Source organism: Erythrobacter rubeus, assembly GCF_014705715.1.
Classification (GTDB): domain Bacteria; phylum Pseudomonadota; class Alphaproteobacteria; order Sphingomonadales; family Sphingomonadaceae; genus Erythrobacter; species Erythrobacter rubeus.
Genome location: NZ_JACXLC010000001.1, coordinates 671,337 through 783,588, shown reverse-complemented (window position 1 = coordinate 783,588; position 112,252 = coordinate 671,337). Strand labels below are relative to the sequence as shown.

General features: G+C 61.4%; 116 protein-coding genes and 1 other RNA gene (2 of these 117 only partly in view). 58 read left to right on the top strand and 59 right to left on the bottom strand.

Features of this window, described 5'->3' with window-relative positions; genetic code table 11:
* From IB285_RS03790 to IB285_RS03765, 6 genes are all read right to left on the bottom strand, one after another.
* Positions 1-191, bottom strand: partial view of an NAD(P)/FAD-dependent oxidoreductase gene (locus IB285_RS03790; protein WP_190786923.1) — the start only. Its footprint begins 781 nt before the window's first position; the window shows 191 of its 972 coding nt (coding positions 1-191); its start codon is at positions 189-191; its stop codon lies off the left edge, out of view.
* A 54-nt stretch (positions 192-245) separates the two neighbouring features.
* Positions 246-1,232: an L-histidine N(alpha)-methyltransferase gene (gene egtD, locus IB285_RS03785; RefSeq protein ID WP_190786922.1), complete on the bottom strand. Its 987-nt coding sequence runs from the start codon at positions 1,230-1,232 to the stop codon at positions 246-248.
* Positions 1,233-1,236: 4 nt separating this feature from the next.
* The gene (egtB, locus tag IB285_RS03780; RefSeq protein WP_190788979.1) at positions 1,237-2,469 is read right to left on the bottom strand and encodes an ergothioneine biosynthesis protein EgtB; all 1,233 of its coding nucleotides are present in this window, start codon (positions 2,467-2,469) and stop codon (positions 1,237-1,239) included.
* Positions 2,470-2,624: 155 nt separating this feature from the next.
* Complete coding sequence (locus IB285_RS03775; protein ID WP_190786921.1) at positions 2,625-3,761, bottom strand: GGDEF domain-containing protein; 1,137 nt, start codon at positions 3,759-3,761, stop codon at positions 2,625-2,627.
* Positions 3,762-3,849: 88 nt separating this feature from the next.
* The gene (locus IB285_RS03770; RefSeq protein ID WP_190786920.1) at positions 3,850-5,223 is read right to left on the bottom strand and encodes a class II 3-deoxy-7-phosphoheptulonate synthase; all 1,374 of its coding nucleotides are present in this window, start codon (positions 5,221-5,223) and stop codon (positions 3,850-3,852) included.
* A gap of 122 nt (positions 5,224-5,345) precedes the next feature.
* Positions 5,346-8,366 (bottom strand): M16 family metallopeptidase, encoded by a 3,021-nt coding sequence (locus IB285_RS03765; protein WP_190786919.1) that lies wholly within the window; start codon positions 8,364-8,366, stop codon positions 5,346-5,348.
* A gap of 107 nt (positions 8,367-8,473) precedes the next feature.
* Between IB285_RS03765 and IB285_RS03760 the strand changes: the two genes are divergently transcribed.
* From IB285_RS03760 to IB285_RS03730, 7 genes are all read left to right on the top strand, one after another.
* The gene (locus IB285_RS03760; protein ID WP_190786918.1) at positions 8,474-9,055 is read left to right on the top strand and encodes a NifU family protein; all 582 of its coding nucleotides are present in this window, start codon (positions 8,474-8,476) and stop codon (positions 9,053-9,055) included.
* A 26-nt stretch (positions 9,056-9,081) separates the two neighbouring features.
* On the top strand, positions 9,082-9,690 hold the full coding sequence (locus tag IB285_RS03755; RefSeq protein ID WP_190786917.1) for a malonic semialdehyde reductase: 609 nt from the start codon (positions 9,082-9,084) through the stop codon (positions 9,688-9,690).
* A gap of 49 nt (positions 9,691-9,739) precedes the next feature.
* Positions 9,740-10,369, top strand: a complete 630-nt coding sequence (gene tsaB, locus IB285_RS03750; RefSeq protein WP_190786916.1) for a tRNA (adenosine(37)-N6)-threonylcarbamoyltransferase complex dimerization subunit type 1 TsaB — start codon at positions 9,740-9,742, stop codon at positions 10,367-10,369.
* Entirely contained in the window at positions 10,366-10,836 is a 471-nt protein-coding gene (locus tag IB285_RS03745) for a GNAT family N-acetyltransferase (protein ID WP_190786915.1), read from the top strand. The genes tsaB and IB285_RS03745 overlap by 4 nt, the downstream gene beginning before the upstream one ends.
* Positions 10,837-10,959: 123 nt before the next feature.
* Positions 10,960-11,394 carry a MucR family transcriptional regulator gene (locus IB285_RS03740; RefSeq protein WP_190788978.1) on the top strand — a complete coding sequence of 145 codons (435 nt, stop codon included), beginning with the start codon at positions 10,960-10,962 and terminating at the stop codon, positions 11,392-11,394.
* Between the two features lie 150 nt (positions 11,395-11,544).
* Positions 11,545-11,967, top strand: coding sequence for a Fur family transcriptional regulator (locus IB285_RS03735; RefSeq protein ID WP_190786914.1), 423 nt, complete (start codon positions 11,545-11,547; stop codon positions 11,965-11,967).
* A complete protein-coding gene (locus IB285_RS03730; RefSeq protein ID WP_190786913.1) occupies positions 11,960-12,880 on the top strand; it encodes a lysophospholipid acyltransferase family protein in 921 nt (306 codons plus the stop codon). Before IB285_RS03735 ends, IB285_RS03730 begins: the two co-directional genes overlap by 8 nt.
* Positions 12,881-12,882: 2 nt before the next feature.
* Here IB285_RS03730 and IB285_RS03725 read toward each other — a convergent pair whose 3' ends face one another.
* The 3 genes from IB285_RS03725 to ybeY all read right to left on the bottom strand — a co-directional run bounded on the left by IB285_RS03725 (position 12,883) and on the right by ybeY (position 15,301).
* The gene (locus IB285_RS03725) at positions 12,883-13,767 is read right to left on the bottom strand and encodes a LysR substrate-binding domain-containing protein (protein WP_190786912.1); all 885 of its coding nucleotides are present in this window, start codon (positions 13,765-13,767) and stop codon (positions 12,883-12,885) included.
* A gap of 94 nt (positions 13,768-13,861) precedes the next feature.
* The gene (locus IB285_RS03720) at positions 13,862-14,794 is read right to left on the bottom strand and encodes a hemolysin family protein (RefSeq protein ID WP_190786911.1); all 933 of its coding nucleotides are present in this window, start codon (positions 14,792-14,794) and stop codon (positions 13,862-13,864) included.
* Positions 14,795-14,815: 21 nt separating this feature from the next.
* Positions 14,816-15,301: an rRNA maturation RNase YbeY gene (gene ybeY / locus IB285_RS03715; RefSeq protein WP_190786910.1), complete on the bottom strand. Its 486-nt coding sequence runs from the start codon at positions 15,299-15,301 to the stop codon at positions 14,816-14,818.
* 585 nt (positions 15,302-15,886) lie between these two features.
* Here ybeY and IB285_RS03710 point away from each other — a divergent pair.
* From IB285_RS03710 to IB285_RS03700, 3 genes are all read left to right on the top strand, one after another.
* Complete coding sequence (locus tag IB285_RS03710; protein ID WP_190786909.1) at positions 15,887-17,734, top strand: histidine kinase dimerization/phosphoacceptor domain -containing protein; 1,848 nt, start codon at positions 15,887-15,889, stop codon at positions 17,732-17,734.
* 203 nt (positions 17,735-17,937) lie between these two features.
* Positions 17,938-18,417, top strand: coding sequence for a MarR family winged helix-turn-helix transcriptional regulator (locus IB285_RS03705; protein ID WP_190786908.1), 480 nt, complete (start codon positions 17,938-17,940; stop codon positions 18,415-18,417).
* Positions 18,414-19,427 carry a S41 family peptidase gene (locus IB285_RS03700; RefSeq protein WP_190786907.1) on the top strand — a complete coding sequence of 338 codons (1,014 nt, stop codon included), beginning with the start codon at positions 18,414-18,416 and terminating at the stop codon, positions 19,425-19,427. The genes IB285_RS03705 and IB285_RS03700 overlap by 4 nt, the downstream gene beginning before the upstream one ends.
* Here the strand turns inward: IB285_RS03700 and IB285_RS03695 are convergent.
* On the bottom strand, positions 19,389-20,195 hold the full coding sequence (locus tag IB285_RS03695) for a hypothetical protein (RefSeq protein WP_190786906.1): 807 nt from the start codon (positions 20,193-20,195) through the stop codon (positions 19,389-19,391). The two genes, IB285_RS03700 and IB285_RS03695, sit on opposite strands and share 39 nt — an antisense overlap.
* Positions 20,196-20,397: 202 nt before the next feature.
* A complete protein-coding gene (locus tag IB285_RS03690; RefSeq protein WP_190786905.1) occupies positions 20,398-21,441 on the bottom strand; it encodes a PhoH family protein in 1,044 nt (347 codons plus the stop codon).
* Between the two features lie 245 nt (positions 21,442-21,686).
* Here IB285_RS03690 and IB285_RS03685 point away from each other — a divergent pair, with 245 nt between their 5' ends.
* The 4 genes from IB285_RS03685 (at position 21,687) to IB285_RS03670 (ending at position 24,784) form a co-directional block, all read left to right on the top strand.
* Positions 21,687-22,607, top strand: a complete 921-nt coding sequence (locus tag IB285_RS03685; RefSeq protein ID WP_190786904.1) for a hypothetical protein — start codon at positions 21,687-21,689, stop codon at positions 22,605-22,607.
* Positions 22,608-22,816: 209 nt separating this feature from the next.
* The gene (locus tag IB285_RS03680) at positions 22,817-23,212 is read left to right on the top strand and encodes a hypothetical protein (protein WP_190786903.1); all 396 of its coding nucleotides are present in this window, start codon (positions 22,817-22,819) and stop codon (positions 23,210-23,212) included.
* A 132-nt stretch (positions 23,213-23,344) separates the two neighbouring features.
* Positions 23,345-23,755: a hypothetical protein gene (locus tag IB285_RS03675; RefSeq protein WP_190786902.1), complete on the top strand. Its 411-nt coding sequence runs from the start codon at positions 23,345-23,347 to the stop codon at positions 23,753-23,755.
* A gap of 81 nt (positions 23,756-23,836) precedes the next feature.
* Positions 23,837-24,784, top strand: coding sequence for a hypothetical protein (locus tag IB285_RS03670; RefSeq protein WP_190786901.1), 948 nt, complete (start codon positions 23,837-23,839; stop codon positions 24,782-24,784).
* On the opposite strand, the gene miaB is transcribed toward IB285_RS03670, so the two are convergent.
* A complete protein-coding gene (gene miaB, locus IB285_RS03665) occupies positions 24,781-26,115 on the bottom strand; it encodes a tRNA (N6-isopentenyl adenosine(37)-C2)-methylthiotransferase MiaB (protein WP_190786900.1) in 1,335 nt (444 codons plus the stop codon). The two genes, IB285_RS03670 and miaB, sit on opposite strands and share 4 nt — an antisense overlap.
* Before the next feature lie 74 nt (positions 26,116-26,189).
* On the opposite strand from miaB, the gene IB285_RS03660 reads away from it, so the two are divergent.
* Complete coding sequence (locus tag IB285_RS03660) at positions 26,190-26,915, top strand: hypothetical protein (RefSeq protein WP_190786899.1); 726 nt, start codon at positions 26,190-26,192, stop codon at positions 26,913-26,915.
* A gap of 19 nt (positions 26,916-26,934) precedes the next feature.
* Here IB285_RS03660 and IB285_RS03655 read toward each other — a convergent pair whose 3' ends face one another.
* Genes IB285_RS03655 through IB285_RS03645 form a run of 3 tightly spaced genes read right to left on the bottom strand, consistent with a single transcriptional unit; the run spans position 26,935 to position 28,778 of the window.
* Complete coding sequence (locus tag IB285_RS03655) at positions 26,935-27,387, bottom strand: hypothetical protein (protein ID WP_190786898.1); 453 nt, start codon at positions 27,385-27,387, stop codon at positions 26,935-26,937.
* A complete protein-coding gene (locus IB285_RS03650) occupies positions 27,380-28,294 on the bottom strand; it encodes an alpha/beta hydrolase family protein (RefSeq protein WP_190786897.1) in 915 nt (304 codons plus the stop codon). Before IB285_RS03650 ends, IB285_RS03655 begins: the two co-directional genes overlap by 8 nt.
* A gap of 22 nt (positions 28,295-28,316) precedes the next feature.
* Entirely contained in the window at positions 28,317-28,778 is a 462-nt protein-coding gene (locus IB285_RS03645) for a peptidylprolyl isomerase (RefSeq protein WP_190786896.1), read from the bottom strand.
* 94 nt (positions 28,779-28,872) lie between these two features.
* Between IB285_RS03645 and mgtE the strand changes: the two genes are divergently transcribed.
* The 3 genes from mgtE to IB285_RS03630 are packed head-to-tail and all read left to right on the top strand — an operon-like array spanning position 28,873 to position 31,544.
* Positions 28,873-30,318 carry a magnesium transporter gene (mgtE, locus tag IB285_RS03640; protein ID WP_190786895.1) on the top strand — a complete coding sequence of 482 codons (1,446 nt, stop codon included), beginning with the start codon at positions 28,873-28,875 and terminating at the stop codon, positions 30,316-30,318.
* A 37-nt stretch (positions 30,319-30,355) separates the two neighbouring features.
* On the top strand, positions 30,356-31,117 hold the full coding sequence (locus tag IB285_RS03635) for a glucose 1-dehydrogenase (RefSeq protein WP_190786894.1): 762 nt from the start codon (positions 30,356-30,358) through the stop codon (positions 31,115-31,117).
* A gap of 31 nt (positions 31,118-31,148) precedes the next feature.
* Entirely contained in the window at positions 31,149-31,544 is a 396-nt protein-coding gene (locus IB285_RS03630) for a DUF1489 family protein (protein WP_190786893.1), read from the top strand.
* Between the two features lie 9 nt (positions 31,545-31,553).
* Here IB285_RS03630 and IB285_RS03625 read toward each other — a convergent pair whose 3' ends face one another.
* The 5 genes from IB285_RS03625 to IB285_RS03605 all read right to left on the bottom strand — a co-directional run bounded on the left by IB285_RS03625 (position 31,554) and on the right by IB285_RS03605 (position 35,794).
* On the bottom strand, positions 31,554-32,219 hold the full coding sequence (locus IB285_RS03625) for a cytochrome b/b6 domain-containing protein (protein ID WP_190786892.1): 666 nt from the start codon (positions 32,217-32,219) through the stop codon (positions 31,554-31,556).
* A gap of 18 nt (positions 32,220-32,237) precedes the next feature.
* Entirely contained in the window at positions 32,238-32,741 is a 504-nt protein-coding gene (locus IB285_RS03620) for a c-type cytochrome (RefSeq protein WP_190786891.1), read from the bottom strand.
* Between the two features lie 124 nt (positions 32,742-32,865).
* The gene (locus tag IB285_RS03615; protein ID WP_190786890.1) at positions 32,866-33,552 is read right to left on the bottom strand and encodes a DsbA family oxidoreductase; all 687 of its coding nucleotides are present in this window, start codon (positions 33,550-33,552) and stop codon (positions 32,866-32,868) included.
* On the bottom strand, positions 33,549-34,478 hold the full coding sequence (nudC, locus tag IB285_RS03610) for an NAD(+) diphosphatase (RefSeq protein WP_190786889.1): 930 nt from the start codon (positions 34,476-34,478) through the stop codon (positions 33,549-33,551). Before nudC ends, IB285_RS03615 begins: the two co-directional genes overlap by 4 nt.
* The gene (locus IB285_RS03605) at positions 34,478-35,794 is read right to left on the bottom strand and encodes a serine hydrolase domain-containing protein (RefSeq protein ID WP_190786888.1); all 1,317 of its coding nucleotides are present in this window, start codon (positions 35,792-35,794) and stop codon (positions 34,478-34,480) included. The genes nudC and IB285_RS03605 overlap by 1 nt, the downstream gene beginning before the upstream one ends.
* Positions 35,795-35,897: 103 nt before the next feature.
* Here IB285_RS03605 and IB285_RS03600 point away from each other — a divergent pair, with 103 nt between their 5' ends.
* Entirely contained in the window at positions 35,898-36,119 is a 222-nt protein-coding gene (locus IB285_RS03600; RefSeq protein ID WP_190786887.1) for a hypothetical protein, read from the top strand.
* On the opposite strand, the gene IB285_RS03595 is transcribed toward IB285_RS03600, so the two are convergent.
* Entirely contained in the window at positions 36,116-37,153 is a 1,038-nt protein-coding gene (locus IB285_RS03595) for an A/G-specific adenine glycosylase (RefSeq protein WP_190786886.1), read from the bottom strand. The two genes, IB285_RS03600 and IB285_RS03595, sit on opposite strands and share 4 nt — an antisense overlap.
* Positions 37,154-37,176: 23 nt before the next feature.
* Between IB285_RS03595 and IB285_RS03590 the strand changes: the two genes are divergently transcribed.
* The 4 genes from IB285_RS03590 (at position 37,177) to IB285_RS03575 (ending at position 42,878) form a co-directional block, all read left to right on the top strand.
* The gene (locus tag IB285_RS03590; protein ID WP_190786885.1) at positions 37,177-37,770 is read left to right on the top strand and encodes a DUF721 domain-containing protein; all 594 of its coding nucleotides are present in this window, start codon (positions 37,177-37,179) and stop codon (positions 37,768-37,770) included.
* A gap of 3 nt (positions 37,771-37,773) precedes the next feature.
* Positions 37,774-38,532, top strand: a complete 759-nt coding sequence (locus IB285_RS03585; protein ID WP_190786884.1) for a DsbA family protein — start codon at positions 37,774-37,776, stop codon at positions 38,530-38,532.
* A 142-nt stretch (positions 38,533-38,674) separates the two neighbouring features.
* Positions 38,675-39,436 (top strand): thioredoxin domain-containing protein, encoded by a 762-nt coding sequence (locus tag IB285_RS03580; protein WP_234033054.1) that lies wholly within the window; start codon positions 38,675-38,677, stop codon positions 39,434-39,436.
* Between the two features lie 19 nt (positions 39,437-39,455).
* Positions 39,456-42,878 carry an AAA family ATPase gene (locus IB285_RS03575; RefSeq protein WP_190786883.1) on the top strand — a complete coding sequence of 1,141 codons (3,423 nt, stop codon included), beginning with the start codon at positions 39,456-39,458 and terminating at the stop codon, positions 42,876-42,878.
* A 12-nt stretch (positions 42,879-42,890) separates the two neighbouring features.
* Here the strand turns inward: IB285_RS03575 and IB285_RS03570 are convergent, their stop codons facing one another.
* From IB285_RS03570 to rpmF, 5 genes are all read right to left on the bottom strand, one after another.
* Positions 42,891-43,307, bottom strand: a complete 417-nt coding sequence (locus IB285_RS03570; RefSeq protein ID WP_190786882.1) for a MerR family transcriptional regulator — start codon at positions 43,305-43,307, stop codon at positions 42,891-42,893.
* A gap of 53 nt (positions 43,308-43,360) precedes the next feature.
* Positions 43,361-43,663: an integration host factor subunit alpha gene (locus tag IB285_RS03565; RefSeq protein WP_190786881.1), complete on the bottom strand. Its 303-nt coding sequence runs from the start codon at positions 43,661-43,663 to the stop codon at positions 43,361-43,363.
* 124 nt (positions 43,664-43,787) lie between these two features.
* The gene (locus IB285_RS03560) at positions 43,788-44,765 is read right to left on the bottom strand and encodes a beta-ketoacyl-ACP synthase III (RefSeq protein ID WP_190786880.1); all 978 of its coding nucleotides are present in this window, start codon (positions 44,763-44,765) and stop codon (positions 43,788-43,790) included.
* A complete protein-coding gene (gene plsX / locus IB285_RS03555) occupies positions 44,762-45,850 on the bottom strand; it encodes a phosphate acyltransferase PlsX (protein WP_190786879.1) in 1,089 nt (362 codons plus the stop codon). The genes IB285_RS03560 and plsX overlap by 4 nt, the downstream gene beginning before the upstream one ends.
* Before the next feature lie 30 nt (positions 45,851-45,880).
* Entirely contained in the window at positions 45,881-46,060 is a 180-nt protein-coding gene (gene rpmF, locus IB285_RS03550) for a 50S ribosomal protein L32 (protein ID WP_152435052.1), read from the bottom strand.
* A 226-nt stretch (positions 46,061-46,286) separates the two neighbouring features.
* On the opposite strand from rpmF, the gene IB285_RS03545 reads away from it, so the two are divergent.
* Positions 46,287-46,682, top strand: a complete 396-nt coding sequence (locus IB285_RS03545) for an MAPEG family protein (RefSeq protein WP_190786878.1) — start codon at positions 46,287-46,289, stop codon at positions 46,680-46,682.
* Here the strand turns inward: IB285_RS03545 and IB285_RS03540 are convergent, their stop codons facing one another.
* Complete coding sequence (locus IB285_RS03540) at positions 46,683-47,324, bottom strand: MBL fold metallo-hydrolase (RefSeq protein WP_190788976.1); 642 nt, start codon at positions 47,322-47,324, stop codon at positions 46,683-46,685.
* A gap of 143 nt (positions 47,325-47,467) precedes the next feature.
* Positions 47,468-48,127, bottom strand: a complete 660-nt coding sequence (locus IB285_RS03535) for a S24 family peptidase (protein WP_190786877.1) — start codon at positions 48,125-48,127, stop codon at positions 47,468-47,470.
* Between the two features lie 140 nt (positions 48,128-48,267).
* Between IB285_RS03535 and IB285_RS03530 the strand changes: the two genes are divergently transcribed.
* Together IB285_RS03530 and IB285_RS03525 are read left to right on the top strand one after the other, a co-directional pair.
* Entirely contained in the window at positions 48,268-48,486 is a 219-nt protein-coding gene (locus IB285_RS03530; RefSeq protein WP_190786876.1) for a hypothetical protein, read from the top strand.
* Positions 48,480-48,893: a hypothetical protein gene (locus IB285_RS03525; RefSeq protein ID WP_190786875.1), complete on the top strand. Its 414-nt coding sequence runs from the start codon at positions 48,480-48,482 to the stop codon at positions 48,891-48,893. Before IB285_RS03530 ends, IB285_RS03525 begins: the two co-directional genes overlap by 7 nt.
* 32 nt (positions 48,894-48,925) lie before the next feature.
* Here the strand turns inward: IB285_RS03525 and IB285_RS03520 are convergent, their stop codons facing one another.
* The 10 genes from IB285_RS03520 to fsa form a co-directional block, all read right to left on the bottom strand.
* Positions 48,926-50,365 carry an aldehyde dehydrogenase family protein gene (locus IB285_RS03520; RefSeq protein WP_190786874.1) on the bottom strand — a complete coding sequence of 480 codons (1,440 nt, stop codon included), beginning with the start codon at positions 50,363-50,365 and terminating at the stop codon, positions 48,926-48,928.
* Between the two features lie 25 nt (positions 50,366-50,390).
* Positions 50,391-52,079, bottom strand: coding sequence for an acetolactate synthase large subunit (locus IB285_RS03515; protein ID WP_190786873.1), 1,689 nt, complete (start codon positions 52,077-52,079; stop codon positions 50,391-50,393).
* 164 nt (positions 52,080-52,243) lie between these two features.
* On the bottom strand, positions 52,244-53,182 hold the full coding sequence (locus tag IB285_RS03510; RefSeq protein WP_190786872.1) for a D-2-hydroxyacid dehydrogenase: 939 nt from the start codon (positions 53,180-53,182) through the stop codon (positions 52,244-52,246).
* A gap of 10 nt (positions 53,183-53,192) precedes the next feature.
* A complete protein-coding gene (locus IB285_RS03505; RefSeq protein ID WP_190786871.1) occupies positions 53,193-53,549 on the bottom strand; it encodes a phosphopantetheine adenylyltransferase in 357 nt (118 codons plus the stop codon).
* 36 nt (positions 53,550-53,585) lie between these two features.
* Positions 53,586-55,016 carry a cysteine--tRNA ligase gene (gene cysS / locus IB285_RS03500; protein WP_190786870.1) on the bottom strand — a complete coding sequence of 477 codons (1,431 nt, stop codon included), beginning with the start codon at positions 55,014-55,016 and terminating at the stop codon, positions 53,586-53,588.
* Between the two features lie 31 nt (positions 55,017-55,047).
* Positions 55,048-55,710, bottom strand: coding sequence for a nitroreductase (locus IB285_RS03495; protein WP_190786869.1), 663 nt, complete (start codon positions 55,708-55,710; stop codon positions 55,048-55,050).
* A complete protein-coding gene (locus tag IB285_RS03490) occupies positions 55,707-55,877 on the bottom strand; it encodes a DUF2513 domain-containing protein (protein WP_190786868.1) in 171 nt (56 codons plus the stop codon). The genes IB285_RS03495 and IB285_RS03490 overlap by 4 nt, the downstream gene beginning before the upstream one ends.
* Before the next feature lie 6 nt (positions 55,878-55,883).
* Positions 55,884-56,060, bottom strand: coding sequence for a hypothetical protein (locus tag IB285_RS03485; RefSeq protein WP_190786867.1), 177 nt, complete (start codon positions 56,058-56,060; stop codon positions 55,884-55,886).
* Positions 56,057-57,895, bottom strand: a complete 1,839-nt coding sequence (gene cobT, locus IB285_RS03480) for a cobaltochelatase subunit CobT (protein ID WP_190786866.1) — start codon at positions 57,893-57,895, stop codon at positions 56,057-56,059. Before cobT ends, IB285_RS03485 begins: the two co-directional genes overlap by 4 nt.
* A gap of 101 nt (positions 57,896-57,996) precedes the next feature.
* Positions 57,997-58,650: a fructose-6-phosphate aldolase gene (gene fsa, locus IB285_RS03475; protein ID WP_190786865.1), complete on the bottom strand. Its 654-nt coding sequence runs from the start codon at positions 58,648-58,650 to the stop codon at positions 57,997-57,999.
* 186 nt (positions 58,651-58,836) lie between these two features.
* Between fsa and IB285_RS03470 the strand changes: the two genes are divergently transcribed.
* Positions 58,837-59,511, top strand: coding sequence for a DUF2490 domain-containing protein (locus tag IB285_RS03470; RefSeq protein ID WP_190786864.1), 675 nt, complete (start codon positions 58,837-58,839; stop codon positions 59,509-59,511).
* A 6-nt stretch (positions 59,512-59,517) separates the two neighbouring features.
* On the opposite strand, the gene IB285_RS03465 is transcribed toward IB285_RS03470, so the two are convergent.
* A complete protein-coding gene (locus IB285_RS03465) occupies positions 59,518-60,207 on the bottom strand; it encodes a DUF4197 domain-containing protein (protein ID WP_190786863.1) in 690 nt (229 codons plus the stop codon).
* Positions 60,208-60,258: 51 nt separating this feature from the next.
* On the opposite strand from IB285_RS03465, the gene IB285_RS03460 reads away from it, so the two are divergent.
* The 3 genes from IB285_RS03460 to IB285_RS03450 are packed head-to-tail and all read left to right on the top strand — an operon-like array spanning position 60,259 to position 64,670.
* Positions 60,259-62,424 (top strand): primosomal protein N', encoded by a 2,166-nt coding sequence (locus IB285_RS03460; protein ID WP_190786862.1) that lies wholly within the window; start codon positions 60,259-60,261, stop codon positions 62,422-62,424.
* 33 nt (positions 62,425-62,457) lie between these two features.
* Positions 62,458-64,023, top strand: a complete 1,566-nt coding sequence (locus IB285_RS03455) for a cryptochrome/photolyase family protein (protein ID WP_190786861.1) — start codon at positions 62,458-62,460, stop codon at positions 64,021-64,023.
* Positions 64,024-64,037: 14 nt separating this feature from the next.
* The gene (locus IB285_RS03450; protein ID WP_190786860.1) at positions 64,038-64,670 is read left to right on the top strand and encodes a glutathione S-transferase family protein; all 633 of its coding nucleotides are present in this window, start codon (positions 64,038-64,040) and stop codon (positions 64,668-64,670) included.
* 31 nt (positions 64,671-64,701) lie between these two features.
* On the opposite strand, the gene IB285_RS03445 is transcribed toward IB285_RS03450, so the two are convergent.
* Together IB285_RS03445 and IB285_RS03440 are read right to left on the bottom strand one after the other, a co-directional pair.
* Positions 64,702-66,774: a histidine kinase dimerization/phosphoacceptor domain -containing protein gene (locus IB285_RS03445; RefSeq protein ID WP_190786859.1), complete on the bottom strand. Its 2,073-nt coding sequence runs from the start codon at positions 66,772-66,774 to the stop codon at positions 64,702-64,704.
* 271 nt (positions 66,775-67,045) lie between these two features.
* Complete coding sequence (locus IB285_RS03440; protein ID WP_190786858.1) at positions 67,046-68,083, bottom strand: bifunctional transcriptional activator/DNA repair enzyme AdaA; 1,038 nt, start codon at positions 68,081-68,083, stop codon at positions 67,046-67,048.
* Between the two features lie 82 nt (positions 68,084-68,165).
* On the opposite strand from IB285_RS03440, the gene IB285_RS03435 reads away from it, so the two are divergent.
* A complete protein-coding gene (locus tag IB285_RS03435) occupies positions 68,166-69,761 on the top strand; it encodes a S1 family peptidase (RefSeq protein WP_190786857.1) in 1,596 nt (531 codons plus the stop codon).
* Positions 69,762-70,164: 403 nt separating this feature from the next.
* On the opposite strand, the gene IB285_RS03430 is transcribed toward IB285_RS03435, so the two are convergent.
* A complete protein-coding gene (locus tag IB285_RS03430; protein ID WP_190786856.1) occupies positions 70,165-70,992 on the bottom strand; it encodes a TauD/TfdA dioxygenase family protein in 828 nt (275 codons plus the stop codon).
* 287 nt (positions 70,993-71,279) lie between these two features.
* Between IB285_RS03430 and IB285_RS03425 the strand changes: the two genes are divergently transcribed.
* The 9 genes from IB285_RS03425 (at position 71,280) to IB285_RS03385 (ending at position 80,979) form a co-directional block, all read left to right on the top strand.
* Positions 71,280-71,834 carry a F0F1 ATP synthase subunit delta gene (locus IB285_RS03425; protein WP_190786855.1) on the top strand — a complete coding sequence of 185 codons (555 nt, stop codon included), beginning with the start codon at positions 71,280-71,282 and terminating at the stop codon, positions 71,832-71,834.
* Positions 71,835-71,846: 12 nt separating this feature from the next.
* Positions 71,847-73,376 (top strand): F0F1 ATP synthase subunit alpha, encoded by a 1,530-nt coding sequence (gene atpA, locus IB285_RS03420; protein WP_190786854.1) that lies wholly within the window; start codon positions 71,847-71,849, stop codon positions 73,374-73,376.
* Positions 73,377-73,387: 11 nt separating this feature from the next.
* Positions 73,388-74,257: a F0F1 ATP synthase subunit gamma gene (locus IB285_RS03415; protein WP_190786853.1), complete on the top strand. Its 870-nt coding sequence runs from the start codon at positions 73,388-73,390 to the stop codon at positions 74,255-74,257.
* Positions 74,254-74,682, top strand: a complete 429-nt coding sequence (locus tag IB285_RS03410) for a hypothetical protein (protein ID WP_190786852.1) — start codon at positions 74,254-74,256, stop codon at positions 74,680-74,682. Before IB285_RS03415 ends, IB285_RS03410 begins: the two co-directional genes overlap by 4 nt.
* A gap of 39 nt (positions 74,683-74,721) precedes the next feature.
* Positions 74,722-76,179 (top strand): F0F1 ATP synthase subunit beta, encoded by a 1,458-nt coding sequence (atpD, locus tag IB285_RS03405; RefSeq protein WP_190786851.1) that lies wholly within the window; start codon positions 74,722-74,724, stop codon positions 76,177-76,179.
* A gap of 5 nt (positions 76,180-76,184) precedes the next feature.
* Positions 76,185-76,442 carry an ATP synthase F1 subunit epsilon gene (locus IB285_RS03400; protein WP_190786850.1) on the top strand — a complete coding sequence of 86 codons (258 nt, stop codon included), beginning with the start codon at positions 76,185-76,187 and terminating at the stop codon, positions 76,440-76,442.
* 147 nt (positions 76,443-76,589) lie between these two features.
* Positions 76,590-78,233, top strand: coding sequence for a mechanosensitive ion channel family protein (locus IB285_RS03395; protein WP_234033053.1), 1,644 nt, complete (start codon positions 76,590-76,592; stop codon positions 78,231-78,233).
* A 125-nt stretch (positions 78,234-78,358) separates the two neighbouring features.
* A complete protein-coding gene (locus IB285_RS03390; protein ID WP_190786849.1) occupies positions 78,359-80,485 on the top strand; it encodes a prolyl oligopeptidase family serine peptidase in 2,127 nt (708 codons plus the stop codon).
* 248 nt (positions 80,486-80,733) lie between these two features.
* The gene (locus IB285_RS03385) at positions 80,734-80,979 is read left to right on the top strand and encodes a DUF1153 domain-containing protein (protein ID WP_190786848.1); all 246 of its coding nucleotides are present in this window, start codon (positions 80,734-80,736) and stop codon (positions 80,977-80,979) included.
* A 32-nt stretch (positions 80,980-81,011) separates the two neighbouring features.
* On the opposite strand, the gene IB285_RS03380 is transcribed toward IB285_RS03385, so the two are convergent.
* The 3 genes from IB285_RS03380 to glmU form a co-directional block, all read right to left on the bottom strand.
* The gene (locus tag IB285_RS03380) at positions 81,012-81,659 is read right to left on the bottom strand and encodes an SOUL family heme-binding protein (RefSeq protein ID WP_190786847.1); all 648 of its coding nucleotides are present in this window, start codon (positions 81,657-81,659) and stop codon (positions 81,012-81,014) included.
* A gap of 69 nt (positions 81,660-81,728) precedes the next feature.
* Positions 81,729-82,007 carry an HNH endonuclease gene (locus tag IB285_RS03375; protein ID WP_407925599.1) on the bottom strand — a complete coding sequence of 93 codons (279 nt, stop codon included), beginning with the start codon at positions 82,005-82,007 and terminating at the stop codon, positions 81,729-81,731.
* A gap of 5 nt (positions 82,008-82,012) precedes the next feature.
* Entirely contained in the window at positions 82,013-83,368 is a 1,356-nt protein-coding gene (gene glmU / locus IB285_RS03370; RefSeq protein WP_190786846.1) for a bifunctional UDP-N-acetylglucosamine diphosphorylase/glucosamine-1-phosphate N-acetyltransferase GlmU, read from the bottom strand.
* A 76-nt stretch (positions 83,369-83,444) separates the two neighbouring features.
* On the opposite strand from glmU, the gene IB285_RS03365 reads away from it, so the two are divergent.
* The 3 genes from IB285_RS03365 to IB285_RS03355 all read left to right on the top strand — a co-directional run bounded on the left by IB285_RS03365 (position 83,445) and on the right by IB285_RS03355 (position 86,451).
* Positions 83,445-84,128: an HAD-IA family hydrolase gene (locus tag IB285_RS03365; protein WP_190786845.1), complete on the top strand. Its 684-nt coding sequence runs from the start codon at positions 83,445-83,447 to the stop codon at positions 84,126-84,128.
* A 141-nt stretch (positions 84,129-84,269) separates the two neighbouring features.
* Entirely contained in the window at positions 84,270-85,199 is a 930-nt protein-coding gene (locus IB285_RS03360; protein WP_190786844.1) for an SDR family NAD(P)-dependent oxidoreductase, read from the top strand.
* A gap of 79 nt (positions 85,200-85,278) precedes the next feature.
* Complete coding sequence (locus IB285_RS03355) at positions 85,279-86,451, top strand: hypothetical protein (protein WP_190786843.1); 1,173 nt, start codon at positions 85,279-85,281, stop codon at positions 86,449-86,451.
* Between the two features lie 18 nt (positions 86,452-86,469).
* Here the strand turns inward: IB285_RS03355 and IB285_RS03350 are convergent, their stop codons facing one another.
* The 4 genes from IB285_RS03350 to IB285_RS03335 are packed head-to-tail and all read right to left on the bottom strand — an operon-like array spanning position 86,470 to position 89,580.
* Positions 86,470-86,838 carry a DUF2794 domain-containing protein gene (locus IB285_RS03350; protein ID WP_190786842.1) on the bottom strand — a complete coding sequence of 123 codons (369 nt, stop codon included), beginning with the start codon at positions 86,836-86,838 and terminating at the stop codon, positions 86,470-86,472.
* The gene (gene epsC / locus IB285_RS03345; protein ID WP_190786841.1) at positions 86,838-87,566 is read right to left on the bottom strand and encodes a serine O-acetyltransferase EpsC; all 729 of its coding nucleotides are present in this window, start codon (positions 87,564-87,566) and stop codon (positions 86,838-86,840) included. Before epsC ends, IB285_RS03350 begins: the two co-directional genes overlap by 1 nt.
* A 42-nt stretch (positions 87,567-87,608) precedes the next feature.
* The gene (locus IB285_RS03340) at positions 87,609-88,250 is read right to left on the bottom strand and encodes an HdaA/DnaA family protein (protein WP_190786840.1); all 642 of its coding nucleotides are present in this window, start codon (positions 88,248-88,250) and stop codon (positions 87,609-87,611) included.
* A gap of 19 nt (positions 88,251-88,269) precedes the next feature.
* Positions 88,270-89,580 carry a heavy-metal-associated domain-containing protein gene (locus IB285_RS03335; RefSeq protein ID WP_190786839.1) on the bottom strand — a complete coding sequence of 437 codons (1,311 nt, stop codon included), beginning with the start codon at positions 89,578-89,580 and terminating at the stop codon, positions 88,270-88,272.
* Positions 89,581-89,665: 85 nt separating this feature from the next.
* Here IB285_RS03335 and purM point away from each other — a divergent pair, with 85 nt between their 5' ends.
* The 3 genes from purM to IB285_RS03320 are packed head-to-tail and all read left to right on the top strand — an operon-like array spanning position 89,666 to position 92,599.
* A complete protein-coding gene (purM, locus tag IB285_RS03330) occupies positions 89,666-90,799 on the top strand; it encodes a phosphoribosylformylglycinamidine cyclo-ligase (RefSeq protein WP_190786838.1) in 1,134 nt (377 codons plus the stop codon).
* Positions 90,792-91,376 carry a phosphoribosylglycinamide formyltransferase gene (gene purN / locus IB285_RS03325; protein ID WP_190786837.1) on the top strand — a complete coding sequence of 195 codons (585 nt, stop codon included), beginning with the start codon at positions 90,792-90,794 and terminating at the stop codon, positions 91,374-91,376. The genes purM and purN overlap by 8 nt, the downstream gene beginning before the upstream one ends.
* Positions 91,376-92,599 (top strand): sulfotransferase family protein, encoded by a 1,224-nt coding sequence (locus IB285_RS03320; RefSeq protein ID WP_190786836.1) that lies wholly within the window; start codon positions 91,376-91,378, stop codon positions 92,597-92,599. Before purN ends, IB285_RS03320 begins: the two co-directional genes overlap by 1 nt.
* A gap of 61 nt (positions 92,600-92,660) precedes the next feature.
* On the opposite strand, the gene ndk is transcribed toward IB285_RS03320, so the two are convergent.
* From ndk to IB285_RS03295, 5 genes are all read right to left on the bottom strand, one after another.
* Positions 92,661-93,083: a nucleoside-diphosphate kinase gene (gene ndk, locus IB285_RS03315; protein ID WP_190786835.1), complete on the bottom strand. Its 423-nt coding sequence runs from the start codon at positions 93,081-93,083 to the stop codon at positions 92,661-92,663.
* 123 nt (positions 93,084-93,206) lie between these two features.
* On the bottom strand, positions 93,207-93,713 hold the full coding sequence (locus tag IB285_RS03310) for a hypothetical protein (RefSeq protein WP_190786834.1): 507 nt from the start codon (positions 93,711-93,713) through the stop codon (positions 93,207-93,209).
* 57 nt (positions 93,714-93,770) lie between these two features.
* Complete coding sequence (locus tag IB285_RS03305) at positions 93,771-94,205, bottom strand: DNA polymerase III subunit chi (protein ID WP_190786833.1); 435 nt, start codon at positions 94,203-94,205, stop codon at positions 93,771-93,773.
* Positions 94,202-94,354, bottom strand: coding sequence for a DUF2256 domain-containing protein (locus tag IB285_RS03300; RefSeq protein ID WP_190786832.1), 153 nt, complete (start codon positions 94,352-94,354; stop codon positions 94,202-94,204). The genes IB285_RS03305 and IB285_RS03300 overlap by 4 nt, the downstream gene beginning before the upstream one ends.
* A 4-nt stretch (positions 94,355-94,358) precedes the next feature.
* Positions 94,359-95,816: a leucyl aminopeptidase gene (locus IB285_RS03295; protein WP_190786831.1), complete on the bottom strand. Its 1,458-nt coding sequence runs from the start codon at positions 95,814-95,816 to the stop codon at positions 94,359-94,361.
* Positions 95,817-96,012: 196 nt separating this feature from the next.
* Between IB285_RS03295 and IB285_RS03290 the strand changes: the two genes are divergently transcribed.
* The 4 genes from IB285_RS03290 to rsmA all read left to right on the top strand — a co-directional run bounded on the left by IB285_RS03290 (position 96,013) and on the right by rsmA (position 101,694).
* Positions 96,013-98,268, top strand: a complete 2,256-nt coding sequence (locus IB285_RS03290) for an LPS-assembly protein LptD (protein WP_190786830.1) — start codon at positions 96,013-96,015, stop codon at positions 98,266-98,268.
* 216 nt (positions 98,269-98,484) lie between these two features.
* The gene (locus IB285_RS03285; protein ID WP_190788973.1) at positions 98,485-99,852 is read left to right on the top strand and encodes a peptidylprolyl isomerase; all 1,368 of its coding nucleotides are present in this window, start codon (positions 98,485-98,487) and stop codon (positions 99,850-99,852) included.
* Between the two features lie 10 nt (positions 99,853-99,862).
* On the top strand, positions 99,863-100,876 hold the full coding sequence (pdxA, locus tag IB285_RS03280) for a 4-hydroxythreonine-4-phosphate dehydrogenase PdxA (RefSeq protein ID WP_190786829.1): 1,014 nt from the start codon (positions 99,863-99,865) through the stop codon (positions 100,874-100,876).
* Positions 100,876-101,694 (top strand): 16S rRNA (adenine(1518)-N(6)/adenine(1519)-N(6))-dimethyltransferase RsmA, encoded by an 819-nt coding sequence (rsmA, locus tag IB285_RS03275; RefSeq protein WP_190788972.1) that lies wholly within the window; start codon positions 100,876-100,878, stop codon positions 101,692-101,694. Before pdxA ends, rsmA begins: the two co-directional genes overlap by 1 nt.
* Before the next feature lie 8 nt (positions 101,695-101,702).
* On the opposite strand, the gene IB285_RS03270 is transcribed toward rsmA, so the two are convergent.
* On the bottom strand, positions 101,703-103,799 hold the full coding sequence (locus IB285_RS03270) for a malate synthase G (protein ID WP_190786828.1): 2,097 nt from the start codon (positions 103,797-103,799) through the stop codon (positions 101,703-101,705).
* Positions 103,800-103,921: 122 nt separating this feature from the next.
* On the opposite strand from IB285_RS03270, the gene IB285_RS03265 reads away from it, so the two are divergent.
* The 4 genes from IB285_RS03265 to IB285_RS03250 all read left to right on the top strand — a co-directional run bounded on the left by IB285_RS03265 (position 103,922) and on the right by IB285_RS03250 (position 107,796).
* Entirely contained in the window at positions 103,922-105,127 is a 1,206-nt protein-coding gene (locus tag IB285_RS03265) for a hydrolase (protein ID WP_190786827.1), read from the top strand.
* Positions 105,124-106,140, top strand: coding sequence for an arginine N-succinyltransferase (locus tag IB285_RS03260; RefSeq protein ID WP_190786826.1), 1,017 nt, complete (start codon positions 105,124-105,126; stop codon positions 106,138-106,140). Before IB285_RS03265 ends, IB285_RS03260 begins: the two co-directional genes overlap by 4 nt.
* Positions 106,137-107,390 carry an N-succinylarginine dihydrolase gene (locus IB285_RS03255; protein WP_190786825.1) on the top strand — a complete coding sequence of 418 codons (1,254 nt, stop codon included), beginning with the start codon at positions 106,137-106,139 and terminating at the stop codon, positions 107,388-107,390. Before IB285_RS03260 ends, IB285_RS03255 begins: the two co-directional genes overlap by 4 nt.
* Positions 107,391-107,514: 124 nt before the next feature.
* Positions 107,515-107,796 (top strand): hypothetical protein, encoded by a 282-nt coding sequence (locus tag IB285_RS03250; protein ID WP_190788971.1) that lies wholly within the window; start codon positions 107,515-107,517, stop codon positions 107,794-107,796.
* A 6-nt stretch (positions 107,797-107,802) separates the two neighbouring features.
* On the opposite strand, the gene IB285_RS03245 is transcribed toward IB285_RS03250, so the two are convergent.
* The 4 genes from IB285_RS03245 to mscL all read right to left on the bottom strand — a co-directional run bounded on the left by IB285_RS03245 (position 107,803) and on the right by mscL (position 109,734).
* Positions 107,803-108,390, bottom strand: a complete 588-nt coding sequence (locus IB285_RS03245) for a hypothetical protein (protein ID WP_190786824.1) — start codon at positions 108,388-108,390, stop codon at positions 107,803-107,805.
* Between the two features lie 188 nt (positions 108,391-108,578).
* Positions 108,579-108,921: a transfer-messenger RNA gene (gene ssrA / locus IB285_RS03240) on the bottom strand.
* Between the two features lie 56 nt (positions 108,922-108,977).
* Positions 108,978-109,199, bottom strand: a complete 222-nt coding sequence (locus tag IB285_RS03235) for a hypothetical protein (protein ID WP_190786823.1) — start codon at positions 109,197-109,199, stop codon at positions 108,978-108,980.
* A 100-nt stretch (positions 109,200-109,299) separates the two neighbouring features.
* Positions 109,300-109,734 (bottom strand): large conductance mechanosensitive channel protein MscL, encoded by a 435-nt coding sequence (gene mscL, locus IB285_RS03230; RefSeq protein ID WP_190786822.1) that lies wholly within the window; start codon positions 109,732-109,734, stop codon positions 109,300-109,302.
* 173 nt (positions 109,735-109,907) lie between these two features.
* Here mscL and IB285_RS03225 point away from each other — a divergent pair, with 173 nt between their 5' ends.
* The 4 genes in view from IB285_RS03225 to IB285_RS03210 are tightly spaced (at most 19 nt apart) and all read left to right on the top strand, a layout consistent with a single transcriptional unit that may run on beyond the window.
* A complete protein-coding gene (locus tag IB285_RS03225; protein ID WP_190786821.1) occupies positions 109,908-110,510 on the top strand; it encodes a LemA family protein in 603 nt (200 codons plus the stop codon).
* Between the two features lie 19 nt (positions 110,511-110,529).
* A complete protein-coding gene (locus tag IB285_RS03220) occupies positions 110,530-111,396 on the top strand; it encodes a TPM domain-containing protein (protein WP_407925598.1) in 867 nt (288 codons plus the stop codon).
* 3 nt (positions 111,397-111,399) lie between these two features.
* Entirely contained in the window at positions 111,400-112,074 is a 675-nt protein-coding gene (locus tag IB285_RS03215) for a TPM domain-containing protein (protein ID WP_190786820.1), read from the top strand.
* 14 nt (positions 112,075-112,088) lie between these two features.
* On the top strand, positions 112,089-112,252 hold the 5' end (the start) of the coding sequence (locus IB285_RS03210) for an NUDIX hydrolase (protein WP_190786819.1). 424 nt of this gene lie beyond the right edge of the window; 164 of the gene's 588 nt are visible here — the first part of the coding sequence; it begins with the start codon at positions 112,089-112,091; its stop codon lies beyond the right edge, outside the window.

The following is a 112,252-nucleotide window of genomic DNA, read 5'->3' as shown; positions in this document are numbered from 1 at the left end:
TATTGCGCACCATGATCGAACGACACCACTTCGCCGCCAATCTCGGTCCGACGGGCAGCCATGCGGCCACCGGGTCCTCGCCCCTTGTCGATGATGTCAATGATGAGTCCGGCCTCGGCCAGACGTGTCGCGCAGGCAAGCCCGGCCATACCAGCGCCGACTACGCAGATGTCGCTGTGATGTTGTCCCATGCCCGCTCAACGCGCGACATGATATGAAGTTTCGTCAGTTTTTGGAGACTGATATCAAGGCGCGCTGCGCTCTGGCCGCGCTTCGGCAAGCAAGAGCGAAAACCTCCCCTTGCTATCGAGCCACCGCGCCTGCGGTTCCCAACCCGCGGCGAGCAACAGCATGTTCGACGTGCGGCGATTGAACTTGTGACTGTTCTCGGTGTGAATGGTTTCACCCACTTTCATCTCGAAGCGCCGACCATGCACGGAAAATTCGATATTGCGACCAGCGACAAGGTGCATTTCGATCCGCGCAAAATCATCATTCCAGCGGGCCTCATGGGTCAGCGCATCGATCGGGATGTCGCCTTCCAGTTCGCGATTGATGCGGCGCATCAGGTTGTAATTGAACTCGGCGGTTACCCCGGCAGCGTCGTCGTAGGCGGCGACGAGCACATCCTCATCCTTGATCAGGTCCATCCCGATAAGCAACTGAGCGCCCGTGCCAAGCGTCTCGCGCATGTTGCGCAGCAGATCGACCGCGGTCCTCGCCACCATGTTGCCAATCGTCGAGCCGGGGAAGAAACCCAGATTGGGCAGCTCGTCAATCTCGCTTGGCAGCTCGACCTTGCGCATGAAATCCGCCTCGACCGGATGTACCGGCAGACCCGGAAACTTGGCCGAGAGATCGTTTGCCGCCGCGCGCAGGAAATCACCCGATATGTCCAGGGGAACGTAAGCTGCCGGTTTGATTGCGGACAGGAGCAGCGGCGTTTTTACCGAACTGCCTGAACCGAATTCTACGACGGCCCGGCCCGGCCCGATCATCTCGGCAAATTCGTCAGCCCGGTCGCGCAGGATCTCGGTTTCGGCACGGGTCGGATAGTATTCGGGCAGCTGCGTAATATCCTCGAACAGCTGCGATCCGGCGTCATCATAGAGCCAGCGCGCTGGGATCGCCTTTTGCGGCTGCGACAGACCATCGAGCACATCGCTGCGAAAGGCGGTGTCCACACCCTCTTCGTCGCGATCGACCAGCTTCAACCCCTTGTGCGTTGTCATGTGCCTAAACGTCCTTTGCGAGCCGGAGGCCGGTGAACTGCCAGCGTTGGTGCGGGTAGAAGAAATTGCGGTACGATGCGCGCGAGTGCCCGCGCACGGTCGCGCAACTGGCGCCTTTCAGCACGAACTGTCCGCTCATGAACTTGCCATTGTATTCGCCCACCGCTCCTGACGCGGGCTGGAAGCGAGGGAACGGCAAATAGGCCGAGCGCGTGAATTGCCAGCAATCGCCGAACAGCGCCTCGCCGCCATGCGGCAGCGGTGCTTCGGCGCGATCGAGCTGATTGCCTGATGAAGCGTCGTGCGCGGGCGCCTGCCCTTCCTGTCCGCGCGCGATCGCTTCCCATTCGAATTCTGTCGGCAGGCGCGCACCCGCCCAAGTGGCGAAAGCATCGGCTTCGAAATAAGAGATATGCGTCACCGGCGCATCGGGATCGCGGTCTTGCCAGCCCTGATGGGTAAAAGCCTTTCCCGCGCGCCAATAGAGCGGAGCATCGACGCGGTTCTCGTTAACCCATGCCCAGCCGTCCGACAGCCACAGTGCAGGCGTTTCATACCCGCCATCTGAAATGAACTCCGCCCATTCGCTATTGCTCACCAGCCGCCGCGCAAGCGCAAAGGGTTCGAGCAGGACGCGGTGGCGAGGCCCCTCATTATCGAACGAGAATCCCTCCGGCTCTGCCCCGATCAACGCCACTCCGCCTGGATGCGAATGCCACCCTGCCTCCTGCGCGCCGGCTGACATGGCCGGTTCGGCAGAGCCTCCGAACATGGCAGGGCCGATCGGGTTCTGGAACAGCGCATGCATGATGTCGGTCAGCAGCAATTCGATATGCTGCTGTTCGTGCGCTATGCCGAGCGCGATCAGATCCGCATGCGCAGGATCCTCCAGCAGCGGCTCCATTGCGGTATCGACCGTGCGGCGCCAATCGATAATCTCTTCGAGTGTGGGCCGCGAGAGCATCCCGCGGGAAAAGCGGGAAATCCGCTCGCCCTCAGCCTCGTAATAGGAATTGAACAGAAACGGATAGTTTGCGTCGAACACTTCGTAACCGGGCACGTGATCGCGCAGCAGAAACGTTTCCCAGAACCATGTCGTGTGCGCCAGGTGCCACTTTGCTGGCGAGGCGTCTTCCATCGACTGGATAGTCGCATCGGCATCGCTCAGGGGTTCGACCAGCGCCTCTGTCAGCGCCCGCGTGCGCTTGAATTCCGACGTTAGAGTGTCGCAATCCAGTCCGGTTGCTTGCTCGTGCCGCTCACTTTGAGGCACAGCCTTCTCCCTCGACGCCGGCGAGTGCGCTGCCGACCGCGAGGGCTCTCATGGCCTATCGACATGACAAATGGAAGGCGCGTCAGTGACTTAATTGTGCGACGCGCCGCCGAATTCCCTCATGCTGCCATGCGCACTTGATTGCGGCCAGCGCCCTTGGCCGCGTACAAGGCACTGTCTGCACGCGCGAAAAGCGAAAGTGACGTGTCGCCTTGCGTGAGCTCTGCAAGACCTGCACTGATCGTCACTGACGGGACGGTTTCGGTCGCACTGTCATTGGCGATGGCGTGCCGCAGCCTCTCGGACATGACCCGCGCCGAGCTTTCATCTGCGCCCGGCACGACCCAGACGAATTCTTCTCCGCCGACCCGCGCCATGATGTCAGCCTCGCGCGCCTGATCTTTCGCTATGCGCGCGATCGTTTGCAAAACCTTGTCTCCTGCGAGGTGGCCGTAAGTGTCGTTGACCGTTTTGAAGTGATCGATATCGAATACAATCAGCACCAGCGGTTTGGATATGCGGCGTGCCTTCAGGATCATCTCGTCGAGCTGCCCCATGAGGCTCCTGCGATTGGCAAGACCGGTCAAGGGGTCGGTCTGGGCCAGCTCTTGCGCCCGGCGCGCCTCGCGCTGGGCCACGGCGCGGGAAAATTCCAGCTGCCGAACGCGCGCGATCTGATCGGTAACATCGCGGACAACCCCGATAACCCGCGTGGTCTTGCCTTCGTCATCGCGGAGGTTGCATGCCTCGACCGCGAGGGACCGTGCGCGCCCATCAAGGCCCATCATGTCGAACCTGAGATCGTAAGGACCAACCTCGGCAAGCCGCTCTTTGATCGCACCGACCAAGTCTATGTCATTGGCCAGTAGGAGCGTTTCCGCATCACCTTCCAGAAACGGCTCGTCTTCCGGAACATCGAAGATGCGGCGCAGTCCGTTAGACCATTGCTGCGAGCCGGTGGCGGGATCGTATTGCCAGATGCCGAGCCCGGCGATGTCTTCTGCCAGGCTCACGGTCCTGATCAATTGATCCATGCGCTGCCCGCGCAATCCGGCCAGTTGCGCGCTAAAGCGCGCCTCCTGCCGGGCCATCCTGGTCGCAACGAGTGCAATGACGGCAATGAAAAGCAGCACCGCGCAGGCAATGAACAAAGCGTCGCTGCCGATAACCCTGCCGAGCATGCTGCCATCGGTTTCGAAAAGAACCCGGTCGAGGTTCGGCGCGATTGCGTTTGGCGGTGGCAGGCGGTCATGCATCTTGGCGGTGCTCTAGGCACAGCCTGCTTAACCTGGTGCCCCGAACCGCTTGGTAATACTGCGTACCAGCGGCGCATCGTGCTGAGGATCAGGCCGCGTCGGCCTGCTGTTGGCTGATCTCCGAATTGAGCGTCTCGGCGATCAGGAAAGCAAGTTCCAGCGACTGCTCCGCATTCAAACGCGGATCGCAGTGGGTGTGATAGCGATCACCCAGCGCGTCGTCGGTGATAGCGACGGCACCGCCAACACATTCGGTGACATCCTGCCCGGTCATCTCGATATGAATGCCGCCCGGATGCGTCCCTTCGGCGCGGTGCACCGCGAAGAAGCCCTTCACTTCGTTGAGTATGCGATCGAATGGGCGTGTTTTGTATCCGCTGTCCGATTTGATGACGTTGCCGTGCATCGGGTCGCAGCTCCATACCACCGGGTGCCCTTCGCGTTTCACTGCGCGGACGAGTTTCGGGAGCCCGTCCTCGACCTTGTCATGGCCGTAGCGACTGATGAGGGTGATCCGGCCCGGCTCGCGCGAAGGGTTGAGCACGTCCAGCAATTCAAGCAGGGCATCGGGTTCAAGCGACGGGCCGCATTTCATGCCAAGCGGGTTGCCGATACCGCGTGCAAATTCGACATGCGCGCTCCCGGGGAAGCGCGTGCGATCGCCGATCCACAGCATGTGTGCGCTGGTCGCGTACCAGTCGCCGGTCAGCGAATCCTGCCGCGTCAGCGCCTCTTCATAGGGGAGCAGCAGACCTTCGTGACTAGTGTAGAAGCTGGTTCCCTGAAGCTGCGGAACGGTTGCCGGATCGACACCGCACGCTTCCATGAATTCGAGCGCTTCGCCGATGCGGTCCGCCATCTGCGCGAACTTGTCGGTCCACGGTGTCCGGCCCATGAAATCGAGCGTCCACTGATGCACCTGCTGCAGGTTCGCATAACCGCCCCCTGCAAACGCGCGCAGCAGGTTGAGGGTCGCCGCGGCCTGACTGTAGGCCCGGACCATACGGTTCGGATCGTTGCGGCGCTGCTCGGCATCGAATTCGATCCCGTTGATATTGTCCCCGAGGTAGCTTGGGAGCGTAACGTCGCCCTTGGTCTCGGTCGGCGCGGAGCGCGGCTTGGCAAACTGGCCTGCCATCCGGCCGACTTTCACCACCGGGAGCTTGCTCGCGAAGGTCAGGACGACCGCCATCTGCAACAGCACACGGAAGGTATCGCGGATATTGTTCGGGTGGAACTCGGCGAAGCTTTCCGCGCAATCGCCGCCTTGAAGCAGGAACGCCTTGCCATTGGCGACGTCCGCCAGATCGGATTTGAGCGCGCGCGCCTCGCCCGCGAAGACGAGTGGTGGATATGAAGACAGCGTTTCTTCGGCCTGGGCAAGCTCACGGGCATCCTCGTATTGCGGCAAGTGACGCGCTTCGAAGGATTTCCAGCTTTCCGGTTTCCAGTTTTCGGCCATATTCGTAGTCTTCTAATCTGAATTGAGAGCGCGCCGCTATATTGCGCGCATACTATCTGTAAAGCGTGAATGGCATTCGCGATAACATTATTTCGCGAAGAGTTTAATCGGCCAGAGCGATATCAGCGCCCGACAATCTCCGGCTCCCTGCGCTCCGGACGCGCAGCACCCTGCGCAACCTCGCCTGCGTTTTCAGGTGCTTCGACAAGCTCCTGCCCTTCGGGAATGATCGCCAGCTTCAGCGGTTGCCGCTGCCCGAAGTACCGCTCGGCGAGGAACTGCATGATTTCGGGCGTGGTCTGCGAGAAATCGGACAGCAGCGTGCGCAGCTTGTCCACGCGCTGAGGATCGGTGCTCGCCCCTTCAAGATTGAACAACCAGAACTGATTCCCGGTCGAGGCACGCCGGATCAGCTGACCGAGCGGTTCGGTAACGCGCGCAAGCTCATCCGCGGTTGGCGGATTTGCAGCAAGGTCTTGCGCAATGCGATCGGCTTCGTCGAAGAAGATCGGCACGAAATCGGGCTCAAGCTGCGCAAGCGCGGTGATCGTCCCGCCCGCAGGCAAATCGGTCGGCCATTTGGAGAACACTTGCGGCGAATAGCTTGCGCCGGCGCGTTCCCGCAGCGCCTCGAGCAAGCGGTTGTTGAACAGCTGAGTTAGAATCTCGAGCTGGCGCGATTCCCGGATGTTCGCCATCCCGCCGCCGCTCCGCCACGTGATGACGGCAGCGGCCTGATTGGCATCTCCGCGGTGTTCCAGCACAGTGGGTTCGCTGCTCGCCTCAGGGAAATCGGGCACGCGAGCTGCAATCTCGTCGGGAATGGGTTCGCGATCCGGCAAAGCGCCGAAGGTCAGGCGCAGCTTTTCAACGATCTCGTCGCGGTCGAATTCGCCGAACACAAGAACCTCGACCGGGCCTTGTTTCAGGAGCGGCTCCCAGGCTTCACGAAAACCTTCGGGAGTGACGGCCTCCAGCGCAGCCGGTGACGGGGTCGCAAAGCGCGGGTCCTTGTCGGTGACGAGGTATTCCAAGTCACGGTTCAAGATGCCGCCTGGGCTGGTCGAGAAGGTGTTGTAGGCAAGCTCACCCGCAGCCTTGGCGCGGATAACGGGATCGGCATCCCAACGCGGCATTCCGAGTTTCGCGGCGAAAAGATAGAGCTGGTCGGCGACGTCGCTGGAGCGCGTCTGCGCGGTGAAAGTGAACACCGCATCTTCGACCGCGAAATCGAAGCCGAGCTTGCGCCCTGTGGCAAGCCGGTCGATCTCGTTCTGGCCGAGTTCGCCCAGACCAGAACCCACGAGCGCCATTTCGCCCAGCGGCGCATAGACGGCTGTTTCTTCATCGAACGCACGGTAGCCTGCGCCGAAGCGCACGCGAACAGTCACGCGGCCCGGTTCGGCATTGTTGGACCACAGCAATGCGCGCACGCCGTTGTCGAAATCGACCTGTTCCACTTCGAGTACGCCAAGCGGTCTTTCGCTAACGATCGTGCCCGGCTCCCCGATAGGCGGCAGCTCGTCGAAGGAAATTGTCTGAGCGGCGAGGCGCGCCGAACCATCAACTTCGACTTCCTTTGCCAGAGCCAGTTGGAGCTCGTCCGAAGTGGCCTCACCTATCGCGGGAGTGACATAGACCGAGCGCACAACGTCGCCTTCGAACAGCTTCTGTGTCCGCTCCAGCACCTCGGCTGGATTCAGCCGGTCTTTCATCCCGCGAAACACATCGAGCACAGTCTGCGACGATGCGACGGTTTCGCGAATATCGACCGCGTTGACGACATTGTCGGCAAGACGGCTTCCCGCCTCGACGCTCGCCTGTTCGACCTGATTGACGAAAACGACTTCGAATTCGGCAGCTTCGCGGTCGATCTCTTCCTGCGTCGGCGGGTTGGTGATCGCATCCTGGATCACGCTCCTCACATCGGCGAGCGCAGCCTCCCAATCCTGGGTGAGCGGCGCGAAGGTCACGAAAGTGGCGTCGGTCGAGCGCGAGACGTCGTCCTGCTGGACCTGCGCATAAAGGTAAGAACCACCTGCCCTTGCACGCTGCTCCAGCCGGCGATTGATGAGTGCCTGTGCCACTGCATCCAGAAGCAGGCCTTCATTATAGACGATCGTATCCTGCACTTTGCGCCACGGCCGCATGATCGCATAGGTCAGGCTGCGTGGGAGATCGGGTTCCACGCCGACTGCAAGCTCGCCAATCGGAAGGCCGGTGGCCGATGCCGTGGCCGTGTCCTCTGGCGGAACGGGATCACCGAAATCGGGCGCTTCCGCAGCCTCTCCGGTCCCTTCCCAATCGCCAAACCATTGTTCGACCAGTCCAGCGAGGATCAGCGGATCGGCGTCGCCAGCGACGACGATCACAGTGTTTTCGGGGCGATACCAACGGTCATAGAAATCCTGGATCTGCGGCGCGTTCGCGCCTTGCAGAGTCTCGATAGTCCCGATCGGATTACGGCTGGCAAGGCGCTGCCCGGCAAAGAATGTCCGGCGGGTGAGGTCAGCCACGCGCTGCGACGCGCCGCCCCGTTCGCGCTTTTCTGCGAGCACGATCGGCCGCTCGGCCGCCACGTTCTCTTCGCTCAGCACAGGCTCCCGGATCATGCCCGAAAGCAGCTTGAAACTCTCCGCCAGCTTGGCGCGATCGATGTTCGGAATGTCGAGCTTGTAAGCAGTGTGGGTCGGGCTCGTCTCGGCGTTGGCATCGCTGCCGAACGTCGCGCCCAGCCGCTGCCAAGCTGCGATCGCCTCTGCCTGCCCAAGATATTTGCTCTCACGGAAAAGCAGGTGTTCCAGCAGGTGAGCATAGCCCTGTTCCCACTCGCGCTCGTGCAGCGATCCTGCATCGACGCGCACCCTGATCGAGACCTGCTGCGGCGGGACGCCGTTGCGCCGCACCGCATAGCGCAGGCCGTTGTCCATCTCGCCGAAAAGCCATTGCTCATCGACCGGCACATCGCTGTCTTCGTAAAGCCACGGCACTTCGTCGCCGCTCTGCAGGAATTGTGGCTGCGGTATCTGCGACGCGCTGGCGGCAGGCTCGGCAGCAGCCTCCTGGGCTGCGACGGGAGAGAAAAGCGCAAACGGCGCGGAGGCGAGGGAAAGGGTGGCTGCGACCCGGAAAAGAAGCTTCATACACTCTGTATAGAGCGGCAAGGTCTGAAGGGATAGTGAATGTGTGCTCGCAGGTGCCCTAGCAAAGCTTGCTTGCCGCTCGCGCGCGTGCATCCTATCTTGCGCTTATGTTTATCGAGACAGAAACGACGCCCAATCCGTCGAGCCTCAAATTCCTCCCTGGCCAGACGGTCATGCCCAGCGGCACCCGCGAATTCGCCTCTCCCGAAGCGGCTGAGGTGAGCCCGCTTGCGCAGGCGATTTTCGACACCGGCGAAGTCGTGAATGTGTTTTTCGGCTGGGACTTCGTGACCGTCACCGCCGCGCCGGGTACGCAGTGGTCGTCGCTCAAGCCGCAGGTCGTATCGATCCTGCTCGACCATTTCGTTTCCGAGGCCCCGCTTTTCGCAGGCGGAAGCGCGGACGGCATCAATGTCCCCGCCGAAGATGCCGAAATGGCTGTCGAGGACAAGGAAGAGGACGCTGAGACAATCGCGGCGATCCACGAGCTCCTCGAAACCCGCGTCCGCCCAGCGGTTGCCGGCGACGGCGGGGACATTGCCTATCGCGGATTTTCAGACGGCGTAGTCTACTTGACGTTGCAAGGCGCATGTTCGGGCTGCCCGTCGAGCACAGCGACGCTGAAACACGGCATCGAAAGCCTGCTGAAACATTATGTGCCCGAGGTCGTTGAGGTGAGAGCAGCTTAAATCTCTCACCTTTTTCAGGGACTTTCATGACAAAACAATATCACGACCACGTCCTGTCCGATGCCGCGCTCGGGCAGCTTTTCAACGATGCGCGCACATATAACGGCTGGCTCGACAAAGACGTGTCCCAGGATCAGCTCCACATGATCTGGGACCTGCTCAAGATGGCGCCGACATCCGCCAACATGCAGCCTGTGCGGATCGTCTGGGTGAAATCCGAAGAGCAGAAAGCCAAGCTTGTCGAGTGTGCATCCGAAGGCAATCAGGACAAGATCAAGGCGGCGCCTGTGACCGCCGTGATCGGCTATGACATAGATTTTCACGAAGAGCTTCCGTGGCTGTTCCCGCACGCCGACGCGAAAAGCTGGTTCGAAGGGGATGAAGACGGACGCAAGGAAGGCGCATTCCGCAACTCGTCGCTACAGGGCGCTTATCTGATCCTCGCTGCGCGTGCGGTCGGCCTCGATTGCGGGCCGATGTCCGGCTTCGATGAAGACAAAGTCAACGAGGCGTTCTTCGGCGACGAGCCGCGCCACCGGGTCAATTTCATCTGCTCGATCGGTTATGGCGATCCCGAGACGATTTTCGATCGCAGCCCGCGTCCCGAATTCAACAAGTTCAATTCGATAGTCTGATCCCAATCGCAGACTTGCAGGGCGGCTCTGTGTGAGGCAGTGCCGCCCTATGCGCACGCTCGCCATCGAAACCGCCACGGAAGCTTGCTCGGTCGCCCTGTTCGACGGCGACGATCTGGTCGCGGAGGATCACAAGGTCCTCGGGCGCGGTCACGCCGAACGGTTGGTTCCCATGATTGCAGCGCTTCCGGACAAAGGAAGATGCGACCGGATCCTTGTATCGCTCGGCCCGGGCAGCTTTACCGGCGTGCGCATCGGGGTCGCGACCGCGCGGGCTCTCGGCTTTGCGTGGGACGCCGAGGTTCTCGGCTATCCGACTCTCGCGCTAGTCGCAGCCATTGCTCAGAGTGAGCTGGAAGAGCCGGTAACGGTCTGCATGAATGGCGGTCATGGCGAATGGTTCGTCGCAGATTTTGCACCCGGCTCCAAACCACTGGAACCGACCATTTCGCTTTCGCCGCAAAAGGCCCTCACGCGCGGCGCTCGGTCGTACATTGCCGGCAATCGGGCAGAGGAATTCGGCGAACTGCTGGGCCGCGATCCTGCCTGCTTAAAGACCTTGCTTCCGCGGGCACGGTTTGCCCACGCCTTGCCAAGCGACATACTGCGCACTTCGCTCACCCCCATTTATGGCCGCGGCCCTGACGCGGTCCCTCAGGCAGAAAGCCTGGCGCAATGAGCGAGACCCCCGCCATCGTCGACCAGATCATGGCCGTGATGGAAGCGGCGTTCGATCCGGCGTTCGGTGAAGCATGGAACCGGCGGCAGATTTCCGATGCACTGGCCATGCCCAGCACGCACGCCCTGGTTGTGGACAGCAAGGGCCGAATTATCGACGCTCCGCAGCAATGCGAACCCGCAGGCTTCGTGCTGACGCGCCACGCGGCGGGAGAAGAGGAATTGCTGCTGATCGCGGTAGTGCCCGAATACCGCAAACGCGGCCTCGGCAAGCTTTTGATCGATCACCTCTTCGCCGCTGCGAAGGCGCGCGGTACGGCGCGTATCTTCCTTGAGATGCGGCGCGGCAATCCAGCGGTGCAACTCTACAGGAATGCAGGCTTCGAACCGATTGGCGAACGCCCCAACTATTACCGGCTAGCCAACGGCAGTCGTGTCGACGCAATTACTTTCGGCTGCTCCATTTAGTCCATGTGATATTGTATCAAGCCTTCGCTTGATCAATTGTTACCCTTGCATTGCGCCTCCTTGTAAGCCATGGCCAAGAAATCGGGAAATAATATCTCGAGCAAAAATAACATAGAGGAACTCATGGAAGACTTGGAAATAGATATAAAAGAAACGCTGATCACGTTGACCAGCGACATCGTGGCCGCGCATGTCAGCAATAACGGCGTTGCCGTAGATGAAGTGCCTTCGCTGATCACCAACGTGTATTCAGCGCTGTCGGGCTTGGGGGAAGACAGCAAGGCAGACGAACCGCGGCCAGAGCCCGCAGTGACGATCAGGTCTTCGGTCAAGAAGGATCACATCGTCTGTCTCGACTGCGGCAAGAAGATGAAAATGCTCAAGCGTCATTTGTCGACAGAGCACGGCATGACGCCAGATGAGTACAAGGCGCGCTGGGAACTGTCTGCGGATTATCCGCTCGTAGCTCCCAACTATGCCGAAACCCGCCGCGACCTTGCCAAGAAAATCGGCCTCGGCCGGAAACCGGGCAGCGGACGCGGTCGCAAGAAGAAGTAACAGGCGCCGGGCGCTTCGCCACCCGGCTGGGGGTGAGGCGCCGCGCCAACTTGAGCAAGGCACCCTGTCTCGTCTAAGAGGCGGGGTGCTTTCCTTTCGGGCTGCGGAAAAACCATATACAATGCAGCCTCAGCGGCGACGGAGCTTTGCTTGAACCAAAGAATCGATCTTGAACAATTGTGTGCCGAAAAAGGCCTCCGGATCACCGAACAGCGCCGAGTGATTGCAAAGGTGCTGTCGGAGAGCGACGATCATCCCGATGTCGAGCTGCTGCATGAACGCGCCTCTGCCATCGATTCCAAGATATCGATCGCGACCGTTTACCGCACCGTACGCCTGTTCGAAGAGGCGGGCATTCTCGACCGGCATGATTTCGGAGACGGGCGCTCCCGCTATGAGCCCGTGCCCGAGGCGCATCACGACCATCTGATCGATGTCGAGACCGGCAAGGTCGTCGAATTTGTCGATCCGGAGGTCGAATCTCTCCAGCGTCAGATCGCCGAACGGCTTGGCTACCGTCTGGTCGATCACCGGATGGAGCTTTACGGCGTCAGGCTTTCACGGGATGGATGACAACCCGGCCGAACACGGGGTTGACGCTGCCAGTAACAAAGTTTGGGATCTCAGAGTCGGTGCGGCTCGCGGCGAGACGACGCCGATATCGATGGGCGGATGGCTGCGGATAATAGCAAGGTCGCTTTGCCTTGCATTACTTCTGCTGATCCTCGTCCCGCTGCATTACCTCTATCGCATATTCGCCTACGGCTCGCCCTTCCCGATGCTGTTCCTGCGCTGCGCCGCACGAATATCGGGCGCGAGGGTAAAGACCCACGGCACCCATCTCAAACGCGACGTCTTCTACATCGCGAACCACGTCTCGTGGCTCGATATCCTCGCCCTTGCCGGAGCGAGCGGGACCGCTTTCGTCGCGAAGGCGGAGCTCGCAAGCGCTCCGCTGGTCGGTTGGCTCGCCTCGCTCAATCGCACTGTATTCGTGAAGCGGGAAAACCGTCTCGGCGTCGCCGAGCAGATCAACGCGCTTAAAGAAGCGCTGTCGGACAACTGGTCGGTAACGGTGTTTCCGGAAGGGACCACGACAGATGGGCATTCTCTGCTTCCGTTCAAAACCAGCATGCTATCGGTTCTGGAACCTCCGCCACCGGGAGTGATGGTGCAGCCGGTGTTCCTGGATTACGGCGACGTCGCAGAGTGGATCGGCTGGGTGGGCGAAGAAACCGGCCTCAACAACGCCAAGCGGGTGCTTGCGCGCAGAGGCACCTTTCCGGTGCACATCCACTTCCTTGAGCCGTTCAGCCCCGAGGAATATCGCGGTCGCAAACAGATCGGTGCGGAATCGCGGCGGCGGATCGAAGACGCATTATGCGAGGCGCTGGGCAAACCGCTTCGCACCTTTGAGCATGATGTGCCGCCGATCCGATATTCCGCCAGCAGCGCGGCGAAGGTCCGCAGCGACAGCGATTTGTGAGGCTAGAGCCCAGCGCGCACCAACCAATCGTGAAATAGCCGCACTGGCCGCGCTTCCAATGCCGTGGGCTTGCAAACGAACCAGTAGCTGTACGGGCTCTCGACCGCATTCGATGAAAGGTCGGTAAGACGGTTGTCCGCGGCTCTTCGCATATGGTCGTCGTGCATGATCGCGATACCCAGCCCCTGCGCCGCGGCTTCGAGCATCAGCTGGCCGGAATCGTAGTGATCGATCGCTGCCGGTTCGAGGTCGCTGATCCCGTGAGCCTTCTTCCACGCCTCGAAACTTTCCGGCAATTCGTTGTGGATCAGGAAGGTTTGCTTGGCGAGGCTTTCGGCGCTAACTTCGTCGCCAACCGCGCGGGCGATTTCCTTGCTGCAAATCGCATGGACGAGGTTGTGGTCGAGCCGTACCGCGTGGAGCCCCGACGCCGGACCGCGAGAGAGGATGATCGCTGCATCGAGCGTGTCGCCTACTCGGTCTTCCAGATGCGGGCCGGTGTCGATATCGATGTGCAGCAGCGGATGGCGTTTGCGCAGCTCGCCTAGCCGCGGGAACAGACGCTGGCTCCCGAACAGCGGAAGCACGCCCAACCGCAGCCGCAGCAGCGAAATGTTGTCCGATTGGCTTTCGACCGCGCGGGCGAGCGATTCAAGATGGGGATTAACCGCTTCGTAGAACGCCTGCCCTTCATCGGTAAGCTGCATCGATTGCCGCGCGCGCGTGAACAGCTTCTTGCCGACGAATTCTTCCAGATTGGTGATGCGCCGCGACAGCGCCGAAGGGCTCAATCCAATCTCTTCGGCAGCCGCACGCGCCGATCCAAGACGGACCGTGCGCATGAACGCTTCCAGTGCGCGAAGTGGGGGCAAACGGCGTGACGGCATTCAGAATTCTCCTAATTTACAGGAGATACGCGCCGACAGGCATCTGGATGCAAAAAACCGAAGGAAAATCGAAAATTAATTCGAGTGCGTGCGTTTATTGCAATTCGTTCGCATCTTCGGCGGGGGTTGGAGCGTGGAGACGCAGGCGCTTGACGTGCGTTTCATCCGCGGCTGTCACTTCAATCCGCCAACCGCTCGGATGTTCCACGACAGCCCCCACCGGCGGAACCTGCTCGGCAAGGACGAAAGCGAGGCCGCCCAGCGTATCGACCGATTCCTCAACCTCGGACAGGCGCGGGTCAACCGTTTCGGCGACGTCGTCCAGCTCTGCACGGGCGTCGCAATCCCACATCCCCTCACCGATTGGCACGATCAGCGCTTCAGGGGTCTCGTCGTGCTCGTCCTCTATCTCGCCGACGATTTCCTCGACCAGGTCTTCGATCGTTATGATGCCGTCTGTGCCGGAGAACTCGTCGAGGACGATGGCGAGGTGCACGCGCCGCGCCCGCATGTCTGCCAGCACGTCCAGCGCGCCGCGCGATTGCGGTACGTAGAGCGGCTGACGCATCAGCACAGTCCAGTCGCGCGGCGGCTTCTTGCCGTTCGCGAGGTACGGAAACACGTCCTTGATGTGGATCATCCCGACCACATCATCGAGCTTGTCGCGGTAGACCGGCAGGCGCGAGTGACCGTTTTCGCTGAAAGCCTCCACCAGCTCTTCCCAGCTGATCGACGCATCGACGCCGACGATCTCGCCGCGCGGCACTGCAACATCGTCTGCATCATGCTCGCTGAAGTGCAGGAGGTTGCGCAGCATCTGGCGCTCGACCGGTGACAGGTCGCCATTGCCAGCGCCCGTTTCGTCCGAAGTCTCACCGTCGTTTTCGTCTTCGTGCTCGTCGATAGCCTCTTCAAGCTGCGCGCGAAGGCTGCGCTCGCTTTCACCGGCACCAACGATCTTCTTGAGAGCGAGCCACAGCCCGCTGCTACTCTCCGCGTCTCCGGCGGGGGATTGGGAATCGGGCATGGCCCTCTCAACGCACTCCGTTCAATTGCGATCCCCATATGGGTCCGGGATGCCCATTTTTGCAAGTATCTGCGTTTCGAGATCCTCCATCGCCTCGGCCTCTTCATCGGAATGGACGTGATCGTGACCGGCAAGATGGAGCAGGCCGTGAACGATCAGGTGCGCCGCGTGGTCATTCAGCGATACGCCCTTCTCGTCGGCTTCGCGCGCGCAGGTCTCATGCGCGAGGGCGATGTCGCCAAGCATGACCGGCGGACCATCGGTGCCCAGCCGGGCCAGTTCACCCCTATCCAGCATCGGAAAGCTCAACACATTGGTCGGCTTATCCCGGTCGCGCCATTCGCGGTTGAGCGCGTGCACCTCCTCGTCGGACGTGAACAGCACGCTCACCACAAGCCGCGGCTTGCCGAGCACGCTTTCAAGCGATGCAGCGGCCTTTGCCGCCTGACCGGCCAAAGCCTCCCAGCCGCCCTCCGGCCAGCCTTCGACGTCCATATCAAGCTGCAAGCGAACCTCCGCTTTTCCAGTGACTTGGGCGAGACATGGACCGCGTGTTACACGGTCCTGGGACGAAAAAGCTGCCTGTGTTCGCCAAGGTGCATTCGAAATTACTGAAAGAAGAAATCGAGCGGATCATGCGCCAGCGCATAGCGTGAAAACCGCGCAGTAGGAAAGCGAAGCGAGGTGTGCCTGCAAGGGTCCATGCTGAGCCAGTCGGTCGAATGCCTTCGTCTCTTGAGAAAAGCTTGCAAGCCATCGATCGGCTCTTTCGGTCATCCCTTCTCAGGCTGAACTCGAGGGGACCCCATTGATAGTGCCGAAGCGACCGTCAGGAACGAATCGTCGATGCGCGGCGTTAGGAGATATAGCGCTGCGCACGCCCCGGGTCCCAAAAACAACAATGCACTGCTGCCAGTGCGCCTGCCACTACTGGCCGGGCAGGATGTTCGTTGATCAGCAAAGGGGGGTATCTCGATGGCAGCCGTCAAGCAAAGGATTGCAATCGCGCTCCTGACCTTGGGAGCGCTCGCAGGTGTTCTATCGGCCCCCGCGGCGCAGGCGAGGCAAGCGCAGGCACCGCCTGTACAATCAATGTCTGGCGATACCTTCGATCAAGATGAAATGTGGGACGCGATCAATGCCGACCCGGCATCCGGCCGCGCCAAGGCCCTAGCCTATCTCGATGCAAATCCCCCTTTATCGCCCGATAACCGCAGACGTGCGCTCAACATTATCGGCGTGAGTTTCGCCATGCAGGGGCGCATGGACGAAGCGCTTGTCTACGCACATCAAGCTTTGGACATGGCCATGGCGCAAAACGATTTCGTTTCAGCATCGCGAGGCTGGACCAATATCGGGGCGATGGAACAGGCGCGGGGCGAACTGGCTGCTGCGGTCGAGGCTTATGGAAATGCTGTCGAGTTATCCAAGCAGGCCGATCAGGACGCTGTCGCTCACGATCACACTCTGACGAATTTCGGGTCTCTGCTGCTTGAATATGGCCGGCCTGACGATGCGATCGAGTTACTCGAAGAAGCGCGCCCGGTTTTGTTGGCCGACGAAAGGCCGACCGATCGCGCGGGCGGGTTCCTCCCTCTGGCGAAGGCGTATCGCAGGGTCGGCCGACTGGATGATGCGGAATCCCTGCTCGAAGAAATAAGGGGCTTTCTCGATCTCGACGAAAGCGCCGAACTTACCGGCACGCTCCACTGCGAGGAAGCTCAGCTTGCCCTCGCGAGAGGCCGGACTGGCGAAGCGCGCAGCGCTGCACAAAGGTGTCTGTCGGTCGCGCGAGATTCGGATCTTCTGCTTCCGCAGGTCGATGCGCTCACCGTCCTTGGATCGGCGGCCATGTCAGCGAGGAACATCAATCAAGCGAAAGGCTATCTTACACAGCTCCTTTCGAGTCTGGATCAGGCCGAAGCCGCGGTCTCCTCGGGCAGCGATCCGGCGCCTTCGATCGTAAGAAGACGTTTGGAAGCAAGCCGCCTCGCTTCGGATATCGCAATCAGCGAAGGACGGCTGAGCGATGCGCTAGAAAACTTCCGCACTCGAATAGCATTAGATGAGACCTTGGATGGGATCGCGTCGAAAGCGGGCAGCGCGCTCGACACGTTCCGTTATCGCCAAGAGATCAACACACTCAATCTGCAACTCTTGGAAAGCGAGGCCGCAACATTGCAGTCGCGCAACGCACAGCAACAGCAATTCATCTTTGGCGCCCTGCTTCTAGCGGGATTGCTTGCGCTGCTTGTGTGGGTTTTCTTTCGCAGCGATCGTCAAAAACGCGCTCTGAACGCTGCTCTGCAACGCTCGCTCGACGGCCAGCGCTTGCTGAACCTCGACATGCAGCACCGCGTTAAGAACAATCTGCAATTGCTCCTTTCATTGCTCAACCTTCAGTTGCAGAGTGCATCGAGCGAAAGCGCTTCTGCGGTGAAGAGCGTGAGAAACCGCATCCTGTCGATGGCAGCCCTTTACAACAATCTGTACACCGACGAGGAATCCGACGTCGGCGCGACGATCAGCGCGAAGGACATGCTGCCCGAATTGATCGGCCGGATTGCGAGCACGTACGAGGCAAACAACCGGGTTGGTACCGTGTCAATCGCGGACATTCATTTCGACAAGGCGACTGCATCACCCCTCGGACTGCTCGTTGCAGAACTCGTGTCGAATGTTTTCAAGCATACGGACGAAAGTTTCGACCTGTCGCTTCTCGCCAAGGAAAACGACCGGATTGTCCTGACGATAGCGGACAGGGGGCCAGCTTTTTCCGCGAATGCAGATTTCAAGACCGGAGGCGGTCTGGACATCGTGAACGAACTTGCCTTGCAAATAGGAGGGACGCTGGAACACTGGTCGCTTTCTCCCAAAGGCAATGAATGGACGCTGGAATTCTCCGATCGAGCCGCACCAGTAAAGCGCGCGGCGCGATGACGATTGCATAGGAAATTTGCATCACAGCCGCAGGTGATCGCCTGCAAAAGCGTCGATCAAGCTGCAGCCTCCCCGCAGTGTACCCTATCGCTTCCCTTAGACATTAAGGTCGTGGGCGCGCGTTAAGTTGAGGCAGTTTTCGGACACCAGCTCATTCTCGCTCGGCGCTTTACATCGCCAGATTGCTATATATAAGCACTTATATGATTAGCAATCCTCAGTTGGGACTCGGCACTAAACTGCGCCTTTTGCTAGCCAGGCTCGATGGCGAATTGGCTGCGCTTTACGCGAAGGGGGGGCACAATTTTCGCCCGCGCTTTTACCCGGTTTTCCAGCTTCTGCTGCAATGTGAAGAATCGTCGGTTTCGGAAATTGCGAACTATCTGCAGGCCACCCAGCCCGCCGCGACGCAAACCTTGAGCGAAATGAAAAAGCTCGATCTGGTCGAGTTCGCCGCGGGTAAGGACCGGCGCGAGCGGATCGTGACGCTCACCCCGCATGCGCTCGAAATGGCGGGGGATTTGCGCCCGCTTTGGGACGCGGTCGGACGCGCCGCCAATGAGCTCGATGAAGAACTGTCCCACCCCTTATCCGCGATCCTCGATGAAGCGCTTGCTGCGCTTGCAAGGAAGAGCTTTCCAGATCGCATTTCCGAAAACCGTGCTTCCGGGAGAAAACAATGAAATCGATCGTGATCGCCTTCGCGATGGTCTGCGGTGCCGTCATCGGCGGACCCGCACTCGCGCAAGAGCTCACCGAAACGGATCGGGCAGAGATCATCGCCAACTCCGCAAGCCTGCTTGAAACGCGATATGTGGATGCCGAGTTGGGCGCCGAACTGGCGCGAAGCCTCCAGGCGGCGGCCGATGAGTGGAGCGATATAACCGATCGCCGCGAGTTCGCTCGCGCTGTCACGGACTGGCTGCGAGCGCAATCGAGCGATGGCCACCTCGGTCTCACCTACAGCGAGGCTCCCATTTCTGCCGAGGAAGGCGACGCGGAGTTTTCCGCAGCCGAGATGGAAAAATGGTACGGGCGTCACCTCAATCATGGCGTCGAGAAGATCGAGCGGCTCGATGGCAATATCATGCTGCTCGATCTGCGCGTGTTTCCGCCGCCTTCGATGGCAGCGGATGTGATCGCGGCGGCGATGACCGTCGTGGCGCAAGGTGATGCGCTCATCATCGATTTGCGCAAGAACGGCGGTGGGGCAGACACCGCAAACCTGATCACCGGTTATCTTCTCGACGAGGGCGGGCAGCCGCTGACCGGCATCTACAATCGGCCGAGAAACGAGCACCGCGCGGATACCTCGCCGTCATGGGTGCCCGGCCGCAAGTTCGGGGGTACGAAGCCGCTCTATATCCTCACCTCGGGCAAAACATTCTCAGCAGCCGAGGCCTTGGCCTACAATCTGCAGGCGCTCGAGAGGGCAACCATCGTCGGCGAGGTTACCGGCGGCGGCGCGCATCCGTTCGAATACCGCCGCGTGCATGAACACTTTGCTCTCGATCTGCCGGAGGGGCGATCAATCAACCCGATCACCGGTACGAACTGGCAAAACGTCGGTGTAAAACCCGACGTGGAGGTCGCAGCGGACGAAGCCTTGGCCGCAGCGTTGGAGCTTGCTCGTCAGGCGATTGGGGCAAACGGTTCAGGCCACCTGCCTACCGACCAGACTTTGCAGCATTGAGCCATAGCGCCCAGCTAAGATATGAGCAGCTTCAGGTGTTAAATGGTCCAGATCATTGCCGCCTTTTTCGAAGAAGAATTCCTGTCCCATTTCACTGGCAACAGTGGATGGATCGAAGAATTGATCGTTGAGGGCCTCCGCACCTGTACGCAAAGTCTCCGAGAGGTGGAGGCGGACCTTGTTGACGATTTCGTACTTCGGATCATCGGATGGTGGTCGTTGATGGCTGACCCAGATGATCGGCCTGTTGAGGGCTTTCTTAATTTCGGCCATTTGCCGATGGGCCCGAGACGGTGACGATGTCTCGAAATCGATCGGCAAGACTGGCCACGAAGTACCGCGCCGCGCGTTTTCTGCAATGCGATCCTTGTGCTTTTCCTGGTCGCGTGACGAGAAGTTATTCACGATGATTTTCTCACCGTCCAACAATGCATGGTGTTCACGCAGTGCGCTGATTTCGATCACGAAAGCATGGCAACCCGACCAGAAGCGACGCAACGGCTCCAAATCGGCCAGAACGTCTTCACGGGTAACATCCTCTTCGAAAATTTTAATGCTCGCAAAGTCGGAAATGAGGTGAGCCATTTCCGGACTGTAGATGTTTCCGTTTAGAATGTGTCGAATAAACTGCAGCGTCTGGCTCGTAGTATGCAAACGGTGCGGTGTGGTGCGGACATTATAGTTTTCATTTTCAAGGAGGATATGGGCAGGATCGTGCATTCGGCACGTACCTAAAAACATAACTTGCAACGGCACAGCTTTCATCATTTTCTCCGGCCTGTAACGGCACCAGCTTTTATTTATTTCTATTTGCGGTCTAACATCGATTGGATCATTGCCATTCGTCCGATTAGTGCGCAGAAATCACGTCATTGGGCAATCCAGCAGAGAGGATTGACCACTCTTTTGACGGCCCCAAAAAGTCGATCGCTTCAGTTCGAACCTGTGCGATGGCAGCTCAAGTCCCCGCTTACTCGCCCTTTCCTTCGTAGGCTTCCACGATCCGCCCTACGATCGGGTGGCGCACCACGTCGGCGGCGGTGAAGCGGATTGTGCCGAAGCCTTCGACGTCCTCCAGTTTGCCGACCGCATCGGCAAGGCCGCTCATGGAGTCGCCGCCCGGAATATCGACCTGGCGCGGGTCGCCGCAGATCACCATGCGGCTGTTCTGGCCGAAGCGGGTAAGGAACATCTTCATCTGCTCGCGCGTGGTGTTCTGCGCTTCATCGAGGATCACGAACGCATCGGCGAGCGTGCGCCCGCGCATGAAGGCGATCGGCGCAATCTCGATCTCGCCGCTCTCGATGCGCCGCTCGACCTGCTCTGGCGGCATGCAGTCGTAGAGCGCGTCGTAAAGTGGGCGCAGATAGGGATCGACCTTGTCCTTCATGTCGCCGGGCAGGAAGCCGAGCTTTTCGCCCGCCTCCACCGCGGGGCGGGAGAGGATGAGGCGCTGGACGCTGCCGGTGATCAGCTGACTGACCGCCTGGGCAACGGCAAGGTAGGTCTTGCCCGTGCCAGCCGGGCCAAGCGCGAAGATGATATCGTCGCGCGCGAGGCTGCGCATATAGGTCACCTGGGTGGCGCTGCGCGGCACGATTGTCTTGCGCCGCGTGCGGATCATGATCGGCGGCTTTTCCTTCTCGCCGCTGATAATCCCTTCAAGCGTGGGTTCGTTCGACATGGCGATCAGCGATTCGATCGCGCCTGCATCGAGATCCTGCCCCTGCGCGAGGCGATCATACATCGTGTTGAGCGTGTCGCGGGCGCGGGCAACATTGTCTGGCGCCCCTTCGATCACGATCTGGTCCCCGCGCGCATGGATCATCACCGAAAGCCGGTTTTCGACCTGGACCAGATTGGCATCGAACTGTCCGAAAAGCGGCCCCAGCAGCGACTGATCTTCGAAGCTGAGCTCTGCGCGGGCGCGGCGCGCTTCGCGGATCGGGGTGGGATCGGGCGAGAGTTTGGTCCCTCGCTTGGGATCGGCGGCTCGGGTTGGTCTACGGCCCATAAGTTCCTTTGCATCGCGGCGGAAATCGACCCGCCTTACGAGTCGGAAAGGTAAGCGTCGGCGCGCGCAAAGCAAGTTCCCCGCCCTGTGGCGGCGGGGGATAATCGTGGCTTTGCCTACAGAGCGAGCCCACTCGGCATTCCTAAAGAGCAATTGCTATTGGACCGGAGAGTCGATTTGTGCTGGATTGATTGCCAGTTAGAAGAGCGCGACGCCAACCTCCACAATTGATCAAGGACGTTTCGATGAAATACTTCTCCGCCGCCTCGTTCATTACTTCGTGTCTTTTGGCCCCGGCGGCGTTGAGCGCCCAGGAGCAAGGCGACGAAGCCGACGAAGAAAGCATCATCGTCGAGGGTCTCCGCTGGCAGGAACAGCTCGAAGTGGTCGAGGAGCAGGCAGAGGCCGTTATCCGGCCGGTCCGCAACGGCGACCCTGCGCCGCGCTTTTTCGACAGGATCTGTCTGACAACATGGGGCATCGATCCAGGTTTCGCAGCTGTTCTGACCGAGCGCGTAAAGGCCAATGCAATCGAAGCCGGTGCGCGTATCAATGACGACCCGGACTGCCGGCCCAACGCGTTGGTCGCGATGGTGAGCGATCTCGACAGCGATTTCGCAAAGCTGCGAAAAGATCACGCGTGGATATTCGGCGAGATGAAGCGCTTCCAGATCGACCGCGCGAGGCAAGGCTCTGGCGCGGCTGCGGCGTGGAACGTGACGGAACTGCGAGGCAAGGACGGCGTGCCATTCAGTTCGGTGGATGCCAACGACATCGCTCCTGCCTCCAGACCTGCGGGAACCCCGGTCGCCGTCAACACTCAGCGGTCTGCCAGCCTGGTTCGTCCACCGATCCGGCAGGACATGATTTTTTCGGTCGCGATATTCGACGAAGGCGACATTGCGGGTCGCACCATTCGCCAGCTGGCCGATTATGCGACAATGCGTCTGCTGGCACCTGTAAAAGAGCCTGAGACAGAACCACCAGCGACCGCGCAGACCATTCTGTCCCTCTTCAGCTTTCCCGAAGCGGCGCCCGAGGCCATCACCGGGTTCGACAAGGCCTTCCTGCGCGCATTGTATTTGTTGCCATCGACGGCGAGAGACAGTCAGCTAATCGACGCGACCTCCTCGGAATACCGGAAGCAGCTCAAGACAAGCGGTTGATCCGGGAGACTAATTTCGGCGCATCCTCGCTGATCTTGGGTAGAAATTTCATTCAATCGGAGCTTTGTCGACGCCAGAGCGCCGCTCATCGAATTCGGTCTCTGTTCGTAGATTACAATTACGCCGCCCCGATACTTTCCTGAATAACGTAGCTTCAATCGCGAGCCTTACCTCGCAATGATCCAACGGTTCAGGGGACTAATTCAGTCATGAAATTCTTTGCACGTACCATTTGCTCCGCGGCGCTTATCGCGCTGGCAGCCCCGCTATCTGCGCAAGAGCAAAATCCAGAACCCGAGGAACAAACCTCTCAGCCTGACGACAGCACCATTGTCGTGACCGGTGACGCGGCGGATGACAGCGGCGAGAGCGTCCGCCAACGCGTGCTTCGGGTCGGACGCAAGATCACACGGCCCGCACGGTCCGGCCGCCCGGTTTCGCGTTTCGAAGATCCTATTTGCGTGATGGTGTCAGGTATGCCGGAGGACGCGAGCGCGCTCATCAAGGGGCGCATCGAGGACAATGCCCGTTCGCTGCGCGGCGTGAGATCGATGACGATCCCAACTACAAGGCAAACGCCTTCGTCGGGTTTCTCAACAATGTGAATGACGCGGTGGAGGGCCTTGAGAAAAGCGAGCCGTGGCTCTTCGAAGGGCTGAAAAGCTATCAGCGCGATCGGATTTATAGGGGCTCCAAATTCGTCCGCGCCTGGCACCGATTCGAAACAGTGAACGACGATGGAAGCGGTGTTCCCCATCCGGGACAACAACCGCGTCGACGACATCGCCAGCAAGGTGAACCGCACCGAACGGGCATCGCGTGTGCAGCGCCTCCGTTCCGAAATGAGGGGAGCGGTCGTGCTGATCGAGACCGCGGCTTTGCGTGAAAAGACGCTCCGCCAGATCGCAGATTATGCAACACTGCGCATCCTCGCCTCGGTCAGCGACGACGTCACAAGCGATGCCAACACCCCGCCGACGATCCTCACGCTGTTCAACGAAGATTTCGGACCGGCCGCGATTACCGATTTCGACATCGCTTATCTTGAGGCTCTCTATGAACTCTCAGGGATCAGCAGCGATAGCGCGATCATCGCAGCTGCGGTTGATCGGTACATGGACCGGATCGATGATAGTCCGGGTAATTAGGTTTTCGCTCTTTATGATATAAGGCTATCCCTATCCGCCGAAAGCGGGATTGGAATCTGGATCAGCTAGGAGAAGTTTCCCGTGCCGGTGTCAGCTTTGTTTCTTGCGTCCCTCGCTCTCGCAGCGCAGCCGGAAAGCTCGCCCGCGCCAGTCGAAGACGACAACCCGGTACCCGAAGCACAGCGATCCGAAAGCGATGGCAGGATCGTGGTCGAAGCTCCGCCCACAGCTCGCGAGCGTCGCCGTGAGCTTCGCAGAATGGCAAGAGATGTCATCAGGCGACCTCGCGCCGGGCGAACTGTCGGGAGCTATTTCAGAGCGATCTGCCCAAAGGTTTTCGGTATTCCAGACAGACCGGCCAAGGCTATCGAGGACCGTATGAAGAGCAATGCCGAAGAGCTGGGTGTGAACCGCCGCGATCAGTCATCGAATTGCCGGCACAACGTGTCGGTAATCTTCGTGCCGCCGGAAAAGGGCCCAGCCGAAGCTTGGCTCACCTACGAGTCGGACTTGCTGAAACATCTGCTCAGCTTCCAGCGCCTACGCGTTATCAATGAAAAGGACCCGGTGCGCGCTTGGGGACATGACGTGGTCAGGACCTCGGATGGAGGGCAAAGTCAGGATTTCGTCGGTCGGTCGATCAGCCAGGCCGCGGATTTCGGTAACCGCGCCTTTTTCGCATCACGTTTGTTGAGCGCAACCATGGTCGAGATTGTTGGGTCGGTAGTCATGATCGAACTTGAGAGCGCGCAGGGGAAAACTCTCCACCAACTAGCCGATTATGCCTCCATGCGCAGCTTTGCGAACACCGCAGCAATCGACCCCGACACACAGCCGAGCGCGCCCACCATCCTGACGCTTTTTCAAGACGAGGATCCACCTGAAGAACTGACGGCATTCGACCGGGCCTTCATTTCAATGCTATACGACACTTCGCGCAATGCGCTGAAATCCCGTTTTTACGGCAACATTGCAACCCGCGCTCTGCGGATGGAACAAGAAGATCAAGCAGCGAGCGGCGGCGATTAGCTCGTTCCGCCTATTTCGCCTCGCAGCGAATTCGGCCCGGCCTCGACAAGGTTGACTTCGACCATATCGCCGATAGCGACGTTGCCTTCGAACCACACCGATTGAAGCCAAGGCGATTTGCCCAGCCACTGGCCGGGATGTTTGCCTTTCCTCTCGACGAGCACGGAGGTCGTCTGCCCCGCCTTCGATTTGTTGAAGGCGAACTGATCGCGGTCGATCCGGGCTTGCAGGCGCTGGAGCCGGTCGTCCATCACCTCCTTGGCAATCTGGCCATCCATCGTCGCCGCCGGTGTGCCGGGACGCGGTGAGTACTTGAAGCTGTACGCCTGCGCATAGCGCACCTCATCGACCAGCTTCAGCGTGTCTTCGAATTCCGCTTCGGTTTCTCCCGGAAAGCCGACGATGAAATCGCCCGACAGCGCGATATCGGGCCGCACCGCGCGGAAGCGTTCGAGCAGCCGCAGGTAGTTCTCGACCTTGTGCGAGCGGTTCATCGCCTTCAGCACGCGGTCATTGCCCGATTGCACCGGCAGATGGAGGTACGGCATGAGTTGCTCGACCTCGCCATGCGCCGCGATCAGCGCGTCGTCCATGTCATTCGGATGGCTGGTCGTGTAGCGGATGCGCTCCAACCCATCGAGCCGCGCGAGCGCATGGATCAGCCCGGCTAGGCCCACCGCTCTGCCCGCCTCGTCCTCTCCGCTCCAGGCGTTTACGTTCTGCCCCAGCAGCGTGATTTCGCGCGCGCCGGTTTCGATGAGCTTGCGAGCTTCGCCAATCAAATCACTGAACGGACGGGAAATTTCCGCGCCGCGCGTATAAGGGACGACGCAATAGGTGCAAAACTTGTCGCACCCTTCCTGCACGGTCAGGAAAGCCGTGGGCGAGCGCCGCTTTCGAACCGGGAGCGAATCGAACTTCGCAATCGCAGGCATGTCGGTATCGGTTGCGCGCTCGCCTTGAACGGCCTTGTCCAGCATGTTTGGCAGGCGGTGATAGGCCTGCGGACCGACCACCATCGAGACTGCGGGCGCACGCGCCATGATCTCTTCGCCCTCGGCCTGCGCAACGCATCCGGCGACCGCGATCATCGGCGCTTTCTTCTGCGTCTTTCCTTTCGTTAGGCGGCCGATATCGGAATAGATCTTCTCCGCCGCCTTCTCGCGGATGTGGCAGGTGTTGAGCACGACCAGATCGGCGTCTTCGCCTTCTCGAGCCTGAGAAAGCCCCTGCTCGTTCAGCAATTCGCCCATCCGCTCGCCATCATAGACGTTCATCTGGCAGCCGAAGCTCTTGACCCGGTAGGTCTTGGGAGGGGTTTGCGGTTTCATCGGGGGGCCTGTAATAGATACACCTGCACCGGGCAAATGGTGATCTCGTCGAACCAGACGGAAAGGTTCCGATCATGTTGCTGTCGACGCTAGCGCCAATTGTCAGCGTCGTCGCCAGCTTGCAAGTTCACAAGTCACCGGAAAGGCCGCCGATCGTCGTTCAAGGCAATGCTGCAACGCCGGAGCCATTGCCCGAACCGGCAACCTATTTTCAGCGCCACTGCTTCGATCGCCAGAGACTGCGCCAAGCGCACACACCGATCGACGACGATTACGATTGGCAGCTTCTTCCGCCCGATCTGCGTGAGCAGTGGGGCGTCAAGAAATCCGTCCCGGCCTATATTCTCGATTACCCTCACCGCGATCAGAAGCTTCTCATTAAATTCGAGTCGATCGCGCGCGACGACGGTCTATTCGATCAGGTTTGTACGATGATCGTCTACGGCCGCGATGGGCATGCGCGTTTTCGGCGCGGATTGGCGAGGATAATGCGTGGGAGCCCCGCAACAAATCATGTCGGCGCGCTCGAGGGATTCGAGACCATCCCGGGCTGGGGTCAGTGGATTTGGACAGGCAAATTCGCCCGCAGGAGCGAGCTTTGGAAAGCGTACCAGAACGCGCGAAATCGCCCCACGTATCTCGTCGTGGTCGATCAATCGTATTACCAGCGCAACGACTATCTCGTACTCGATCTCAAGACGCGGTCGGACGATGACGCACCGCTTAGCATTGCACGATTGACGCACCGATCGAGGGATATCCCGGCGACACCTTTGGCTAGTGTTTCGCAACAGGAATGAGCCGGGCGCGCGGGGGCAATCACCCGCCGAGAGCGGCGGCGCGCGCGAGGTCTTTTTCGCGCCCGAACCGGCGCAATATCGCGATCAGCTCATGCTTTTCCGGTACGAACAGCCTCTGCTGGCACAGCGTCATTTCCTGCCTTGTTTGCAGGGAGATGCTGATCCAGTCGCCGCCTCTCCGCAGTTCGAGATCGGCCATGAATTCGACGGGAAGAGCGGGCTGCGTCCAGATACCGAAGCCGCTAGAGCGGAACCGGGCCTTGCGGGCATCCGGGGCACCAGACAGCTGCAACTCGCGCGCGAGTTTCGTCAGATCACTTTTCGCCAGCAGGACATCGACATCGGCGATAGTGCCGGGATCGGCCCCGTGCAGAGCGACGGCTGCGCTCCCGATTATCCACCAGTGCTGTTCCGCCTGAGCCATCGCCCCTGCAACATCGCGAAGCGCGCTGCGCAGCGCGGGCTCAATCATCCTCTTCGATCCGGGATTGGTGGATGCAGGGGGCGATCGGCCTGTACGCGGTGCCGGGGTGCGGCTTGTCGGCGGCTCCGCATTCGACCGCCGGTTTGGCGACGCCATTGGCCGCCACCACCGCGCCGGCATCCTCGCTCGCATAGGCGGCGATCCAGGTGATGCAGTCGGCCAGGGGTCGCACCTTGTGCTTCGTGAAGCGGCCGGCTTCGGGCGCACAATTGATCACATATTCGTCTGCCGCCGGGGCGAGGCTGAACTTCGAGACCCGCCGAAGGAACTCACCGCGCTCATTGATGACGGTGCGGCGCACATCGTTGGTCATCGCATCGCCGTTATAGAATGGCGAAGTGTTGAACATGTAAGCTTTCACGCTCGGATACTTGATCGATACCTCGGTCGCGAGCGCCCCGCCGAGCGAATGGCCGGTGACGATCCACGTCGGATCATCGCCCCAGCGCTCGCGTTCAAGCTCGAAATACCGAAGTGCGATTTCGATCTGATCGTCACGCAGCGTGCCGTAGAAAATGTCGGTAAAGCCGTCAAAATCGGTGCCGCGAAAGGCCAGTATTCGCGCGATCGGCTTGCGCTCGCCCAAGGAGTCAGGCGGGCCGAGCTGCTCGAATATCTCGTAGCCAAACCCCTTGTCCGCGTCCTCCTCCGCTATCTCAAGCCGATCGAGCTTGCGCAGCGCGGGGCCAAGGTCTTCGTAGGTGTCGTCATCCCCGGCATAGGCATTGGTCGCAGCGATCGCGAAGGAATAGGCTTCCACCGCAGCATCGCGCACGAACGCGCACCAGCCGCCCGGTTCGCTCCGGCACGGCGAGCGCGATTGGGTGATGTCGGGGTAGGTGACGCAGCCACTCAAAACCAGCAGCACAAGCGAGGCAAAGGCGCTTCGCAGCATCACCTGTTCCGTCCCGATAAGATCAGGCGACGGTAGCCTTCACGATCTTGCCCGGCTGTGCGGGCGGTTCGCCTTTTGGCAGCGCGTCGATGTGGTCCATGCCATCGGTAACCTGGCCCCAGACGGTGTATTGGCCATCGAGGAATTCAGCGTCGTCGAAGCAGATGAAGAACTGGCTGTTCGCGCTGTCGGGTACCTGGGTGCGGGCCATCGAGCAGGTGCCGCGAGTGTGCGGTTCGCTGTTGAATTCGGCTTTCAGGTCAGGCTTGTCGCTGCCGCCCATGCCGGTGCCGGTCGGATCGCCGCCTTGCGCCATGAAGCCGGGGATCACGCGGTGAAACACCACCCCGTCATAGAACCCCTCGCCCGCAAGCGTGGTGATGCGCTCTACGTGACCGGGGGCGAGATCGGGGCGAAGTTTGATAACGACATCCTTGTTCTCGCCATCTCCGGTGTCGAGGGTGAGCGTGAGTGTTTCGGCCATGCGTAAATCTCCTTTGAATTTGTGCGCGGTATAATCAGTTGCGCGGCAGAGTCACCCGCTTGCTTTTCAAGAGCGCGACTCTAAACCCGCATCCATGGTCGAACCGGGCATCCATGACGACGAAACCCTTGTGGCGGATGCCGCAGAGGACGAAGTGCGTCCCGACGACCGGATCGATGATGAGCGCCATGACGAGGAAAACCGGCTGAAACCGGAATATGTTCGCGGCGTTCGCGATGCGTTGGAGGATGGCGACAAGACCGCGGTTTACGATCTGGTCGAACCGCTCCACCCGGCCGATATCGCCGACCTGCTCGAACTGGTCGACAGCGAAGAACGCGAGCAGCTTGCCTCCGCGATCACCGATCTGATGACGAGCGAGGTGGTGGCCGAGCTCAACGATCACGTGCGCGAAGTGATGATGGAAGCGCTTGAGCCGGAAGCGGTCGCGACCATTGCCGAGCAGCTCGAAACCGACGATGCGGTGCAGCTGCTGGAAGACCTCGACGAGGACGACCAGAAGGCAATCATCGCCGAGCTGGAGCCCGAGACGCAGGCGGCCGTCGAAAGCGCGCTCGCCTATCCGGAGGAGACCGCAGGCCGCCTGATGAGCCGCCACGTCATGGCGGTGCCGGAGCACCTGACCGTAGGCGATCTCATCGATTTCCTGCGCGAAAACGGCGATCTGGAGCACGATTTCCACGAAGTGTTCGTGATCGATGCCGCGCATCATCCGGTCGGCACCTGCGCACTCAACTGGATCCTCACCACGCCGCGTTCGGTCAAGCTGACCGACGTGATGAAGCGCGACCAGACCCTGATCCCGGTCACGATGGATCAGGAAGAAGTCGCGCTGATGTTCCAGAAATACGCGCTGATCTCTGCCGCAGTAGTGGACGATAGCGGGCGGCTCGTCGGGCAGATGACGGTGGACGATATCGTCCACATCATCTCCGAAGAAGCGGGCGAGGATGCGCTGCTGCTATCGGGTGCAGGCGACGGCGACATCAACGAGCCGATCAAGGAAGCGTATTCGAGCCGCGTGCGCTGGCTCATCGCGAACCTCGGCACCGCAGTCGTCGCCTCGGCGATTATCGCGTTTTTCGGCGCGGCGATCGAAAAGCTCGTCGCACTTGCCGTGCTGATGCCGATCGTCGCGAGCATCGGGGGCAATGCGGGCACGCAGACAATGGCGGTGGCCGTGCGCGCGATCGCAACCAACCAGCTGACCCGTTCCAACACCCGGCGCATTCTTTGGAAGGAGCTGCGCGTCGCCCTGCTCAATGGCGGCACCGTGGCCGTGCTGATCGGCATTGCCGCCGCTTTGCTCTTCAGCCCGATGATGGGCGTCGTCATAGCCGCGGCGATGATCATCAACATCGCGGTCGCCGGGCTTGCCGGGGTGCTCGTCCCCTTGGTTTTCGAGCGTCTCAATCAGGATCCGGCAGTCGCATCGTCGGTGTTTGTAACCATGATCACCGACTCGATGGGGTTCTTCGCCTTCCTAGGTTTGGCAGTGGCGAGCGGGTTGACCGGCTGATAGCCCCTCCCCTCGAAAGCAATCGAGGGAGAGGAATATGGGCCGGGTTTCGGGCAAACTGGTGCTGCTGACAGGCGGCGCGATGGGATTGGGCAAGGCCGCGGCAAAGGCGCTGCTCGATCAGGGCGCGCAGGTCATCATCACCGATATCGACGAAGCCGCTGGCGCGGCCGCCGCCGAAGAGCTTGGCCCGGAATGCTCGTTCTTGCCTCAGGACGTGACCGATTGGGACCGCTGGCAGGAACTGATCGGCGAAGTCGAGGCAAGCCACGGGCGGCTCGATGCGCTGGTGAACAACGCCGCCGTCACCGTGTTCGGATCGATTGCCGACATTTCGCCCGAGGATTTCCGGCGCTGCTACACCGTCGATGTCGATTCGATCTTCATGGGGTGCAAGGCGGCGATCCCGCTGATGGCGAAATCGGGTGGCGGATCGATCGTCAATTTCTCCAGCGCGGCCGCCAACAAGCCCAACGCCGATCTCGCCGCCTATAACAGCGCCAAGGCGGCGGTGCCGATGCTGACGAAATCGATCGCGCTTTACTGCGCACGCGAGCAGAACAGGGTGCGGGTCAACTCGGTCCAGCCGGGCACGATCCTGACGCCCAATGTCGAAAGCGTCATTGCCGGCACGCCCGATCCCGACGCCACGCGTGAGGCGTTTTCCATCGCCCAGCCGATCGGCCGAATGGGAGAGCCGGAGGATATCGCGCACCTGATCGTCTACCTCGTCAGCGATGAAAGCAAATTCGCCACCGGCGCGCCCTTCATTGTGGATGGCGGTCTTAGCATCGCTTGAACCGAGCGCCGGAGACGCCAGACTGGTAGGCATGCCGCTCCATATGACCAAGATCGCCTTCGGCGCGAAAAGCTACAAGGACCTCGAAAGCTGGTATCGCCGCGGCGCGAGCGAGCCGAAGCGGCTGACCACGCGGTATCTGCCCAAGCGGCACGAGGAACTGGTGGGCGGATCGCTCTACTGGATCCTCAACCATGCGCTGGTCGCGCGCTCGCAGATCCTCGGCTTCAGCAAGACTGATGACGGACGCTGGAATATCGAGCTGGAGCCAGTCCTCGTCCGTGTCCACCCGCAGCCGAAGCGCGCGCATCAGGGCTGGCGTTATCTCAAGGGCGAGCCTCCGCGCGACCTAGCGCCGGGAGAGGACATCGGCGATGCGCTGCCCGGTAAACTCGCTGCGAAACTTGAGAAACTGGCCCTGATCTAGTCCCAGCGCTTAGCCGAACGGCGGCGCTCCGAACCAGACCCACAGCGCGAAACCCGCGGCGATGACTAAGGCTGCGATCACCCTGCCCCAATCGGCGGATTCGATCCCCTCGACGGAATGCGGCGCTTCGCGCTTGCCGGTGACCATGGGGCCGACGATATCGTCCATGCGGATGAAGGCGTATACGCCGATCGCAGTGATGTGCAGCGCGATCATGCCGAGCACGACGTAGAAGAACGTCTCATGCCAGTCGGTCAACATGTCGGCGGTGAGCACGCCGACAAAGCCGTTTAGCGGCCCGGTCGCCCCGTCATAGGGATCGCCTGCGAACAGCCCCATACCCACCTGCGCCAGCATCACCCCGAGCAGAGCGATTACCGCAAGCGCGCCGAGCGGGTTATGGCCGATATGCTCGTCTTTGGAGTGCTGCCCGCGCAGATAGGCGAAAATGCGCGACGGCCCGCGCACGAAGTTCGCAAAGCGCGCGGTGCGCGTGCCGATCACGCCCCAGACAATCCTGAACACGAGGACCGCCAGCAGCACGACACCGAGCCGCGTATGCCACCACCACAGCGAATTTTCGCTGGTGTACCACATCGCGAAGACAAGGCCGACAAAGCTCCAATGGCTGAGCCGAACCGGCAGGTCCCACACTTTGACCGGCCGTGTCGTCATGCGAGCCGCCCCGCTAGATCAGTCCGTTTCGAGACGGAACTTGTCGTGGCAAGCCTTGCAGGTCCCGCCCATTTCCTTGGCCTGCTCACCAACGGCAGCCGCATCTCCGCTGGCTGCCACGGTGACGAGCTGCGCGCTTGCATCGATGAAGTTCTGCGCGGCGGTTTCGAACTCGGCGGGCTCTTCCCAGATCACCGCAAGCGCTTCTGTATCGTAGCCCTCATCAACACTTGTCCCGGCCGGGAAGTAATCGGGGATACGCTGCGCGCGTTCGTTGATCTCGGTCGCGCTCGCTTCGATCGCTGCGAAATCCGGTTCGCCGCTTTCCAGCTGGCCGCGGATCGCCTTGAACGCGTCACCGATCGCTTCGTAGTTTTCCTGACGCTCTTCGATGACCGCCGGTTCCCCCGAAGCTGCGGCCACTGTCTCTTCCGCCTCCGTCTCTGCGTTTCCTCCGCAAGCGGCGAGCACTGCGAGCGATGCTGCGACGGCGGAAATTCGGACAGTATGGAAACGGGTCATAGATGCGCTCCTGGATGCGAGAAAAGCCTTGCAAATCCGTGTCTATTTGGAAGCGTGCGGATTGGCAATGCTTCCTTTCCGTAACGTCATATTGTGCGTCGGAATGGCCGATCCAGGAAAACCGCTATTGCGTCCGGCTCTTTTCAGCGACGCGGCGCAGCGCATTCACATAGGTCTCGGGCGGCTGCGCGCCGGGGATCATGAACTTGCCGTTCACGATCATCGCGGGAACGCCGGAGATATTGAGATCCCATGCCTGCCGTTCCTCGGCAACAACCCGCGCTTCGAGATCGGCATCGTTGAGCGCGGCCTTGGCAGCTTCGCGGTGCAGGCCGACGCTAGCGGCGATATCGAGCAAGACATCGCGCTCACCGATCCGCCTGCGTTCGTTGAAATGCGCCTTGAACAGCGCGAGCTTCAACTCGGTCTGAACCTGCGGCCCCGCCTGCTCCAGTGCGAAGCCGAGCAGCTTGTGCGCCTCGCGCGTGTTCCACATCATCGCGGGCGGCGCGTCGCCCTCACCTTCGTATGCCAGCGAGACACCGGCGCTTTCGGCGATCTGTTTCATCTGGCCGCGCACCGCCGCGCCCTCTTCGGCGGTCCTGCGATATTTGCGCTGGAGATGCGCCTCCTGCTCTTCGCCTTCTTCGGGCATGTCGGGATTGAGTTCGAACGGACGCCAGCGGATTTCGGCGTCGATCTCGCCATCCAGCTGGTCGAGCGCCTTCGTCAGCTGCCCATAACCGATGGCGCACCATGGACACATGACATCGGAATAGATGTCGATCGTCAGCTTGTCAGGCGCGCTCATTTGGTTTTCTCCAGCCACCACTTCATCAGACTGTGCGCGATCGCCGCGGGCGGCGGCGCGTTGAAGGGGCCCGGTCCATCGGCGCCCCGCTCGGTCGGCACATTGTCCATCGCCAGCTCCACCTCGTCACGCGTGAACCAGCGCGCTTCCTCAAGCTCTTCGACATCGAGGGTGATTTCGATGTCATCGGTCTGCGAATAGCAGCCGATCATCAGCTGGCTGGGAAACGGCCATGGCTGGGTCGCGATATATTCGACATCGCGCACACGCAGGCCCGCCTCTTCCCAAACTTCGCGCGCGACCGCCTCTTCGATGGTTTCGCCCGGTTCTACAAAGCCTGCAAGCGCGGAAAAGCTGCGCGGCGGGAAACGGGGCTGACGGCCCAGCAGCAGGCGGCCTTCGTTCTCGACCAGCATGATCGTAACAGGATCGGTGCGCGGGAAGTGCTGCGCCTGACAATTGCTGCAATTGCGCTGCCAGCCGCCTTTTGCGGGCTTGGTCGCGGAGCCGCATCGCGCGCAGAACCGGTGCCGCGCATGCCAATCGACGAGGCTGCGCGCACCGCCATAGATAGCAAGGTCCGGCGGGCTCAACTGCTGGATCGCAGCCCAGGCGCGCGGCATGGCATAGGCCGGTCCGGTCGCACCGTCGTCCGGTACGGCGGCGAAACACGCCTTGTCGTCGAGCAGGCCGAGAAAAACCAACTCCGCGTCCTGATCGACATCGGCGAGCGTGCCCCACAACAGCGCACCGTCCTCACCGATCTGCGGCAGCAGGCCATCGAGCAGCAGGACCTTCGCCCGCCAGTCCATCCGCGCGGAAAGCGCATCGGGATCGACCCGGATCAGGTCGGCGCGGTCTATCGGTGAACCGGCGAAGGCAATTGGTCCGGTGCGGGCGAGCTCTGGATGCGCCGGATGGCTCATCAGGCCGCCTTGGCAGCGCGCATCGCCGTGAGGTCCGCCTCGAGCGCTTTGAGGAATTCGTCGCGCATCGGATAGGCTTCGGTCGGCATGTACTGGGTCCAGAGCGCCGAACGCAGGCCGAGATTGTAATCGACGGCAGCGATCGTGCCCGCTGCGCCGCCCCAGCCGAACGTGCCGTCAAGCACCCGACCCCCGGCTCCGTGGCCCTGCCCTGCAATCCACGAAGTGGACGTGTCCACTGTGTCCGGAAGCAGGTTGGAAGTGCCCACGCGCACAGCGTTCTCTCCGATGACCTCGACCCCGTCGAGCGTCCCGTAGCCGAGCAACATGCGCAGGAAGCGGTCGTAATCCTTCGGCGTCGAAACCAGGCCGCCCCCGCCCGAGGGAACCTTTGGCTCGTCGGTGTAGATTGTGGCCGCAGCCAGATCGAGCGGCAGCGGGAACCCGCCAAGAATACCGTAATTGTCGGTCATGCGAGCGGTCTCGCTTTCCGGCACGGTCATCCACGTGCTGTTCATGCCGCAGGGTTCGAAAATGCGCGTTTGCAGGAAGCTTTCGAAATCCATGCCCGATGCGACCTCGATTACACGGCCGAGCAGGTCGATACTGGCGGAATAGCTCCACCGCGTTGCCGGTTGATACATCAGCGGCAATTCGGCGAGCCTGTCGGCCCATACTTCGAGGCCGGGTGCCGGTGTCACGTCGGGAAAACCGGGGATCGGAATGCGGCTGACCCGTCCGCCGACAAGACCGTTTGCGTTATAGGCATCGCGCAGCGGGCCCTTGCTGACGATGTTGTAGCCAAGGCCCGACGTATGCGTCAGCAGGTGGCGGATCGTAATCGGCGTTTCGGCAGGCACGGTGTTGTCGAGCGGCCCTTCCGGATCGACCAGCACCTGCATGTCCCGGAATGCGGGCAGAACCTCGTGGAGCGGTTGGTCCAGACCGAGATCGCCCTGGTCGATCAGCATCATCGTCGCCATGCCGGTCACCGGCTTCGTCATCGAATAGATGCGGTAGAGCGAGTTTTCGTCGACCGCACCCGGACGGTTGAAGCCGAGCTTGCCTCCGCCAACCGTGTGGGCGTGATCTTCCTGCCCCCACCCGAATGTCAGGAACAGGTTCGCAACCTTGCCTTCCGCAAGATAGCGCTCAGCAAGAGAGGCGACCGAAGGCCAGGATTCGCTGACATCATGCGCCAGCAGCGCGTGTCTGAACGGAAGCGTGCTTAGCGCGGCCCCTGCAGCCAGATAACCGCCACCGCGAAAGAGCGAACGGCGTGAAACATCGTTTTGGTCGAAATCGCGAAATGCCATGGAATAGTCTCTCCGGGGTATTTGTTGGCGCTTGTGTGAGCGAGTTGAAACCAGTGGTCAATCAGGACTTGCTTTTTGATGGTGTAGTACACATATAACACACATGTTCAATCTACTCTCTTGGGCCATCGGCCTACTCTCGCTCATCATCGTCATCCCTGCCCAGATCCCCTTCCTGGGCTGGGCCAACTGGTTTGCTCTGCCTTTGATCGTGGTAGGCATCGTGGTTGGCGCCATGTCATCGAGCGACAGCGGGCGTAATTTCTGCCTCGTCGTCCTGCTGATCGCGGCGGTCAGGCTGACGCTAGGCGGCGGGATCCTCTAATCCGCCGAGAGGGCGAGACGGGCCGCTTTTGCGAACAAGGTCGGCAGCCCGGCCTTGTCTATGTCGCCGACCGGCCACCACTCCCCCGCACCGCCGGGCGTTGCAGCTATTCGGGCATATTTGACTTTCAGCGCTAGGTGCGCGTGCGTGAACGTGTGCCGAACGGTGCCAGCGTCCTGCCACTCCGCCGAGACCGGCGGTTGCTCCGATCCATCCTGCCGCGCAGACCAGCCGTCATCCGGCAGAGCGCGCATCCCGCCCAGCATTCCCGTGCCCTGTCGGGTGACGAGCCAGACGTGCCTGTCCCGCTCGATCCAGTAGGCCGTGCCGGTGCGCTCCGGCTTGGGCTTTTTGGGAGGCTTGACCGGCAGCCGCTCCGGCTCACCCGCTTTCAGTCCGGCGCATTCGCCTTGCAGCGGGCACAACAGGCAGCGCGGAGCCTTGCTGGTGCAGATACCGGAACCAAGGTCCATCATCGCCTGCGCAAAATCGCCCGAGCGATCGTCCGGCGTGATCTCTTCCGCCCGCTCGCGGATGATCTTCCGCGCTGCCGGTAGTGGTTCGGCAATATTGAAGAGGCGCGACACCACCCGCTCGACATTGGCATCGACGACCACCGCCCGCTCACCGAAAGCAATCGCCGCGATCGCAGCGGCGGTGTAGGCTCCGAGGCCGGGAAGCTCGCGCAATTCGGCCTCGGTCCGAGGAAAGCCGCCCTGCCCCGCGACTTCGCGGGCGCATTTCACGAGATTGCGCGCGCGCGAATAATAGCCCAGCCCCGCCCACGCAGCCATCACATCGTCTTCAGGCGCGGCGGCAAGGTCCTCGACGCTTGGCCAGATGCGCGTGAACTTCTCGAAATAGGGCTTCACCGCGGCAACCGTGGTCTGCTGCAACATCACTTCGGACAGCCACACACGGTATGGCCATGCGGGATCGTCGGGAACCGGCTCACCTGGCGGGCTGCGCCACGGCAGCGACCTTGCATACTTGTCGTACCAGCCGAGCAGCGTGGAAGAGATGTCGTCGCCCATGGAAGTCACGCGCGCCCTATGGCATGGCATTTCGTGCAATGGGAAGCGACAGCAGAAAAACCGGCGGGAAAACCCCGGCCTCAGGCAGCAAAGCGGCAGGCCGAAAAAATGCCAAGCCGTATCAGCGTCCGCGCGGCGGCGGGGCGAAGGCGATCGGGGACCTCATGCCCGAAATCGGGCGCACGGCATTCAGGCGCTTCGGCTTCGTCCAGAGTTCGGTCGTCACCCGATGGCCCGAAATCGTCGGCCCCAACCACGCCCGAGTCTGCAGCCCGGAGGCGATCCGTTTTCCGCCCGGCGAGAAGTCCGAAGGCATCCTGCAACTCGTGGTCAGCCCGGCGCACGCACCGCTGATCCAGCAGGTCACGCCGGAGATCATGGAACGGGTGAACCGCTTCTTCGGTTATCAAGCCGTCGCGCGGGTCAAGATCCGGCAAGGCGTGGTTAAGCCGACCCATGCTCAAAAGCCTGCCAAGGCGCCGCCTTCGCTCAAGCCGATCCCGATGGAGCTCGGGGACAGCCTGCGCGATATCGGCGATCCCGAACTGCGTACCGTGCTGGAATCGCTCGCGCGCAGTTTCGATGACAAGGACGACGATAAAGGTCAGGGGGAATAGGGCATGAAAGCTTTTCTACGCGCGACCGCGCTGATGGCGCTGTGCCTTGCGCCGTCCCTGTCCGCGCAGAGCCTTGAAGAAGAGACAAGCGCGTTCAAGGACCTTACCAGCAAGAAAGCATGGCACGCGAACGTCGAAGAGACCGAGCGCGGCCACCTGATCGGTAATCCCGATGCGGACGAGCAGCTCATCATGTTCGTAAGCTATGCCTGCAAGGGGTGCCACGATTTCGCGTTTCGCGGCGATCCTGAACTCGACATCGCCTTGCTCGCGCCGGGCCTGCTGAACCTCGAAATCCGGCAGCGCTTCAACCACCCGGTCGATCTTCCGCTCAGCCTGCTCGCGCAGTGCGGCGAGCCTGCGAAGTTCAAGGTCAACCATGCGATGCTGATGCGCGCGCAGGCCCGCTGGAAGGAGCGCTGGGACAGCGCCTCCGCATTCAACCGTGACGGATGGTCGCGCAGCACCCTGCCCGCCCGCCGCAGTCTGGTTGCCGCGCTCGACTTTGACGACATGATGGCGCGCCGCCGCGGCTATTCGCGCATGGATCTTGGCACCTGCCTGTCCGACCGGCGAGCTGCGGCGAAGCTCGCGGCCGACAGCATGGCCGATGCCGAGGAGTTCGGCCTGCCAAACTCTCCCGAGAGCTTCACAAAACCGTATTTCGCGCTCAACGGCGAATTGCTGGAAGGCGTCCATTCGTGGGATGCGCTCTACGAATTGCTCTCCGGGCGGTTCAAACCGGAGCCTGCGAGCGAATAAAGCTGCCGAAGCATGCGATTTGTCCCAAATTGAGCCGATAGCGCAGTTATGCAGTATTTTTGCACAAGGACGTGCGCCCGCGCTATTGGCGCTCGCGAAACCACAAGTTTAGTCTCCGCAATCCGATGAAGGTAGTTTTCACATGATTTCGAACCGCAAACGCAACCTCCGCTCGGCCCTTTCGCTTGGCCTGATCGCGCCGTTCATGTTGGCGGCCTGCAACAGCAATGCCGAAGACGGCGGTGCCGAGGCCGGTGAGCCGATTGCAGCGATCCCTGCGCCCGAGGGTTCGACCTGGACCGACACCGTCACGATCACCGAAGAAGACGGCTACGTCATCGGCAATCCGGAAGCGCCGCTGAAGCTGATCGAATTCGCATCGCACACCTGCGGCGCCTGCGCGAACTTTTCGCAGAACGGCAAGGCGCCGCTGAAGGAATACGTTGAAACCGGCGTCGTGAGTTTCGAACAGCGCAACCTTGTGCGCGACCCGATCGACCTCACCATCGCGACTTTGGTTCGCTGCGGTCAGAAGGAAAACATGCAAGTGCTGTCCGATCAGGCCTGGGGATCGCTCAACGAGATTTTCGGCAGCGTCCAGCAGAACGCCGCTCAATACGAAGCGTCTGGTGAGCTTCCGATCGACCAGCGCTTTGTCGCCATTGCCGAGGCCGCCGGGCTGATCGAGTTCTTCTCGGCACGCGGGCTCTCTGCCGATCAGGCCCGCTCATGCCTCACCGACACGGCCAAGATCGAAACCATCGCCAACAATTCGGCGGAACAGGCCGATGAGCTGAACGTGTCGGGCACCCCGACCTTCTTCCTCAACGGCAACCGTCTGGAAGGTATCAGCTGGAACGATATCGAACCCGCCCTGCAGCGCGCCGGCGCGCGGCAAGAGTAAGCGGGGTCCACGCCAGTCCATGCAGATCAGCCGGCTCAAGCTCAGCGGTTTCAAGAGCTTTGTCGAGCCGGCTGAATTGCGCATCGAGCCGGGGCTGACCGGCGTTGTTGGGCCAAATGGCTGCGGCAAATCCAACCTTCTCGAAGCGATCCGGTGGGTCATGGGGGAAACCTCGGCCAAATCGATGCGCTCGGGCGGAATGGAAGATGTCATCTTCGCAGGCACTTCCAGCCGCCCCGAACGCGCCTTTGCCGAAGCGGTGCTTCACGCTCAGGACGACGAGGGCGAAGAACTGGTCGTCACCCGGCGGATCGAGCGCGGCGCGGGCAGCGCCTACCGCGTGAATGGCAGCGACGTCCGGGCAAAGGATGTCGCGCTCACCTTCGCCGATGCCGCGACCGGTGCGCATTCGCCCGCCCTCGTCAGCCAGGGCAAGATCGCTCAGGTCATCGCCGCCAAGCCCGCCGAACGGCGCAAGATGCTCGAAGAAGCAGCGGGCATTTCCGGCCTGCATGTCCGGCGCAAGGATGCCGAAAGCAAACTGCGATCGACCGAGGCGAACCTCGCGCGGCTCGAAGACCTGATGGCAGGTCTGGATTCGCAGATGGCCTCGCTCAAACGGCAGGCGAAGCAGGCCGAGCGGTACAAGAAGCTTACCGACGACATTACCACGGCAGAGGCGCGCTTACTCTTCGCCCGTTGGCGCGATGCGGCCAAGGCGGCGAAGGAAGCGCGCGCTGCAGCGCAGGACGCCGAAGCGCGCGTTGCCGAAGCGAAAGCCGCGACCGATGCCGCGCAGAAGGACCAGGCCGAAGCCGCCGCGAAGCTCGCCGAGGCGCGCGACGAACTCACCGACCGCCGCGACGATGCCAGCGCACACGGCCACCGAATGTCGGCGCTGTCGGAGAAACTGGAAGCCGCCGAAGCGCGCCTGGCCGATCTCGACCGGCAGCGCACCCGGCTCGAAGAGGACCGGATCGCCGCCGACAGGATGACGTCGGATGCGGCGGAAGCCTTGAAGAACCTCGCCAAGGAACTGGAATCGAGCCAGGCGGCGGTTACCGATGCCGAAGCGCAGCGCCCTTCGCTATCCGACAAGTCCGAAAATTCCGAGCGCGCCAGCCGTGCCGCGGAATTGGCGCTGGCCAAGGCGACCGCCGACCATGCCGGTGTCGAAGCCGAATGGCGCGTCGCCGAAGCGGCGATCGAGCAGGCGGAGGCGCGCCTCAGCCGTCTTGCACGCGAAAGCGAGCGGATCGAAACGGCCCGTGCGAACCTGTCCGGCGGAGCGGATCCCGAACAGGCCGTGATCGAAGCGCGCGAAATCGCCGAAGAGGCGGCTCGGCAGGTCGCACGGTTGCGCGCCAAACTCGAAGAGGACCAGGCACGCAAGGGCGAGCTTCAGACCGCACGCGACGAAGCCGCCGCTGCGCTCGCAACCGCGAAGGCCGAGCTTGCGGGGATAGAGCGCGAATACTCGGCCCTCGCGCGAGACCGCGATGCGCGGGAGAAACGCGCAAAGGGCCGCGAAGGCTTGCCCGCGGCGCTCGACACGGTGTCGGTTGCGCGGGGCTACGAACGCGCACTCGCCGCAGTTCTTGGCCGCGATGCGAAATCGCCGGTGGGAACGCCCGGCGATATTGGCGACGGACGTTACTGGACGGGTAGCAATGCACCTTCGCAGGTCGCAAACAGCCTGCTCGATCAGATCACCGACTGTCCGGAAGAACTGCGCGCGCGCCTCGCCTTGGTTCACGTCGCGGATGAGGACGATGGGCGCTCGCTCGGACCGGGCGAATGGCTCGTGACGACCGCCGGGCACCTGCGGCGCTGGGACGGCTTCATCGCCCGCGGCGAAGGGTCGGCGGAGGCTGCGCGCCTCGAAGCGGCCAACCGGCTAGCCGAGCTTGAGACACAGCTTCCGGATCTTCGCGGTGCTGCCGAGCTTGCCGAGGCCAATGAGCGCACGGCGCGCGAAGAATTGTCCGCGCTGCAGACCGGGCTCGTTGCGCAGGAGCGCGAGATTGCCGGTGCTATCGAGGCCGAACGAACTGCCCTGCGTGCTCTCGATTCCGCAGAAGCCGCGAAAGAACGCATTGCCGCGCGGCTCGAGGAGCTGAAGGAGAGCGAAACCGACCTCGCCGAACAGGTTGCCGCGGCAGAAGGCGAATTGAAATCCGCGAAGGAGCAGCGCGAGGCCCTGCCCTCACCCGATGCAGGCCGCGCATCTTTAGAGGCTGCGCAGGCCAAGCACGAGGCCGCCAAATCCGCGGTGCAGGCCGCGATGGCGGAACTTGCCGCGCATGACCAAGGGCTCGCCGTCTCGCGCGAGCGGCTCGCCGCGCAACAGGCGGACCACACGAACTGGCAGGCGCGCTCCGGCGAAGCGGCGCAGCGCATGGCCGAAACTGCCCGCAGGCTCGAGGAAATCGAAGAAGAACGCGCGGTCATCGCCGCGAAGCCTGCCGCCTTGATGGCGGAGATCGAGCAGGGCGATGTCATGCGCGAAAAGCTGACGCGCGAACTGGCCGAGGCTGAACGCGCAAAGGACGAGGCGCAGGAGCTTGTGACCGCCGCCGAGCGAACACTGGCCGATGTAACCGAGAAGCTCGCGCAGGCCCGCGAAGGCCGGGCGACGCTCGCCGCGCGCGCCGAAAGCGAAGAGGAACGGCGCGGCGAGATGGGGCGGATTTCTGGTGAACGCTTCCAGTGCCCGCCGCCGCTGCTGCCCGAACGGTTCGATTTCGCCGAAGAAGACGTGAAGCATTCATCCGCGGAATCCGAAGAGATGGACAGGCTGACAGCCAGCCGCGAACGGATCGGACCGGTCAACCTCGTCGCCGCGGAAGAACTCGCGCGGATCGAGGAAGAGCATGGCACCAATGCGACCGAGCAGGCGGAGCTTGCCGAAGCGGTCAACCGCCTGCGCGGATCGATCGGAAATCTCAATCGCGAAGGGCGCGAACGACTGCGAACGGCCTTCGATGAAGTCAATGAGCACTTCCAGGAGCTTTACCCGCGCCTGTTCCAGGGCGGGCAGGCACACCTTGCCTTGGTAGACAGCGACGATCCGCTCGAAGCGGGACTAGAAATCTACGCCCAGCCGCCGGGCAAACGGCTGCAATCGCTCTCACTGCTTTCGGGCGGAGAGCAGGCTCTGACCGCGACTGCGCTCATCTTTGCGTTATTTCTGACAAACCCCGCACCGATCTGCGTGCTCGACGAGGTGGATGCCCCGCTCGACGATGCCAATGTCGAACGCTTCTGCGATTTGCTGGATTCGATGGTGCGGACCACCAACACGCGTTACCTGATCGTGACGCACAATGCCGTCACGATGAGCCGCATGCACCGACTGTTCGGTGTGACGATGGCAGAGAAAGGCGTCTCGCGCCTTGTCAGCGTGGACCTTGGCGAAGCGGAGTTGATGGCGGCCGAATAGGCTGCGGGCTTGCTAGCTTTCGAGAGCTTTGACCAAGCGACCCCTGATCGATTTGAGCGCAAGGACTGCCGCCCCTACGTCTGCAGCGCCCGATGCCTGTCCCCCGGCCTGCGCCTCGCCCGCGCCATCCGCGCCGGACCTGCGATCGCCCGCGCGCCTGTCCGCATCGCCGCTGCCCGAGGATCGAAGCACGGATTCGGCGCCTTTCAGCGTGTAGCCCTCTTCATTCACGAGACGGTTGATGGTCTCGATCATCTCGACATCTTCTTCGCGATAATAGCGGCGTCCGCCGCTGCGTTTCAGCGGTTTGAGCAGTGAAAACTGCTGTTCCCAGTATCGCAGGACATGCGGCTTGATATCGAGCGCTTCGCTGACCTCACCAATGGTGCGGAGCGCTCCGTCCTCTTTTCCGTCGTCAAAATCAGCCATAAATCACGCTCACTCCCGGATGGGGCGGATAAGGTCGATCCTGACCGGCAGGCTCACTCGCCTTTCGCAATCCGCTCTTTAAGCAGCTGGCTTGCCCGAAATGTCATCACTCGGCGCGGCGTAATCGGAACTTCGATCCCGGTTTTGGGGTTCCGCCCAATCCGTTCATTCTTGTCTCGCAGCACGAAGCTGCCAAACCCGGATATCTTCACATTCTCACCCTTGGCGAGCGAGTCAGACATCTTGTCGAGAATCGATTCCACCATATCGAGCGATTCTGCGCGGCTAAAACCCAGTTTACGATTTATGGTTTCTGCCAGATCAGCTCGGGTCAAAGTCCCTACTGAACGCATCATACGCTATTCTCCCTTCCCAGGTGCGACCCTGCACGAAGCGTATGAAGCGTAACGATTTTTGCGCAAAATCGCAACTTGCAAGACGTGCAATCGCCATCTTTTGCACAAATCTTAGCCGCTCTGGCTAAATGCGCATCAGGGTAGCGCCCCAGGTGAAACCGCCGCCCATCGCCTCGAACATGACGAGATCGCCTGGCTTGATCCGGCCATCGCGGCGCGCCGTGTCGAACGCCAAAGGCACCGATGCAGCGGAAGTGTTCGCGTGCCGATCAACGGTCACCACCACCTTCTCCGGCGGGATACCCAGTTTCCGGGCGGTTGCATCAAGGATGCGGGCATTGGCCTGATGCGGCACGATCCAATCGATGTCGTCAGCAGAAATGCCTGCGTCTCCAAGCACTTCGTGGAGAACACTGGACAGATTGACGACCGCGTGGCGGAACACCTCGCGTCCCTTCATCCGCAGGTGGCCGACCGTTTGAGTGGTCGACGGACCGCCATCGACATAGAGCAGATCGTGCTGCGCACCATCGGCGTGCAGGCGGCTCGATATGATCCCGGGCTTCGCAGGATCGGAGGAAATGTCGCCCTCCGCCGCCTCCAGCACGACCGCTCCCGCGCCATCGCCGAACAGGACACAGGTGGTGCGGTCTTCCCAATCGAGAATGCGGCTGAATGTCTCTGCGCCGATGACAAGAGCGCGCTTGCCCATCCCGGTCCTGAGCAGCGAATCGGCTGTCGCGAGCGCGTAGAGAAAGCCGGAGCACACCGCGGCTACATCGAACGCGGTGCAGCCATTGCAGCCGAGCGCATCCTGAACTTTCGTGGCGGTGGCGGGAAAGGTGTTGTCAGGCGTCGCTGTCGCAAGCACGATCAGATCGATGCTCTCCGCATCGATCCCGGCATCGACGATGGCTGCGCGCGCGGCCTCGATCGCGAGCGAGGACGTCGTCTCACCATCGCCTGCAATGTAGCGTTGCCTAATGCCGGTTCGCTCGACGATCCATTCATCGCTGGTGTCGATCTTTTCTGCGAGCTCCGCGTTGGTCACCACCCGTTTCGGCAAGGCCGATCCGGATCCGAGCAAGCGCGCGCCTGTCACGCCAGGGCCTCGCTGCCGGGAGCGGTTCCGTTGCCGTTTTCCTTCAGAGCCGCCGCGCCCAGCTCATTAAGATCGTGGGCGATCCGCTCGGTCAGTTTGTCTTCCAGCAAGCGCGCCGCAACCGTGACAGCGTGCGCAACACCCTTGGCATTTGCGCTACCATGGCTCTTCACGACGACGCCGTTCAGTCCAAGAAATACCGCGCCGTTATGGTTGTTCGGGTCGAGATGATGCCGGAGCAATTCCGTCGCCGGGCGCGAGACCAGGAAGCCGATCTTGGAGCGCAGCGAGCTGGTGAAGGCCTGTTTCAGCAGGTCGGTCACGAAGCGAGCCGAGCCCTCGATCGCCTTCAGCGCGATGTTGCCGGAGAAACCATCGGTTACGACGACATGGGTTTCACCGCGATTGATCTTGTCGGATTCGACGAAACCGTCAAACTGCAAGGCGAGGCCGCCTTCGTTCTTGGCGCTTGCCGCCGTGAGGTGCGCAGCCGCATCGCGCAGGGCATCGGTGCCCTTGATCTCTTCGGTGCCGATATTGAGCAGGCGCACGACCGGCTTTTCGAAACCGTTCACGATCCGGGAATACGCGGCGCCCATCACCGCGAACTGCAGCAGGTTGCGCGCGTCCGCCTCGGTATTGGCGCCGAGGTCGAGCATCACCACGTCGTGCGGCTCGAGCGTGGGCATCAGTGCGGCGAGTGCTGGCCGGTCGATCCCCGGCATCGTGCGCAGAGCAATCTTGCTAATGGCCATCAGCGCACCGGTGTTGCCAGCGCTCACCGCCGCGCCAGCTGCGCCTTCCTTCACCGCGTTCACGGCGAGGCCCATGGATGTGGTCTTTGCCCGGCGGATCGCGCGAGTCGGCTGTTCGTCGCCGCTGATCACGTCATCGCAGTGCAGGATTTCGGACGCGCCGCGCATGTTGGGATGATCTTCAAGCGCGGCTTCGATCCGCGCTTGGTCACCCACCAGCAAAAACTTGAACTTGTCGTGAGAACGCCGAGCGAGCGCCGCGCCTTCGACCATGACGCGCACGCCTTCATCACCGCCCATCGCATCCACAGCGATACGCGGTAGGCTCATATCAGTCTCCGATACCATCGCCTGCCGGCCTTAAAGGCCGACTGCGACGACCTCACGCCCGTTATAATATCCGCAATGCGGGCAAAGGTTGTGCGGACGCTTCAGCTCTCCGCAATTGCTGCATTCGTGATGCGCTTCGACTTTCAGCGAATCGTGCGCGCGGCGATTGCCACGGCGATGCGGGGATACTTTTCTCTTTGGAACAGCCATGGCGGCACCATTTCCTCAAATAAATACGTGTGTTCAGAACGAATGACGTTACGTCTTGGAGCCGCCTGTAAGGCAAGGTCACCCTTCGCACAAGCGCATAAGGCTGGCGAGCGTCCTTGCCGAAAGCTGGCGGGAAGCCGCGCGCTATAGCGAAAAATTCGCGCGTTGCAAGCCGAGTGGCAGCACCGTAGCAGTGCAAGCGACACTTCTTGAGGGGATTACATTCATGGCATTGCTTCCTGTGACGCTGACAGCGGCGGCTGCGGCGGCCATTCTCAACATCTGGCTTTCCATACGCGTGGGCGCGATCCGGCGCGCGCTGAGCATTAGCGTGGGCGATGGCGGCAACCAGTCGCTCCAGCGGCGGATGCGCGCGCAATTGAACTATGTCGAAAACACTGCATTCGTCGTGATCCTGATCGCGGCGATCGAGCTTTCGGGGCGCGGCGAGCCGTGGCTGGCCTATGTCGCAGCCTTGTATTTCCTCGGTCGCGTGCTGCACGCCTTCGGGATGGACGGCGGGAACATGCAATGGGGCCGCGTCGTGGGAACGATCGCAACCTTGCTCATACAGCTCGGACTGGCTCTCGCCGCAGCACTGATCGCAGCGCGCATTCTCTGATCAGGACAACGCCTGATCGCTGACGAAGGCGTTGGTCTTGCGCTCCCGGCCAAACGTGCTGGTCGGGCCGTGGCCGGGAATGAACATAACGTCTTCGCCCAGCGGCCACAGGCGCTGCGTGATCGCGTCGATCAGGTCCTGGTGATTGCCGCGCGGAAAATCGGTGCGCCCGATGCTTCCCTGGAACAGCACATCGCCCACGATCGCGAAGCGGCTCGGCTCATGGAAGAAAACGACATGGCCGGGCGTGTGCCCTGGGCAGTGAATCACATCGAGGGTCAGTTCGCCGACCTTCACCGTATCGCCATGCTCCAGCCAGCGCGTCGGTTCGAAACTGGCGGCCGTCATCCCGAAGCGCGCGCCGTCCGAGTCCAGCTGGTCGATCCAGAAACGATCGTCTTCGTGCGGCCCCTCGATCGGCAGGCCGAGTTCATCGGCAAGCATTCCGGCTTGTCCGCAATGGTCGAGATGGCCGTGGGTGATGAGGATTTTCTCCAGCGTCACGCCGGCCTTGGCCACGCCTTCCTTTAGCAGGTCGAGATCACCCCCAGGATCGACTAGCGCCGCTTTCATCGTCTTCGTGCACCAGATGAGCGAGCAGTTCTGCTGCAGCGGGGTGACCGGGATGATCGCTGCTTTCATCGGCGGGGTGGGTTTTTGTTCTGTCATGCGCGCTATGTGGCCACTCGCCCTCGGCTCGGCAAGAAGCTTTGCACCGCAGGAAAGCTCAAAATGGGACGACCTGTCCATAGAACCTGCGACTTACGCTGAGCTCCCGCGCCGCGTCACATGCGCCCGCCCTTCCAGACGACCCTGCCGATGATTTCGACGTCTTCCGCCTCGACTGTGACCGGCGGATAGGCGAGATTCTGGCTGAGGAGTGACAGCCGCCCTCCTCCGGCACTCGCCACGCGCTTAACCATCAGCGCATCGCCCAGCCGCACGACATGGATGCCATCGCGGAACGGGCGCGGTGTGCGATCGACCAAGATCTCGTCCTTGTCGTTGAGCACCGGCTCCATCGAATCGCCTTCGACCCGGATCAGCGATAGCTGCGCGCCTTCGAGGCCCTGCTCCGCCAGCCAGCGGCGCGAGAACCGCAAGACGTCGAATTCGGTTTCGGTCACAGGCAGCGCGCCCGGCCCCGCCGAGGCGCCGATATCGAGCCGCGGGACGCTCGCGTAATCCGGCAATTTACCGGCACCAGCCTCACTGTAGGAATTTTCCTTGGGAGCGCCCAATTCCGACTCGGACACGCCAAAGAACTGCGCCAGTTTTCGCCGGTCGCTCTCTTCGAGCTTCCTGGGCGTTCCGCGCTTTATGAACTGTTGAAGATAGGCAGCATTACGCCCCAGCATTTCGGAGAGTTTGCTGAGGCTTACATCGCGCTCACGCGACAATTCGAGCAGCCTTCTGCGCTCCGGTGACATTTCCAGTTCGGCCATTTCCACGCCTTTCGCTGCGTCCGACCCCTTCATTTTTCCTATAGCATAGGTTTTTTCCTAGACAAGTAGGATTTGCGTTGGAACATTTGAGGAACAGAAACCGAATCGCCTGTTCGTCCAATGCCATCACGGGGAACCCAATGGTGATCCGCAAAGTCGAAAAATTCCTGCGAACCCACGACATGCCCGCCACCAAATTCGGCAGGCTCGCCGCGCACGATCCGCGGTTCGTGCTGGACCTGCGCATGGGGCGCATCCCCCGCGCCGCCACCGAAGAGCGCACTTTGCGCTGGATGAACGCTTACGAAAACGCTGCCACCGCCAACGCCACCGAAACGAAGGAGCTTGTCTCATGCTGATCGAAGCAATTGCCATCCCCGCCGATCTGGAAACAAAATCCGCGGACGCCGCTCCCTCCCCCACGCTGCGGGCCCGGCGCTACCGTCCGCGCCGGACCACAGCAGATCGCGTACGCGAAGCTCTGCTCACGCTCGCAGAGGGACGAGCCAGCCTGCTCTCGCACGAGGAGAAAGCGTGGGCTTCGATCACGTTTTCCGGCACGCGTCACGAAATCATGCTCGATTTCGATGGCAGGACTGCGGTGGCGGCGGGGGAGGACTTCATTGCAGCCCTGCCCGATCACGAATTCAGAATCCCCGGCCAATTGGTCGCCGAAGCGACGGTGCGCGAAGTCGATCACCGCTTTGGCAGCGATGATGAACGCATGGTGGTGACGGCGGTGCTGCTCTTGCTCGAGGAGAGTTGACGGCCCGCTATTTCGGCGGACCGCCCTCGCTATCAGGTTCGCCGCACGACAAGGTTCCGGATTTCGCTCATGTCCTCCATGGCGAACCGGATACCTTCGCGGCCCAGCCCGGAATCCTTCACCCCGCCATAGGGCATGTTGTCGACGCGGTAGCTGGGGACATCATTGATGACGATCCCGCCAACTTCAAGCTTGTCCCAGGCATCGTACATCTTGAACAGATCGCGGGTGAATATCCCGGCCTGAAGCCCGAATTCGCTCCGGTTCACCTCATCCAGCGCGGCATCGAAATCGGAGAATTTCTGCAAGATGGCGAGCGGGCCGAAAGCCTCGTCATTCATCGCCCTTGCGTCCTTATCGACATTTTCGAGCAGAGTGGCCTCCAGCATGTTGCCATTCGAAAGGTCGCCGCCCGTCAACAGTGTCGCACCGCCTTCGACCGCTTCATCGATCCAGCCCTTGAGCCGAGTAGCTTCCCCTTCGGAAATCATCGGACCGACAAAGGTGTCGCGATCCTTGGGGTCACCCGCGATCAGCGTCTTGGTCTTTGCGACCAGCATTTCTTTGAACCGGTCATAGACGTCTTCGTGGATGATGATCCGCTGGACGCCGATACAGGATTGGCCGGACTGGTAGAACGCGCCGAATACCACACGCTCCAATGCGTCGTCGAGGTCGGTATCGTGATCGATGATCACCGCTGCGTTGCCGCCGAGTTCCAGAACGACCTTTTTCTTGCCAGCCTTCGCCTTGAGCGCCCAGCCGACGGCGGGCGAGCCGGTGAAGGAGAGCAGTTTCAGCCTCTCGTCCTCGGTAAAGAGGTCCGCTCCATCGCGGCTTGCCGGAAGAACCGAAAACGCTCCTTCGGGAAGGATATCGCACTCGGCAAGGATTTCGCCGATGATGATTGTGCCGAGCGGGGTCTTAGAAGCCGGCTTGATGATGAACGGACAGCCCACAGCAAGCGCAGGCGCGATTTTGTGCGCGGCGAGGTTGAGCGGGAAATTGAACGGCGAAATGAAGCTGCACGGCCCGATCGGGTATCGCTTCCACATGGAGGAATAGCCCTTTGCACGCTCGGAGATATCGAGCGGCATGATCTCACCGTAATTGCGCACTGCCTCTTCGGCAGCGATCCGGAACGTATCGATGAGCCGGGTGACTTCGCCCTCGCTGTCCTTGATCGGCTTGCCTGCCTCAACGCACAGGGCATAGGCGAGCTCGTCGAAACGCTCCTTGAAGCTGTTGACGCAGTGCATCAGCACGTCCTGCTTTTCGTAGGATGCGAGCTTCGCCATCGGCTCTGCCGCGGCGACCGCGCCCACGATCGCCTTGTCGATGGTCTCCGGATCGGCAAGCGCCACGCGGAACGCAACTTCGCCTGTAAACTTGTCCGTTACCTCCAGATCGGTGTTGGGCTGCTGCGCCTTGTTGTTGAGATAGAGCGGGTAGGTGTCTTTCAGCATCGACATTATCGTTCTCCTTTCCCTATCAATCTCAAAGCTTTGCACTCAGTTTCTTGATATCGTGGTTGAGTATCCGATCGTTTTCGGAATAATCGACCGGGCAATCGATCAGGTGAACACCTTTTGCCTCGCCCGTCTTCGCAAGGACATCGGCAAGGTGCTCGCTGCTGGTGATCCGGTGGCCGTGAGCGCCGTAGCTTTCGGCATATTTCACGAAATCGGGATTGCCGAATGTCAGGCCGTAATCGTCGAAACCCATATTGGCCTGTTTCCAGCGGATCATGCCGTAGGCGTCATCGCGAAGGATCAGCACGGTGAGGTTCAGGCCGAGCCGCACAGCGGTTTCCATCTCCTGGCTATTCATCATGAACCCGCCATCGCCGCAAATCGCCATCACCCTGCGCTCAGGATAAAGCATCGCGCTCATCATGGCGCTAGGAAGGCCTGCGCCCATTGTCGCCAGTGCGTTGTCGAGCAGCACGGTGTTGGGGAGATGCGCGGTGTAATTGCGCGCGAACCAGATCTTGTAGACGCCATTATCCAGGCAGATGATCCCGTCATCGGGCATCGTCTGCCGGATCTGGCGTACAAGGTGGGGCGGAAAGATCGGGAAACGGTCGTCCGATTCCAGCGGATCGGAATGCTTGATTTCGGCATCGCGGTAGCAAAGCAGCCGTTTGAAATCCCACGCATCCTGCGGGGTCACCGCTTCCTTGATCTGCCAGATCGCGTTGGCGATATCTCCGATCACTTCGATCTGCGGGAAGTAGACCGGATCTACCTCTGCGGTGTTGTTCGAGATGTGGATCACTTTCGAAGTCTTGCCGCGCGCGTCGCCTTCGAAAGCATCGGTCATGAAAAAGGGCGGCTTTTCGATGACATCATGCCCGACATTGATGACAAGATCCGCGTCCTCGATCGCCCGGTGGCAGAAATCACCGGAAGACAGCGCCGCGCACCCCAGGAACAGCGGATGGCGTTCGTCGAGCACACCCTTGCCCATCTGCGTGGTCACGAAAGGAATGCCGGTCTTCTCGACAAATTCATTCAGCATGTTGCTGGTCATCCGGCGATTGGCGCCGGCCGCGATCACCAGCACCGGCGATTTGGCCGCTTCGATCGCCTCGACAGCCTGACGCACGGCCTTGGGCTCTGCGGAGGGGCGGCGCGCCACGCTTGCCGGGATCGGGCGGGCGGTGGATTCTTCTGCCGCGATATCCTCCGGCAATTCGAGATGCGTCGCGCCGGGCTTTTCCTCCTCCGCCAAGCGAAACGCTTCGCGCACGCGGCTGGGAATGTTGTCGCCGGAATGGAGCTGATGCGCGAATTTGGTAATGGGCTGCATCATGTCCACCACATCGAGAATTTGAAAGCGGCCCTGCTTCGAATGCTTGATCGGCTTTTGCCCGGTGATCGCGAGAGTCGGCATTCCGCCGAGCTGCGAATAGGCAACCGCGGTGACCATATTGGTCGCGCCGGGTCCCAGAGTGGCCATGAAAACGCCGGTCTTGCCGGTATGGCGGCCATAGGTGGCAGCCATAAAGCCGGCCCCCTGCTCATGGCGCGTCAGAACCAGTTTGATCGAGCTGTCGGACAGACTTTCGAGCAGATCGAGGTTTTCCTCACCCGGCACACCAAAGACATATTCGACTCCTTCGGATTCAAGACATTCGACAAAGAGGTCGGAGGCCTTTTTCGGTGTGGTGCGGGTATCGGTCATCTTCGGTTTCCTCCTATTGCTCCGCTAGCCAGAGTTGCGGAGCGTGCAGCGCTGATGTCAGGTTCGCCCGAAACGGGGTCGCCGTTACAGATCGATCGAAAAGCTTTCGTCAGACCAACCCGGGCGTGATTTGCCCGGCTGTTCCAGAAACGCCCGAGACGCCCTCAATATCCGCGCGCCGGATCGAAAATGGGGGAGACCGCTTCTCCGCGCCTGTACCTTTCCAGGTTGTCGAGAAATCGTTCGGCGCTGCGAATGAACATCTTGTCCTGCGCGCGCCCCGACAGGTGCATGGTGATATGCGCGTTATCGAGCGACCAGAGCGGATGGTCTTCAGGCAGAGGCTCCGGCGTGGTGACGTCGAGAAACGCGCCGCCGATCTGTTTCTTCTCAAGTGCGCTGACCAGAGCAGGCTGATCGATGACGGCACCGCGAGCGATGTTCACAATCACCGCGTCGGACTTCATTTGCGACAGCTCGTCCGCACCGATCATCCCATCGGTTTCCCGCGTCGCTGGCACTGCGAGGATGATCCAGTCGAAGTCGCCGAGCTCGCCGCGCCATTCATCGGGGGTCAGCACACCTTCACCGCCAGATCTGCGCACGACCGTGACATCGACATCGAAGCTTTCGAGGCGCGGCTTGATAAGCTTGCCAATCGCCCCGTACCCGAGCAGCAGCGCCTTCGATCCGGCGAGCTCGCGCTTGCCGGGGCTGTCAGTGAGCCATTCGCGGCGGTCCTGTGCGCGCACGACTTGGCGATAGCCCTTGGCGATGTTGAGCATCCCCATCACGACATACTCGGCGATGGTGATCGCGTTGATGCCGGCGCCGTTTGTGACGGTGATGCCGCGCTCGATCAGGACGTCCATCGGCAGAAAATCGAGCCCGGCATAGATCGAATTGAGCCATTTGAGACTGGTCGCGGCATGCAGCGTCTCGGCCATCGCCTCCTGATCGTTCATGTCGAACCAGCCGATCTCGGCATCGGGGACGACATCCAGAGCCTCTTCCTTTGTCAGGAACCAGCGGACATCGAGATCATCTGGCAGGCGCGGTTCGAGCAGCGGCCGAATAAGACCGGAGATAGCGAGAGTCGTCATGGCCCGGGTTCTAGGGCCGGAATGCCAGCCACGCTACCCCGGCCAGAACAGGCAAGCCGGCAAGATCGACCATCGCAATCCGCCTGAGCGGAGCAGGACTGCCCGCAGTCCAGTACAAAGACAGGAAGCTGAGCATGCTGATCCCAACGACGATCACCGCAAGCTTGCGGCCTTCGGGGATGAAGGCCGCCCAGACGCATGCAGCAAAGACTGCGAGGAAAAGCGCCGCGCGATGCTGCATGAGGAGGAACAGGGGACTGTCGGCAGCGACACCGTACAGCGTCGTTAGTGTGGCAGGACGAAACAGGGCGAGCGCTGGTATCGCATGGATGGCAGCGAGGACGAGCCAGAACATAGGTTGCAACATGAAACCTTTGTAGCATGCGCTACGCCATGCGCAAGCCTATCCGAGCTTCCATTCCCAACCGAGTGGATCGCCATCCATCACTTCGACACCCTTCGCCGCCAATTCATCACGGATCGCGTCGGATTTCGCGAAGTCCTTTTCGGCCCGCGCAGTCTTTCGCCGGGTAAGCGCCTCTTCGATCTCTCCCTCGGAGATTTCCGCGGTCTTTGGCCGAAGCCTGAGGTCGGCGCGGGTGAGGCTAAACAACTCCAGGCCGAGCACTTCGTCCATGGCCTCGACCACTGCGCGCTTGATGCCCGCATCGACCTTTTTGATCGAGAGAGCATCTTCGAGCGCTGTAAGCGCAATGGGCGTGTTCAAATCGTCGGCAATCGCGGTTTCGAACTTTTCCAGCGCAGGCGCAAACTTAGGGTGCTCGGCCTCCGGCTGGGGCAACGCATCTTGCAAGCGTTCGGCGAGGATAACCATCCGCTTGAGCCGCACAAGCGCCGCTTCGAGCCCCTCCCAGCTGAATTCGAGCTCGCTGCGGTAATGCGCCTGCAGGCACATCATCCGATAGGCGAGCGGGTGGTATCCGCGATCGACCAGCGTTTGCAGGACGAGAAATTCGCCCGTCGATTTCGACATCTTGCCGCGCCGGTCGATCAGGAAGTTGTTGTGCATCCAGATGCGCGCCGCGCTGTCGGACGAGCAATTGTGCGCCTGGTTCTGGGCGATCTCGTTAGGGTGATGGATCTCGCGGTGGTCGATGCCGCCGGTGTGGATATCGAACGGATGGCCGAGCAGTTCGGCGCTCATCACGCTGCATTCCAGGTGCCAGCCGGGCGCGCCCTTCCCCCACGGGCTGTCCCATTCCATCTGCCGCGTCTCACCCGGCGGCGTCTTGCGCCAGATCGCGAAGTCGGCCGCGTTGCGCTTGCCCTCGACCTCGTCGATGCGGCCCTCTCCATCCTCCGTAACTGCGCGCGCAAGCCGGCCATAGTCGGGCACGGTCGAGACGTCGAAATAGAGCCCGCTCTCAAGTTCGTAGCAGTGCTTCTCCTCCATCTGCTTGCCCCATTCGATCATGCTCGTCACATAATCGGTGGCGCGCGGATGAGCGGGTTTGCGCACGTTCAGCCGGTCCAGATCGGCCTCGAACACTTCCTGATAATAGCGCGCGATGTCCCACGCGCTTTTGCCCTGCGCCGCCGCAGCCTTCTCCATCTTGTCATCGCCTGCATCGGCATCCGAGGTGAGATGCCCGACATCGGTGATGTTGATGACATGGGAGAGTTTCAGCCCCTTGTGGCTGAGCGTCCGCCCCAGCGTGTCGGCAAAGATGTAGGCGCGCATATTTCCGATATGCTGGTAATTGTAGACCGTCGGCCCGCACGTGTAGACGCGCGCCTCGCCTTCATGGATCGGCTGGAAGGCTTCGAGTTCGCGGGTGAGCGAATTGAACAGCTTGAGAGGCGCGTCGGTCATGCTGCGCGCTTTGCCATGTCGGTCGGTAACGTCAATCCCAACCGAGGAACTTCACATGCTCATCGAGCGGCACGCGCTCGCGTTCGAAATTATTGAGCGGAGCGTCCGGGTCGCGGTAGCCAATCGCCATCCCGCAGAAGAACATGTAGCGCTCCTTGTCGAGGCCGAGATGCTCGCGGATCACGTCGGCGTAAAGCGCCATGTATTCCTGAAAGCAGCTGTCGAGCCCTTCCTCGCGTAATAGTAGCGCCACCGTCTGCAGCCACATGCCGGTGTCCGACCACTGCGCCTCCTTCATCAGGCGCGGGAAATAGACGAACATCACCGCAGGCGCATCGAAACTGGTCGCGTTGCGCATCATCGCTTTCATGCGCCCTTCGCCATCGTCGCGCGCAATGCCCATGGAACCGAACATCTCTTTCGAAACCTTGTTCAGCCGCTGCTTATACGCGTCCTCGGTGCCCGGCGCGCTCCAATCGTATTCGGCCTCCTGCGGCGGAGTGGTTGTGATCTTGGCCTGAAGCTCTTTCAGAGGCTCTCCGGTCAGGACGGTCGCTTCCCACGGCTGATAATTGCAGCCCGAGGCCGCCCAGCGCGCCTTGTCCATGACGCGGCGGAGGGTTTCGAGATCGACCGGCTTGTCGAGAAATTCCCGCACGGAGCGGCGGGTGGCGACGGCTTCGGTTACGTTCATGCTAGTGGAATTCCTAATTCTGTCGCCTTGGCACGAATGTACCCAGTTGCCATTTCCCCAATCAACTTCACGCCCCAAGAATTCAATTCTGAAGCTCCTTTTTTGGTTTTTCTCCAAATTTCTGGATCACGGACTTTATCGAGAAACTCGTGCCCCTCCCAGGTCATCTGGTATCAGTGCTCTTTGGGTTTATCGACAAACCCTGCAGAGATTAACAAGGCGAGATGACCGAAGATTTTCTCTTCATTAGCATCCAACCCCGGAAATCCCTGAAGTTGGTAAAAGATGCGATCATCACGCTCTTCCATCCAAAGCAGCATCTCGCGAATGAAGTCCATATCACGCTTCACCGCCGCCTCGGCCCTTTCTCATCCTCGAACAACTCGGCAAGCTGCTCCATGATGGTGCCGCCCAATTGTTCGACGTCCATGATCGTCACCGCGCGTCTGTAATAGCGCGTCACGTCGTGGCCGATGCCGATGGCGACAAGTTGTACGGGCGAGACGTTTTCGATCCAGTCGATCACACCGCGCAGATGCGCTTCGAGATAGCCAGCGCTGTTCACGCTCAGCGTGCTGTCATCGACAGGGGCACCGTCGGAAATCACCATCAGGATGCGGCGTTCTTCGGGGCGGTAGACGAGCCGCGAATGCGCCCAGAGCAGCGCTTCGCCATCAATGTTCTCCTTCAGCAGCCCCTCGCGCATCATCAGGCCGAGATTGCGGCGCGCGCGGCGCCATGGCTCATCGGCCTGCTTGTAGATGATGTGGCGCAAATCGTTGAGGCGACCGGGGTTCTGCGGTTTCCCATCGGCGAGCCAAGCCTCGCGCGCCTGCCCGCCCTTCCATGCGCGGGTGGTGAAGCCGAGGATTTCGGTCTTGACGCCGCAGCGCTCCAATGTGCGGGCAAGGATATCGGCGCTGATCGCGGCAATCGAGATGGGCCGACCGCGCATCGAGCCTGAATTGTCGATCAGCAGCGTGACGATCGTATCCTTGAAATCGATGTCCCGCTCGACCTTGTAGGTGAGCGCCGTGCCCGGCGATACGATCACGCGGGAAAGCCGCGCGGCATCGAGCACGCCCTCTTCCTGATCGAAATCCCAGCTGCGGTTCTGCTGCGCCATCAATCGGCGCTGGAGCCGGTTGGCGAGTCGGGTGACGACCCCTTGCAAGCCGGTCAGCTGGCTGTCGAGATAGGCGCGCAGCCGGTCTAGTTCCTCGGCATCGCAAAGTTCGGGCGCTTCGACTTCCTCGTCGAAACGGTCGGTGAAAGCCTTGTAATCGAGGCCATCGGGAATGTCGGCCTGCGGACGATTGGGCCGGACCGGCGCGTTGGAGGCGTCGCCGTCCTCGCCGGGCTCGCCCTCCTCGATCTCGTCCTCGGCGGACATATCGCTATCCGCATCGCCCTCGCCGTCGCCTTCGGCCATTTCGCCGGCCATTTCGGCGCTCTGCGGGTCGGCGTCGCCTTCGTCCTGGTCGTCACCGGTCTGCTCGTCATCCGCGCCGTCTTCGTCTTCGCCGTCATCATTGTCGGTGTCTTCGGGCGCGTCGGTCGGGCGCGTCAGATCGAGCTCGCGCAGCATGTCGAGCGTAAGCTGCTGAAACGCTTCCTGGTCCGCGAGCTGCTGGGACAAGGCATCGAAATCCTTGCCGACCTTGTCTTCGATGAACTCGCGCACGAGCCCGACGCCCGCCTTTGCGCGTTCGGGAATGGGGTCGCCGGTCAGCTGCTCGCGCAGCATCAGCGAAAGCGCGGTCTGGAGCGGGACTTCGCTGGAGTTTTGAGCGCGGACAATGTCATCGCCCGCAGTGCGAAGCTCGGTCGCTGCATCGAGGTTGGACTTGATCCCTCCAAACCGGTTCGCGCCCAGCGCCTCATATCTGACCTGCTCGATCGCGTCGTAGCATGCGCGCGCGACCGGCTCGGGCGGAGCGCCCGTCGCGTGCAGACCTGCGTTGTGATGACGCAGCTTAAGCGCGAAACTGTCGGCAAAACCGCGCGCCTCGGTCACCTGCTCGCCGGGCAGCTCACGCGCCGGCAAGGGAACGCGGAACCGGTTTCCCGAAGCCCCGGGCACATCCGCACTCCACGCAACCTCAACCTCCGAATCCTTCGCGATGGCGCGGGCCGCTCCGGTCAGGGCGTGCTTGAACTTATCGAGAGGGGATTCTTCGGCCATTTGCGTTTTCGTTAGCAACTCATGAGTTCCTGCGGAAGCAGGAACCTGGAATTACGAAATATACAGCTGGACTCCTGCGTTCGCAGGAGATCACATCGGGCTCAGAGAATGCTCTGTCCCGTCTTTTCCCAGTCGGCGAGGAAGCCTTCGATCCCCTTGTCGGTAAGGACGTGCTTGAACAGGCCGTGGATGACCTTTGGCGGAGCGGTCATCACATCGGCGCCGATCTTCGCGCTTTCGAGGACATGCGTCACATGGCGCACGCTGGCGACGAGGATTTCGGTTTCGAAACCGTAATTGTCGTAAATCAGGCGGATGTCTTCGATCAGGTCCATTCCGTCGAAGCCGTTGTCATCGTGCCGGCCAACGAATGGGGAGATGAAGGTCGCGCCTGCCTTCGCCGCAAGCAGGGCCTGATTGGCGGAGAAGCACAGGGTCACATTCACCATCGTGCCGTCTTCGGTCAGTGCCTTGCACGTCTTCAGCCCGTCGACCGTCAGCGGCACCTTGATGCAGACATTATCCGCGATCTTGCGCAGAACTTCGGCCTCTTTCATCATCGTGTCGTGGTCGAGCGCGACAACCTCGGCGCTGACCGGCCCATCGACTAGGCCGCAAATTTCCTTTGTCACTTCCATGAAGTCACGGCCCGATTTCGCAATCAGCGAAGGGTTGGTCGTCACCCCGTCCAGCAGGCCGGTCGCGGCCAGTTCCTTGATGTCGTCAATTTCAGCGGTGTCGACGAAGAATTTCATGGCGCTCTGCTCCTTGGCGTGCGTGCGATTCGTTGATGGCGGGGATGGCATACCCACTTGAGAGAGGCCAGAGACCAGCGTGCGACCGCCCCCTTTTTTGCGCGGGAACCGGCCCGATGCAGGCAGGTTATTGCTATAATGTCGCCGTATCAGCGGTTTTCGGCGCAGGACGAGGGACAAAAAACGATGCGGATATTGGCTATCATCTGCGCAGTGTTCGGCACTCTGTGGGCCGCGCCTGCAGCTGCGACCGAAGAGGACTTTAACGTATGGACCGCCCAGTTCATCTTCTTCAATCTCGACGAAGACAAAGACTGGTATGCCCGTTTCGAAGCGCAGGAGCGTTTTACCGACGATGCGGACCGGCTGGGACAGCTGCTTTTGCGATCGTTCGTCGGCTATCGCATCAGCGATGCGGTCAATGTTGGCGGGGGCTACGCCTACATCCTGACGGATCCGGTTGGCCCGGTCGAAGTCAACGAGCACCGAATTTACCAGGAGTTGAATGTTACGCTATTCGACAATGGCAACGGCATCAGGCTCACATCCCGCAATAGGTTGGAGCAGCGGTTCTACGAGGAAAGTGGTTCGACCGGTTGGCGGTACCGAAATCTCGTGCAATTCATCGCGCCGATTACTGAGCGCAACAGCATCGTGCTCTACACCGAGCCCTTTATCGGTTTGAACGATGTGCCCTTCAATCGCGAGGGCGTTGCGAATTGGCGCAATTTTGCGGGCGTGTCCTTTCCCTTGACCCGAGAGCTCTCGTTCACGCCCGGTTACCTAAACCAATACGTCGTCCGGGACGGAGAAGACCGCGTCGATCATATCGTCAATCTGGCTGTCTTTGCCCGTTTCTGATCGGCGCTAAATCACAGCATCAGCGCCAAACACTCCGATCAACAGCGGATCGCCGGTTTCTTCGGGGTTTGCGCGGATCGCGGCTTCCTCGACGCCGATCTCGTTCCAGATTGCATCGTCGATATTGCCGGCCAGCCGCTGGGCGATGCCGCTAACATTGGTGCCTGCCGCGGCGTCGATCAATTGCCCGACAAGCGGATCGGACGCGATCCGGATCGCATCGCCGAGTTCGGGGATGAGCGCATCGATTAGCCGCCCGCCAAGCTCGCCGCGCAGCGCCTGCGTCGCGGCGGTCGGTCCGCCGCGCACCAGGGCGACCGCATTGGCAAACCCGATCGCGCGCACTGCGTCGGTCACGATCGGCGCAGCCCGATACGACCCTTCGATCGCGATATCGGCAAAGGCATCTTCCAATCGGCTCTTGAAAAGCGCGGAAGTGAGGATGCGCGAAAGCACGTCGCCGCGCGTGCCGAGCAGGTTGCCAAGACCAAGCTGCGTGACTTGTTGGTCCCAATACCCATCGGGCGCGGTCAGCCGGGCAAAAGCGCGCTCGCTCGACAACAGGAGCATGCGCCGGATCACCTCCTGCATGCTGAAACCGGGCACAGTCGAGCACGCAGGCAGGGCCAGCACGGCTGCTACGCCCAGCCCACTTCGTATAACCGACCGCCGCGCGAGAGTTTCGTTAATATCCATGCGTGCCTCCTTGTATGATCAGGCAATGGCTCTCCATATGGTTGGGTTCCGATGAACCGTATCCGACTCCTTGTTTTGAACGCCGCGCTCGGCCCGCTCGATTACAGCGTGCCCAACGGTGCTCGTGTGGAGCCGGGCAGCGTCGTGATCGCCCCACTCGGCCCGCGCACGGTAACAGGGATCGTGTGGGACGAGGGGCGCCTGCCGGGCAGCGAAGTGCCCGCAAGCAAGCTGCGCCCGATCCGCGAGGTGGTGTCCGTACCGCCGCTTGCCGAACCGCTCAGAAGGCTCATCGAGTGGACCGCCGATTATTACTGCGCGGCGCTCGCCAGCGTTGCCCGCATGGTGCTCTCGAGCGGAGGAGCGCTGGGCGGGCCGACCACCATGACCGAATACCGGCTGAGCGGCGGCACGCCCGAACGCATAACACCACAGCGCAAGGCTGCGATCGAAGCGCTCGACGGGGAACAGGGCACGATCCGCGAGCTGGCTGGCATCGCGGGCGTATCCGAAGGTGTGCTGCGCGGTCTGGTGAACCAGGGCGTGATCGAACCGGTGCAAGTCGCCATCGACCGCCCCTACCCGCCAGCCGATCCCGACTTCCATCAGCCAGCTTTGTCGGGAGAACAGCTGAATGTGGCCAAGACGCTGGTGAAGGCGGTGGAGGCCAAAAAATTTACGCCTGTCCTGCTCGACGGCGTGACCGGATCGGGCAAGACGGAAACCTATTTCGAACCCGTGGCCGAAGCGATCCGGTTGGGACGGCAGGTGCTTGTCCTGCTTCCCGAGATTGCGCTCACCGAAAACTTCCTCGTCCGTTTCGAGCAGCGCTTTGGCACGCCGCCGGTGTTGTGGCATTCTTCGCTCAAATCGACCGAGCGGCGGCGCGCATGGCGGGCGATCAGCGAAGGGTCCGCGCAGGTAATCGTCGGTGCGCGCTCGGCGCTGTTCCTGCCCTATGCCAAACTCGGCCTGATCGTGGTCGACGAAGCGCACGAGGTCAGCTTCAAGCAGGATGACGGCGTGCGCTACAACGCCCGCGACGTGTCCGTGATGCGGGCCCGGTTCGAGGACATTCCGGTCGTCCTGGCAAGCGCGACCCCCGCGCTCGAGAGCCTCCACATGGCGCAGACCGGCACATACAAGCTGCTCGAACTGCCCAGCCGTTTCGGCGGTGCTCAGTTGCCTGAGATCAAGCTGGTCAACCTCACCGAGGAAAAGCCCGCGAGCGGCCGCTGGCTGTCGGCCCCGGTCATCCACGCGCTGGAAGAGCGGCTGTCGCGCGGCGAGCAATCGCTGCTGTTCCTTAACCGCCGCGGCTATGCGCCGCTAACCCTTTGCCGCAATTGCGGGCACAGGTTCCAATGCCCCAATTGCAGCGCCTGGCTGGTTGAACACCGCCTCTCCGCGCGGCTCGCCTGCCATCATTGCGGGCTAGAAACCGCGCCGCCCGATACCTGCCCCGAATGCGGCGAAGGCGATTGCCTGGTCGCGTGCGGCCCCGGAGTCGAACGTATCGCGGATGAAGTCGCCGAGCTGTTTCCCGAAGCGCGCGTCGCTGTCGCCACTTCGGACACGCTTGGCAATCCGGAACGCGCGGCGGAATTCATCGCGCAAGCGGAAGCGAAAGCGATCGACGTCATCGTCGGCACGCAGCTTGTGACCAAGGGATTTCACTTTCCCGAACTGACGCTTGTCGGCGTGGTCGATGCCGATCTCGGGCTTGAAGGGGGAGACCTGCGCGCAGCCGAGCGCACTTATCAGCAGGTCGCGCAGGTCGCCGGCCGCGCGGGCCGCGGTGCGAAGCCGGGCGAAGTGCTGATCCAGACCCGCCATCCGGATGCTCCCGTGATCGCCGCGCTCGCAAACGGCGACCGCGACGCCTTCTACGCCGCCGAAACCGAGGCCCGCCGGGATGCGGGCGCACCGCCATTCGGGCGCTGGGCCGCGATCATCCTTTCTTCGGAGGACGAAAAAGAAGCGCGCGAAGCCGCCGTGCGGCTGGGCGATACGCGCCCGCACCTCGATGACCTCTACATCCTCGGCCCGGCCCCCGCCCCATTGGCGCTTCTGCGCGGCCGATACCGCTATCGCTTTCTCGTGAACGCGCGGCGCAGTGCGAACCTGCAGGATGTCCTCAGGCAATGGATCGACGCGCACACATTCGCGCCCGGCGTAAGGGTCGGGGTGGATATCGATCCCTACAGCTTCGTCTGAGGCACCAATCCCCTCGCCGATCATTGTGGCGACATGGCAGACCAACCCATTCTCGTACTCGTCCTCGGCGACCAGCTGACCCGCACCCTGCCCAGCCTGCGGGGCCGGACGAAGGACGATACCGTCATCCTGATGATGGAGGTCTGGGACGAGGCGACCTATGTCAAGCATCACAAGCAGAAGATCGTCCTGATCTTTTCGGCCATGCGCCATTTCGCGGAAGAATTGCGCGATGCCGGGTGGACGGTCGATTATGTGAAACTTACCGACGAGGGCAATTCAGGCAGCTTCACCGGCGAGGTGGCGCGCGCCATCAAGCGGCACGATCCCCGCGCCGTGCACATTACTGAAGCGGGCGAATGGCGGGTGCAGCAAGCCATCGAGGAATGGCCCGACAAATTCGCGTGCGAGGTCGAGATCCTCCCCGATGACCGTTTCCTGTGCTCGCACGACGAATTCAAGGATTGGGCCGAGGACCGCAAGCACCTGACAATGGAGCATTTCTACCGCGAGATGCGCCGCAAGACAGGCCTGCTTATGACCGAGGATGGAAAGCCCGAAGGCGGCGACTGGAATTACGACAAGGACAATCGCGAGCCTCCTAAAGACAACATGGATCCGCCCGCAGTTCCGAAGTTCGAACCCGACGAGATCACGAACGAGGTGATCGAGCTCGTCGGCGAGAAATTTGCGGACCATTTCGGGGATCTCGAACCGTTCGGCTGGCCGGTCACGAGCGACGAGGCAGAGAAGGCCGCCGGCGCCTTTTTTGCCCAGCGGATCGAGAAATTCGGGCCCTATCAGGACGCGATGGTCCACGGGTCGGACGACATGTACCACTCGATGCTGTCGACCAGCATCAATTGCGGCCTGCTCGACCCGCTCGATCTGTGCAAGCGCGCCGAGCAAGCTTACGAAGACGGCAAAGCGCCGATCAATTCGGTCGAGGGTTTCATCCGCCAGATCATCGGCTGGCGCGAATACATTCGCGGGTTCTACTGGCTCCACATGCCGGGGCTCGAAAGCGACAACAAACTAAATGCCCAGCGCGGCCTGCCGGAGTTTTTCTGGACCGGTGAGACCGACATGCGATGTCTTTCCGACTGTATCCGCTCAACCCGCGAGGATGCGCACGCGCATCACATCCAGCGGCTAATGGTGCTCGGCAATTTTTGCCTGCTCGCCGGGATCAATCCGCGCGATGTGCAGGACTGGTATCTCGCGGTTTATGCCGATGCCTACCAGTGGGTGGAGCTGCCGAATGTCAGCGCGATGATCCTCTACGCCGATGGCGGCAAGCTCGCGACAAAACCCTACGCGGCGAGCGGCAATTACATCAACAAGATGTCCGACTACTGCAAGGAATGCACCTATTCGGTCAGCAAGAAAACCGGCGAAGGCGCGTGTCCGTTCAACCCGCTCTACTGGCATTTCATGGACCGCCACCGTGACCGGCTGGAGAGCAATCACCGTATCGGCCGCATTTATTCCAACTGGGACCGCATGGATGACGAGAAGAAGCAGGACTACCTCGATACGGCGCAGAAATTTCTCGACAGTCTGACCCCTGCCGATAGTAGCTGGGCGCGAAACGAATAAGAGGAGAACCAGACATGCTGACTGTCCACCACCTGCGCATTTCGCAATCCGAACGCATCGTCTGGCTGTGCGAGGAACTCGGCCTCGATTACGAGCTTAAGCTCTACAATCGCGATCCCGAGACGCGGCTTGCCCCGCCGGAGCTTAAAACGATCCATCCGATGGAAATCGCGCCCGTGATCGAAGATGGCGATCTGAAGCTCGGCGAAAGCGGTGCGATCGTCGAATATATCGTCGGCAAATACGCGCCCGACACCGATCTCGTCCCCGGGCCCGACCACACGGACTTCGCCGATCACCTCTACTGGTTCCACTTCGCCAATGCGACGTTCATGACCAACGGCATGATGCAGATCGCCGTTGGTGCGGTCGGAGCGGAAATGCCGCCACCGCTCGCAAAACGGATCACGAATGCCTGGTCGCAGATCGAGCGACGCCTTGGCGAAGCGAACTATTTCGGCGGATCGCAGCTGACCACCGCCGACATCATGATGGTGTTCCAGCTGACGACCAGCCGCGCCTTCAACGGCATGACCATCGACCACCTGCCGAACCTGAAAGCCTACCTGCAGCGCATAGGCACGCGGGAGGCGTACCAGCGGGCGATGGAAAAGTGCGAACCGGGCTTCCCGCCCAAGCTGGACTGAGGCTGCGTTCAGACTAGGAAAATTTCCGGCGTCAGGCAGCCAGTTTGATGCGCCGGTCGATCTTCTCGACTGTCCAGACAGTGCCATCGCTGCCGGATTTGAAACCGATCTCACCGCCGACCTGGTCCGCGAGATCTTCGATCAGCTGCATGCCTTGCGAACCGGATTTCGCCGCCGCGATTTCGTGATCGAAGCCGGAACCATTATCCGAAACGCTCAGCATCAGATCGTCGTCAACGCTCGTAATGCTCACGTCGATCACGCCCTCTCCTTCGGGGAAGGCGTGCTTATAGGCGTTCGTCACCAACTCGCATACGAGGAGGGCAAGCGGGGTCGCGATCGATACATCCACCGGGAGCGATGCAATGTCGTGCCTTAGCTCGATGCCTTCCTGGCCCATACCCTCCTCTAGCAGGTCCAGCAGCTCGACGATGAACTTGTCGAGCTGAGCTTCGGTCGAGGCATCGCCTTCCCTGTTGTAAAGATATTGATGCACGAGCGCCATCGCGCGCACCCGGTTCGCGCTGTTGCTGTTTCCGGCATCACTACTACGCGCAGGCGCAGCGCCTTTCTCCTCCGACCGCAGCAAGCTTGCCATCATCTGGAAATTGTTTCCGGTCCGGTGGTGGATTTCCTGAAGGAAGAGATCGCGCGTCTTTACCAGGGCCTTTTGCATCCGGTAGGAACGGAAACTGGCGTAGGCGACCGTCCCAACCAGCAAAGCCAGCGCGATCATCAAACCGATCGCCAGCTGCGACTGCTTCAGCCGGGAACTCGACAGTTCGGCCTCTTGCTCGAGGCTCGCAAGCTGCCGATCGCGGTCGCGGATGTCGAAGAGCAACTCCGTGTTCGCGATCGCTCTCATTTTCTCGTCTTCGAAAAAGACATCGTTGAGCTGCGCTGCTGCAAGAAAGTAAGGCGCGGCTTCAGCCGGCCGGCCCATGCGGGTGAGCAGCCTAGCTGTCAGATCCGCATAGCCCAGTTTCAGCGCAATATCGCCCGGTCGTTCGGTGAGCGCCTCTGCCCCGCCGTTGTCGGGTTCGATAATAGTGCGGGCCGTGTCGAGCGCTTCCTTCGCCTTGCCCGTCTGATCCTCGTCAAGATAGTGTTGGGCCACCCATAGCAATCCGCTCGCCCCTTCGAACTCGTCCCGCGTCTCTAGGATCAGCGGGATTGCGCGCTCCGCCATTGCAATCGCGGCCTCTTTTTGGCCAGACTCATAAAGCGCCTCCGCGTGACCCAGCTCGAGGTGACCGATCAGGAATTCGGTCGGCTCCTTGTCGTTGTACTCCTTCGCGCGGACGTAGGCGCCAACGGCTTTATCATACTGCTCGTCGTGATAGTATGCTTTGCCGAGATTGCCGTAAGCTCCCGCAAGTCGATACGTGTCATCAGGCACGAATTCCTTGTAGCTCTCGATCGCCCGACTGTGAAAACGGATGGCTTCTTTCGACCCTCCGATATTGTCGAAGATGTTCCCGATATTGGTGAAAATCATACCTGTCTTGTCGAAGCGACCTGCCCCTTCATAAGCGGCCAGTGCCTCCAGATAGAGTTCCACGGCGGTATCGGTCTCTCCATCGCGCTTCGCGCGGACTGCGAGCGCATTGAAAATGGCTGGGAGAGCGGCGGTGACATTGCCCATTTTCGCAAATCGCAGGGATGCCCGAAAATGCCGTTCCATCACCTCGGTCGGTCCGGCGTCGCGGGCCGTCTGAACGCCTTTGGCGTAATAGAGATGCGAGAGCGAAGTCAGGTCGTCTGCTGCGCTCGCGGCTTCGATCAAGCGATCGGCTTCGGCCATATCCAGCCGCCCTTTGACAGCCTCGCCGGTCTTTGTGAGTGAAGTGAGCTTGCGGTGCGCAACCGGAGCAAGCTTGGTCGCGAGCGCTGGAACCTCATCAGCGTCCATATAGCTCGGAAGCTTGTTCACGTAGAAATCGATATGGCGATCCTGAGCGAATGGCGACATGCGAGGTAGAGCCTCGACGCAGCGCTCGCCGAGCTCATCGATTTCGGGGAATTGCGACGGGTTCAAACGCTCGATCTGGGCGCACGGATCATCTGATTGCGCTGCTGCCGGCAGTGGTGCCAACACTGCCATGGCCAGGCATAGCGAAAGCAGACACGCGAGTTCGCGCACGCTGCGCAGATTGAGGCAGCGAAGCAGCGCTTTTCTGGGGTCGCAGTCAGCCCCGAACAATCGTCATCCTCACGTCCGCAATAAATTTGCGCATACAATTAACACGGGAGGTCGATTGTTACAATTGGACAGTGTTACAATAGGAGCGCAATATGACGGGGCTTGGCGCGGGCCAAAAGCTCGCGAATAATGCGAGAGTTTGAGAGGGTTCATTGCACCCACAACCCTCCGTTCACTCGCCCCCTTCGCGCTTCAGCAATTCCGCCTTGATCTCCGGTCCATAGGCATATCCGCCCACACCTCCGCTTGCGGGGACGACGCGGTGGCAGGGGATCAGCACGGCGATGTTGTTTGCCCCGTTCGCGCTGCCGACTGCGCGGCTGGCCTTGGGATTGCCGAGCATGGCTGCCTGCTCGCCGTAGCTGCGCGTCTCGCCCGGCGGAATCTCGCGTAGAGCCTGCCAGCAGCGCTGCTGAAATGCGGTGCCTTTTATGTCGAGCGGGATTGCCGAACTGTCGCTGCCGGGATCCTCTACCGCCGCGACCACCTGATCGAAAAGCGCGCGGAAATCCTCTCCCGCTTCAACCAGTTCTGCCTTGAGGAAACGTGCGCGCAGCTCATCCTCGCCTTCGCCGAACGAGAGGCAGCACACGCCCTTCTCCGTCGCGGCGACGAGCATATCGCCGAGCGAGGTGGCGATCACACTCCAGTGCACGGTCCGTCCGGCTCCGCCGTCACGCCAATCGCTCGCCTGCATGCCCAGTCGTCCTTTCATGTCCGCGTAAAAACGCGATGGTGCGGAATAGCCCGCGTCGTAAAGCGCATCGGTCACGGTTGCACCGCTTTCGAGAGCCTCACGAACGCGCTCTTCACGCAAGGCCCTTGCAAACGCAGCGGGTGAAAGCCCCACTGTGCGCTTGAAAAGCCGCTGAAAATGCGTGGGTGAATACCCCGTAAGCTCCGCCAGTTGGTCGAGCGTCATTGCGCCGCCCGAACGGATCGCGCCGATGGCTGCGAGCACGCACGCCTCCTCCGCGCTCTGCGTGTTGGGCGAGCAGCGCTTGCAGGCGCGCAATCCGGCGGCTTCCGCATCGGCGGGGCCCGCGTAGAACCGCACATTCTTGCGCAAGGGTGCCCGCGCCGGGCAACTCGGGCGGCAATAGATGCCGGTCGAATGCACCCCGGTCACGAACGCGCCATCGTACCGTCGGTCCTTTGCAAGCGCGATCCGCCAGCGCTCTTCATCCGTAAGCTCTTTTGTGTTCGTCATGCGGCCGCTTTTCCCACAGACCGGCTTACAGCGCATCCCGAAGCTTGCGGTCAATGACCCGCATTGCGTAAAGATCGCCGCGATGAAGAAATTGATACAGGTTTTTGCGGCACTGTTCGCCTTGCTGGTCGCTTCGGCGGCCTACGCAGACGCTGGCGATGTCGAGGCGGCAGCGCGCGGCGTCGTGCGGGTCGTGATTATCAGCCAGAATGGCGAGGAATTGGTGCCGGTAACCCACGGCAGTGGTTTTGCCGTCACACCGACCAAGATCGTAACCAATGCCCACGTCATCCGAGAGGCCTTGCAGGACGACACCCTGCGGATCGGTATCGTGCCCAGCGAAGGCGACGACGGCGCGTTTGGACGCCCGCTGGCCGTCAGTCCGCGCAACGATCTGGCCCTTATCGAAATCACCGATGATGCGATCCGACTCCCGCCGCTAACCATTGCGGGCGGCGTCGGGGCCAACCTCGGCGAGGTTTCCGCAGTTGGCTACCCAATGAATGTCGATCTGGCGCAGGGCCTGGAGATCAGCGACATCTTCAACGCTCAGCCGCCGGTCAAGAGCCGCGGCTTTCTGTCGGGCGAACGGCCCAGCCGGCAGTTCGACACGATCCTGCACACCGCTCCAATCGCGCGCGGCAATTCGGGCGGTCCCTTGCTCGATGGTTGCGGCAGGGTGCTCGGTGTCAATTCGTTCGGAGCAGACTCCAACGGGTCGGATGCCGAATTCTACTTCGCGGTCAGCCTGCGCGAACTGCTGCCTTTCTTGCGCGCCAACGATATCGAACCGCAGACCAATGCCTTGCCATGCCGGTCGATCGACGAGCTTAACGCAGCCGAGCGCGCGCGGTTCGAAGCCGAGCGGGCTGACGCAAGAGCGCTGCTCGAGGCGCGCGAGGACGAAATGCGCGAGGCGCGCGCGGATGCCCGCCTTTCCGCGCAAATGGCGGTGATGGAGGAGCGGGACAATGCGATGGCGATCGCGCTGATCCTGCTCCTGATAGGGATCGGCGCCGGATACGCTGCGATCCAGCTGCGCCAGCAGTCCCGATTGAACCCGGAAGGTGACGCGACGGCCCAGATGCGCACTATGGTCGCTGCCGGAATTGCGGGCGCGGCGATCATCGGCACGGTTCTGATCTGGATTACCCGCCCCGGTTACAGCGAGATCGAGGACCGTGTTGCTGCGGCTCTTGAAGAATTGGAGCTCAACGGCGGCGAAAGCGGACCGCCCGTCTCGCTCGCGGGCGACGGCACACTCATCTGCACGCTGGTGCCTGAACGCAGCCGGATCACCGGCGCACGGACGGATGATGTCGAATTCAGTTGGGCGGCCGACGGATGCCTCAATGGCCGGACGCAATATGGGATGACCAATGGCGAATGGTCGCGTGTGCTCGTCCCGAACGACGAAGCCGCTGTCTCGGTCAACACATACGACCCGCAAACGCGAACCTTCAGGACGGACCGTTACCTGCTGAGCCGCAGTCAGATGCAGGCGGCGCGCGAAATTCGCAGCGCCTACACCCCGCCCGCCTGCGGCGTGCTCGACGCACCACGCATTCTGGGCGAGCAGCAGTCGGGTGTGCTGGCGCAATTGCCCTCACGGCCGAACGAGCGACTGGTCTATACTTGCGAGGCTGCGGCGACGGCTGGTGCTGCTGATGAGCAGTGATTATCATCTGGTGGAAAATAGCTCGGACCGCCTTGAAAACACAGGTGTATAACCTAAATCCGACGACGTCCTCACATGAGGGGACGGAAGGTAGGCTTGCATTGCAAGGTTTTCTGAAGTTCCCGACTTTGTCGCAAACATGGCAGTGTTTGATGGCTTAGCCAAAACGGGGCGAATTGAGTAAACAGTGAATGAGCGAAGCCCTCGAGGTCGCAGTGCGACCAAAGTTGAGCCCATCGCTCCCGAGCAGAGGCTGCCACCGAAACTCGGCAACTGACTGCGGCTGTGCCCAGTCGATCGATAAGCTGGGAGGCTGCGGCTAAGCAGCTCTGAAACTAGGCCCCGCCGATGGCGGCTGCCCCAAAGACAGAGCTCGGCAAAGGCAGCCTCCTTCTCGCCTTCATCAAGCCGCGAGCGCGTCGCCCGACAGCGTGATCCGGTGCATCTCGCGGCGATGGCCCTGATAGTCGTTGATCGCGTTGTGCCAGGTCGTGCGGTTGTCCCAGATCGCCACCGTGCCAGGCTTCCATTGCAGGCGGCACTGGTTGTCGCCCGTCAAAGCCGCGTCGCATAGTCGCTGAAGCAGCGGAAGGCTCTCTTCTCGTGTCTGGCCGACGAAGTTGATCGTGAAGGCGGTGTTTACGTAGAGCAGCTTCCTGCCGGTATGTGGGTGGCGGATAACGACCGGGTGAACCGCCCCGGTCTTCAGGTCTTGCCCGCGCAGGCTCTTGCCCATGTCGGTCTGCGCATAGAGCCCGTCGGCTTTATATACGTGATCCGCGGTATGGAACGCTTCGAGCCCCTCGATCTCCTCTTTAAGGTTATCGGGCAGCGCATCGTAGGCCGCGCCCATATGCGCCCACTCGGTATCGCCGCCGGCAGGTGGCAGTTCACGCGCGACCAGCACCGATCCCATCGCCGGGATCTGATCGTATGAATGATCCGTGTGCCAGGCACCGCCGATATTGGTCGCCTGATCGGCCTCTTTCTTCACCACGGCAATCTCGCCGTAATCTTCCTGCAGCGGGAAGTAATTGTTGATGTCGATCCCGCCCCAGCGCTTGCCGAACTTGATGTGATCTTCGGGTGAGAATTCCTGATCGCGAAACACGGCGACCCCGTGCTCGTAGATCGCCTGCTTGATTTGCTCCATCTCCGCATCGCTGCACTGCGCCAGCGAAACGCCCGAAATCTCTACCCCGCACTTTGGTGCCATTGGTGTCAGTTGCATGGTTCCTCTCCTCGCCGCGATTTATGCGAGAGGGTTTGCGGGCGCGCAAGCGCATCTGCGCTCGCAAAATAGTCAGGCTTTGCTCGGCTAGTCGGCGAGCGGATGCCCTGCCCGCGGCGATTGACGACACTGCAACATGTCTCGCCCATAATTCACGCCTGCGTCGCTTGCGGAATCGCAAAGACATTGCTAGGCGCGCGCCAGCTTCGTCGGGATGCCCCAAAGCGGCCCGAAACCTCGAAGCGATGCATCGTTATTCTCGAAGATCCTAAAGGACATCGAAACGCGTGGATATTTCCGCCGGTATTCAGGCTAGCCTGGCAGGCCGTTACGCCTCAGCTCTGTTCGAACTCGCCAGTGAAGCGGGGACGGTCACGGCTGTCGAATCCGATCTCGCCAAGCTGCAAGAGGCACTGCGCGAATCGGATGATCTGCACAGCGCGACAACCAATCCCCAGCTCTCGCGAAATGCGCAGGGCGAAGCGGTCGAGGCTGTTGCGAAGCATCTCGGCCTGGCCGAGCTCACCACCAATTTCCTCGGCGTGCTTGCCGGCAATCGCCGTCTTGCCGCCCTGCCCGACATGATCGCCGCATTCAAAGCCATTGCCGCTGCCCAGCGCGGTGAGGTCACCGCGAATGTCACCAGCGCGCACCCGCTAACCGACAGCCAGCTCGCCGAATTGAAGAGCAAGCTGACGCAGCGTGAAGGCCGCACCGTAATGCTTTCAGCCGATGTTGACCCCGACCTGCTCGGCGGTCTCGTCGTCACCATTGGATCGCAGCGCATCGACGCCTCGATCCGCACCCGTCTCAATTCACTTGCCCAGGCCATGAAGGCTTAAAGGACTACGAACATGGAAATCCGCGCCGCAGAAATCTCCAAGGTCATCAAGGACCAGATCGCCAATTTCGGCACCGAAGCGCAAGTCAGCGAAGTCGGCTCCGTTCTCAGCGTGGGTGACGGTATTGCCCGTATCCACGGCCTCGATCAGGTCCAGGCCGGTGAGATGGTCGAATTCGCCAACGGCGTTCAGGGCATGGCGCTGAACCTCGAAGCCGACAATGTCGGCGTCGTGATCTTCGGCTCCGACGCCGAGATCAAGGAAGGCGACACCGTCAAGCGGACCGAGACCATTGTGGACGTTCCCGTCGGCAAGGGTCTGCTGGGCCGCGTGGTCGATGCTCTGGGCAACCCGATCGATGGCAAAGGCCCGATCGAGACGACCGAGCGGAGCCGTGTCGAAGTGAAGGCGCCGGGCATCATCCCGCGCGAATCCGTTTCCGAGCCGGTGCAGTCGGGCCTCAAGGCGATCGACGCGCTCGTGCCGGTCGGCCGCGGCCAGCGCGAACTCATCATCGGTGACCGTCAGACCGGTAAATCGGCTGTCGCAATCGACACCTTTATCAACCAGCGCGACGCGCATAAGGGCGATGACGAGAAGCAGAAGCTGTACTGCATCTATGTCGCCGTCGGTCAGAAGCGTTCGACCGTTGCCCAGATCGTGAAGCAGCTCGAAGAAAACGGCGCGATGGAATATTCCATCGTTGTGGCCGCAACCGCTTCGGAGCCTGCACCGCTGCAGTACCTCGCACCGTACACCGGCTGCGCAATGGGCGAATTCTTCCGCGACAACGGCATGCACGCCGTGATCGTTTACGACGACCTTTCGAAGCAGGCCGTCGCCTACCGCCAGATGTCGCTGCTGCTTCGCCGTCCTCCGGGCCGCGAAGCGTATCCGGGCGACGTGTTCTATCTCCACAGCCGCCTGCTTGAGCGTGCTGCCAAGATGAATGCAGAGAACGGCCACGGCTCGCTCACCGCGCTGCCGATCATCGAAACCCAGGCTGGCGACGTGTCGGCCTACATTCCGACCAACGTGATCTCGATCACCGATGGCCAGATCTTCCTCGAAACCGACCTGTTTTACCAGGGCATCCGTCCGGCGATTAACGTCGGCCTTTCGGTTAGCCGCGTGGGCGGTGCCGCCCAAACCAAGGCGATGAAGAAGGTTTCGGGCTCGATGAAGCTCGACCTCGCGCAGTACCGCGAGATGGCGGCGTTCGCGCAGTTCGGCTCGGACCTCGACGCCTCGACGCAGAAGCTCCTCAACCGCGGTGCACGCCTTACCGAGCTGCTCAAGCAGGCTCAGTTCTCGCCGATGCCGTTCGAAGAGCAGACCGTCTCGATTTTCGCCGGTACCAACGGTTTCATCGACGACGTCGCAGTCGATCGCGTCGGCGAATACGAGGAACAGATGCTCGCTTTCTTCCGCAGCGAACACGCCGACATCCTCGATGACATTCGCACGAGCAAGAAGTTCGAAGGCGATGTGAAGGACCGCACCGAGGCGGCTCTCAAGACCTTCGCCAAGCAGTTCGCTTAAGGTAGCGCCAGATGGCATCGCTCAAGGAACTCAAGGATCGGATCGGGTCGGTCAAATCGACCCAGAAGATCACCAAGGCCAAGCAGATGGTCGCCGCGGCAAAGCTTCGCCGTGCGCAGTCCGCTGCCGAGGCCGCGCGTCCCTATGCCGAACGGCTCAGCGACGTCATGGCGTCGCTTGCCGGCAAGGTATCGGGCGACAGCGCACCGAAACTGCTCGCCGGAACCGGCTCGGACAAACGCAACCTGCTCGTCGTGGTGAACACCGACAAGGGCCTCTGCGGCGGTCTGAACTCGAACATCGTCAAGGCGGCGAAGGCCAAGGCGGAAGAATTGCTGGCCGCTGGCAAGGAGGTGAAATTCTACCTCGTCGGCAAGAAAGGCCGCGCCCCGATCAAGCGGGAATATGCAGACCGCATCGGGCAGCATTTCGACACCAGCACTGTCAAGACGCCCGGTTTCGACGAGGCCGATGCAATTGCTGCAGAGCTGATCGAGATGTACGACGCGGGGAAATATGATGTCGCGCATCTGATCTTCCCGAAATTCAAATCGGCGCTGGTTCAGGATCCGACCGTCAATCAACTGATCCCGGTGCCCTCGCCTGAGGAAACCGAAGACACCGGCGCCGTGGTCGAATACGAGCCGGGCGAAGAGGAAATCCTCGAAGAGCTGCTGCCACGCTACGTGAAGACGCAGCTGTTTGGCGCTCTGCTTGAGCGTGAGGCATCGGAGCAAGGCGCATCGATGACCGCGATGGACAACGCCACGCGCAACGCTGGTGAGCTCATCAAGGACCTCAACATCGAATACAACCGCCGCCGCCAGGCCGCGATTACCACCGAACTCATTGAAATCATTGCAGGAGCCGAAGCACTATGAACAAGCTTGTTGCATTTGCCGCTGCCACTGCGCTGGGCGTCAGCCTTGCCGCGTGTTCGGAGCCTACCGGTGAAGACACCGCAGATCTCGCGCCCGAGGCCGTTTCGGCCGATCTCAGCCCGGATGACAATCCGGTCGGTGACGGCGGCGCGCCGGAGCTCGAAAACGTGCAAGCCGCGCTCGATCAGCAGTGCCCCACACTTCGCGCGCGTGTTGGCAATGCATCGTGCGTCGCCAACGAACTCGGCAGCGAATTCACTTGCGATTATGCTTTCGCGCAGGATCCGGCAGGGACCGAGAGGTCCCTCACGATCGCTCAGAATGGCGCCTCGTGGGAGCTAGTCGAGGAACCCGATTTCTGCGGCTCCCTGGAACGCGCAAATCTTCAAGCCGACATGGCGACCGACGCGGAAACAGCCGAGTAACTGGCTCACCGCGAATTTCTTACTGACAGGAACACAACAATGGCCACCGCACCAGTCCTCAACCAGACCACCAACGGCACGATCGCCCAGGTCATCGGCGCTGTCGTCGACGTGCAGTTCGAAGGCGAGCTGCCGCCGATCCTCTCGGCGCTGGAAACCAAGAATGACGGCAAGACTCTCGTTCTCGAAGTCGCCCAGCACCTTGGTGAGAACACCGTTCGCACCATCGCGATGGACGCGACCGAAGGTCTCGTTCGCGGGGCAGAAGTGATCGCCACTGGCGCTCAGATTTCCGTTCCGGTCGGCCCGAAAACACTCGGCCGCATCATGAACGTCGTTGGTGAAGCCATCGACGAACGCGGCCCCATCGGCGCGGAAATGACCGCACCGATCCATGCCGAGGCACCTGCTTTTGTCGACCAGTCGACCGAAGCGGCGATCCTTGTCACCGGTATCAAGGTGATCGACCTGCTTGCCCCGTACGCAAAGGGCGGCAAGATCGGCCTGTTCGGAGGCGCGGGCGTCGGCAAGACCGTTCTCATTCAGGAACTCATCAACAATATCGCAAAGGGTCACGGCGGCGTGTCCGTGTTCGCTGGCGTTGGTGAACGCACCCGTGAGGGCAACGACCTCTACCATGAATTCCTCGACGCAGGCGTTATCGCCAAGGACGAGGACGGCAATGCCATCACCGAGGGATCGAAGGTGGCACTCGTCTTCGGCCAGATGAACGAGCCTCCCGGCGCGCGTGCCCGCGTTGCTCTGTCCGGCCTGACCATGGCGGAATATTTCCGCGATCAGGAAGGCCAGGACGTGCTGTTCTTCGTCGACAACATCTTCCGCTTCACGCAGGCCGGTTCGGAGGTGTCCGCACTGCTGGGTCGTATCCCGTCGGCTGTGGGCTATCAGCCGACCCTTTCGACCGACATGGGCAACCTGCAGGAGCGCATCACCTCGACCAACAAGGGTTCGATCACCTCGGTCCAGGCCATCTACGTGCCTGCCGATGACCTTACCGACCCTGCCCCGGCGACCTCGTTCGCTCACTTGGACGCGACGACCACGCTCAACCGCGCGATTTCGGAGCTGGGCATCTATCCGGCGGTCGACCCGCTCGACTCCACCAGCCGCGTTCTCGAACCGCGCGTCGTGGGTCAGGAGCACTACGACACCGCTCGCCGCGTTCAGGAAACGCTGCAGAAGTACAAGTCGCTGCAGGACATCATCGCAATTCTCGGCATGGACGAGCTTTCGGAAGAAGATAAGCTCACCGTGGCGCGTGCCCGCAAGATCCAGAAGTTCCTTTCGCAGCCCTTCCACGTGGCCGAGGTCTTCACCGGCATCGACGGCATTTTCGTACAGCTCGAAGACACCGTGAAATCGTTCAAGGCGGTTGTCGATGGCGAATACGACCACCTGCCCGAGCAGGCATTCTACATGGTCGGCGGCATCGAAGACGTGGTCAAGAAGGCTTCCGAAATGGCTGAGGACGCATAAGCGCCATGCCACTCCACTTTGAACTGGTGACCCCTGCCAAGCTGGTGCGCAGCGAAGACGTTCACATGGTCGTCGTTCCCGGCACCGAAGGCGAATTCGGTGTGCTCGAAGGGCACGCACCGTTCATGTCGACCATCCGCGACGGTGCGGTGCAGGTTTACAAGAGCGAAGGCGCAGAGCCCGAGACCATCGAAGTCAAAGGTGGCTTTGCCGAGGTTGGCGATACGGGTCTGACAGTGCTCGCCGAGCACGTGGACGGCTAACCGCTAATCCTCTCTGAATAGCGAAGGGCGGCCCCTCTGGGTCGCCCTTTTGCTTTTCGGAACATCAAATGGGCCTTTCCGTTAGTTTCACGACAACGACGGAGAGACTCCATTCACAGAACGCTCTTAAGCCTTCTCGCCCTTTTCTTGGCCGTACCCCTCGCGGCGCAGACGTCACAGGAGTCGCCTGCCGGACCCGAGCCCCATGTTTACGAGGTCGACCGGATCAATCAGGGTCTCGCCCCACTCGGCGAGCCGCTTGACCTCGAAACACCGCAATCGCTGCTCGAAAGCTTCCTCGACGCCGGCTTTGCCCAGGAATGGGATCGCGCGGCCGCCGCGCTGGACCTGTCCGAAGTTCCGGTCGGTCGCCAGGCAGCAGAGGGGCCCGAGCTTGCCAGGAAGGCCATTGAAATCGTCCACCGTTCGGTGGTCATCGACTGGAGGCAAATCCCCGACCGCCCTGACGCGGTCGATGTGTCGAGCACGGCAGAGGCCCCACTTTCAGGTGAACCGCGCCGCAATATCGCGCTGTGGTACTTGCGCGCGGAGGATCGCGATTACTCGTTCCGGATCGCGAGGGTGAAGGCGGACGGGTCCGACCCCGTGTGGTTGATCTCGCGTCAAACGGTCGAGAATATCCCCGCCTTGTACGAACGATATGGCCCCACCCCTTTTGAAGAGATGCTCCCTGCGCCTCTGCGCGCGCAGGCGTTCTGGACGCTTGCATGGTGGGAAGTCGTCGCGCTGCCGCTCGTGCTGCTGTTCGCGGTCGGGATCGCCAACCTCACCTATGCAGGTATCCGCGCGCTGCGTCGTTCCCGCGACGAAGAAGGTCTTGTTTACGGCGTCCTTCGCGCCGTGCACCTGCCGGCAACGCTCGCCGTCTTCGCAGGAACATTCGCGCTCGTTCGGCTGGGTGTCTTCAATTTCTCCGGAGCAGTGTCGACATTCCTCGATCCGCTGCAGATCACTCTGTTCGTGGCAGCAATCGTCGCGATCGTCCTCACCGTAATCGACACCATCGCGCAATTCGCATCGGAAAGCCGCACCGAAGAGCTCGAAGACCCCGATAACGAAGAGAGCCGCGACTATTTCACGAAGCTCAGCGCCGCACGGCGACTGGTGACCGTCTTCGTGGTCATGGTCGCGGCGGGCGTGGTGCTGCTGCAAACGGATATAGCGAACACGCTTGGTTTCAGCCTGCTGGCCTCGGCGGGCGTGCTTGGTCTGATCATAGTGTTCGCCGCGCGGCAGGCATTGGGTGACCTGATGGCGAGCATCCAGATCGCCTTCGCCAAGACCGCGCGGATCGGTGATGCCGTGCACTGGGGCGGACAGTGGTGTTATGTCGAGCGCATCGGCTTTACGCACCTCAGGCTGCGCACCTGGGATGAGCGGCGCCTGATGGCGCCCGTTTCAGCCTTCGTGAACGAGAGTTTCGAGAACTGGACCAAGACCGACCCCAGCCTGATGACGCATGTAGAGCTGATGCTGGACCACCGCGCGGACGTGGACCGGTTACGGGAGGAGTTTCAGAGGTTTGTCGAAAACGATGACGGGGTGATGGATGCCGAGGAAGCGAAGGTGCAGGTCGTCGACCACGGCTCTTCGGCAATGACAGTGCGCTTCCTTGCCCGCGCCAGAGATCCCAAAGCCGGGTGGAGACTGCAATGCCGTGTGCGCGAGCACATCCTCGCAGCCATCGCCGAGATGGAAACAAGCGGCGAAAGCCCGCCGGTTTTCCTCCCGCGCGAACGCGAGGTGCAGGTCGCGGAGCAGACAGGCTGAAATCGCTGGCAAATCGCCGTTTGGCGCTTCACTTTTCCCACTATGTTGGGCAGATTAAATTTAGCTAGATCCCCAGTCGGAGAGGATATTTGAGACTTGTTTCAACACTCGCATTGGCCGCTGCCATGACAATCACCGCCGCAACCGGCGCTGCCGCCGATGATCATACCGAAACCGCGCCTGCAGATGGCGTACCCGGCCCTGAGCAGGACCCGTACATCTGGCTTGAGGAAGCGCGCAGCGAAGAGGCGCTGGCCTGGGTCGAAAACGAAAACGAGCGGACGCAGGCGGCGCTGGAAAGCGATCCACGCTTCGCACAGCTCAAGGCAGAAGCGCTGGAGATTTTCGACAGCGAGGACCGCATCCCATTTGTCAGCTTCCGCCCGGACGGCCTCTACAACTTCTGGCAGGACAAGGAGAACCCGAAGGGCCTGCTGCGCCGAACCACTCTTGAAAGCTACCAGACCGACGAGCCCGAATGGGAAACCATTCTCGATGTCGACGCGCTGGCCGAAGCCGAGGGCAAGGAATGGGTTTACAAGGGTTCGACCTACCTGCCGCCCGCAATGGAGCTATGCATGATCGCGCTGTCCGATGGCGGCGAGGATGCGACTGTCATGCGCGAATTCAACATGACGACGAAGGAATTCGTCGAAGGCGGGTTCGAGCTTTCCGAGAAAAGCCAGGGCGGTATCCAGTGGGTCGACAAAGACACGCTGATGGTTGGGCGCGATTTCGGCGAAGGGACGCTGACCGACAGCGAATACCCCTTCACCACCCGCGTCTGGAAACGCGGCACCGAGATTGCCGATGCAAAAGAGATCTTTCGCGGCGAGGCAGACGATGTGTGGGCGGGCGCGAGCCTGCTGCGCGATGCGAGCAGCGAGATCCACGCCACAACCGCCTTTCGCGGGATCAGCTTTCACGAAAGTGAGAACTACTGGCTTAACCCGGCAAACTTCGAATGGGTGAAGCTCGACATGCCGTTGAAGGCGTCGCTGTACGGCATTGTGGACGGCCACATGCTCTACACCACAGATGTCGATTGGACGGTGGGCGACCAGACCTTTCCGGCCGACAGCCTGATCGCATCCGATCTTGAGGAATGGAAAGCCGATCCGAACGCAGCGGCCAAGACGCTCGTGTGGGCTCCGGCGGAGCGCCAGACTAAGCGCGGCGGTGCCATCACCGCAGGCGCGCTCTATGTCGGCTTGCTCGACAACGTTGTCGGCAAGGTCTTGAAGTTCAACTTCGAAGACGGCGCATGGGTGAGCGAAGAGGTAGAATTGCCCGACAATGCAACCGTGGGGATCGCGGCGAGCTCGAACGAGAGCGAGCAGATCATGTTCACGGTTACGGACTTTCTGAACCCGACAACGCTCTATTACACGGACGGCTCGGCCGATCCGATGCCGCTCAAGAATTCGCCGTCCTATTTCGACGCGGCCGGAATGGACGTCGAGCAGCACGAGGCGATAAGCGCCGACGGGACGAAGGTCCCGTATTTCATCGTCAAACCCGCCGGGATGGAGATGGACGGCGAAACCGCGGTCCTGATGACAGGGTATGGCGGGTTCCAGATCCCGCGCCTTCCCGCTTATCTCGGCTCCACAGGGAAGCTGTGGCTGGAAAATGGCGGCGCGTACGTGCTCGCCAACCTGCGTGGGGGCGGCGAATTCGGGCCGAACTGGCACCAAACCGCCATCCGAGAGAACAAGCAGCGCACCTGGGACGACTTCATCGCCGTTGGCCAGGACCTCGTGGATAAGGGTTTCACCTCGCCCGAGCATCTCGGCATTCAGGGCGGCTCGCAAGGCGGATTGCTGGTCGGCACCGCCTTCACCCAGCGACCCGACCTGTTCGGCGCGGCGATCGTGCAGATCCCGCTGTTCGACATGCTGCGCTACCACCTCATCGGTCGTGGCGCTTCGTGGATTGGCGAATATGGCGACCCGCGCATTCCCGAGCAGCGCGCGTGGATAGAAGGTTATTCGCCCTATCAGAAGATCGAGGAAGGCGTGGACTACCCCACCCCGTTCCTCTGGGCATCGACCGCCGATGACCGCACCCATCCCGCGCATGCGCGCAAAGGTGCCGCGCGGCTCAAGGAGCTGGGTCAGCCCTATTACTACTTCGAAGACATGACCGGCGGGCATTCCGGCGGCGTCGATAACGAACAGCGCGCGAAGCTTCAGGCGCTGCAATATGTCTATCTCATGCAGCAGTTGATGGATGAACAAACCGGCGGCTGACGGAGAAGGAATCGGACAAAAAAAAGGGGCGATCCCGCGATCGGGATCGCCCCTTTTTTGTCCCTGAAATTCAAGCTGTAAAGCAAATCGACACTTTGCACTCGCTTCACCGCACGCCAGCCACGTAGGGCGGCGTCAACGCGATCTTAACCATGCTTGGTAGGACCGAATTAAGCCTGAAAACCGGAAAGTTGGGTCGTCAACAGAGGGCGCTTTGAAATTGGGGCACCTAACTAAGGAGTAAAAACGTGGCATACCCCCGACACATGTCCATATCCGATGCGATCAAGCAGTATGGTCTTCCGAAATCGCACCGGGTCTATTGGTCGAAAGCCAAAAAAGCAGATGTTGTTCAGGCGGTACATGACCGCGTGATCAGCTTTCACGAAGCCCGTGAACGGTACCTGCTGAGCCGCAGCGAATTCGAGCAGTGGGAGCGTGAGAGCGGCCGGATTCCGACGGCCAAGACCGAACGCACTTTCGAAGACGCTTAAGATTTGATCGAAGCGCGGCGGCCGGCTGACCCCTATTCGGCCGCCACTTCGATCATGACCTCGTTGCGCCGCATGGGTCCTGGTACCATCGGCGCATCGTAGCCTGCATATTCCGGATTGCCGGTCGCAGCTAGCCCGCGGCCCTCGATCCAGTTCATCAGCTTCGCTTCCATTTCGATGAGCTGCGCCTCGCGCGCGTTGCCGCTGAAACGAACCGCAGCCATCCGGCGGGCGGGAAGCTCGGTCAAGGCGATATCGGTCGGCGGCGCGGGAAGCGTTTCCAGCGTGTATTTCGCCGGCATCACGAACCGCATGCGCCAAGTGTCGCTGCCGGTCTGATCCTGCAGGACCGGCGCGGTCATCGCTATCTTCTCATCCTCGCCTACCCGTGCTGTCATTACGGGGGCTGTCATGGCGATTGTGTCACCGCCTCTCGGGCGATCCTGCCCGAAGATATACGCCGCAAGCCGGCGGAAGCTCGCATTGCGTGCGCGCATGCTCTCTCCGGTATGCGTGACTTGAGCGACAATGATTGGCGGATACTCACGCAATTCGAATTCGCCGTCTTCTACCACAACCTTGTACGGTGCCTGTTCCGTGTCGCTGTACTTAGCATAAGCCGCGACTGCCCCGACTGCTGCTATACCGAGCCCTGCGGCAATCCACCTACCGATACCCATGATATTGCTCCTGCTAATGCTTTGATTAATCAGCATCTGTGCAGCGCAAAAGTTCCCGTTTCACGCGACTTAGCTGCGCGTGGGAGCGTGGAAATCGGGCGGCTTGCCGCTCACCCAGCGCACGAACTTGGCGATGGCTGGATCATCGCGTAGCGCCTTGGGGTCATCACCGATACGCGCAAGCTCAGTATTGGTGAAATTCCTATGGATCGTCTTGTGACAAATCGGATGAACCGGGACGGTGCTGCGCCCCTTCTTCGATTTCGGCACCGGGTGATGCCATTGAATGCGCATGTCGAAAGGGCGTCCGCAAAGCCAGCAGGTTAGCGCGTCGTCGGTGGAACCCAAGCCACTCACTCTTTTGCTTTCGCCGCCGCCTTTTTCTTCTTCATTGTGTCGTGAAAACGGTCGGCCCAGCCCTGCTTCACCATCTGCTCTGCGCGGACCATGCGCAATTCTCCCGCGCCAACATCACGGCTGACGGTGGACCCTGCCGCCACGATCGAATCCGGCCCGATCGTAACCGGCGCAACGAGGGCGCTGTTCGATCCGATGAACGCGCGCTCGCCGATGGTGGTGTGGTATTTGAAATAGCCGTCGTAATTGCAGGTGATCGTGCCAGCGCCGATATTTGCGCCTTCGCCCACTGTCGCATCGCCGATATAGGACAGGTGACTGGCCTTGGCGCCCTTACCGAGCGTCGCCTCCTTCATCTCGACGAAATTGCCAATGAAGCTGTCCTCCTCGAGCACGGCTCCTGGGCGCAGACGCGCGAAGGGGCCGACCTGCACGCCGCTGGCAAGGGTTGCTCCTTCGAGGTGGGAGAAAGATTTGATGTGAGTGCCATCGGCCACTTTGACGCCCGGCCCGAAGACGACGTTGGGTTCGACCACCACATCCTTGCCGAGCTCGGTGTCCCAGCTGAAGAACACGGTTTCAGGTGCTTTCAGCGTCGCACCGCCCGCCATCGCCTCTTCGCGCTTGAATGACTGCCACTGTGCCTCTGCAGCTGCGAGCTCGGCGCGGCTGTTGATGCCTGCCACCTCGGCGGGGTCGGTCTCGACCACTTTCACGGTGTCGCCGCGCGCAATGGCCCCGGTCGCCACGTCGGGGAGGTAGTATTCACCCTGCGCGTTGTCGTTGCTCACCCCGTCGAGCAGCGGCCACATATCGTCCGAATGCGCGACGATGAGCCCTGAATTGCAAAGGTCGCAGGCACGCTCTTCCTCGCTGGCGTCCTTGAATTCGACCATCTTGCGCACCGTGCCATCCGTGTCGGCAATGACCCGGCCGTATTGGAGCGGATCGTCGGGCCTAAAGCCGAGCACCGCAACCTTCGCCCCGCCCTCGAGCGCAGCTGTCAGCCGCGTCACCGTCTCGGCTTTCACCATGGGGCAATCGCCGAAGCATACGAGGATGTTGCCGGTAAACCCTTCGAGAGGCTCGCGCGCTTGCAAGGCGGCATGCGCAGTCCCGTGCTGTGGTTCCTGCAAGGCAGTGGTGATGTCCCTATCCGCCAGCGCCTCGTCCAGCTGCTCGCGCTTGTCCCCCACAACCACGACTGTCCGCCTCGGCGAAAGCTCACCGAAACTGTCGAGCAGGTGCATCAGCATTGGTTTTCCCGCAATCGGATGCAGCACCTTGTGCAGATCGCTTTTCATGCGGGTCCCCTTGCCCGCGGCAAGGATGATGGCGGCAAAATCGGTCATGCTTTCTCCAATACGCGCCGCGGCGCTTGCCATCAAACGCTTGCGGTTTGAAGAGCGTTCCGTCACGCGGTCGTGCATGACCGACTTTCCCTTTAGCGCCGTGGGCTTCGATCTCGACGGCACGCTGCTCGATACCTTTCGCGACCTTGGCGCGGCAGTGAACCACGCTTTGGACATTGGCGGCTTCGACCCGGTGCCCGTCGACAGCAGCAAGGATCTGATCGGCGGCGGAGCGAAGATCATGCTGGCGCGTGCAGTCGAGGCGCAGGGCGGCATGCCCGAGGACGATTTCCGCGCACTCTACAAGCAGATGCTGCGTTATTATGCCGATCACAATGCGGTGCATTCTGCACCCTATCCACATGCCCGCGATGTGGTGGCAGAGCTTTCCGCGCGCGGCGTCAAAATGGCTGTGGTCACCAACAAGTTCGAGGACTTCGCCCGCTCCATCCTGACGCAGCTCGATTTCCTCGAGCCTTTCGAAACGGTCATCGGCGGCAACAGCATGGGAAAGGGGCCTGACGGCAAATACATCTCCAAACCCAATCCCGCCCCGGTCCTCGAAGCGCAGAAGCGCTGCGGTGGCGGTTCTTTCGCCTTCGTGGGCGATTCGACATACGACGTGAACGCGGCGCGCGCGGCCGGAGTGCCTGTTATCGCGGCTGCCTATGGCTATTGCGACAAGCCGCCCGGCGAATTGGGCGCCGACGCCGTAATCGATTCGCTCGGCGGCCTGATTTCCGCCTTGGAAACACTCTAAGGCAGACGCTGCCCCTACGGCGTGCATGGGTCCGGAAGGCCGGTGTTGCAACGCAGCACAAATCCTGCCACCCAGCGGCACGTAACTTTACGCCAGCGTAAAGCGTAATCATAAAAACAAGACGCACGGAAGGACCCACTCATGAGCATCGATTTCAAGGATAAGGTAGCAATCGTCACTGGCGCGGGTGGAGGCCTTGGCCGCGCCTACGCGATCGAGCTGGCCAAGCGCGGCGCGAAGGTCGTCGTCAACGACCTCGGCGGCGCACGCGACGGCACCGGTCACTCTGACATGGCTCTCGAAGTGGTCGAGGAAATCGAGAAAGCCGGCGGCGAAGCGATGTCGAATGGCGGGTCGGTCACCGAATTCGACCAGATGGAAAAGATGGTCGCCGACGCCAAGCAGAAATGGGGCGGCGTGCACGTCCTCATCAACAATGCCGGCGTCCTGCGCGACAAGACCTTTGCCAAGATGAGCCCCGAAGACTTCGAATTCGTGCTCAAGGTCCACCTCACCGGCTCCGCCTTCGTGACCAAGGCTTGCTGGGAAACCTTCCGTGAGCAGAGCTATGGCCGCGTGCTGATGACAGCATCGTCCACCGGCCTGTTCGGCAATTTCGGCCAGGCGAATTACGGCGCAGCCAAACTTGGCCTTGCCGGTCTGACCAAGACTCTGCAACTCGAAGGCGCGAAGTACAACATCCGTTGCAACTCGCTGTCGCCCGTCGCGGGCACGCGCATGACCGAAGACCTCTTCCCAGAAGAAGCCTTCAAGCTGTTTGCCCCGGAAAACGTGGTTCCGGCTGCCCTCTTCCTGGTCAGCGAAGACGCTCCGACCAACGCCATCGTCGGCGCGGGCGCGGGCGGTTTCCACTCCTCGTGGGTCGTCATGAACGACGCCGTGTGGCTTCCCGATGGTGAGCGCACGGTCGAAGGCTTTGCCGAGCGGTGGGACGACATCAACTCGTTCACCAACCTCGTCGCCCCGCAATCGGGCAGCGAGCAGTCGGGTGCGATCCTCAAAGCCATGCAGAAGGTAACCGGCACCGGCCCGAGCAGCGCGCGCGGGTAAGCCGCTCTATCACAGCGTATTGACACAGTAATACACCGGGCCTAGCTTTCCCCGCATAGTCGAGGGAGGGCTGGACCCGATGTACAGTGAAGACGATATCAATTCCGCGGTCGCTGCGGGCGCATTGAGCGCCGAGGCCGCCCAGAGCTTTCGCTCGCACATGACCAAGACGCGCGAACTGCCGCGCTCTTCGGAAGAAAACTTCCGGTTGATCAACAGCTTCAACGACATTTTCGTGGCGATCGGAATCGTCATCCTACTGCTTGCCGTGGGAGCCATCGGCCAGGCGATTGCCGGGCTGTTGGTCCCCGTCGAAGACTACCTCACCACATTCGGCGACCGCGATCTTCCCGACGACGCCGAACTCGCAGCGTGGCGCGCAGCGACCGACTTGCGGCAGGCGTGGGAGATCTCTCTCGCCGGGCTATTCGTTGCAGTGACATCATGGCCGCTCGCCGAATTCTTCACGAGCAAGCGGCGTATGGCATTGCCTTCGATTCTGCTTCTGCTGGCATTCGTCGGCGGGACCTTCGCGGCCATTCTCGGCGTGGGTGCCGCGCTGGTCGAGGGGGGTAGTGAGCGCCTGGGCGCGCTTGCAGTCTCGCTCGCCGCGTTAATCGCTGCAGGTGCTGCATATTTGCACTGGCGCCGCTTCATGGTGCCGATCACCGTGGCTGCGGGAGCCGCAGCGATCGCCGGAACCGTCATCGGCCTGATCGTCACCGGCATCGGCCCGCAAGGTGTCGATGAAGATGTCGTTCTCATGCTCGTCTTCGTCGCCGGCCTCGCGGTGTTCGCTTTCGCCATGCGCTGGGACATTTCCGATCTGGAGCGGACTTCGCGGCGCAGCGACGTGGCGTTCTGGCTCCACCTGCTGGCTGCGCCGATGATTGCGCACCCGATCTTTGCTTTGATCGGCGTGACGGATGGCAACAATATCGGCATGGGCGCCGCATTCGCGGTGATCGCAGTCTACATCGGTTTCGGATTGCTCGCTCTCGCCATCGATCGCCGCGCGATGCTGGTTTCCGCGCTCGCCTATGTGCTGTTCGCGCTGACCTTCCTGTTCCGCGAGTTCGGAGCGGTCGAGCTGAATTTCGCTCTGACAGCGCTCGTTATCGGGTCGGCGCTGCTTAGCCTGTCCGCATTCTGGCAGCCCATCCGGCGTACTGTCGTCGCCGCTCTGCCGGAGGGTATTCAGGAAGCGCTGCCAGCAACACACGAACTGGGATTGACGGCGCGCACTGCGTAAAGCCTAAGAAAAGCGCCGTCAGCTGTCGCCGACTGACTTCATCAGGCGGCGCTCCATCGGCGCGAGCACACCAGCCAGTTCGTGACCGCGCTTCAGCACCTGCCCATGCTCGCCGAACAGCGTCCACATGCCCTGCTTCGCCCTTAGAGCCGGGCGTTTCTCAACCCGTGCCTGCGGGCGCTCCGACGTGCGGCGAAACGCGGCAAAGGTAGCCGCGTGCTTATCGAAATCCATCGCGTAATCGCGCCACTGCCCGGCCGCGACCATTCTGCCGTAAAGGTCGAGGATGCGCTGCAACTCGTCCCGCTGAAATCCGACCTGACCGCCCGCGCGGCCCGGGAATGGTAAAACCTGTCCGGGAATGCCCGGCACCGCTCCTGAGCTCATCAGTCGTCGGTTCCGCTCTTCTTGGCATCGAGGTCGAATGAGGCCTGTTCAGGCGCCTTGGCACCCTGCCCCGCTTGATCCCTCAACGCGGCAATCTCCGCCTTCATCGCGTTGAGTTCGGTTTCGAGCTTTTCGATGCAGTCGATCCGGTTGCCCTCCGCATCCTCACACGGCGTGCCGTATGGGATGAATTCGCGCATCCATTGTTCTGCCGGGACGAGTGTCGATCGGGCCTTGAAACCCACCATGGTCGCGCCCGCCGGTACGTCTTCCATCACGACTGCATTCGCGCCGACGCGCCCTCGCTCACCCACGGTTATGGGTCCGATGATCTGCGCCCCCGAACCGATGATGACATTGTCCTCTATGGTCGGATGGCGCTTGCCGCCCTTTCCGTTCGTCGGATTGGTCCCGCCCAAGGTCACGCACTGGTAGATGGTGACATTATTGCCGATTTCTGCGGTTTCGCCGATGACGGTGAAGCCATGATCGATGAAGAAATTCTTCCCGATGGTCGCGCCGGGGTGGATGTCGATCGCCGTCACGGCGCGCGAGAAATGGTTCACCAGACGGGCCAGGAAATACAGCTTCGCATCGAAAAGCCAGTGCGCAATCCGGTGGAAGAACACCGCCCAAACACCCGGATATAACAGGATTTCCGCGCGCGAACGCGGTGCCGGATCACGGGCCTGGATCGAGTCCAGATAGCTCTTGAGCGTGTCGAACATCGCATTTTTCTCCCACCAAACGGGCGATTTTGCAAATCCTGACTACAACAGTTTTTGTTGTTCGGGGCCTTGCATAGCTTCCAAGGCGGCGCGCCACACCGACATGGTGGCGGGTGCCTGCCGTTCAAGACTGATGCGATCGATCGTCGCAACAAGGGTTTCGAGCGCGGCAAAACTTCGCTCTGTGCGCGGGACAAGATACTCCGCAGCGCCCTCTGCCAAAGACAGCGCGCGCTGTTCGGCGAAAGCCTCGATCAGTTCGGCTGCCATCGCATCGTCGGGCTCGCCGATCTCAAGCTGCAGTGATCCGCCGAGCCTCGATGCGAGATCGGGCAGACGGATTTCCCATGGCCGCGCATTGGCGATCAGCAGCAACGGCTCGCCGGCTTTCGATCCGCCTTCCTGGCTTGCATTCCAGCTGTGAAAGAGCTCGGCCTCATCGAGCGTGTCGGCATTATCGATCACCCTGATGCCCTGCCCTGCCGCCCAGCGCCCCAGCAGTGACTTGCCCGAACGCCTCGGCCCGGTCAGCACTGCGGTGCGGAATGGCCAGCGCTCAGGTTCGCTGAGCGCATCGACGACGTGGGTGTTGGCATTGCCGATCACGACACGCTGCGCGGCTCCGCCATCGCGCGCGACCAGAGGCAGCGCGATCTGCTGATTGGATGGAGCGGGTCTTGCCATCGGTACCGGCGCCGCGGACCTAGCGGCTGATTGCGAGAGCGTTTGCCCCCTGGCGCACGGTAAAGCCGCGAGAACGCAGGGCTGCGGCAAGCTCGTCCAGCGAACCGCTGAAGCCGACATTCATGACCGAGGTGCCGCCCATCGCGGTGCTGGTAACCGCCACCCCGCGCACACCCGGCGTCCCGCGGACGGTTGTGAGTACGCCGTCGAAGGCGCTTCCATCGGGCGTATCGAACTGCACGGTGTAGTTGGCAACGGTGACCGGAGCGGGCGTCGGCACGTCGCCTTGGCCGGAATTGCCGTCGGGAGCGAGGGCCGCCTCCGCGGCTTCAGCAGTCGCTGCTTCGCGCGCGCGGACCGCTCGCCCGATCTCGATCAGCCGCTGGAGAGCAGGATCGATCTCGCCCGATGCACCGGCGGTCAGTGTCGGGTCGGGCTGAAGCTTTCCGTCTGCAAGCGCCGCTTCGTAAATCGAATCGATCCGTGCGACCGCCCGCTGATACATATCGTCCATCCGCACTGGGCTTTCGGCAGTGAGTTCGAAGGTTTCAAGCACGCGGCTTTCGGGGCCATAGCGCGCGGTGAAAGTGCCGGTGACCGGTCCACCGGGGAATTGGTGGTCGAGGCGCGCGATGGGGACAAGCACATCTGCGGCGCCATATTGATCGAGGGTCGATCGCCACCACGCGCGGCTGCGGCGACCCGCTTGCCCGTAGTTGAGCAGCAGCGAATCTCCGCCCGCACCGCTTGGCCGGACATAATCGATCCTGCTGCGCCCGGGATTGAATTCCGCCCATGAGCGCTGCCACGCATTACGCACTTCGAAAGTGGTGAAGGTCCCCCCACTGACAGTCACCGGGATAAGCAGCATCGGCGCGGAAGAGCGCGCTGTCGCAGCACCACCAAGATAGCGCCCGGCCCGCTGACGATCGAAGATCACTCCAAGGGTGGCGATGTAGCGCTTCGGGCCGATCCGTTCGCGCTGGATCACGATCGAGGAAACCATGCTCGAAAGCTGGCTATCCGACACCGGCGGCCCGTCGATCTGCTGCCATGCGAGCCGCTGAGCCCGCCGCCATGCCTGTTCGCGCGCTTCTTCTCCGGTATCGGCGCGCTCGTCGACTTCGATCCCGCGAACTTCGTAATCGGCTGAGGACGCGGTGGGCGCGATCCCGCGATTGCCCGCGACCTGCGCCATGACGATAGCGAAGGCTCCGCCCAGCAGCACCAGCGCGAACAGAGCAGCACCGACACGGCGCAGCCAGGCGGCCGTGGCTATTCGCGTAAAAGCCTCTTTTAGCGGGGCGGAAGGGGAAAATGTCGTAACCATCGTGGAAATCAGCGGCCTTTTGCCCAAACCGACGTGGAATTCCAAGCGAGAAAGGCTAAACGCGTGGGGTTAGGTCGGGGATTGTATGACTACGGATACGGGTTCGGGCGGGAAAAACCGCGAACGCCAGGATGGTGGCGGCTACACCTATGCGGGCGCAGGCGTGTCGATCGAGGCGGGCAACGCTCTGGTCAAGGCGATTGGACCGCTCGCAAAGGCCACCGCGCGCCCCGGCGCAACCAGCGAACTTGGCGGTTTCGGCGGCTTCTTCGATCCGAAGGCCGCAGGCTATAAGGATCCATTGCTCGTCGCCGCGAATGATGGCGTGGGGACCAAGCTGAAACTCGCAATCGGGCACGATCGGCACGACACCGTCGGCATCGATCTCGTCGCGATGTGCGTCAACGACCTGATCGTACAAGGCGCAGAGCCGCTTTTCTTCCTCGATTACTTTGCGACAGGGCAGCTCGAAAACGGGGTTGCCGAGCGGGTCGTCGCGGGGATTGCCGATGGCTGCAAACAGGCGGGATGCGCGCTTATCGGGGGCGAGACTGCCGAGATGCCGGGCATGTACGCCGATGGCGATTACGATCTTGCGGGCTTTTGCGTCGGCGGCGTCGAGCGCGGCGAGCAACTGACCGGCGAAGCGGTTGCGCCGGGCAATGTCCTTCTCGGCCTCGCATCCTCCGGCGTGCATTCGAACGGGTATTCGCTGGTGCGGCGGCTGGCGGATGACTTCGGCTGGAAGATGGACCGCCCAGCGGTGTTCGACCGAGACCGCCTTCTGATCGACGCCCTGATCGAGCCGACCCGCATCTATGTCGCGAGCCTGCTTCCGCTGATCCGCGAAGGGCTGATCAACGGTCTGGCCCATATTACAGGCGGCGGTCTGCTCGAAAATATCCCGCGCATCTTGCCGAAAGGCTCGCACGCACAGGTTCACGCGGATAGCTGGGACCAGCCAAGGTTGATGGCGTTTCTGCAAGCGCAAGGGAATATCGAGCCAGCCGAAATGGCCCGTACATTCAATTGCGGGATCGGCATGGTGCTCGCGGTCGAAGCGGATAAGGCGGACGACCTTGCCGCGCGGCTAGCCGAGGCGGGCGAGAGCGTGCTCCGCGTCGGCAGCATCGAGGCGGGCGAGCGTGGATGCACCGTGCGCGGATCGCGCGGCACATGGTCGGGCACCAGCGATTGGGAGGCCACGCACCTTGGCTGAAAAGCCCCGAATTGCGATCTTCATCTCGGGCAGCGGGACCAATATGGCGGCGCTGCTCTATGCCAGCCTGCTCGATAACAGCCACTACCAAGTGGTCCTCGTGGCCAGCAACATCCCCGATGCGGCCGGACTGGAGATTGCGCGCGCGGAGGGAGTCGAAACTTTCGTCCACTCGCACAAAGGCCACAGCCGCGAGGCTCATGACGCGGCGATGGAAGCGGCCCTCATTGGGGCGGAAACGGAATATTTGGTTTTGGCCGGGTACATGCGGATCCTGTCAGATGAATTCGTTCGCCGCTGGGAGGGCCGCATCCTCAATATCCACCCCTCGCTCCTGCCCAAGTACAAGGGCCTCGATACCTTCGCGCGCGCGATCGCGGCGGGTGACAGCCATGCGGGCGCGAGCGTGCATGTCGTGACGCCAGAGCTCGATGCTGGTGAAGTTCTGGCGCAGGCCCGGGTTACGATCCGCGGCAGTGAAACGCCGGGCAGTCTCGCCGAGCGGGTAAAGTATGCCGAACACCAGCTTTATCCGCGCGCCGTCGCCGATTACGTTTCTGCACGGAAAGCGAGCTGATGACGTCGCTTCCAATCCGCTCTCACCCGCTCGACCGAGCACCGATCGTCGACCGATCGAATGGCTGGCTGCAGCATGCCTGGGACAGAGGCTGGCTTCCGGCACCTTCGCTGCAGCCGGAAGAATTGTGGGATGCCGCAGCAAAAGGGTTTGGCGACCGCGCGGAAGAGGCCGAGATTGCTGGCCGGAGTCCAGAGGATGTTGCCGATTTCCGGTTACGGCTCGAAAACCTTTGCAACGCGATCATGACCGAGGCCGACCTCAATCCGATGGGCCAAGCCATGGCGTGGGGTCAGCTGGTGCGCGTCATTCGCAACCGACTGCGTTTCGGCGCGCTCTGGGCGCAGCGGCCCGAATTGCTAGCGACCAAGCTCGCTCCGCCGATCATCGTCATCGGGCATATGCGCAGCGGCACGACCCGTATTCACAAACTGCTCGCCGCCGATCCTGCCCATTCGGCGACCCGGTACTGCGACGCCTCGCATCCCGTGCCGAGCTTTCCCGACATGCGGCGGCTGAAGGGCGCATTCGATCTGATGATGCTGCGCCGGATCAACCCCTGGATCGACACCATCCATCCGATGGCAAGCGGCGAAGTCGAGGAAGAGCTTGGCTGGCTCGCCGCCGCGCTCAACCATTCGATTTACGAATCGCAGTGGCGCATCCCGAGCTATTCCGCTTTCAGCGAAGCGCGCGATCCAGCACCGATCTACCGCGAGTTTGCGCGGATGCTGAAGACCGATGCGGCGCATCGCGGCCTCGCAGCGCATCCGCGCGTACTGAAAGTCCCGGCCTTCTCCGAAGACCTCTCGACCCTGCTCGCCCAGTTCCCTGATGCACGGATCGTCCTTGCCGAACGCGAGCCCGAGGCGGTTTTGCGCAGCGCGGTTTCGCTCGTGGCGAACCAGATGGCGATCCAATGCGACAGCTGCGATCTCGGCTGGATCGAAAGCGAATGGCGGCGCAAGCTCGATCTTCGCGAAGCACGGATGGGGGCGGCTCTCAGCGAGTGGGAAGGTCCCGTCGCGCGGCTCAATTTCGACGATCTCAATGCCGATTGGGAGCGCGAGATCAGGCGCACCTATCGCGAGCTTGGCATGCCATTCACCCGCGAAGCGCTTATGGCGATGCGGCGCGAAATGTCAGGCAGCGAAAGCGGGCAGCACCGCGCCCATTCGCAGCAGCTTGCGCATTTCGCCAGCATCGCGGCGCCGGCAGGCTAGCTCAAACGAAAAAGGCCGCCCCGAAGGACGGCCTCATTCATGGTGGTTGGGAAGCGAAAGCTTATCCGACGATCTCGTCTTCGTTGAAGAAGAAGTCGATTTCGATCTTCGCATTCTCTTCACTGTCCGAACCGTGGACGGTGTTTTCGCCGATCGAAAGAGCATGCTCCTTGCGGATCGTGCCCGGCTCGGCTTCCGCCGGGTTTGTGGCGCCCATGATATCGCGGTTGCGCTTCACGGCGTCTTCGCCTTCGAGAACCTGCACTACAACAGGCTCGCTCATCATAAAGTCGACGAGTTCGCCGAAGAACGGGCGTTCCTTATGGACGGCGTAAAAGCCTTCGGCCTGCTCACGGCTCATGTGGATGCGCTTGGATGCGACGACGCGCAGGCCGGCTTCTTCCAGCATCTTGATAACCGCGCCGGTCAGATTACGGCGGGTGGCATCGGGTTTGATGATCGAAAAGGTGCGGGTGACCGCCATGGTTCAAGTTCCTTGAGAAATAGGTGCGATGGATCGCGCCGGGGATGGTCCGAATGGCGGACCGGATGTTTTTCGGCGCGCGCTTACCCTCGCAGGCGCAGCAATTCAAGCTTTAGGTGCGCCCTATTCGCCGAGGTCGCCCAACCCCGTGGTGAGCTGACCCGAAGTCTTTCCGTCCTCGGCTGTCGCGTTGACGGCGAAGACCGATCCGTCCTGCGCCTTGCCCGCCAGCATACGTCCGCCGTTGATCGTCGCATCGACCTCAATCGCGATGCCAGCCGCTTCGGCCTGATCCTTGTAATAATCAGCGATATCTTCCGGGCTGTCGTTGCTTTCGAAGGAAAGCAGCACGACGCGTGTGCCCTCCCCCTGATTGACGACCGTATTGGTGACCACGCTCGCGCCGGGGTAGAGGCTGAAACCGTCAGGCAGGTCGACTGGGACGTCCGCGCCGGACCGCAAAGTCGCGGTGCCATCGGCGGTCTCGATCGTCGCGGTGGTTTCGCCCGTCGAATTGTCGATCGAATACTCCCCCGTCTCGCCATCTGCTGTAGTGAATTCCCCCGAGGTTTCCGACCCGCAAGCGCTCAAAAGCGTGGCTGCGCAGGCGATTGTGATGGTGCGATACATGGTCACTCCCCTGATGATGGGTGAAGCATCCCCTATTGCGTGCCCATGTTCAAGAGATCAGGCGACTTTGACCCATTTGCCGTTTTCCTGCCGGAAATACGAGCGCTCCAGTTCGTCCTTGCCATCGAGAGAGCGCCAGGTTGCACGCGCCTGCTCAAGAGTGTCCTCATTGAACAGCAGGAAAGTGCGATCAAAGCCTGCGGTTTCGCGAAATTGTCCGTCCGCGAAGATCACGTGGCTGGCATTGTTGGCGGCGTCTGGCGTGTCCGACAGCAGAACCGGCTGACGATCCGCGCCCGCGCTTCCCGCTTCGCCATTGGCAAGGAAGCTGGTGGGTGACGACTTCCAGAGCGATTTCGAGATAGCTTCGCGCTGCTCCGCGTCCGCACTGACCACAAGCAGACGCTCGCCGGAATCGAGCACGCGCTCCGCGATCAGGGCGCACACTTTTTCTGCCGGATCATACGAGAGCTGCCAGAAATCGACTTTCATGATGCACCAGGCTTACTGCGCCTGCATCGTTCGGAGCAATAGCGCACGTTGTCCCAATCGCGCTCCCACTTCTTGCGCCATGTGAAAGGCAGTCCGCAGGTCTCGCAGATTTTCGACGGAAGATCGGATTTCTTCCGCATTTTGGGCATCGAACTACTCCGCCACGTCCTTCACGAAGCGGTCGATCAGGCGCGCGCCATAGCCGGTCGCGCCCTTGTCCCAGGTGTGACCCGGCTTGTCCGACCAGACCATCCCCGCAACATCGAGGTGCGCCCACGGCGTGCCCTTCTTGATAAACCGATGGAGGAACTGCGCCGCGGTGATCGAACCTGCGCCGCGCGGCCCGACATTCTTGATGTCGGCGATCGGGCTGTCGATCAACTTGTCGTAGGCCGGGCCGATGGGCAGGCGCCAAAGCTTGTCGCCGGTCGTCTTTCCCGCATCCAGCAAATCGTCGGCGAGTGCATCGTCATTGGAAAACAGGCCGCCATGCTCGTGGCCGAGTGCGATAATCATCGCGCCCGTAAGCGTTGCGAGATCGATGATCCGTGCGGGGTCGTATTGCTCCTGCGCCCAGTGAAGCGCGTCGCACAGCACCAGCCGCCCTTCGGCATCGGTGTTGAGCACTTCGACGGTCTGCCCGCTCATGGTCGTGATGACGTCGCCCGGACGCATTGCCTTGCCATCGGGCATATTCTCGACAAGGCCCATCACGGCGACGACATTCGCCTTTGCCTTGCGGGATACGAGCGCAAGCATTCCGCCTGCAACCGCGCCTGCGCCGCCCATATCCCACTTCATGTCTTCCATGCCGGGACCGGGCTTCAACGAAATGCCGCCGGTATCGAAAGTGACGCCCTTTCCGACGAACACCGTCGGCTTGTCGCCTTCCTTCCCGCCATTCCAGCGGATCGCGAGCAGACGCGAAGGGCGTTCGGAGCCGAGACCGACACCGAGCAAGGCGCCCATGCCGAGCTCTTCCATCTCCTCATCGCCCAGAACCGTAATCTCCGCCCCGGTTCCGGCAAACGCATCCTTGCAGAGTTCCACGAAGCTTTCGGGGTACACGATGTTCGCAGGCTCGGTGATGAGCTTGCGCGTGAATTCGACGCCTTTGGCCACGGCCATGGCTTCCTGCCACGCCGCTTCGGTGCCGGATGGCGCGCCGATCACGTGCACTCTCTCAAGCGTCGCCTGCTTTTCCTTCGCAAGCTTCGTGCGGTACTGATCGTGCGTCCACCCGCGCAGTCGCACGCCCAGCAGCGCTGCCGCAGCCTCCTCGCCCGAAAGATCGGCATGGCTGAGATCCAGCACCATGTCCGTCTCGCCAGAGCGCAGGAATTTCGCAGTCAGAGCCGCGCCCGCCTTTTCGACGTTGAGACGGCGATTGTCGGCATCACTCTCACCGGCCCCGGAAATTGCAACGCGGGTGAGCGACCCGCTCGCCATCGAAAATCCTTCGAACACCTGCCCCGCACGCCCTTTGAACCGAGCGGCCTTTGCCCCATCGACGATCGCTGCATCGAGATCTGACAGGCTATCCCCCTGGTTTACGATGCGGGCGGAGAGCCGGACATTGGACGGCGCGGTATCATCGAAATGGATTTGCATGGGTTCTCCCGGAAGCTGGCTGTATCTGGTCGGTCAGTTGGGCGGTGTCATATCGAACGCACGAGGCGGCCTATCGGCACCGGGGGACCGTGTCCTCAATGGCGATTGCGATTAAGCGCGAGCGGTGCAATAGGCAAGCTTGTCGCGAGGTTGAAAGGTCGGCGGGTTGGTCGCAAACGGCACATTATTGCGCTCAATGACAAGCCCGGCAGGGCTTGTTGCGTTTTGTGTGCCTGCACTTGCATTGGCCTCGCCTCTGGCGGCCCAGGAGGCAAGCGACCCGCCATCGCCGTTTGCCTCGTCGCAAGAGCAGACCGAGCCCGAACCCGAGCTCGACGTGCCGGAGCTCGGCGACGCGATCGATTTCGAAGCCGATCAGCTTACATACGACAACGAAGCCGATACCGTGACAGCGCGAGGCAACGTGATTTTGCGCAGCGCCGACAATTCGGTTCGCGCGGATCAGGTCGTGTGGGATCGCGGCTCAGGTTCTATCATGGCAACCGGCAATATTCGGTTCGTCGATGACGGCGGAAACCAGCTTTACACCGACTCTCTCGAACTCAACGACCAATTTGAAACGGGAGCGATGAGCGACCTGCTGCTGGCCCTGCGCGCAGGAGGACGGCTAGCGGCGAGGTCGGGCGCGCGCGGCGAGGACGGGACGGTCATCCTGACCGACGCGGCCTATACTGCCTGCGCCGTCACGACCGAGGACGGATGCGCGAAGAACCCGAGCTGGCGCATCACCGCAGACCGCGTGACCTATGATCCGGAGGACAGCCGCGTCAGGTTCAGAGGCGCGATGCTGGAGCTGTTCGGCGCGCGCATCCTTCCCCTTCCCGGAATGACGGTCCGCACTGATGGCAGCGCCGTTTCAGGTTTTCTCGCGCCCAACGTGCGCATTTCCGAAGTGAACGGCCTCGAGCTTTCGGGAGAATATTACTACCGGCTCGCGGACAACAAGGACGTCACGTTGGGCGCATACGTCTTCTCCGAAGTCGCGCCGATGATTACCGGGCAATGGCGGCAGCTTACCGATAGCGGCGCATTTCAGGTGACCGGGTTTGCCACCGTCTCCAGCCGCGTGGCAGACTTTACAGGCGAGCCGACCACCGAAAGCGATCCGCGCGGCTATCTGTTCGCGAACGGGACGTTTCAGTTCTCCCCGGAATGGAGCCTTACGGGATCGGTTCGCGTGGCGAGCGACCGGACCTTCCTGCGCCGCTACGATCTCAGCCGCGATGATCGGTTGCGCTCCACCGTAAACCTGGAGAGGATCGACGAGCGCTCATACCTCTCGCTGGCCGGCTGGGCCACACAGACGCTGCGGATCACGGCCGATCAGGGCCAGATTCCTGTCGCCATTCCCGCCTTCGATTACCGTCAGATCCTGAAGGACCCGATCCTAGGCGGAGAGGTGCAGCTGCAGGCCAACACCCTCAACCTGATCCGGGAGGACGGGCAGGACACGCAGAGGGCTTTTGCGGGTGCGCGGTGGGATATGCGGCGGCTAACCGGCATGGGCCAGATCGTCACGTTCACCGGTCTGCTTCGCGGAGACCTTTACCACACGAACGACTCGCTCTCGACGTTGACCGAAATCTATCGCGGCACTGATGGGTTCACCGCGCGCGGCGTCGCCACCGCTGCCGTCGATGTGGAATGGCCATTCGTCGGCGAGGCGTTCGGCGGGACGCAGGTGCTCACCCCGCGGGTGCAGCTCGTCGCGAGTCCCGATATCCGCAACCTCGCCGTCCCGAACGAGGATGCCCGCGCGATCGACCTTGAGGATTCGAACCTCTTCGCGCTCAATCGCTTCCCCGGCTATGACCGCGTCGAAGACGGCGTGCGCGTGACCTGGGGCGTGGACTGGTCGCTGACGAAGCCCGACTGGCGCATAAAGACCAATATCGGCCAGTCCTATCGCTTCGATGAGGAAGGAACGATCTTTCCCGACGGAACCGGCCTGTCGGAGCGTTTTTCCGATTTCGTGGGGCGCACGGAAATTCGCTGGCGCGATTATATCCAGTTCACTCATCGGTACCGGATCGACAAAGACAATCTTGCCGTTCGCCGCAACGAGATCGATGCCACAGTCGGATCGCAGCGCACCTATGTCGAAATCGGCTACCTCCGGCTCGACCGCGACATCAAAACGGTCGAGGATCTGGCCGACCGTGAGGAGTTTCGCGGCGCAGCCCGCGTCGCTTTCGGGCCGCACTGGTCTGTTTTCGGATCGGGTGTCTTCAACCTCACCGGCGCGGATGAAGACCCCACTTTTGAGCCCGACGGTTTCGAACCGATCCGCACACGGCTGGGCGTCGCCTATAACGACGATTGCATCGAATTCGGACTCACTTGGCGCCGCGACTTCATCACCGCCGGGGACGCTGCCCGCGGAAACACGTTCCAGCTGTTCTTTGCCTTGCGCAACCTCGGTTTTCGCTAGGCGTTGGGGAAAGAACCCGGCACCTCCCGAATTGGCAGCAGGGAAAAAAGTAGCTAAAGGCGCGCAACAGGACGGGGTGATGCACTCAGCCTTCGTTAAGCCGAAGGGTGCAATCGCCAACACAGACGCGCGAATGGGGCCGCGCAGACTTGGACACATTATCATGGTTTGCGCTCTGACAGCGCGACAGAATGAATCGGGATTGATTACGTGACGATGAAGGTTTTTTCGAAGAATTATGCTGGGTTGATCGCCGCAGGGCTTGCCGCGTTGGCGCTGCCGAGCGCGCCGATTGCCGCGCAGAACCAATCGGGGAGCACGCAGGCTCAACCGACGGCGAACAATCCGTTCGGCATCCCCGACGACTTCTCGATTTTCGACCAAAACAGCACTGGCGAAAGATCGGCGACCGCCGTGGTCAACGGCTACGTCATCACCGGTACCGATATCGATCAGCGCGTGGCGTTGGTCACGGCTGCTTCCGAAAACGAATTGTCGCCGCAGGAACTGGAGCGGCTCCGCGTTCAGGTGCTGCGCAACCTCATCGACGAGACGCTGAAAATTCAGGCTGCGCAGGCGCTTGAGCTTCCCGCGGACCGTGCGCAGGTCGAACAGACGTTCAATCAGCTAGCGACGCAGAATTTCGGCCGCAATCCCGAGCGGATGACCGAATATCTCGAATCGATCGGGTCTTCGCCCGACGCGCTCAAGCGGCAGATCGAAGGTGAGCTCGCCTGGGAAAACCTCCTGCGCCGCAATATCACGCCTTTCGTCAACGTATCGGCCGAGGAAGTGAACGACGTTCTCCAAAGGCTCGAGGATTCGCGCGGAACAGAAGAATACCGTCTCGGTGAAATCTATTTGTCCGCAACGCAGGAAAACCGTGCGGAAGTGCTGCGCAATGCGCAGCGCATCATGGAACAGCTTCAGCAGGGCGGCAGCTTCGTCGCCTACGCCCGCCAGTTTTCCGAAGCGACCACTGCCGTGGTCGGCGGCGATCTCGGCTGGATCCGGCTGGGCCAGCTTCCGACCGCGCTGGCGGCCGCCGCGCGCGAAATGCAGCCAGGGCAGCTTAACGGCCCGATCGAAATCCCGGGCGGTTTTTCGATCCTGTACGTCATCAACAAACGTCAGGTCCTGATGGCCGATCCGAACAATGCGGTGCTCAGCCTCCGGCAGATTTCCATCGAGTTCGAACCCGACGTGACGCAGGAACAGGCCGAGGCGCGCGTGAACCAATTCTCCGCCTTTATCCAGAGCCTGCGCGGATGCGCCGATGCCGATCGTGCAACCCAGGAATTGGGCGCGACCGTCGTCGCCAACGACCAGATCACTGCAGGCTCGCTGCCGGATCAGCTGCGCAACATCATCCTACAATTGCAGGTCGGGCAGACCACCCCGCCCTTTGGCAGCCCGCAAGAAGGCGTGCGCGTCCTTATGCTGTGCGGCCGCGACGACCCGGAGGATGTCGGCGCGCCGACATTCGATGCGGTGATGAGCCAGATCGAGCAGGACCGGATCAACAAGCGCGCCCAGCGTTATCTGCGCGATCTGCGTAACGACGCCTATATCGAGTACAATTGAGCCCGATTTGATGAGCGGCAGCCGGTTCCCACTGGCCGTATCGCTGGGCGATCCGGCGGGGATCGGGCCCGAGATAATCTGTGCGAGTTACGCTCGGCTCAGGTCCGAGACGAGCAGCACCCATCCCTTTTTCGTCGCGGGCGGGTTCGAGGTGCTGCGCGCAGCGGCTGAGGCGAACGGCCTCGACTGTTCGATAATCCCGATCGCGCAAGCCGACGAAGCACCAATGGCCTTTGCGGCCGGATTACCGGTGATGGCCGGCCTCGACACGACCTACACGCCCGGGAAGCCGACCAAAGATGGCGCGCAGCTCGCGCTTTCATCACTGCAATGGGCCACGCAATTGGCTCTGCGCAGCGAAGCGGCGGGCGTCGTCACCGCGCCGGTGGGAAAAGCGCAGCTTATCGAAATCGGTTTCGATTTTCCGGGACAGACCGAATTCCTCGCCCATGCCTGCGATTTGCACCCGCGCGATGCCGTGATGATGCTGGCCGGCCCGTCGCTGCGCACCGTGCCGCTGACCGTCCACGTGGCGCTATCCGAGGTTCCGTCGCTGCTCACCGCCGACCTGATTACGCACAAAGCCCGGATCGTCGCCAAGGGATTGCAGCGCGATTTCGGCCTTGAACGCCCTCGCCTCGCGATTGCGGGGCTGAACCCGCATTCGGGCGAAGGGGGACAGTTCGGCGATGAAGAAAGCCGCGTAATCGAGCCAGCTATCGCTGCGCTGCAGGCAGAAGGCTTCGACGTCATCGGACCCGTGCCCGGCGACGCGCTGTTTACGCCGCTGATGCGCGGTGGTTATGACGCAGCGCTGTGCATGTATCACGATCAGGCACTAATCCCATTGAAGGCGCTGGAATTCGACGAGGGCGTCAACGTCACGCTCGGCCTGCCGATCATCCGCACCTCGCCCGATCATGGCACCGCCTTCGACATTGCGGGGACGGGCAAAGCCGATCCAAGCGCGATGTGCGCCGCGATACGGATGGCGGGCCAATGCGCCGCCGCGCGCGCCGGATGATGGACGATCTTCCGCCGATCCGGGAGACCATCGCGCGGCACGGCCTGTCAGCGTCGAAAGCGCTCGGCCAGAACTTCCTGCTCGACGAACAATTGCTCGGACGGATTGCGGCGATTCCCGGTAACCTTCGCGGCGAGCCTGTCCTTGAAGTCGGCCCCGGCCCGGGCGGACTGACAAGGGCGCTGCTTAGAGCAGGCGCACGGGTCACAGCCATCGAGATGGATCAGCGCTGCCTTCCTGCCCTCGCCGAATTGTCCGATGCCTTCCCCGACCGACTGACTGTTATCCAAGGCGACGCGATGAAGCTCGACCATGGCGAGATAATGCGCGCCGAGCCGTTCCACGTCCTGTCGAACCTACCTTACAATGTCGGCACGGCGCTGTTCGTCAGGTGGCTCTGCGGCGAAGACTGGCCGCCGCAATGGCGCTCGCTCACGCTGATGTTTCAGCGCGAGGTCGCCGAACGGATTGTCGCGAAACCCGGCACCTCGGCTTACGGACGACTTGCGGTGCTGGCTCAGTGGCGCGCAGAGGCCAAACTCGCGATGAAGGTGCATCGCAGCGCCTTCACCCCCCCGCCCAAGGTGATGAGCGCCATCGTCCACGTCACGCCGACAAACGCGCCCGAGGGCGTGTCAGCCAGGATGCTGGGACGGCTGACTGAGGCAGCATTCGGCCAGCGCCGCAAAATGCTCCGCCAAAGCCTCAAAGGCATCCCCGGCGCGCTCGACGCACTGGCGAGGGTCGGCATCGACGAAACACGGCGCGCGGAGACGGTGAGCGTCACCGAGTTTGTCGAGCTTGCGCGGACGCTATAGGCTCCCGATCAAGACGCCTTCGCCACCTGTCGCCATTCGTGCAGCAATGGTTCGGTATAGCCGGACGGCTGCTCGACACCTTTGAAGATCAGGTCTTTTGCTGCGCTGAAGGCGGGGCCGTCTTCGTTGCCGATCAGCGGGGTGTAGCCCGGATCGTTCGCGTTCTGCGCATCGACCTTGGCCGCCATACGGGCGAGCGAATCCATGACCTGATCCTCGCTCACGATGCCGTGGTGCAGCCAGTTGGCGATATGCTGCGACGAGATGCGTAAGGTCGCCCGGTCTTCCATCAGGCCCACATCGTTGATGTCTGGCACCTTGGAGCAACCGACCCCGGCGTCGACCCAGCGCACGACGTAACCCAATAGGCCCTGCGCGTTGTTATCAAGCTCGTCGCGCAGTTCCTCTTCCGGCCAGTTGGTGTTTTCGGCGAGCGGTATAGTCAGCAGCGCATCGAGGCCGGGTGCTTCAGGCAGAGTCTTCTGGATCTCGAAGACGTTTTCACGGTGATAGTGCAGCGCGTGAAGCGTGGCAGCGGTGGGCGACGGCACCCAGGCGGTGTTCGCGCCCGCACGCAGATGGCCGATCTTTTCCTCCATCATCGCGCCCATCAGGTCGGGCGCGGCCCACATGCCTTTACCGATTTGCGCCGTGCCGGAGAGGCCGTGCTTGAGCCCGATCGCGACGTTGCGAGCCTCATATGCCTTGAGCCAGTCCGAGTTCTTCATCGCGCCCTTGCGCATCATCGGCCCGGCTCGCATCGAGGTGTGAATTTCGTCCCCGGTGCGATCGAGGAAACCGGTGTTGATGAAGACGATCCGGTCTTTCACCGCGTGGATACAGGCGGCAAGGTTCGCGCTGGTGCGGCGTTCCTCGTCCATGACGCCAACCTTGATGGTGTGGCGCTTGAGGCCGATCAGGTCTTCGACCGCGTCGAAAAGATCGTTGGTGAAGGCACACTCTTCCGGCCCGTGCATCTTCGGCTTCACGATGTAGATGCTGCCAGTTTTCGAATTGCCGTATTTGGCATGGCCTTCGATATCGATCGCGCTGATGGTGCTGGTGAAGACCGCATCCATGATACCCTCGGGAATCTCGCTGCCATCGGGCAAGCGGATGGCAGGGTTGGTCATCAAGTGGCCGACATTGCGCACGAACATGAGGCTGCGCCCGGGAAGCGCGTGCGCATTGCCCTCCCGGTCCGTGTAGTCCTTGTCCCGCGCCAGCTTGCGAGTCAGCGTTCGGCCGCCCTTTTCGAAGCTTTCTTCGAGATCGCCGCGGATAATGCCGAGCCAATTGGTGTAAGCGGTAAGCTTGTCCTCCGCGTCCACAGCGGCGACCGAATCTTCGCAGTCTGCGATCGTGGTGAGCGCGCTCTCGACGATGATGTCGGCGATGCCGGCCCTGTCATCCTTGCCCACGGGCGTGTCGCTGTCGAAGACAACCTCGATGTGGAGACCGTTGTTCTTGAACAGGAGGCCCTTGTCGGTCTTGCCGACATACTGGCTCTCGTCCCGCAGCTTGCCGTCATGATCGCCTTCGATATCGGCCCAGCTTTGGTCCACCAGCGGCAGCGCAGAATCAAGAAACGCGCGCCCGCGCGCAATCACCGCATCGCCGCGTGCCTTGTCATAACCTCCGGGCTTGGCGGGCGACGCATCGAGGGCATCGGTTCCGTAAAAGGCATCGTAAAGGCTGCCCCAGCGCGCATTGGCCGCGTTCAGCAGGAAGCGTGCGTTGAGGATCGGAACGACCAATTGCGGCCCCGCCATCGTCGCGATTTCCGGGTCCACGTTTTGGGTGCCGATCTGGAAATCACCCGGCTCGGGCACGAGGTATCCGATGCTTTCGAGAAACGCGCGATATTCGCCTGCATCGTGCGGCCTGCCCCGGCGCTCTTCATGCCACATATCGATCTGCGCCTGCAGATCTTCGCGTTTCTGGAGCAGCGCGCGATTGCGCGGCGTGAATTCGGCGAGCAATGCAGCAAAGCCTTCCCAGAACGCGCTCGGATCGCGGCCAAGTTGCGCGAGGACCTGTTTCTCGAGAAATTCGGCCAGCTTTCCATCAATTGAAAGTCCGGCGCGGTCTACATGTGCTGTCATTATGGTCCTCATGGCTCCATCGAATGGGTCCTGGGGAGGAGGACGGATCGCGATATGGCCAAATGGCAGCGGGATTGCAACGGCTTGGACAAGTCTGTTTACGCCGCTAGGGGTGGTTTCCGATGAAACCGGAATTTCTCTACCAGATCGACGCAGCGGCAATGCTGGATGACGTCCAATCATGGTGCGCGATCAACACCGGCACAGGCAATCTCGAAGGGCTGAAAAAGCAGGCAGGCGCGCTCGCCGATGCGTTCAGCGTCCTGCCCGGTGAGATCGAGCTGGTCGACCCCGCGCCTGTCACCGGCATCGCCGCCGATGGCAGCGAGTTCGAAATAGCCAACGGCCAGCACCTCGTCATGCGCGTGCGCCCCACCGCCAATCGCCGGGTGCTGTTTACCGGCCACATGGACACCGTTTTCCCGAAGGATCACCCGTTCCAGCAGCAGACCTGGCTGGAAGACGATGTACTGAACGGCCCCGGCGTCGCCGACATGAAGGGCGGGATCGCGGTGATCCTGCATGCGCTCAAAGCATTCGAGGCATTGGGCAAATCATCCGCACTCGGATATGACATCCTCATCAACTCGGACGAGGAGACAGGCTCGCTCGCCAGCTCCGATCTGATCGCGGAAATGGCACGCGGAAAGCTTGCCGCGCTCACCTACGAACCTGCCGCCCTGCCTGATGGCACGCTCGCCCATGCGCGCGGCGGCACCGGGAATTACTCGATCACGATTTCCGGCAAGTCCGCGCATGCCGGGCGCAATCCCGAAGAGGGCCGAAGCGCGATCGTCGCCGCCGCCCATCTGATCCTGCGCCTGAAGGCGATGGAGCGCGATGACATCACCGTAAACCCCGCCAAGCTGGAAGGGGGCGGGCCCAACAATGTCGTACCCGATCACGCAGTGCTGCGGTTCAACATCCGCCCGAAATCGACCGAGGCGATGGACAATTTCGATAGCAAGCTGAATGCCTTGCTCCGCGAGATTGAGAGCGAACATGAAATCAGGGCGCATCGTCACGGCGGCGTCACGCGCCCTCCCAAACCGGTCGACGACAAGGCGCAGGCCCTGTTCGACCTGGTCAAGAAATGCGGCGCGGAGCTTGGGCAGACCATCGGCTGGAAGTCCACCGGCGGCGTTTGCGATGGCAACAACATCGCCGCCTGCGGTGTGCCGGTTGTCGATACGATGGGCGTGCGCGGCGGCTCGATCCATTCATCGGACGAATTCCTGATCGTCCCCAGCCTTCAAGAGCGCGCTGCGCTCTCCGCACTTGTCATTTCGCGCCTCGCCGACGGCGCGCTTGCCGGAGACCTGAATTGACCTTTCGCCTGCGCGCCGCGCGCCCTTCCGATCTCGAACATCTTTACGAGATGGCGAAGCTGACCGGCGGAGGATTCACCAACCTGCCGCCCGATCGCAAGGCGCTTGGCAGCAAGCTGGAGCGCGCTGCTGAGGCTTTCGCCAACACCGAGGACAAGCTGGTCGATGAACAATTCGTGCTGGTCCTTGAAAACCTTGAGACGAAGAAAGTCGCCGGGACGTGCCAGCTGATGACGATGGTCGGGCAGCAATGGCCGTTCTATTCATACCGGCTCAACACGCTGACCCAGTACAGCCAGGAACTCGATCGCACGGTGCGGGCCGAGCTGCTGAGCCTCGTCACCGATCTTGAAGGCGCAAGCGAAGTGGGCGGGTTGTTCCTGCATCCCAACGAACGCGCGGGAGGGCTGGGGCTGCTGCTTGCGCGCAGCCGGTACCTGTTCATCGCGATGCACCGGAAGCGGTTCGCCGACCGCGTGTTGGCGGAGCTGCGCGGCATTATCGACGAACGCGGCGGATCGCCCTTTTGGGACGGGGTGGCAGGCCGGTTCTTCGGCATGAGCTTTCAGGAAGCGGACTATTTCAACGCGATCAACGGCAATCAGTTCATCGCCGATCTCATGCCGAAGCACCCGGTCTATGTCTCGATGCTGTCGGAAGACGCGCGCAGCGTGATCGGCGTCCCTCACCCGACCGGCAGAGCAGCGATGCGGATGCTCGAAAACGAAGGTTTTCGCTATGATGGATATGTCGACATCTTCGATGGCGGCCCCAGCATGGTCGCCGCGACGGACGATGTTGTCAGCGTCAAGGACAGCGTCGCTGCCAGAGTGACCGCTGTCGACCTCGATGAAGGGGAACGCGCCATCCTCGCCACCGGCAGGCTGGAGAATTTCCGCGCTTGCTACGGCGCGCGCAAGCTCGATGACGATGGCGGGATTGCGATCGACGCATCCGCCGCCGATGCGCTCGACGTGAGCGAAGGCGACACCGTCTGGAGCGTGGCCCGTTGAGCAACCTGGTCGAGATCAATTTCGATGGCATTGTCGGGCCGAGCCATAATTATGCGGGCCTCAGCCTCGGCAATATCGCCAGCGCCAGTCACAAAGGCGATCCGTCTTTCCCGCGCGCCGCTGCTTTGCAAGGTGTGGAGAAGATGCGCGGCAATCTCGCGCGGCTGGGCGTGCAGGGTTTCCTGCTGCCGCTGCCCCGCCCCAACACCGCACTTGCGAAGACGCTCGCTTATGACGGAACCGAAGCGCCCGCGCTTCGCGCCGCGCCGTGGTCTGCGTCTTCGATGTGGACCGCCAATGCAGCGACCGTCTCACCCGCGCCCGATACCGCCGATGGCAAGTGCCACCTGACGCCCGCCAACCTCGTCACGATGCTGCACCGCGCGCAGGAATGGCCCGATACGAAGCGCATGCTGGAGGTGGTGTTCGGCAACCGCGACCACTTCGCCATACATGACATCGCTCCGATCACCTTCGGCGATGAAGGCGCGGCCAACCACATGCGGTTTTGCGAAGGGCACGGCAGCGCCGGTGTCGAGGTGTTCGTCTACGGCCGGCCCGGTGGCCGCTTTCCTGCGCGCCAACACGAACAGGCCAGCCGTCTTGTTGCCCGCCGCCACGGGCTCGACCCGGCGAAATGCGTTTTCATAGAACAGAATCCCGCTGCGATCGAAGCAGGCGCGTTCCATAACGATGTGGTCTCTGTCGCGAATGAGCGTGTGCTCTTCAGCCATGCAGAGGCTTTTGCCGATCAGGCGGGCGCCTACACAGCGATCCAGACGGCTTTTCCGGCACTTGAAGTGGTTGAGGTGCCAGCGGATGCGGTGAGCCTGAAAGAGGCGATCCGCACTTACCTCTTCAACGCGCAGCTGGTCACGCAGCCAGATGGCACCATGGCTCTGATCGTTCCCGAGGAATGCCGCGAAAGCGCCAGCGTGTGGGCCTATTGCGAGCGGATGATGGCAGGGAATGGACCGATCAAGCATGTCGTGCCTGTCGATGTCCGGCAAAGCATGGCCAATGGCGGCGGCCCCGCGTGCCTGCGTTTGCGCGTAGTCTGCGACCCAGCCACGGTGGATCAGCGTTTCCTGCTGGATGAAGCCAAGGCAGACCTGCTCGAAAAGACGATTGCCGCAAACTATCCCGAGCAGATCGATCCTGCGGATATCGGTTCGGAAACGCTGGCAAAAACCGTCGTCGCCGCGCGTGCAGCACTGCTCGCCGCACTCGATGTTCGGGAACTTGGTTAACGCGTTTGCAAGCACTTGGCGCGCGCGCTTAAGGTAAATTCCAAGTTAACCGGCCGCCCCTGGCCAATTCGGCGGCCCCCAATGGTCTGGTTGCTTCTGGCCTTTGGCCGAGGAAGGAACGCGCATGCTGCGAAAGATCGCAAGGCTTTTTGTAATCAAGAACAGGTTCGAAGCCTTCGTGATCATCTATGCGCTCGCACTCGGTGCGACAGCACGCGGATCGGCTTATCTGACAGAGTATCCCGGCACCGGCGGACAGCTGTTGTTCCTGGCGGCTACCGGTGCGGTGTTCCTTGCCGGGGCGGCCATTCTCGACTCGCTCAGGGCCAAGAAGGAGCTGGCCGCTCTAAACAGTCAGCTTCAAGCTCATAAAAGTCTGAGTGATCGCTCAGAAGAAGCTGATTGACGCCAATCAGTCGGGGCCGCTCAAAACCGGTTCGCCATCTTCGTTGTAACGCGGCAGCAGGACGATATCGTCGGCATTGTCGACCATCAGCGTGACCTGCTTGCGCCTGAAATCGCGGCGTGCACCGACAAGCGCTACGTCGAGCTTCGGCTTGCCCCGAACTACCACGCGGCGATTGCGGAAATAGGTCCTGAGCGCCTCCAGGGATGGTCGGACCAGCTCTTTTTCTCGTGTTCCCTCGACAACGATACCTGCACCGTCCTCGGGCCGTATTTCTCCCTGAACCAGGGGCTGCGTCACGTTCAGTATGTCGGAGAAGGCTTGCTCATCCAGCTGCACGACGATGAGATTGGGATTGGTGCCGCCGCGCCTGCCGCCCGACCCACCACCAATGTCGCCGCGACCCGAAATGTCTATTCCGGCGGAGTCAAGGATAGCCCGCGTCTCCAGCGACGTATATCGCAGATCAATGCTGAGCAGTTCGTACTTGTCGCCGATCTGTCTCACGGCGGCGACATCCATGATCAGGGCCATGTCCGCAGCTTCGCCTGCATCGCGTTTGCGCGCGATCCGCTGAAATTCGCGAGGTTGCATGCAATCTGCCGCGCATACATCGCGGAGACGCATCAGATATTCCTGATAGGTTTCAGCGGATGTTGGAGTGCCCAGGACGGCACCTCCACAAAAAACGGCTGCGGACAATCTCCAGGAGAACTTCATAGCTGCGACCTCTCAACTTCAGCTGAAGTGGGGGTTTCTGTTGCTAGCTACCCCCGGAGCCCCGGAATCCGTTCTGTTGCCCGGTCGGTCCAACCGCGCTTAGCTTTGTAAATTCGGGCCGCTAGGCCCTAAAATTACGCAGCGATTGCGAGTGCGTCGTTATCGTTAGCACTTATGAAATTGAACAGTTTTACGGGTTACTCAGCCCGGGCAAAAACTACGCTTTTCAGTCCACGTCGATCCTGGTTCGGCCCCGTCATTTCACCCGCGAAACCGGGAGAAGTGGTGGAGCCGCCGGGTACTGCCCCCGGGTCCGTTGTACCTATTGCACGCAGCAATTTATCGCCATAGTCCGCCGAAACGGACATGAGTGATATAGGCATTACGGGTCCAAATGAAAAGGGCGGACCCGATGGCCCGCCCCTTCCAACATCTTGATGGGTAGCAATCAGCCGCCAAAATCAGCCAACGGTATCGACCTCCTCAGCTTTCTCGTCGATTGCGTCCGCCTTGTCTTCGATCACGTCTTCCTGTGCTTCGGTCGGCGCATCTTCAGCCATATCGTCGACTGCATCTGCCTTGTCTTCGAGCATGTCCGAACGCTGTTCGTTCGGCGCTTCCGGGCCGCACGCTGTCAGTGTCAAAGCGGTGGCGGCTGCTGTTGCTGCAAAAATCTTACGCATGGTTTCCCCTTGCCTTGTGGTGATGCGCCCCCTGCGGGCGCAGTTAACCCAACAATCAAACAAGGCCGTCCGGGTTCTCGAAACGTGTTGAAATTGTGGCTTATTTCTTCAGCGCGTCCCTGATTTCAATCAGCAGTTCGACTTCGCTCGGGCCCTCCGGCTCTGCAGGTGCCTCTTCTTCCTTCTTCTCGAACTGAGCCATCACCCGCATCGTGTAGCGGACCAGCAGGAAGATGATGAAGGCGAGGATCAGGAAGTTGATCACCGCCGAGATGAACGATCCCCATGCCAGCACGTTGGCTCCCGCCTCGCGCGCAGCCTCGAGCGACATGCCTGTTTCGATCGCGTCCTCGCCCGACAGAATGATGTACTTGTCGGAGAAATCGACATCGCCGAAAATCGCGCCCACGACCGGCATGATGACCTCGTCGGTCAGCGATTTCACGATCGTCGCAAACGCCCCGCCGATGATCACGGCGACGGCCAGTTGCATGACATTGCCCTTGGCAATGAATTCCTTGAATTCAGACAGCATACGGATCCCTTTTCGCAGTTCGGAAGCTCATTCTATGCAGGAACGATCACGCCTGCCAAGCGCAGGAGGCGCACCTGTGGACTTCTTGAAAGCAGCAGACGGTGTGCTATATCGACAATACAGGTTCTAATGCGCGCCAATCCATGGTCGCGGCATCTTTCTGGAGGAATTGCATGTTTTTGAAGACCGTGACCCGCGGCGTAATGGTCGCAGCCGCCTCGCTCACCCTGGCTGCTTGCGGAATCAACTCCGTTCCCGCCGCAGAAGAAGAGGCAAAAGCGAAGTGGGCGGATGTCGAAGCTCAGTTCCAGCGCCGCTCCAATTTGATCCCGAACCTTGCCGAGGTTGCACAGGGCGCAGCAGAGAACGAGCGCGGCATCCTGACCGAAGTGACAGAGGCGCGTGCGCGGGCAACATCGATCAACGTGTCTGCCGACGACCTCGGCGATCCGGCGAAGATGCAGGAACTCGCCGCCGCGCAGGGCCAGCTAAGCCAGGGACTGGGACGTTTGCTCGCCAGTTTCGAGGCTTATCCGACAATCCAGTCGAACCAGAACTTTCTCGCGTTGCAGAGCCAGCTTGAAGGCACGGAAAACCGGATTGCTGTCGCGATCCGCGATTACAACGAAGCGGTTCGCAAGTATAATACGACAATCCGTACCTTCCCGGATACGATCGGCGCCAACATCATCCATGGTGCAGAGCCGCTGGTGCCTTATTCCGCAGTCACAGAGGGTGCAGACACCGCTCCCGAACTCGACCTGACGTCGAACTGAAGGCGCGGTTCTGATCTCAGTGTTCCGACAATTTTTCCTCATACTCGCAGCGGCGGGGGCGTTATTGGCGACCCCGCTCGCCGCGCAGCCTGAATTCCCGCCACTGACAGGGCGCGTCGTCGACAATGCGGACATCATTCCCGCGGATGTGGAGGCGCAACTTGTCCAGAAGCTAGAGGCGCTTGAAACCCAGTCCCAGCGTCAACTGGTCGTTGCGACGGTTCCGGATTTACAAGGGTACGATATCTCCGATTATGGCTATCAGCTGGGCCGGCAATGGGGAGTGGGCGACGCAGAACGCAATGACGGGGCTCTACTGCTGGTTGCCCCGAACGAGCGAAAGGTTCGCATCGAGGTTGGTTACGGGCTGGAAGGCACTCTGACGGATGCGCTCTCATCACTCATCATTCAGAATGAAATCCTGCCACGTTTCCGCGATGGCGATTATCCCGGCGGCATTGTTGCAGGGACGGATGCGATAGCCGCGCAGCTGGTGCTCCCACCGGACGAGGCCGCGCGGGTCGCGCAACAGGCGAGCGAGCAGCGCACCAGCAGTTCGCGCGATGGCGGCTTTCCGATTGGCGCGCTGATGTGGCTCGGCTTCATGTTCTTCTTTTTCGTCCTGCCGCTGCTGCGCGGACGGCGGCGTCGGCGCAAATACCGCTCCAAGGGCAAAGGCCCGTGGGGAGACCGGGGCCGAGGCCGGGACCGCGACTGGAAGGACACGGCTGGTGACATCATCCTTTGGGAAATCGGAAGCGCCATTGCGCGCGGCGCGATGAGCGGCGGACGCGGTGGTGGTGGCGGCTTCGGCGGCGGTTTCGGAGGGGGCGGCTTTGGCGGCGGCGGATCATTCGGAGGCGGCGGCGCCTCCGGGGGGTGGTAACGCATGAGCTACCTCACCGAAGAACAGCATGAAATCGTCTCCAACGCGGTGCGGGAGGCCGAACTCACGACCTCGGGCGAGATCGTGACCGTGCTCGCCGACCGCAGCGATGGCTACACCGATGTCGCCCTGTGGTGGGCAATTGCGGGCAGCTTCACGATCATGAGCCTGTTCGCCGCCCTGCCCCAACCCTTCCTCGATTTCTGGGACAGCCTCAGCGGGGGCTGGAGGGACGAATGGTCGATCGGTCAGCTTGCGAGCATGACCATTGCGCTGGGGCTGATCGTCTTCATAGCAATCATGCTTTTCCAGATGTGGCAGCCGCTCAAATTCTTCGCGGTACCAAATCCAGTGAAGACAACGCGCGTGCATGAGCAGGCGATCAAGCACTTCAAGGTTGGCGCAGAACGCCGCACTCACGGCCGCACCGGCGTCCTCATCTACCTTTCGATGAGCGAACACCGCGCCGAAATCGTCGCTGATGAACCGATCGCCGCCAAGGTTTCGCCGGAGGTGTGGGGCGAAGCGATGGGAGACATGCTCGTCGAGATCAAGGCGGGGCGGATCGCCGAAGGAATGGCGGTCGGCGTGCGCGATGTCGGCTTTGTCCTGTCGCAGCACTTCCCCCGGGCGAAGGACGACGAGAATGAGCTTCCCGACCGCCTGATCGAAGTCTAAGCCCCTTCGCGAACATGACTCGCGAATTCAACGACCTCACCCGGGACAAGGACGCCGACCAGCCGGAGGAAATCCGCTGGGAAGGCCGCTTCATCACGGCTAGGACGCGGGGGCGCTGGGAATACGCAACCCGCGCGCGCCGCATCCGTGCAGCCGCAATTATCGCACTGGATGAGGA

Coding starts and splice junctions, on each gene's coding strand:
- IB285_RS03535 (WP_190786877.1), bottom strand. CDS start 48,127: ATGGCCGAACTGGAAATGTCACCGGAGCGCAGAAGGCTGCTCGAATTG.
- IB285_RS03600 (WP_190786887.1), top strand. CDS start 35,898: ATGTTCAATCTACTCTCTTGGGCCATCGGCCTACTCTCGCTCATCATC.
- IB285_RS03365 (WP_190786845.1), top strand. CDS start 83,445: ATGACCGACTTTCCCTTTAGCGCCGTGGGCTTCGATCTCGACGGCACG.
- cobT (WP_190786866.1), bottom strand. CDS start 57,895: ATGGCCGAAGAATCCCCTCTCGATAAGTTCAAGCACGCCCTGACCGGA.
- IB285_RS03720 (WP_190786911.1), bottom strand. CDS start 14,794: ATGCCCGATTCCCAATCCCCCGCCGGAGACGCGGAGAGTAGCAGCGGG.
- IB285_RS03685 (WP_190786904.1), top strand. CDS start 21,687: ATGAAATACTTCTCCGCCGCCTCGTTCATTACTTCGTGTCTTTTGGCC.
- IB285_RS03645 (WP_190786896.1), bottom strand. CDS start 28,778: ATGGCCGAAACACTCACGCTCACCCTCGACACCGGAGATGGCGAGAAC.
- IB285_RS03700 (WP_190786907.1), top strand. CDS start 18,414: ATGAAATCGATCGTGATCGCCTTCGCGATGGTCTGCGGTGCCGTCATC.
- IB285_RS03410 (WP_190786852.1), top strand. CDS start 74,254: ATGAACAAGCTTGTTGCATTTGCCGCTGCCACTGCGCTGGGCGTCAGC.
- IB285_RS03490 (WP_190786868.1), bottom strand. CDS start 55,877: ATGACCTGGGAGGGGCACGAGTTTCTCGATAAAGTCCGTGATCCAGAA.
- IB285_RS03245 (WP_190786824.1), bottom strand. CDS start 108,390: ATGCAACCTCGCGAATTTCAGCGGATCGCGCGCAAACGCGATGCAGGC.
- cysS (WP_190786870.1), bottom strand. CDS start 55,016: ATGACCGACGCGCCTCTCAAGCTGTTCAATTCGCTCACCCGCGAACTC.
- IB285_RS03705 (WP_190786908.1), top strand. CDS start 17,938: ATGATTAGCAATCCTCAGTTGGGACTCGGCACTAAACTGCGCCTTTTG.
- IB285_RS03250 (WP_190788971.1), top strand. CDS start 107,515: ATGCTGCGAAAGATCGCAAGGCTTTTTGTAATCAAGAACAGGTTCGAA.
- epsC (WP_190786841.1), bottom strand. CDS start 87,566: ATGTTCGACACGCTCAAGAGCTATCTGGACTCGATCCAGGCCCGTGAT.
- IB285_RS03215 (WP_190786820.1), top strand. CDS start 111,400: ATGAGCTACCTCACCGAAGAACAGCATGAAATCGTCTCCAACGCGGTG.
- egtD (WP_190786922.1), bottom strand. CDS start 1,232: ATGACAACGCACAAGGGGTTGAAGCTGGTCGATCGCGACGAAGAGGGT.
- IB285_RS03760 (WP_190786918.1), top strand. CDS start 8,474: ATGTTTATCGAGACAGAAACGACGCCCAATCCGTCGAGCCTCAAATTC.
- IB285_RS03525 (WP_190786875.1), top strand. CDS start 48,480: ATGCTGATCGAAGCAATTGCCATCCCCGCCGATCTGGAAACAAAATCC.
- IB285_RS03515 (WP_190786873.1), bottom strand. CDS start 52,079: ATGACCGATACCCGCACCACACCGAAAAAGGCCTCCGACCTCTTTGTC.
- IB285_RS03415 (WP_190786853.1), top strand. CDS start 73,388: ATGGCATCGCTCAAGGAACTCAAGGATCGGATCGGGTCGGTCAAATCG.
- IB285_RS03320 (WP_190786836.1), top strand. CDS start 91,376: ATGACGTCGCTTCCAATCCGCTCTCACCCGCTCGACCGAGCACCGATC.
- plsX (WP_190786879.1), bottom strand. CDS start 45,850: ATGAGCCTACCGCGTATCGCTGTGGATGCGATGGGCGGTGATGAAGGC.
- IB285_RS03635 (WP_190786894.1), top strand. CDS start 30,356: ATGGGCCGGGTTTCGGGCAAACTGGTGCTGCTGACAGGCGGCGCGATG.
- IB285_RS03765 (WP_190786919.1), bottom strand. CDS start 8,366: ATGAAGCTTCTTTTCCGGGTCGCAGCCACCCTTTCCCTCGCCTCCGCG.
- IB285_RS03755 (WP_190786917.1), top strand. CDS start 9,082: ATGACAAAACAATATCACGACCACGTCCTGTCCGATGCCGCGCTCGGG.
- IB285_RS03580 (WP_234033054.1), top strand. CDS start 38,675: ATGATTTCGAACCGCAAACGCAACCTCCGCTCGGCCCTTTCGCTTGGC.
- IB285_RS03455 (WP_190786861.1), top strand. CDS start 62,458: ATGGCAGACCAACCCATTCTCGTACTCGTCCTCGGCGACCAGCTGACC.
- IB285_RS03430 (WP_190786856.1), bottom strand. CDS start 70,992: ATGCAACTGACACCAATGGCACCAAAGTGCGGGGTAGAGATTTCGGGC.
- IB285_RS03290 (WP_190786830.1), top strand. CDS start 96,013: ATGACAAGCCCGGCAGGGCTTGTTGCGTTTTGTGTGCCTGCACTTGCA.
- IB285_RS03725 (WP_190786912.1), bottom strand. CDS start 13,767: ATGCCGTCACGCCGTTTGCCCCCACTTCGCGCACTGGAAGCGTTCATG.
- IB285_RS03295 (WP_190786831.1), bottom strand. CDS start 95,816: ATGCAAATCCATTTCGATGATACCGCGCCGTCCAATGTCCGGCTCTCC.
- IB285_RS03460 (WP_190786862.1), top strand. CDS start 60,259: ATGAACCGTATCCGACTCCTTGTTTTGAACGCCGCGCTCGGCCCGCTC.
- IB285_RS03630 (WP_190786893.1), top strand. CDS start 31,149: ATGCCGCTCCATATGACCAAGATCGCCTTCGGCGCGAAAAGCTACAAG.
- IB285_RS03380 (WP_190786847.1), bottom strand. CDS start 81,659: ATGGGTATCGGTAGGTGGATTGCCGCAGGGCTCGGTATAGCAGCAGTC.
- IB285_RS03235 (WP_190786823.1), bottom strand. CDS start 109,199: ATGCGTAAGATTTTTGCAGCAACAGCAGCCGCCACCGCTTTGACACTG.
- IB285_RS03745 (WP_190786915.1), top strand. CDS start 10,366: ATGAGCGAGACCCCCGCCATCGTCGACCAGATCATGGCCGTGATGGAA.
- IB285_RS03540 (WP_190788976.1), bottom strand. CDS start 47,324: ATGAAAGCAGCGATCATCCCGGTCACCCCGCTGCAGCAGAACTGCTCG.
- IB285_RS03465 (WP_190786863.1), bottom strand. CDS start 60,207: ATGGATATTAACGAAACTCTCGCGCGGCGGTCGGTTATACGAAGTGGG.
- IB285_RS03655 (WP_190786898.1), bottom strand. CDS start 27,387: ATGATTGAGCCCGCGCTGCGCAGCGCGCTTCGCGATGTTGCAGGGGCG.
- IB285_RS03495 (WP_190786869.1), bottom strand. CDS start 55,710: ATGAACGTAACCGAAGCCGTCGCCACCCGCCGCTCCGTGCGGGAATTT.
- IB285_RS03680 (WP_190786903.1), top strand. CDS start 22,817: ATGAAATTCTTTGCACGTACCATTTGCTCCGCGGCGCTTATCGCGCTG.
- IB285_RS03435 (WP_190786857.1), top strand. CDS start 68,166: ATGAAGAAATTGATACAGGTTTTTGCGGCACTGTTCGCCTTGCTGGTC.
- IB285_RS03305 (WP_190786833.1), bottom strand. CDS start 94,205: ATGAAAGTCGATTTCTGGCAGCTCTCGTATGATCCGGCAGAAAAAGTG.
- IB285_RS03505 (WP_190786871.1), bottom strand. CDS start 53,549: ATGTTGCAACCTATGTTCTGGCTCGTCCTCGCTGCCATCCATGCGATA.
- IB285_RS03575 (WP_190786883.1), top strand. CDS start 39,456: ATGCAGATCAGCCGGCTCAAGCTCAGCGGTTTCAAGAGCTTTGTCGAG.
- IB285_RS03585 (WP_190786884.1), top strand. CDS start 37,774: ATGAAAGCTTTTCTACGCGCGACCGCGCTGATGGCGCTGTGCCTTGCG.
- IB285_RS03530 (WP_190786876.1), top strand. CDS start 48,268: ATGGTGATCCGCAAAGTCGAAAAATTCCTGCGAACCCACGACATGCCC.
- IB285_RS03270 (WP_190786828.1), bottom strand. CDS start 103,799: ATGACAGCACATGTAGACCGCGCCGGACTTTCAATTGATGGAAAGCTG.
- IB285_RS03470 (WP_190786864.1), top strand. CDS start 58,837: ATGCGGATATTGGCTATCATCTGCGCAGTGTTCGGCACTCTGTGGGCC.
- IB285_RS03615 (WP_190786890.1), bottom strand. CDS start 33,552: ATGAGCGCGCCTGACAAGCTGACGATCGACATCTATTCCGATGTCATG.
- IB285_RS03445 (WP_190786859.1), bottom strand. CDS start 66,774: ATGGCAGTGTTGGCACCACTGCCGGCAGCAGCGCAATCAGATGATCCG.
- IB285_RS03690 (WP_190786905.1), bottom strand. CDS start 21,441: ATGGGCCGTAGACCAACCCGAGCCGCCGATCCCAAGCGAGGGACCAAA.
- IB285_RS03770 (WP_190786920.1), bottom strand. CDS start 5,223: ATGGCCGAAAACTGGAAACCGGAAAGCTGGAAATCCTTCGAAGCGCGT.
- purM (WP_190786838.1), top strand. CDS start 89,666: ATGACTACGGATACGGGTTCGGGCGGGAAAAACCGCGAACGCCAGGAT.
- ndk (WP_190786835.1), bottom strand. CDS start 93,083: ATGGCGGTCACCCGCACCTTTTCGATCATCAAACCCGATGCCACCCGC.
- IB285_RS03570 (WP_190786882.1), bottom strand. CDS start 43,307: ATGGCTGATTTTGACGACGGAAAAGAGGACGGAGCGCTCCGCACCATT.
- atpD (WP_190786851.1), top strand. CDS start 74,722: ATGGCCACCGCACCAGTCCTCAACCAGACCACCAACGGCACGATCGCC.
- IB285_RS03350 (WP_190786842.1), bottom strand. CDS start 86,838: ATGAGCTCAGGAGCGGTGCCGGGCATTCCCGGACAGGTTTTACCATTC.
- IB285_RS03710 (WP_190786909.1), top strand. CDS start 15,887: ATGTCTGGCGATACCTTCGATCAAGATGAAATGTGGGACGCGATCAAT.
- IB285_RS03340 (WP_190786840.1), bottom strand. CDS start 88,250: ATGGCAAGACCCGCTCCATCCAATCAGCAGATCGCGCTGCCTCTGGTC.
- nudC (WP_190786889.1), bottom strand. CDS start 34,478: ATGAGCCATCCGGCGCATCCAGAGCTCGCCCGCACCGGACCAATTGCC.
- IB285_RS03660 (WP_190786899.1), top strand. CDS start 26,190: ATGTTGCTGTCGACGCTAGCGCCAATTGTCAGCGTCGTCGCCAGCTTG.
- fsa (WP_190786865.1), bottom strand. CDS start 58,650: ATGAAATTCTTCGTCGACACCGCTGAAATTGACGACATCAAGGAACTG.
- IB285_RS03390 (WP_190786849.1), top strand. CDS start 78,359: ATGACAATCACCGCCGCAACCGGCGCTGCCGCCGATGATCATACCGAA.
- IB285_RS03510 (WP_190786872.1), bottom strand. CDS start 53,182: ATGACGACTCTCGCTATCTCCGGTCTTATTCGGCCGCTGCTCGAACCG.
- rsmA (WP_190788972.1), top strand. CDS start 100,876: ATGGACGATCTTCCGCCGATCCGGGAGACCATCGCGCGGCACGGCCTG.
- IB285_RS03675 (WP_190786902.1), top strand. CDS start 23,345: ATGGAAGCGGTGTTCCCCATCCGGGACAACAACCGCGTCGACGACATC.
- miaB (WP_190786900.1), bottom strand. CDS start 26,115: ATGAAACCGCAAACCCCTCCCAAGACCTACCGGGTCAAGAGCTTCGGC.
- IB285_RS03335 (WP_190786839.1), bottom strand. CDS start 89,580: ATGGTTACGACATTTTCCCCTTCCGCCCCGCTAAAAGAGGCTTTTACG.
- IB285_RS03310 (WP_190786834.1), bottom strand. CDS start 93,713: ATGTATCGCACCATCACAATCGCCTGCGCAGCCACGCTTTTGAGCGCT.
- IB285_RS03520 (WP_190786874.1), bottom strand. CDS start 50,365: ATGTCGATGCTGAAAGACACCTACCCGCTCTATCTCAACAACAAGGCG.
- IB285_RS03265 (WP_190786827.1), top strand. CDS start 103,922: ATGAAACCGGAATTTCTCTACCAGATCGACGCAGCGGCAATGCTGGAT.
- IB285_RS03595 (WP_190786886.1), bottom strand. CDS start 37,153: ATGGGCGACGACATCTCTTCCACGCTGCTCGGCTGGTACGACAAGTAT.
- IB285_RS03590 (WP_190786885.1), top strand. CDS start 37,177: ATGGCATTTCGTGCAATGGGAAGCGACAGCAGAAAAACCGGCGGGAAA.
- glmU (WP_190786846.1), bottom strand. CDS start 83,368: ATGACCGATTTTGCCGCCATCATCCTTGCCGCGGGCAAGGGGACCCGC.
- tsaB (WP_190786916.1), top strand. CDS start 9,740: ATGCGCACGCTCGCCATCGAAACCGCCACGGAAGCTTGCTCGGTCGCC.
- pdxA (WP_190786829.1), top strand. CDS start 99,863: ATGAGCGGCAGCCGGTTCCCACTGGCCGTATCGCTGGGCGATCCGGCG.
- mscL (WP_190786822.1), bottom strand. CDS start 109,734: ATGCTGTCTGAATTCAAGGAATTCATTGCCAAGGGCAATGTCATGCAA.
- IB285_RS03355 (WP_190786843.1), top strand. CDS start 85,279: ATGTACAGTGAAGACGATATCAATTCCGCGGTCGCTGCGGGCGCATTG.
- IB285_RS03545 (WP_190786878.1), top strand. CDS start 46,287: ATGGCATTGCTTCCTGTGACGCTGACAGCGGCGGCTGCGGCGGCCATT.
- IB285_RS03285 (WP_190788973.1), top strand. CDS start 98,485: ATGAAGGTTTTTTCGAAGAATTATGCTGGGTTGATCGCCGCAGGGCTT.
- IB285_RS03740 (WP_190788978.1), top strand. CDS start 10,960: ATGGAAGACTTGGAAATAGATATAAAAGAAACGCTGATCACGTTGACC.
- IB285_RS03695 (WP_190786906.1), bottom strand. CDS start 20,195: ATGATGAAAGCTGTGCCGTTGCAAGTTATGTTTTTAGGTACGTGCCGA.
- IB285_RS03775 (WP_190786921.1), bottom strand. CDS start 3,761: ATGCATGACCGCCTGCCACCGCCAAACGCAATCGCGCCGAACCTCGAC.
- rpmF (WP_152435052.1), bottom strand. CDS start 46,060: ATGGCTGTTCCAAAGAGAAAAGTATCCCCGCATCGCCGTGGCAATCGC.
- IB285_RS03620 (WP_190786891.1), bottom strand. CDS start 32,741: ATGACCCGTTTCCATACTGTCCGAATTTCCGCCGTCGCAGCATCGCTC.
- IB285_RS03440 (WP_190786858.1), bottom strand. CDS start 68,083: ATGACGAACACAAAAGAGCTTACGGATGAAGAGCGCTGGCGGATCGCG.
- IB285_RS03650 (WP_190786897.1), bottom strand. CDS start 28,294: ATGCTGCGAAGCGCCTTTGCCTCGCTTGTGCTGCTGGTTTTGAGTGGC.
- IB285_RS03565 (WP_190786881.1), bottom strand. CDS start 43,663: ATGATGCGTTCAGTAGGGACTTTGACCCGAGCTGATCTGGCAGAAACC.
- atpA (WP_190786854.1), top strand. CDS start 71,847: ATGGAAATCCGCGCCGCAGAAATCTCCAAGGTCATCAAGGACCAGATC.
- IB285_RS03400 (WP_190786850.1), top strand. CDS start 76,185: ATGCCACTCCACTTTGAACTGGTGACCCCTGCCAAGCTGGTGCGCAGC.
- IB285_RS03625 (WP_190786892.1), bottom strand. CDS start 32,219: ATGACGACACGGCCGGTCAAAGTGTGGGACCTGCCGGTTCGGCTCAGC.
- IB285_RS03605 (WP_190786888.1), bottom strand. CDS start 35,794: ATGGCATTTCGCGATTTCGACCAAAACGATGTTTCACGCCGTTCGCTC.
- IB285_RS03730 (WP_190786913.1), top strand. CDS start 11,960: ATGGATGACAACCCGGCCGAACACGGGGTTGACGCTGCCAGTAACAAA.
- mgtE (WP_190786895.1), top strand. CDS start 28,873: ATGGTCGAACCGGGCATCCATGACGACGAAACCCTTGTGGCGGATGCC.
- IB285_RS03360 (WP_190786844.1), top strand. CDS start 84,270: ATGAGCATCGATTTCAAGGATAAGGTAGCAATCGTCACTGGCGCGGGT.
- IB285_RS03300 (WP_190786832.1), bottom strand. CDS start 94,354: ATGCCCAAAATGCGGAAGAAATCCGATCTTCCGTCGAAAATCTGCGAG.
- IB285_RS03450 (WP_190786860.1), top strand. CDS start 64,038: ATGCTGACTGTCCACCACCTGCGCATTTCGCAATCCGAACGCATCGTC.
- IB285_RS03225 (WP_190786821.1), top strand. CDS start 109,908: ATGTTTTTGAAGACCGTGACCCGCGGCGTAATGGTCGCAGCCGCCTCG.